The following is a 113,813-nucleotide window of genomic DNA, read 5'->3' as shown; positions in this document are numbered from 1 at the left end:
GCTCCACCTCGGCGGGCTCGACGCGGTGGCCGCGAATCTTCACCTGCCTGTCCAGCCGCCCGAGGAAGTGCAGCACGCCGTCCTCGTCCCAGCGAGCGAGGTCGCCGGTGCGGTACACGCGGGTCGCCTTCCCGTCCAGCTCCAGCACCGGAAAGCGGCGTGCGGTCGCCTCCGGATCCCCCAGGTAGCCGAGTGCCAGACCGTCACCCGACACGCACAACTCCCCGGGTTCACCGACTTCGCACAGCCGGTCGCCGTCGAGGACGTGCACCCGGGTGTCGGGGGCCGGGCGGCCGATCGGCACGCCGGCACCGCTGTCGCAGTCGGCGCGGACGATGCGGCGCGTGGCGGCGACCACGGTGCTCTCGACCGGTCCGTAGCCGTTGATGAGGACGGAGTCGGGGAACCGGTCGAGGAACGCCCGCACGTGCGGGACGGACAACCGGTCGCCGCCGGTCATCACCTGGGCGACGCCCGCGAACGCCTCGATGTCCTCGTCCACGAAGAGGTTGAACAGCCCGCTGCTGAGGAACACGTCGCAGACCCCGTGGTCGCGGACCATCCGGCGCAGCGCGTCCGGGGTCAGGTACGGCTCGCGCACCACCACCGACGTGCCGCCCGTGAGCAGCACCGACCACAGTTCCAGGGTGAACCCGTCCCAGGGGAGCGGGGCGGCCAGCGGCTTGACCGTGCGCGAGGTGAAGTCGCCGAAGGAGAGTCCCCGGCGGAAGAGGCGCACGGTCGCCCGGTGCGGGGACAGAACCGCCTTGGGCCTCCCGGTGGTGCCCGAGGTGACGAACACGCAGCACGGGTCGGCGCCGCCGGTCCCGGCCGGGGTGAACCCCTCCGGGGGCTCCGCCGTTCGACACCCCGGCGGCGTCCACACCCGCGGGCCGAGCCCGTCGGCGCGGCCAGAGTCGCACACGGCCACCTCGGCGCCGAGTTCCGCGAGCACGTCGCGCAGGCGGGCGCGTGGCCACTCCGTCTCCAGCAGGGCGTAGGCCGCGCCGGCCTTCAGCACCCCCAGGATCGTGACCACCAGTTCGGCGCCGCGCGGCAGCAGCACCGCCACCACCTGGCCGCGGCCCACACCGAATGCGGCCAGCCGGTGGGCACAGGCGTCGGCCGCCCGGTCGAGTTCGGCGTAGGTGATCCGCTCGTCCCCGTCGATCAGGGCGACCGCCCCGGGCCGGTCCCGGGCGATGCGCGCCACGATGCCGTGCACGCTCTGACCGTCCGGGTAGGGACGCTGGGTGTCGTTCCAGCCTCGATCAGGTTCCATGCCGGTGCACACTTCCTCTCTCGGCCGCCGGTCCCGGGTACCGGGCCTAGGACAGCCGGACTGTGGGCGCGTACGCGTCGAACCAGGCGCCGAGGTCCAGGGCGCGCTCCAGGGCGCTGCGGCTGCCCTGAGTGGTGGCGGGGCCTTCGTCGGCCACCGCCGCCGCCAGCAGTCCTCGGTCGATCAGGTCGAACACGGGGTGGTTCGGGGTGGCGAGCAGGTCTCGCGTCTGATCCCGGAGAGCCGCGGCGTACAGGGGGTCCTGGGTGGAGGGGTAGGGGCTCTTCACCCGCTCGGCGACCGACCGCGGCAGGACGTCGGCCGCGGCGGACCGGAGCAGGCTCTTCTCCCGGCCGTCCACGGTCTTCATCCACCAGGGCGCGTTGTAGACGTACTCCACCAGACGGTGGTCGCAGTAGGGGACGCGTACCTCCAGTCCTGCGGCCATGCTCATCCGGTCCTTGCGTTCCAGCAGCAGCTGCATGAAGCGGGTCAGATGCAGATAGGACACCGTGCGCATGGTGAACTCGCGGTCGTCCTCGCCGGGCGCCCGCTCGACGCCGGCCACGGCCGACCGGTAGGAGTCACGGGCGTATTCCGCGAGTGAGAGGCTCTTCTCGACGTCGGGGGTGAAGGCCCGTTCGAACGGATCGACGGTCTGGTCCCCGTCCCCTTGGACGAGCCAGGGGAAGATGTCCGCCTTCTGGGCTCCGGCGTCGTGGATCCACTTGTAGCCGCCGAACACCTCATCGGCGCATTCACCGGAGAGTGCCACCGTGGAGTGTCGCCTGACCTCCTTGGACAGCAGATACAGCGAGGCGTTCATGTCCCCCACGCACGGGGGGAAGTCGTAGGCGGCGACCACCTCGGCCCGGAGCCCGGGATCGGCCAGGTCCTTGGCGTCGAGCACGATGTCCTGGTGGTCGCTTCCGCAGTACGCCACCAAGTCCCTCACGTAGGGCGCGTCGGGAGATTCGCGGATGCCGTCGCTGACGAAGTTCGCGGTGTAGCCGAGGAAGTCGACGGAGAAGCTGCGCACCCGCTCGCCGCTGCGCGTCAGTCGCCCGGCGGCCAGCGCGGTCAGCGTCGAGGAGTCCAGCCCTCCGGAAAGCAGCGTGCACCGGGGTACGTCGGCGACGAGCTGCCGCGCGGCAATGTCGTCCAGCAGCTCGCGGACCCGGCCCACGGTGGCGTCGAGACCGTCGGTGTGCTCCATGGTCCGCAGGGTCCAGTAGACCCGGGTGCGCAGTCCGCTCCGGTCGGCCGTCACGATCGTCCCGGGTTCGACCTCGCGCATGCCCTCCCAGAAGGCCGGCCCGGGGGTTTTGACGTAGGAGAAGAGCTCGCGCAGTCCGGTGAGCCCGACCGTACGCTCGGCGATGGGGTTGGCCAGGATCGCCTTGGGCTCGGATCCGAACAGAACGCCGTCGTCCGTCGGGTAGTAGAAGAGGGGTTTGACGCCCAGGCGGTCGCGCACCAGGTGGAGTTGCTCGGTGCGACCGTCCCAGATCGTGAAGGCGTACATCCCGTTGAGCCGTTCGGCGACCGACACTCCCCATTCGAGATATCCGCGCAGCACCACTTCCGTGTCACTCCCGGTGCGGAAGGCGTGCCCGCGCGATCGGAGTTCACTGCGCAGTTCGGTGAAGTTGTACGTCTCACCGGTGTAGACGAGGACGACCGTCCCGTCCTCGGATTCCGCGGTCATCGGCTGGTGGCCGCCGTCCGGATCGATCACCGACAGGCGGCGGTTGCCCAGGGCCGCGTGCCTGCCGATCCAGCGCCCGGAATCGTCCGGACCGCGCCGTTTCAGCGTGTCGATCATCGCGTCGACGGTCTCGGCCTGTGCCTCCAGGTCGCGCCGGTAGGAGAGCCACCCGGCAATTCCGCACATGCTCGTCCCTCATTCCGTTGAGTGGTCCGGGGCATCGTGTCCGCGGTCGTGCACCGTCGCGCAGGCATCTCCCCGGGCGATGCGCGGCACAACTGGGGGTCCTGGCCGCGGCGGCCCGTCGTGCCGCGGCCAGGGCGGTCGCGGTGGGCCTCCGGCGCTGGACCGAGGTCGCGTCCGGCGGAGGCCGCCGCCCCGGCGCGCAGTGGGCGGCCGCGCTCCCGGCCGCCGGTCGGGGTCGCCACCGCCTCGTGGCGGCCCCGCTCATACGACGGGGACGCCGCCAGGTCCCCGGGCGGGCCGTCCACGCCGCCGCGACGCCGGATGCGCCACCGCCGGTGTGTCCGGGCATACCGGCCTCAGGTTCAGTTCCACGCCTGGAAGATCCAGCCGCGGGTCGGCCCGGCAGCGATCCGCCGGCGGTCGACGGGGGTGATCCGGCCGTGGTGCACCGCCGGGTCGGTCAGGTCGACGGTCTCCGAGTGCCAGCCGGACGCGCCGAGCCACGCTCCGATGTCCTCGACACCCGACAGCCACGGCGCGCCGACCGACTCCAGGGCGTCGAGCATCGGCCGCGCGACCGGGTCGGTGAACACCCGGTGGCTCACGTGCTCTCCGGCCATCCGGCTGCCGGGCGCCGACAGCCGGGTGACGCCGGCCAGGACACCGTCGTCCGCCTTGTCGGGCAGGTAGCACAGCACGCCCTCGATCAGCCAGGCGGTCGGCAGCCCGGGATCGAGGCCCGCTCGGAGCAGCGCCGCCTCCCAGTCGGCGGCGAGGTCGGTGGCGACGACGATCCGGTCGCACGTCGGTTCGGCGCCCGCGGCCTCGATGACCGGCTCCTTGAACGCGAACACCTCCGGCAGGTCGGCTTCGAACACCCTGGTTCCAGGCGGCCAGTCGAGCCGGAACGCGCGGGTGTCGAGGCCCGCGCCGAGCACGGCGACCTGCCGGCACCCCTGCGCGCGCGCACGGCGCAGGGAGTCGTCGAAGAAGCGGGTGCGGATGGCGAAGTAGTGCTCCATCGGATGGCGGACGACCTCGACGGCTTCCAGGGTGGACTGCTTGCATGCCTCGGCGAGAAATCGCTCCGCCAGGGGGTCGTGGAAGAGCCGGTCGGGCCGTCTGTTCTCCGCGGCGCGCGCGGCGGCGACGACCACTGCGGTGGCGCCCACTCCTGCTGTGGGTGTCCTCATGTCACTCCAGCGATTCTCGGTCGGACGGACGTCGGCCGGGGCAGTAGCGGGTGGGGGCGGTCACCGTGGGCTTCCGGTCATCCGCAAGGTGCGGGCGTGTTCGGCCAGCACGGCCTGGACGTCGCTGTGTTCGGGGGTCCAGTCCCCGCCCAGGGCGCGCGTGGTGGTCACGGTCGCCGTCTCGTTGACCCCGCGGATCGTCATGCAGCCGTGCTCCGCGGTGATCACGCACGCGCTGCCGAGCGGCGACAGGGCGTTCTGGACGGCGCTCACCACCTGGTGGCCGATGCGCTCCTGGACCTGGAGCCGGCGGGCGTAGCCGCGCAGCACCCGGGCGAGCTTGGAGAGTCCGACGATCTCGTCCCCGGGTCGCGGCCGGTAGGCGACGGTGGCCGTGCCGGTGACCGGCAACAGGTGATGTGCGCATGTGGAGTTCATCCGGATCCCGGCGACGACGATCAGGCCCGGGTCGTGCGGGGCGCTGAACCGCCGCGCGAGGTGGCGCTCCGGGTCGTCCTCGTAGCCGTCGAGGGCCTCCGCCCACGCCTTCGCCACTCGGCGAGGCGTGTCCAGAGTGTGTTCGCCTTCGTCGACGTTCAAGGCGATCAGAAGATCGCTGACGGCGGTCTGTACCTTGTCCAGATCGATCACGGTCAGTGGCCTCTCTTGTCTCCCCAGGCGAGGACGTGGAGTCGGTGGGTCGCGTTGATACCGTGCCGCGCCGCCGCGTCGGCGATGGCGGGCCAACGGGCATTGAGACCGGAGGCGGTGGTGCCCTCGGGCATCACCCAGACCTGTCCGTCCGGCCAGCCGTGGCCACGGGCGAGTCCGACGGCGGTGTCGACGTCCTCGGGTGAGGCGCACACGATCTTCAGATGCGCGTGGCCGTCCCGGGCCGCCGCCGACCAGCCCCGGTTCAGCGTGGGGTCCTGTCGGCCTCGGTGCCGTCCCGCGTTGCTGAGCTTCGGCGACACGATGAACGTCTCGACGAGCTCACGGGTACGGTCGTCGGGCGCGATGGTGCCGTTGGTCTCGACGTGCAGCGTGCAGCCGCGCCGCCGCAGCCCGCCCAGCAGCCGCGCCCAGGCGGACGAGCCCTGCTGGAGCAGCGGCTCGCCGCCGGTGAGCACGACCAGGGCGCCGTCCGGGACGATCGCGTCGATGTCCGCGACGGGGGTGTGCTTGATCTCCTCCCGCAACTGAAAGCGCGAGGAGTCCCAGGTGTAGGCGGAATCGCACCAGGAGCACGACAGGTTGCAGCCGCCGAACCGGATGAACCAGGCGGTGCGTCCGGCGGCCGGACCCTCGCCCTGCAGGGTCGGCCCGAACGCCTCGGCGAGCGGCAGTTCGTCGGGCCGCGGCGCGGCGGGATCCCGCAGCCGGGCCGGCAGGGTCATCGAACCACCTCGGCGGCGTTCACATGCGTCTCCGTCACCTGCACCCGGGACACCGACACGTCGGTCCACCCGGCCTCGGCGATCCGGTCGGCGGTGACGCGGGCGAGCAGCTCCGCGACGTTCTCCACGGTGGGCCACTCCAGGCCCTTGGAGGGCTCGGAGGAGCCGAACAGGAACAACTTGGTCCCGTCGGCGATCAGGGCGGGGACCAGGGGGTCGGCCGCGCCCAGCATGGCGCCGTGGTCCAGGTGGGTGTCGATCCACTCGCGCAGGCTCTTCTTCAGCACGCCGAAGTCCACGACGACGCCCCGGTCGTCGAGCCTGCCGACGACGGTGATCTCGGCCCACCAGGAGTGCCCGTGCAGATTGGTGCACTTCCCGCCGAGCTGCGGGAGGCGGTGTGCGCTCTCGAAGTTGTGGCGCACCTTGACGAGGTTCATGCTGCCTCCAGAACGGTCTTCACACGGGGCCGAGTTCGCGGGTGCGCCGCTCGACGAGGTCGGCCACGGCGCGGTTGGGGATCCGCTGGACGTCCGGAGGGAGCGCGCCCCAGCCGGGGACCACGTTCACCTCCATGACGACGGGGCCGTCCTCGGTCTCCACGATGTCCACGCCGGCGTAGCTCAGGCCCATGGCCTTCGTCGCGCGTACACCGAGGTCGGCCATCTCCCGCGAGGGGGCGCACACTTCGATGCGGACGTCCCAGGACTCACCCGGTGGCAGCCCGTCCCCGGGGAACGGTTTCCAGGCGTCGCCGCCGGTGTGGAAGCGCGTGCACACCGAGGGTTCCTCGCCGATCACCAGCACCCGGTGGTCGCCCTCGTGCGGGATGTAGGGCTGGCAGATGAGAACGCCGTAACGGTCCAGCAAGGCACTGGCCTTGGCCCGTTCCCCGAGTCCGAACCCATGGGCGAAGCGCTCCACGTCGATGCCGCGAAAGCCGACGGAGGGCTTCAGGACGATCCGGCCCCACCGGTCGACCGCCTTCTCCACATCCGCGAGGGTCCGCACCGAGCGCGTGGGCGGCACCCGGATCCCGGAGCGGGTCAGCTGGTGCAGCATGGCGAACTTGCTCACGGTCCGCACATGGGCGCTCACCGGATCGAGCATGAGCGTACCCGGGGTGCCCGACAGGAGGGTGAGCCGTTCGACGGCGTTACGCCAGTTGTCGGCACCGATGTGCGCGCGGGAGAGGACCGCGTCGAAAGCATCGGCCCCCTGCCCCGCGACGGTGGGGACCATGCCCATCGGGGTGTCCTCACACCCGATGTCCTCCAGCCCGAAGAGGACGACCTCGTGGCCGCGCTCCCGACAGGCCTCGGCGATCCCCAGGCATTCGACCTCGCCCGGTTCCCACCACAGAATTCCTAGTCTCATCGAGCTCTCCAGACATAGCAGTGCTCTCATCGGAGACGTCTCACGTGATTCGAATTTCGCCGACGCCATGAATGTCCCTGCGTCGACGGGCCGTTGGCTCCGGCAACGTACGTCCATGAAAACCATTCGCGCAACAGGGAGAGAGGCTGCCGCCGCCCCTCGGACTCGTCGATGAATTGGGTATGGCGCACGGGCGCGGGCAGGGAACACCGCGTACCGCACCCGTCCCGCTCAGGCGACCGGTCCCGCCGGCGGGACAGTGCGGGGCGAAACCCGGGGATCACTGTTGCCGTCCCCAATTGCGGATGCCACACTCGCACACAGCGCTGCCGGAGCAGAATTCACACACCGGGCGCGAATCCTTCTTCTCCCCGCGTGAACTTCGACGCAGCGAGCCGCGTCCGGCCTCGGCTCGGACACCGAACCCGCTTTATCTACCTCCCGCTCGTCCCCGAGTGAGCCCGGCGGGCTCGCCTTCTTTGTGGTGCGGGAAATTCACCTTGCCTCCAAATATGGAAGGGCTGATCCGAAGTGCAGAACGCGACGCTTGATCTCGTCGTCGAGAACGGAACCGTCGTGCTGGGCGACGGCCGGTACCGGCTCGCCGTCGGCGTCAAGGACGGCAAGGTGGCGATGCTGGCCCCCGAGGAGCTGATGCCGCCGGCACGCCGCCGCATCGACGCCAGGGGCAACTTCGTGCTGCCCGGCATCGTGGACTCCGAGGCGCATCCCGGCTGCTATGTCCCCTTCGAGCAGGACATCAAGTCGGAGTCGCGCGCGGCCGCCTGCGCCGGCGTCACCTCATGGGGCGTGCAGGCGCCGGTCACCCGGCTGGGGACCAGTCCCTTCAAGGAGGTGGTCAAGCGCTCCGACGTCGTCTCCTTCCACAAGGCGTTCCCCTCGGCGCGCAGCGTGCTCGACAACGACTCGCACGTCGACGCGTACCTGACGTACATGCTGGAGACCGACGAGCAGGCCCGGGAGATCCCCGAGTACGCCGAACAGCACGGCGTCACGTCCTTCAAGCTCTACCTGCAGACGCGCGGGCTGCGCGGGATGTCCGACGACGACGACAACAACTGGCCCTCGCGCCGGGCCGGTCTGGGCCACGGCATCGACGACGGCACCGTCTACCTGACGATGGAGCAGACCGCCCGGCTCGGATACCCGGGCATGGTGCACATCCACCCGGAGAACTGGGAGATCGCCCGGATCTTCGAGGAGCGGCTGCGAGACAGCGGGCGCACCGACTTCGGCGCCTGGACCGACCGCTCTCCCGACTTCCTTGAGGCCCAGCACATCAGGGCCTACGCCTACATGGCCAAGCAGACCCCCGGCCGGGCGCCGCTCTACCTCCAGCATTGCACCACCGAGCTGAGCTTCCAGGAGGTCGCCAAGGCGCGCGCCGAAGGCGTCGAACTGTACGCGCAGACCGGGCCGGCCTGGCTGTGGGCGCAGCCGGAGGACGGCTGGCGGATCAACGTGCCGCTGCGCCGCCGGGAGAACATCGAGGCGCTGTGGTGCGCTCTGGCCGAGGGCATCGTCGACGTGGTCGGCTCCGACCACGTGGTCGGCTGGGAACCGGCCTCCCACGAGGAGATGTACAACGCCAACATCTGGGACTGCCGCACCGGCTTCAGCCGGGTCGAGCTGTTTCTGCCGGTGCTGCTCTCGGAGGGCGTCAACAAGGGCCGGATCAGCATGGAACGGCTCGTCCAGGTCTCCTGCGAGAACCCGGCCAAGACCAGCGGGCTGTGGGGGCAGAAGGGCTCGCTGCTGCCCGGCTACGACGCCGACATGGTGATCGTCGACGCCGGCCGCGAGGTGACCGTCGGCAAGGAGCACATCAACACCCGCTCCGGTTGGTCGATCATGGAGGGCCACGACTTCACCGGCTGGCCGATCATGACCATCCTGCGCGGTGAGGTCACCGCCGAATGGGCGGACGACTCCCCCGGTATGCGGCCGGTCGGCGACCCGCGCGGCAGGTTCCTGCCCCGCACCCTGAAGAACCGGGAGCGTGCCTTCGAGGTCACCGAGCCCACCCGGGTCAGCCGGGACGACCGGTGGTCGGCCGCCGACATGCACCGCCCCGGATTCAGCCCGGAGACCCTGCCCGCCCCGCCCGTCGCGGTCGCCCGCAGCAACGGGAGCCCGCGATGAGCGGTCACGTCTGGGATGACGTCCTCGACGAGACCGACCGCCGGGTGTTCGAGGCGGCCGGCTGGGGCCGCCGTGCCGGATTCGGCAAGCGCCCGGTCGTGATGGTCATCGACGTCAATTACAACTTCTGCGGCGACCGGCCCGAGCCCGTGCTCGACTCCATCGCCCGATGGCGGTACTCGTGCGGGGAGGTCGCCTGGAACACCGGCATCCCCGCGATCCGGAAGATCCTCAACAGCGCCCGCAGCAAGCGTCTGCCCATCGTGTTCACCACCAATCCACGCCGCGCTGACGGCTTCGACCTGGGGGTGTGGACCCTCAAGAGCCACCGCAGCGACGACACCGTGGACGTCCTGGGCCACCTCGGCAACGAGATCGTCGCCGAAGTCGCCCCGGTGGAGGGAGACATCCTGGTCGAGAAGCGGAAGCCCTCGGCGTTCTTCGGCACCCCGCTCATCAGCCACCTCACGATGTTGCGCGCCGACTCGGTCATCATCACCGGGACGACGACCAGCGGTTGTGTGCGGGCGAGTGCCGTCGACGCGATATCCCACGATCTGCGAACGACCATTCCGCACGAGGCCGTGTTCGACCGCTCCCGGCTCGCGCACAAGGCCAGCCTGCTGGACCTGCACATGAAGTACGCCGACGTCACCAGCACCGACGAGGTCGTGGCGCACATCGAAGGGCTGCCCACGGGCCTGTTCGACGCGGAGTTCCCGCCGGCGGCCGCCGAGCGCGCGCGCAGGGCGACGGAATGAACGGGTCGGTCCTGATCCGAGGGCGGCACCTGCTCACCTCGGCGGCCCCCGAGTCGGTCACCGACGGAGCCGTCCGGCTCAGCGCCGGCCGGATCACCCACGTCGGCGCCTACCGGGACCTGGCCGCGCGGTTCCCCGACGACCCCGTGCACGGCGGCCCGAACGACATCGTCACACCCGGGTTCGTGAACGCCCACGGCCACTTCTCCGAAGCGCTGCTGGCCGGCATGGCCGAGCAGTACGAGCTCGCCGCGTGGATCCGCGAGCTGATCGGACCGGTCGCACCGCATCTGCGCCGCGAGGACGCCTACGTCGGCACTCTGCTGGCGGGGATACAGCTGCTGCACAGCGGGGTCACGCTCGTCAACGACATGTTCGTGTGCGACCCCGTCGGCCCGGAACCGGTCACCCCGGGCGTCGTGCAGGCTCTCGATGAACTGGGGCTGCGCGGCGTCGTCGCCTTCGGCGCGGGCGACGCGCGGCCCGGCGTGGAAGAGGCCGCCCTGCTGCGCGAGCACGAGGAGTTGCGGAAGGCGGCCGCGGCCAGTCGGCTGTGCCGGTTCCGGGTGGGAATCACCGTCGTGTCCGCTCAGTCGCCGGAGTTGTTCGGCCACGGCGTCCGGATGGCCGTCGACGGTGGCCACGGCTCCCACATCCACCTGCACGAGGTGCGCGAGGAGGCGGTCGAGGTACGCGCCCGGCACGGGATGAGCGCGGTGGAGTACTGCGCCGACCGCGGGCTCTTCGACGCACCGGTGCTGGCCGCGCACTGTGTCTGGAACAGCCGCCGGGACATCGCCCTGCTGGCGGAGTACGGAGTCGGCGTCGCCCACAACCCGGTCGCCAACATGGTGCTCGGCTCGGGGGTGTGCCCGCTCCCCGAGCTCGACGCGCTCGGCGTCGACGTGGGCATCGGCGTGGACGGCGCGGCCAGCAACGACCGCCAGGACATGACCGAGGCGGTCAAGGCGGCGGTGCTGCTGCAGCGGGTCCACCACCTGCGTGCGTCGGCGATGTCGGCCCGGGACGCCTTCCGCATGGCCACCATCGGCGGCGCCCGCGCGCTGGGCATGAGCGAGGAGGTCGGCTCGCTGGAGCCGGGAAAGGCCGCGGACGTCGTCGTCTTCGACGGGGAGTCGCCCTCCCTGGCCAACATCCACGACCCGGTCCAGTCGGTCGTGTACTGCGCCGGTCCCCGCGAGGTGAAGGAGGTCTGGGTGGACGGCCGGCAGGTCGTCGCCGCCGGGGAGTCGGTGAACGTACGACCGGCCGACGCCGTCGCGCGCTCCAGGGAGGCCGCCGTGTCCCTGGTCCGGCGGGCCGGCTTGGACGGCCTCTCCGTGCTCGCGGGGACAGGAGGCCCGCCATGACCGTCGCCCTTGCCGCCTCCCGCCTGCCCAGCCTGACCGGCCTTCGCTTCCTGGCGGCCTTCGGGGTGTTCATCGGCCATGCCTACCCGACCGCCGCGTTCATCCCGCTCGCCATGGTGTCGGTGTCGTTCTTCTTCGTTCTCAGCGGCTTCGTCCTCACGTGGTCCGCCCGCGAGGACGACACCGCCCGGGCGTTCTGGCGCCGCCGGTTCTGGAAGGTGTTCCCCAACCACGCGGTGACGTGGGCGAGCATGCTGGCCGTCATCGCGGTGACCGGCGTCGCGACCGCACCCGGCTTCGCCGACGACGACACGTCGCAGGAGGTGCCCGCCGTGGCCAACCTGCTGCTGGTGCACACGTGGCTGCCGGTGCGCGAGCTCATCTTCAGCGTCAACCCCGTCAGCTGGTCGCTCGCCGCCGAGCTCGCCTTCTACCTGCTGTTCCCGCTGCTGTTCCCGGTGGTCGCACGGGTACGCACCGCCCTGCTGCCGGCACTGCTGGCCGGAATGATCGCGCTGGTCTGGCTGGTCGCGCTGGCGTCCATGGCGATCACCGGGCCCCCGGTCGCCGAGGGGCAGCTGGACGAACCGATGCTGCGTTTCTGGTTCGCCTACTACTTCCCGCTCAGCCGGCTGCCGGAGTTCCTCATCGGTGTCGTGCTGGCCCGGATGGTCCGCGACGGATTCACCCCGCGCCTGGGGGTGTTGCCCGGGGTGGCTCTGACAGCCGCCGCTCTGGCCGCGAAGCCACTGCTGCCGATGCCGTTCTCGGTCGCCGCATTGAGCGCGGTTCCCATCGCCCTGACGGTGGTGGGCGCGGCCTCGGCGGACGTACGCGGCGTGCGGACGGCGTGGGGGGCGCGCCCGATGGTGTTCCTGGGCGAAATCTCCTTCGCCCTGTACCTGAGCCACTACCAGATCATCCTGCTCTTCGACCTCTACGTGGGTGGAAGCGTCCGTCAGACGATCGGCCCTGCGGCGACGGTGCTGCTGCTGACGACCGTCTGCACGCTGGTGGCCTGGGGGATGTTCGCCTGGATCGAGCGGCCCCTCATGCGCCGGTTCGGCACCACCCCCCGTGTCGGGAGGACCCGTCCACCCGGCGTACGCGAACCATCGCGCACCGGAGGCGCCGAATGACATCCGCCCCGCGGGACCCGGCCCCCCGCCTCAACCGACTCCCGAACGGAGACGACATGCCCGATGCAATACCGCCCGGCCCCGCCCCCACCACGGGCATCGGGGTGCTCGGCACCGGATCGTTCGTGCCCGAGCGGCGCGTCGACAGCAAGGAGGTCGCCGATCTCCTCGGCGTCGAACATGGCTGGATCACCGGACGGATCGGCGTGCTGGAGCGTCGGTTCGCAGCCGCGGACGAGACCAGCACCGAACTCGCGGTGCACGCTTCGCGAGCGGCTCTGGACAGTGCCGGCATCGACGCCACGGAGATCGGCACCGTCATCCTGGCCACCTCCACTCCCGAGTCGCCGGTCCCGGGCTCAGCGTCGAGACTCCAGGCCGCCCTCGGCGCCACCGAGGCCGTCGCGTTCGACGTCAACGCGGCGTGCGCGGGGTTCCTCGTCGGGCTCGACATCGCCTGCGGGCTGCTCGGTCGTGGCGGGCGCCGCCACGTCCTGGTGGTCGGGAGCGACACCTACTCCCGCTTCCTGAACCCGGGCGACCGACGGACGTACCCGCTGTTCGGCGACGGCGCCGGGGCTGTCGTCGTCGGCCGGGTCCCGGCCGGTGAAGGCATCCTGGGACTCAGTCTGCGCACCGACGGCACCATGTGGGACTTCGCCGTGGGCGGCGCGCCCACCGGCCCCACCGCCGCCGAGATCGACGAGGGCTCCCACTACCTCACCATGCGAGGCCGGGACATCGCCGACCTGGTCCGGTCACAACTGCCGCTGCTGGTGGCCGAGGCGGTCAAGGAGCATGGCATCACCATCGCCGACATCGACCACTTCGTGTGCCACCAGGCCAATCCGCGTCTGGTGCGGGAGGCTGCCGCCGCGGCCGGTCTCACCCCCGAACAGGTCGTCATGACCGGTGACACCCTCGGCAACACGGCCTCCGCCTCGCTCCCGATCGGCCTGGACGCCGCGGTCCGGCGCGGACGTGTCAGGGCCGGTGACACCGTGCTCATGGTCACCTTCGGTGCCGGGATGACCTGGGGGCGCGCGCTCATGCGGATACCGAGCGCGGTCGGCGCGCAGACCGCCGCCTGACCTCCTTCTCCTCTCCTCAGCCTTCGGGAGGCCGATATGGACGTTACGTGGACGGACCGACAGGACGAACTCAGAAGGAGGTTCACCGATTTCGGGCGCGAGCGCGTCGCCCCGGACAGCGACCGGCGCGACCGTGAGGAAGCGTTCGACCGGGGGCTGTGGCAGGAACTCGCCGACACCGGCTTCTGGGCGGTTCCCGTGCCCAAGCGTTACGGCGGCGACGGCGGGGACCTGTGGGACCACGTGGCCGCCTTCGAAGGGCTGGCCCACGGGTCCCGCGACTGCGGGTTCGTCCTGTCGGCGGCAGCCCATGCCGGCCTGCAGCAACTGCTGTTGCGGTACGGCACCGAGGAGCAGAAGGAGATTTTGCTCCCCGGCCTGGTCTCGGGGTGGATCGGGGCGACCGCGGCGACCGAGGCGGCCGGCGGGTCACATGTGTCCGCGGTGACCACGACCGCCCGGCCCGCGCGGGACGGCGGCTATCTGCTGTCCGGCTCGAAGAGCCACATCACCAACGCCCCGGTCGCCGACCTCATGATGATCGTCGGCCGAGTGGCCGGTATCGGCCCACGCGACATCACGCTCTTCCTCGTGGAGAAGGGGCAGCCGGGGGTCGAGCAGGGTGAGCAGGAGAGCCTGCTGGGCCTGCGCACCAGCCCGCTGGGGCCGATCGGCCTGGACGACGTCGAGATCTCACCCGAACGGGTGCTCGGCGGGGCCGGCTCGGGCCTCGACGTCCTGTACTGGTGCCTGGCCTTCGACCGGATGATCTACGGCGTCATCGTCTCGGCGCATCTGGAGGCGCTGCTGCCCACCGCGGTCGAGCGGATCACCACACGCGAGGCGTTCGGCGCTCCCCTCAGCGAGCACCAGTACATCCAGGACAAGGTCGTCGACATGCAGATGACCGTCGCCGCGTCCCGGGCGCTGTCCTACGCCACCGCCGGTGCGCTGGCCCGCCCCGACGACGCCCACCGGGCCAGCCTGCTGGCCTCCTGCGTGAAACTGCTCTCCGCCGAGGGACTGGTACGGGCCGGGCTCGAGCTGGTGCAGCTCTTCGGGCACCTCGGTTTCGAGAGCGGCAGCGGCATCGAACGCCACCTGCGCGACGCGGTCGCGTTCCGCATCGCGGGCGGCACCAACGAGATGCAGAAGAAGAACATCTTCAACCAGGTTCTGCGCGCCCACAGCGGCGGCGCGGGCCTGTGACCCACGTGACCGGAAGGAGACGGAATCCGATGGCGCGAGCGGCGTCGACAGAGGTGAAGGGCCGTTGCGAGAGGGTCGTGGCCCCGACGGACTGTGCCACCCAGTGGGGCAACGACGGGCTGGAGGTGCTCTCCACACCGGCGATCCTCGGTTACACCGAGCAGTTGTGCGCCGAGGTCCTCGCCCCTCACCTGGGCGAGGGCGAGATGTCCGTGGGCGTCACGGCCACCATGCACCACCGGGCCGCCGTGCCGGTCGGTGCGAAGGCCGTCTACAGCGTCACGGCCGAGGACGTGGGCCGCAAGACCCGGTTCACCTTCACCGTGTGGGACGAGGCGGGGACCGTCGTCTGCGAGGGCACCCACCTGCGCGCCACCGTCGACGTGCGGCGCTTCCTCGCCTCCCTGGAGGGCCGCGCGGAGCGACGGCTGAGCGCGTCCCCGCCAGCCCGAACCCCCTGGAAGGGTCAGTGATGAGTCCGAGCACCATACCCCCCGGCGGTGGCCGTCCCGTGGCGGTGTACGGCCGGGGCGCCCGCATCCGCGACGAGCAGGGCCGCGAGTTCATCGACGGCAGCTCGGGAGCCGTCTGCGTCAACCTCGGCCACGGTGTGCCCGAGGTGCTGGACGCGTTGCGGTCCCAGGCGGAGCGGATCACCTTCGTGCACCGCAGCCAGTTGGCCCACCGCGCCGTCGACGAGCTGAGCACCGAGATCCTGAGCATCGCGGGAGCCGACTACCGAGAGGTCGTCTACACCAACTCCGGCTCCGAGGCGACCGAGACCGCCCTGCGGCTGGCTCTGCACCACCACGCGGACGGGCCCGGTGACCGGTCCGTCGTCCTCACTCAGCGTCCCAGCTACCACGGCATGACCGCGGGGGCGCTCGGTGTGTCCGCGCACCCGTCCCGTCGTACCGGCCTGGATGCCCTGCTCGACGGATCGACCGCCTCCGTGCCGGTCACCGCGGCCGACGCCGACCGGCCGCTGCCTGACCTGGCGGACTGGAAGGCGGCCTTCGACCAGGTGGGACACGACCGGGTCGCCGCGGTGCTGGTGGAGCCGATCGGCGGTGCGGCGAGCGGCGCCGAGGAGATCCCCGCGGAGGTGATGCGCGGACTGCGCGCGTTGTGCGACGAGTCGGGTGCCCTGCTGGCCGTCGACGAAGTGATGACGGGATTCGGCCGCGCCGGCGCGTGGTTCGCCCACCTCGGTTCCGACGCCCGGCCCGACCTCGTCGTCACCGGCAAGGGACTCAGCGCCGGATACACGCCCATCGGGGCCTGCCTGGTCGGCACCCGCGTGCTCCCCGGGCGTTCGGCCACCGAACTGGCCTTCGGCCACACGATGAGCGGCAACCCGCTCTCCGCAGCCACGGCGCTCGCGGTCCTGCGCTACACACGCGAGCACCGGTTACCGGAGCGCGCCCGCCGTGTGGGCGGAGAGCTGCACGGGAGACTGTCCGCCATCGCCGCCCGGTATCGCTTCCTCGGCGAGCCCCGTGGGCGCGGCCTGCTGCTCGCCTTGCCCGTACTGCAGGACGCCGCCGGCCACCGGGAGGAACCGCTCAACCGGCGGATCTGCTCGGCCGCGGAGGCGGCGGGGCTGATCCTGTACCCCGCGGGAATCGACCGCGCGACGCAGTCCGTGCTGGTCACTCCGCCACTGACGGTCGACGACTCCGAGCTGGAGGACCTCCTCACCCGGCTCGACTCGGCGCTGGCGACCGTGGGGCGGACCGAGTGAGCGGCGGATCGGTGAGCCGGACGGACCCCGGGCGCACGCTGCTGATCGGCAATCCCTTCAACGAGCACCTGATCGGCGATCTGGAGGCGTTCCCTCCCGCCAAGCGGCGCCTGGGCGGCAACAGCTCGCTGCGTATGGCGTGGCTGGCCCGTCCCGGCGACGTGGTCGTTGTGGCCCAGCCGGCTGATCCCGCTTTCCTCCGCTACCTGTTCGGTCTCAAAGGCCTCGCCCCCGACGACGTCACTGTGCTAGTCCCACCGCCCGGACGGTTCGGCACCGACGTCCTCACCCGGGACCGGCTGCTCCACCCCGACTTCGTGAAGCGGGCCGGGCAGCTCGTCGGGAGCAACGGCATCGAGCGGGTGCTGCCCTTCTCCTTCGAGCCGGCAGTCGCCGCGCTGGCCCTGCGGCTCGGCCTGGAGCGTGGGACGCCCGGGCTCGGGTTCCTCGCAGGCTCGGGTCACGACCTGCTCAACGCGAAGAGCGCCTTCCGCTCGATCGCGGAGGGCCTCGGCCTGCCGCTGCCGGACGGAGTGGTCACCCGGGTGCGCGACGACGCGGAGACCTTCGCCTCCGGCCTCCTCGCTTCCGGGAAGCCGGCCATCGTCAAGCAGGACTTCCACGCCGGCGCGCACGGCAACGAGATCCTCGCACCCCGGCCGGGCATCTCCCAGGTCGGTGCGCCACTGATGTCCGTCCTCGGGAGCCCCGGGGCGGTGCGGAGCCATTTCGATCGGCACTGGCAGCGGTACTCCAACGGGGGGCGGAACTACACCGTGGTCGAGGAGTACCTGGAGGACTCGGTGCCGTTGGGGTCGGAGTTCGCCATAGACGACAGTGGTGTGACAGAGCGGCATGGCTGCGAGATGCGGATGGCCCCCGTGTTCGACGGTATCGCCATACCGGGGCTGACGACCTCGGACGCGGTGCGCAGGCAGTTCCTGGACGCCGCCGCCCGGCTGTGTGAGCCCGTGCGGGCCATGGGCTACCGCGGACTGATCAACATCGACGGGCTGGCCGCCCCGGACGGCCGGGTGGTGCTCTCCGAGTACAACGGCCGCCTGGGCGGCACCACGCACCTGCACTGGTTCGGAGAGAACCTGGTCGGCCCCGGCTACCTGGCCGAGCGGGTGCTGGTAAGCCGCAACAAATGGCGCGTCCCGTCGTTCTCGGCGGCGGTCCGCGTGCTGGAGCGGTCGGGTCTGGCGTTCGACCCCGCGGAGCGCGCCGGGGTGGTCATCGCCTGTGACCACGTGCGGCAGGGCGGCGCCGTCGAGTTCTGCATCATTGCGCGCGACCGGGACGAGGCGCTGCGGTGGGAGAAGCAGCTGTCCGAGTCGTTCCCCGCACAGCAGTGACCTTCGACCCGTCGCGGGCGGGACCTCATGTCCGGGGTTTGCCCTTTGCGCGCCGCCGAACCGGCTGACGTTTCGCCTGATCCGGCGGCTCCGGCGAGCAGGTGGGAGCGTCGCGTCCCGCCTGCTCGCCGTCCAGGCTCTCAGCACGTGAGGACGTGGCCCACGTCAGTCGTCCAGCAGGCGTTCGCCTTCCCGGCCGGCGACGGCCAGAGCCTGTTCGAGGTGCTCGCAGGCGCGTCCGCCCGCGTTGGCGACCGGGCCCCGTCCGCCGGCTCCCCCGCCGACGATCCGCGCGGCATCGGTGAGGAGCCGACTGGCCTCGGCTCCGCCCTGGTGCAGCGAGCGGGAGACCGCGGCCACCAGCAGGGCCTTCGCCTGGTGCTCGGTGGCCAGGATGACGACAGCCGCCTCGGTGCCGATGCGCGAGACGGTGTCGGCGGCCAGCGTGCGCAACTCGACCGGGGACAGGCCGGTGACCTGCCGGACGACGAGCCGGCCCCGCCCGACAGGTCGAGCGTGGTCCGCGAGGTCAGCCGCCTGCCGGCCCAGCTCGGCGGTGCGCAGACGGGCCAGTTCGTTCTGGGCGGAGGCGAGTGCCTCCAGGCGCCTGCGCAGGGCCCCGGGCGCATCGGCGGGCCTGCTGCCGAGGAGGCCGGACAGTTCGGTCAGCACGCGGCGTTCGGTGTCGACGTTGGCCAGGGCGCCGTGTCCGGTGAGGGCTTCCACGCGGCGGAGGTTGGAGCCGATGGAGGACTCGGACAGGAGGCGGAAGGTGCCGACCTGGGAGCCGTGGGCCACGTGGGTGCCGCCGCACAGTTCGCGGGAGAAGTCACCGATGTCGACGATGCGGACGGTGTCGCCGTACTTCTCACCGAACAGGGCGATGGCGCCGGCGGCTTCGGCCTCGGCGCGGTCGGCGTGCCAGACGTGTACGGCCGGGTCGTGCAGGACGTGGCCGTTGACGGCCTGCTCGATCTCTCGCAGCTGCTCGGGTGTGAGCGCGGTGAAGTGCGCGAAGTCGAAGCGGAGCCGGTCGGGCTCAACGAGGGAACCCTGCTGGCGGGAGTGGTCGCCGAGGGTGGCCATGACGACGGCGTGCAGGATGTGCGTGGCGGAGTGCGAGCGCATCAGGCCCGCCCGGCGCTCCGCGTCCACGCGGGCTTGGCCGTCGGTGCCGGTCCGCAGTTCGCCCTCCAGGACGCGGGCGGTGTGGACGCGGAAGCCCTCCAGGCCGTAGCGGGTGTCGGTGATCCGCAGCCGGGTCCCGTCGCTCATGGTCAGGGTGCCGGTGTCTCCGATCTGCCCGCCGGCCTCGGCGTAGAACGGTGAGCGGTCCAGGACGAGTTCGACCTCGTCGCCCGCCTCGGCGGCGGGGACGACGGTGCCGTCGACGATGAGGCCGGTGACGGTGGCCTCGGCGGTCAGGTGCTCGTAGCCGACGAATTCGGTACGGGGTAAGGCGGACGACAGTTCGCGGTAGGCGTCCAGCTTCTTGAGGGCTTCGGCGGTCTTGGCCCTGCCGCCGGCCTTGGCACGCTGCTTCTGCTCGTTCAGCAGCGTCGCGAAGCGGTCCTCGTCGACGGTCAGCCCGACGTCCCGGGCGGCCTCGATGGTCAGTTCCAAGGGGAAGCCGTAGGTGTCGGCGAGTTCGAAGGCCGTCTCGCCGGGCAGCGCGGCCGAGCCGCTGTCCCGGGTGCGGCTGATCGCGGCGTCCAGGAGCCGGGTGCCCTGGGTCAGGGTACGGGTGAAGGACTCCTCCTCCGTAGCGGCGACCTGCTCGATCAGCGTGGCCTGTGCTGACAGCTCCGGCCATACGTCGCCGAGGTTGGCGACGACGCTGGCGGTCGCGGGCGGCAGGATCGGGCCGTCGATGCCGAGCAGACGCGCGTGGCGGATCGCACGGCGCATCAGGCGGCGCAGGATGTAACCCCGGCCGTCCTTGGCCGGCAGGACGCCGTCGGCGATGAGGAAAGCGATGGAACGGGCGTGCTCGGTGACGACCTGGAAGGACACCTTGTCCTCACCCTCGCCGGGGGCCTCCCGGCCGGCCAGCTCCTGGACGGTGCGGTAGGTGGGCAGCAGCAGGTCGGTCGTGCACACGCTCTGGGCATCCTGGAGGATCGCGGCGAGCCGGTCCAGACCGAGACCCGTGTCGATGCTCTTCTTGCCCAGCTCGCCGAGAATCGGGTAGTCCTTCTTAGGCGGTCCCTCACCGCGGATGCTCTGCATGAAGACCAGGTTCCAGAGCTCCACGTAGCGCTCGCTGTCCACGGCCGGACCGCCTTCCTTGCCGAAGGCCGGGCCGCGGTCGTAGTGGGCCTCGGAGCTGGGTCCACAGGGGCCGGGGACCGTCATGGACCAGTAGTTGTCCTCCATGCCGAGTCGCTGAATGCGCGAGGCTGGGACGCCGATGCGGCGCCAGATGTTCTCCGCCTCGTCGTCGTCCTTGTAGACGGTGATCCAGAGCTTTTCCTTCTCCAGTCCATAACCCTCGGTCAGGAGCTCCCAGGCGAAGGCGATGGCTTCTTCCTTGAAATAGTCACCGAAGGAGAAGTTGCCCATCATCTCGAAGAACGTCGCGTGCCGGGTGGTACGTCCGACGTTGTCGATGTCCGAGGTGCGGGTGCACTTCTGGATGCTGGTCGCGCGGGAAAAGGCAGGGGTGGTCTCACCGAGGAAGTAAGGCTTGAACTGGTTCATCCCGGCGTTCGCGAGTAGCAGCGTGGGGTCGTCGGGGACCAACGGACTGGAGGGCACCAGATGGTGGCCTCGCGAGGTGAAGAAGTCGGTGAAGATCTGACGGATCTGCGTTGAGCGCATGGGCACGGCCTCATGGAAGAGTCACGGAGGTGGGGGAGGATCACACGCCGAGCCGGGCCGAGAACAGGGACTGAGGTAGTTCTCAGTTCTCCAGCTCGACGCAGATAGCTCGCGCCCCCAGGGGGTACACCGTGACTCCCACTCGATTACTCAAGAATGACTCGGTCGACGCCAGGCTACCGGATGCCGGGACTGCCGCAACCACCAAATGCAGCCCGTGATCCAACAGATTCGGTCAAGATGACCGGCCGCCATGCCGGTCGGCGGGGGTGGCCGATACGAGGCGGCCGAAGTGGCTGCCACGGGAACCGTCGGCGGCTCGCTCCGGAATGCGCACCGCCCCCACACACAGCCCTACGGCACTGGAGTCCCCAGGGCCTTTGAGAAGTCGCGGGGTGGGCGATTTGCCTACTGAGCACGGGATGTGACGACTTGTCGACTTCCGCCGGCAGCGACCCTGGACGCAGAACAGGCATGGCCACTGGTGATCATGTGAGTGTCGAGTCCGTATGAGTACCGAGCGAGTCCATGCCCGCGCGTCCATCTTCCCGTATGCCCTGTGGCCGCCCTGCGGAGTCATCTGGCCGCAGTGCCTGACCCACGGTTTCATCGCGGCATCCGTCACCCGTGGACGGCCCTGCTCACCGCCGCGGCCGCCGCCGTCCTGGCCGGCGCCGCCTCCATGCGATCGAGGAGTGGGTCACCGATGCCCCGCAGCGCGTCCTGGCCCTGCTCGGGTTCCGGCCCGGCCCGCTCGCCGACCTCATCCGGCCGCCCCATGCCACGACCGTCCGCCTCGCCCTGGCCGCCGCGGACGGTGACGCCCTCGACCGCGCCATCGGCGGCTTCCTCCTGGAGCGCAAGGCGCCGGGCCCGGGACGACGGGTCATCGCCGTCGACGGCAAGGCACTCCGCGGCTCCCGCACCGCAGGGCGGCCGGCCACCGCCCCGATCGCAGCGATGACCCACAACGGCCAGGTCCTCACCCAACGGCAGATCGACGGCAAGAGCAACGAGATCCCGGCCTTCACCCCGCTCCTGGACGACATCGATCTCACCGGCACGGTCGTCACTGCGGATGCCCTGCACACCCAGCACGACCACGCCACCTACCTGCACGGACGCGGAGCCCACTACCTGGCCGTGGTGAAGCGGAACCACCCAGGGCTGCACCAGAAGGTCCGGCGCCTGCCTGGCGGGACATCCGCCTGGACCACTACGAACGCAGACGCGGACACCACCGCGACGAGATACGCCGCCTGAAGACGGCCGCGTTCGCCCACCCCGACTACCCGCACACCCGCCGAGCCCTCCAAGCCGTGCGGCGGAGAGGGGCCCTGGGCACAGGCAAGCTGACGATCGAGCGGATCCACCTGGTCACGAGCCTGCCGCCCGGCGAGGCCACCGGCAGCGAACTCGCCTCCTGGACCGTGGTCACCGGCCCATCGAGAACCAGCTCCGTCACGTCCGGGACGCACCTTCCACGAGGACGCCTCGAAGATCCGCACCCGCCACCTGCCCCGCGTCATGGCCGGCCTGCGCAACCTCGCCATCGGCATCCACCGCCAAGACGGCCACACCAACATCGCAGCCGCCCTCCGTCCACACCGTCCGAGACCACCTACGGCCCCTCACCGCCCTCGGCCTGACATGACGAACCCAGACATGAGATCACTTCTCAAAGAACCTGGAGCCCCCGTCACGACCGCACCCCCGTGATTGCTGCCACGTACAATCACTTCACCCGAGCCGGCAGCAAGCGGAAGGTGAACTCGCGTGACTAATCAGCGCGTTGTGGTCGTGACAGGGGGAGGAACCGGAATCGGTGCGGCGACGGCACGGCTGCTCCGGGCGTCCGATCACGAGGTCGTCGTCTCCGGTCGACGGCCGGAACCGTTGCGCCGTGTGGCGGCGGAAACCGGAGCTCTGGCTTGTCCGGCCGACACCGCCGCTCCGGAGGACGTTGACCGTCTCGTCGATACAACCATGGCTCGATTCGGCCGACTTGATGGATTGGTCGTCAATGCAGGAGTGGGACGCGGTGGCGGCGTCGGAGAACTTTCCGAGGAGGACTGGGATTTGGTGCTCCGCACCAACTTGACAGGCCCTTTCCTCTTGATGCGCGCTGCATTACCCCACCTGCTCCGGGCCCAGGGCTCCGTGGTCGCGGTTTCTTCGGTTTCCGCCCTCCGTAACGGAGTGGGCAATGCCGCGTACGCCACGTCCAAGGCGGCATTGCTGCAATTGTGCCGGTCGCTCTGCGTGGACTACGGGCCGCAAGGCTTGCGGGCCAACGTGGTCTGCCCCAGTTGGGTGCGTACGGAGATGGCCGACCGCCGCATGAGACGGTTCGCGGACGACTGCGGACTGGCCGTGGGCGAGGTCGACCAGGCATACGAAGAAGCCACCCGGTTGCTGCCGGCACAGCGCCCCGGCGATCCCCGCGAGATTGCCGAAGCAATTTCCTGGCTGTTGTCTTCGGCCGCGTCTTTCGTCAACGGAGCCGTCCTGACGGTGGACGGCGGAGCAACCACATTGGATCCCGGAACCATCCCCTTCGAGTTTCAGGTCACCCGGCGCGACGAAATACACTGACCGATTCATCGCCCGGACCGTTTCAGTCAGCCGTCGGCTTCCGGCAAGAAGACGAGGCCACGGGCAACGCGCCTGGACCCCTACAAGCCGGTGATCGACGCCATCCTGAAGACGGACCTGACCGCGCCGCGAAAGCAGCGCCACACGGTCAAGCGGATCTACGACCGGCTCCTGGACGAGCATGAAGCCGTCGACGTCTCCTACCAGATGGTCCGCTCCTATGTCGCCGCCCGCCGTGAGGAGATCCGTCTCCAGGCCTGCAAGGGGGTGGTGGACGCGTTCGTCCCGCAGACCCACAGGGCCGGGGCGGAGGCCGAGGTCGACTTCGGCGACGTCACAGTGAAGCTGGCCGGCGAGCTGGTGACCTGCTACCTGTTCGCGTTCCGGCTGTCGTACTCGGGCAAGGCCGTGCACCGCATCTTCGCCTCGGCAGGGCAGGAAGCGTTCTTCGAAGGCCACGTCCACGCTCTCGCCCAGGTGCTGGGCCTCTCCCGCCGCAGGATCGAAGCCGAACGGTGGACCGCCTTCCGCTCCCACTACGGCATCGACGCCCTCTACTGCCAGCCCGGCATCCGCGGCGCCCACGAGAAGGGCGGCGTCGAGGGCCAGATCGGCTGGTTCCGCGCAACCACCTCGTCCCCGTCCCTGAAGTGGACACACTCGCCGAGCTCAAGTCCGTCGCCCCCTACGACCAGCTCCTGCGGCTCCGCCGATCCGACCACCCCACCCCGTGAAAGAGAACGCCGTGACCCTTCCCCGCCAGCGAGGACTCACCGAGAAGGCCGCCACCACCGCCGTCGACCAGGCATGCCGCATGCTCCGGCTGCCCACTTCCGCTCCCAGTTCCCCGACCTTGCCGAGACGGCGAGCCGTGAGCAGATGTCCTACCTCGGCTTCCTTGCCGAGCTCCTCCTGGACGAGTGCGACGACCGGGCCCGCCGCCGCTCCGAGCGCCGCATCAAGGCGGCAGGCTTCCTCCGCGACAAGTCGCTGCGGAAGTTCGACTTCGAGGCCAACCCCAACATCGACGCAGCCATGATCCATACCCTCGCCAAGTGCGAATGGATCAAGAAGGGCCTGCCGCTCTGCCTCATCGGCGACTCCGGCACCGGCAAGTCCCACCTGCTGATCGCACTGGGCACCGAAGCCGCGATGGCCGGCTACCGAGTCAAGTACGTCCATGTAGCCGAGTTCGTCGATGCAGAGCAGGTCAACGCGGGGCCGTAGCGGGCGATGGTCTTGGACCGCGGAGGGAACCTGTCGACTTTCGGAGCCACCTGGCACACGTTGGCCGGGACATGTGCGCTTTGCTCGGATTGCAGTTAGTGCACCAGGGCTCGGTGGCGGGCTTCGCGGACGATGCGGTCGGCAGTTTCGTCAGGGGTGAGGGCCGCGGTGTCGAACCACCAGCCGACGGCGCCGAATTCGCGCTTCATATCGGCGTCGAGGGCTTCGTAGCCGTCGAAGTCGAACCGTTCCCGTGGATCCCTGATGGAGTTGCGGTGCTGGCAGACCTCGATGCCCGGTGTGAGGACAACGAACAGGACTTGGCGAGGCGTGAGGAGATCCAGGAAGAAGTCCAGCTTCTCGCGGGAGGGGATCACCGCATCGATGACCGGTGTGAAGCCGGCGTCGGCGAAGTTGTTGGCCAGCGCGCACAGATTGCGGTGCGACAGCTCCACTTGCCTCGCTGCTTCGTCGGCGGGCTCGCCCAGGGCCCAGACGAAACCGTTGACGATCATCCTGTTGAGCTCATCGCCGTCGAGCCGAGCGGAACGTGGCAGCCGCTCGGCGACGAGTCTGGTCACGGTTGACTTCCCGGCCCCCGGCATACCTGTCACTATCAGGCAGTTCGACGCCTCGGCAGTGATCACTCTCGCGATGATGTCAGCGTGTCTGTGGGTCGGCAATCGTATTTCCAAGGCGTGAGTCTCAGTGAGCTGTCCGTTCCTCCATCCGTCCGGGATCGACGTGGTCGGCGAGATAGATCAGGGTGGCTTGGGGGTCCATGCCGAAGGCGGTGGCGACGAGCTTGGGGTCCATGGTGTTCACCAGGTCGACGAGCCGGGTGCTGCGGATCATTCGGGGCGGGTATCCGTAGTCGTCAAGGACGTGTGAGAGATAGGTAGTTGAGGTCGGGGTCCGCCCGGTCTTACGCCAGTCTGCCCAGATCACTCCGTTATGGGCAGGCACTCGGCGAGCAGGTCGACAACGTCCCGCCAAGCTCGCTGCGCGTGCTGAGGGTGATAACCGACCCCGGGAAGCACGATGTGGTCGACCGGTGGGTGATGGAAGGCGTGCAAGGCGCCGCCGTAGACCACGAGGCGCCAGTCGACGCCCGCAGCCTGCATCTCGGCGGTGAATGCGTCCCGTTGCGCGGGCGGCATGATCGGGTCTTCCGACCCGACCCCGGCCCACACCGGGCAATGAATGCGCGCCGTCTCGCCTGGTCGGCCCGTGGTCAGTCCGTTGACTGTCGCGATCGCGCGCAGGTCGACGCCGTCGCGCCCGAGTTCCAGCGCGATTACGCCCCCGGTGCCGTAGCCGACGGCGGCGATCCGGTCCGGGTCGGTCCGCGGCTCGGCGCGGAGCACGTCGAGCGCCGCGTGGCCGATGCCTCGCATCCGGTCGGGGTCGGCGAGCAGCGGCATGCAACGGGCCAACATCTCCTCAGGGTCACCCAAATAGCGCCCGCCGTGGAGGTCGAAGGCCAGCGCCACGTATCCCAGCTCGGCGAGCGCATCGGCCCTGCGACGCTCGACGTCGCTGAGCCCCACCCCCTCGGGCCCGACCAGGACCGTGGGCCGGCGGTCGACACCGGCCGGGAGCGCGAGGTGCCCGAACATCGTCAGGCCGTCGGCCGCGTATTCGATCGTGCGCGTTGTAACTGCCGTCATGAGCCTGGACTGTAGTGATCGTCGAGCCCGGTCGGGCCGGTGTTCTGCTGCTGGCAGAAGGCAGGTCTCTGGCGTATTCCGGGGGTTCCAGACGGCGTCTGACCGGCTGACAACCTTCCGAAGTTCGCGGGCACTCCGGGGCGATATGGCCTGCATCACGGTGTCGAGGAGGGCTCGGGATTCGAGGGGGTTGCCGCAGCAGTACCAGTGCACGTTGCCCCACTCGTAGTCGTGCCACAGATCCCGCTCGGGCTGGTGGACGTAGTTCGGTGTCGCCGTGGCTCCGCTCGGATGCGCCGTGCTCGGCAGAGCGGCTGTTTTGCCACGTCTACGGCCGCACGAAGACAACATCGCAGTTCATTCCGGGCCGGCCCTACTCCTTCGTGGCCGCGCTGGAGCCGGGCGCTGCTGGTGGCCGGACGCTGGGCAGCCGAGAAGCATCCAGAGGCGACGAACCCGCAAGCCTGGACGCGTGACATCGCCGCCAAGTACATCGCGGACACCATGACCGCAGTTCGCGGCCAATGGGCGATCGAATGGGAACGGATCACCCCCAGGTTCGATCCCCGCCGTACCCTTGCTCTGCCGCTGTCGGTCCGGGCCGGCCGTGACCCGGACCCCCGGATCATCGACGATGCCGCCTGGGCCAAGCTCATGGCCGCCGGTCTGACGCTGACCGCCGAGGACCTGCGCGCCTACGGGACACCACGGGCAAAGGCTGCCGGATGGCACGCGAACTAGTACCCGATCGAGATGATCCGCGCCCTGGTCAGGGTGTGGTTGTTCGGCGGGCTGCGGATGGACGAGATACGTCGTCTCGAGCTCGAGTGCGTCCGCTGGGACCAGGCCACCGACCCGGACAGCGGCGAGACCTACCGCGTCTGTCTGCCGCACATCCCGGCGAACAAGACGACGGCGGCGTTCTCCAAGCCGGTCGATCCCATCGTCGGTGAGCTCATCGATGCCTGGAAGACCATCCGCCCCGTCCAGCCGGACATCACCGATCGCAAGACCGGACAGCGGCGCCGGCACATGTTCTTCGTCCATCCTGTGGCCGGGACGGTCTGGGCCTATGAGGGGGCCACTTTTGGAAACCGGGTGCTGCACATGTACTTCCCGAAGACCGGCATGATCATCGCAATTGCTGTCAACAGCGCCGTTGGCGAAGGGGACACGCTGCCCGACCTCGCCGGTACCGTCTACAAGACTCTTTCGGCGCAGAAGGCACAGGCTCTCCCACGGCACCAGTAGCCCGAAGCCAGCTGCGTGACTTCCAGGTAGCTGCTCTGCGAGGTCTGAGCTCCCTTCTTCCTGAGCTTGGCCTTTACAAGCCATCTCCATTGGATCGCCGGTCTGACGGTCGTGGCGATCGGGAGGTGCTGGCTTCGCAATCGCATACTGGCCACATGCGATGGCCCTGAAGCAGGAGCCCGTACTTGGCCAAGGGATCATGCGGGTCCGAAAATTTTGCCGGGGTTGAGAATCCCGGCCGGGTCGAGAGCGTGCTTCACCGCGCGATGCATCTGCAGGACGGCTGGGCCGAGTTCCAGGGTGAGACCTGGCCGCTTGAGCAGTCCCACACCGTGCTCACCCGTCACCGTGCCGCCCAGTTCCAGTGCGTCTGCGATGATGTCGTCGAACGCCGCACGGGCCCGGACCTGAGCCGCCGTGTCACCGTGTTCCGTCACAAGCAGCGGATGCAAGTTGCCGTCGCCGACGTGCGCGATGTTGGCGATGGTGATCCGGTGCCTCTCAGCGGTCCGGTCGATGCGGGCCAGCATCTCCGCCACCGCCCCGATGGGCACACAGACGTCCTCCGTGAGGACCGGCCCCAGCCGCTCGAGCGCGGGGAAGGCCAGCCGGCGGGCCGCGAAGAGCATCTCGGCCTCTTCCTTTGTCTCCGACTGGTCCGCCCAAGTCGAGCCGGCGGCGCGGAAGCAGTCGGCCATCTTGCGGGCGCCTTCCTCGGCGGCGCGGCCGTCATCGTCGAAACGGGCCAGGAGTACCACGTCTGCCTCGGCGGAGAGTCCCATGTTCTTCCAGGCGTCGACCGCGCGCAGACAGTGCCGGTCGACGAGTTCTAGCGCGGCCGGCCGCAGCCCTGCGGCAGTCGTCGCCCGCACCGCGTCACCGGCTTGCCCGACGTTGTCGAAGTAGCCGACGGCGGTCACGCCGACAGGAGGCAGGCGTCGCAGCCGGACCGTGATCTCGGTGATGACACCAAGAGTGCCCTCGGCACCCACCATGAGGCTCACAAGGTCGTAGCCGGCAACCCCCTTTGACGTGCGGCGCCCCAGCCGGACCACCTCGCCCGTGCCGGTCACGACCTCCAAGGCGAGGACATAGTCGCGGGTGACGCCGTACTTGACGCAGCAGACTCCGCCGGCGTTCGTCGCGACGTTTCCTCCGATGGTCGACCAGGGCGAACTGGCAGGGTCGGGCGGGTACCACAGGCCGAGCGCCGCTACGTGGGCGCGGAGGTCGTCGTTGATCACACCGGGCTGTACGACGGCGAGGCGCTCCAGCTCGTCGACCTCCAGCACCCGATCCATGCCGTCCAGCGCGAGGATCACGCTTCCTTCGACGGCATTGGCGCCGCCCGACAATCCAGTGCCGGCGCCGCGTGCAACCAACGGGACTCCTTGCTCCAGGCACGCACGCACCACGGTCTGGACCTCCTCGGTGCTCTTGGCGCGCACGACCGCCACCGCTCGGCCCACAGACGCCCACACCGCCTGGTCGTGCGAGAGGCCGGCGACGATGTCCGGATCGGTCACCACCCGGCCGGCGGGCAGCCGTCGCCTGAGTGCTTCGGCGATACCCACGGCAGGGGGCGTCGTGCTGACGATGTCACGCTCGGCCACCCGCACACCTCCAGAGAAGTCGACTCACATGGGACGGAAGGAGAGCTGCGGCGTCCGGGCTCACTGGGCGCGGCAGGTCCTGAGGTAGCTGAGGAACGATGCCTGCAGCCCGGTCACATGCGTCTCGTGCATGAGTGCGCTGGTGACGGATCCGCCGCGTGAAATGAGGCGGTGAAGGAACGTGGCCGCGTTCTTCGCGAGATTCTGGTAGACCGCCAGGTCTCCGAGCATCTCCTGCTCGTTGAAGGTCACGTGCAGCTTGGTGTCGGGCGGGGTGTCACCCATGGCTTCAAGTCGAGCGAAGACCTGACTGTCCGCATTGACGATGCCGGGGCTGCCCGCGCCGATGCTCTCGAAGAAGGTGCTCTTGGTGAGCCAGGCGTAGAGGCTGAAGAGTCCGCCGTAGGAGTAGCCGAAGAGGCCGTGACCGCTCGGGGCTGTGCCGTATTCGCGTTCGATTCGCGGGTGCAGGTCGTCGGTAAGGAAGTTCAGGAACATGTCCCCGCGGCTGTCGCTCAATTCAGCAAGGTAGGCGTCGGCTTGCTCGCGAGTCGTCACACCCCTTTCGACCCCCATTTCCACCGCATCGATGTACTCCTTCGCGATGGGTTCCCCGGGCGGCACGAGGTCGCGGTTGCGCAACCGCTCCCAGTGCTCGGCCTCCCCGCCCGCGTAGCCCACGCTGACTTGGACGTAGGGCTGCATCGCCTGCATGGGGTCCAGCTGCGTGACGATGAGTGGGGCGGTCAAACCCACGGCCCAGTTGCCGTCGAGCACGTACACGACAGGCGCTGGCGCTGTGGCAGGGTCGTAGTGCGGTGGCGTGGTGACCCAGACGCCGTAGTCGTGCCCACCGCTGGAGCGCATCTCGAAGTAGTCGGTGTGGGGGAGGCAGCCCTGCCACATGGTGCTCATCTGAGGTCCTTTACGATTTCGCCGGCCTGGATGACGAGGACGGCGTTGGTGGGGTCGGAGAACAGTTCCGGGTTTTCGAGCGGATTGCCGTTCCAGAGAACGAGGTCTGCCTGCGCGCCGGGAGTGATGACACCCACCTGGCCGGACAGGCCGAGGATCTCCGCGTTGGTCCGGGTCGCCGCCACGAGCGCTTCCATCGGCGTCCCGAGGGCTGCGCGCAGGCTGAGTTCTTTGCCGCGCCGATGCTGGGCCGGACCGATGAGATCGGAACCCAGCCCGATCCGTACTCCTGCGTGCTTGGCGACAGCGAGCGCACGCGCCATCTGCTCGCGTACGCCCTTGGCCCGGTCGCGGGCCGACGCGGCGAGACCGGCCTCGGCGGTGTCGTGCAGCAGTTGCTCGACGACGGCGAACGTGGGCACAAGGGCAACCTGGCGATGGGCCATCAGAGCCGCTGTGGATTCGTCGAGGCTGGTGCCGTGCTCGACGCAGCGCACCCCGGCCTCGACCGCATTGCGTATGCCCTGGTTGTTGTGGGCGTGGACGGTCACATAGGTGTTCCGTGCCGCAGCTTCCTGAACTGCGACAGCGATCTCTTCGACGGTGAACTGGGTGTCGGTCAGTCGATCATGTCCGCCCACCACTCCGCCTGTCACGCAGAGCTTCAGGAAGGAGGCTCCGCGACGGAAGGCTTCGCGGACGTTGTGCCGCAGCTCGTCCGCGTTGCCCGCCATCATCGACAGGGCGCACAGGCCCGGGATGTGGTGGCTGCTCCACAGCTCGGTGGGTTCCCATTCGGCTCCGTAGTAGCCGTGCCCACCGATCTGGCACTGAACAGGTCCGCACGACAGGACGCGCGGCCCTTTCACCTTGCCCTTCGCGATCGCGGTGACGACACCGCCGTCGATCCCGCCGGTGTCGCGGACGGTGGTGAAGCCGGCGTCGAGCGTCGCGCCGGCCGTGGCGAAGATGTCCGCCGCGATCTCGGCGGCGCTGATCTGAAACGAGAAGTGCGGCTGGATCGGGCTCGACAGGCCCAGGTGGACGTGAGCGTCGATCAGGCCGGGCGTCATCGTCAATCCCTCGGCATCGAGACGCTCGCCGTGCGCGCTGGAGCCGCCGAGTCGGGAAATGCGGCCGTTCTGGATCGTGAGATCGAGGCTGCTGGGGTCACGCCCTGATCCGTCGATGACCGTCGCGCCGACCACATGAGCAGGTCCCATCGTCGATCCTCCGCCATTGCATCCCGTCTTTTCCAATGGATAAACTGCGGGAGTGATCCTGTCAACCTCGCAACGCAACGGCAGCGCGCGTGAGCGACTCCTGGTGCGGCTTCTCGACGCCTTCGGTGAGACCCTTCCCCCGCCGGAGATGTCGCTCCGTGAGATCGCCGCCCGAATCGAGACCAGCCACGCCCTGTTGCGCTACCACTTCGGGTCGCTCCCGGGCGTCTTGGCCGCCATGCTCACGGCCCAGCGATCCCGTGACAACGAGGCACTTCTGGAGGCCGCCCAGCAGGGCACCTTCGACGATTTCGTCGGCGCGATCTGGCGTGCTTACACCCGGCCGGAGCAGCTGTCGCGTGTCCGCGGCTTCTTCCACGTCGTCGGACTGGCCGCGTACGCCCCCGAGGACTTCCGTGAGTTTGTGGAGTCGATCGACGACCTGACCGTGATGCTGTCCTCACTCGCGGAACGCGAAGGGTTCGACGCGAAGGAGGCGCGGGAGTTGGCCACCGTCACCATTGCCGCGATTCGCGGCCTCCTCCTGCAGGAACTCCTCACTCCCGGGACCCGCTCGGAGGACGCGGTCACCTTGATCTTGCGCATGCGCGAGGGCCGACCCGCTCCACGATCACGTCCGGGACGTTGAGCGGCCTTCGGCCCCCACAGCTGAGCATCGGTGCACATGCGCGACAAAACGGTGCGGTACAGCGACGGGAAGTGACAACAAAAGTCGCCGGACTTGACCTCTTACCCGCGTACGGTGCGGACAACGGCGGCGCGGCGACCCGCCGCGCCGCCGCAGGAACCGTCTGGTCCGGCGATGAGAAGGTGAGTTGAAACGTGGCTGAGAGCACAGATGCAGTCGTCGTCGGGGCCGGGGTCATCGGATCCTCCATCGCTCTCGAACTGGCGCGGAGCGGTCTGCGGGTGGTCGTCGTCGACAAGTTCGGCGGCGCAGGCAACGGCTCCACCAGCGCATCGAGCGCCGTGGTCCGCTTCACCTATCCCACGATCGCGGGCGTCAAGGCTGCGTGGGAGTCCCTTCAGTGCTGGGAAGCATGGCGCGACCATCTCCAAGCACCCGCCGGTGAACCCCTCGCAGCGTTCAACCGCTGCGGCGTCACCATGCTGGACGTGGACTTCGCACCCTGCAGCCTGTTCACGCGCCACTTCGACAAGGTCGGTGTCCCGTACGAGGAATGGGATGCCCAGGAGCTGTCCGAGCGGTTGCCCGCCGTGGACACCGGCCGGTATTTCCCGCCCCACCCTGTGGATGACGACGAGTTCTTCGCCGACGCGTCCGCTCGGCTCGGTGCTCTCCACACACCCGACGGAGGCTTTGTCGACGACCCGCAACTCGCCGCGCGCAACCTTGCTGCGGCCGCCCAGCGGCACGGAGCCACCTTCCGCTGGAAGACCGAGGTCACCGCGGTGATGCGGCGCGGGGGACGCGTGCGCGGGGTGCGCCTCGATGAGGGAACCGAACTGTCCGCCGGGGTAGTCGTCAACTCGGCCGGCCCATGGTCGGGACAGCTGAACCGGCTCGCCGGAGTGGGCGGCGACTTCACGGTCGGTCTGCGGCCGCTTCGCCAGGAGGTGCACCATGTAGCGGCCCCCGCCGGCCACCACGACGTCGGCGGCGACCGTCAGGCACCGGTGCTGGTCGATATGGACCTCGGCACATATATACGGCCCGAGGGCAGGGAGTTCCTGCTCGTCGGCGGCACGGAACCCGAGTGCGACCCGCTGGAATGGCTCGATGATCCGGATGAGGGGAGTCCCCTCCCGACCGTGTCGCAGTTCAGAACGCAGGTGACGCGGGCGGCCCGCCGGATGCCCGGTCTGCGCGTTCCCAACAAGCCCAAAGGGGTGGCAGGCGTGTACGACGTGACCGACGACTGGACCCCCGTTTACGACCGAACCGAACTTGCCGGCTTTTACGTAGCCATCGGCACCAGCGGCAATCAGTTCAAGAACGCCCCGCTGGTGGGCCGCCTCATGGCCACCCTGATCCACGGTGTCGAAGGCGGGCACGACCACGACAGCAGTGCGCTTACGCACACCTGCGAACACACCGGCCAGGCCATCGACCTCGCTGCGTTCTCACGCCGACGTCGGCCAGCCGCATCCACGGGCACAGTCCTTGGCTGACGCCGAGCCGCGACCAGCCGGGCCGACATGCGCCTCGACGGCTGGCACGACGAAAACCAGCTTGAGCACTTCCTGACACACCTGGTCAACGGGGCAACCGCCGTGTTCTTCCGCTGCGCCGTCTGCGGCGCCCATCTCGCCTACCCCGACGCTCTCTAGAGATCGCCCATCCGGCAAGCCAGGCCACCGTGCGTTCGATGGTCGAGCGGTGCCGGCCCAGCCGCTGGCTGGAGTCTGTTCCCTTGCGTGCGATCCGGGGTGTGATCCCGCGACTGCGTAACCACTGTCGCAAGTGGTCGTAGTCGTAACCCCTATCGCCGTGGAGCTTGCCCGGCCTGCGTCGCCGTCGGCCGCGCAGGCCGGATCGGCGGTATTCCCTGCACCAGCGGGATGAGGGCCTGGCTGTCGTGCGTGTTCGCGCCGGAGAAACCGACGGAAAGGGGCAGACCGGTCCTCTCAGCAACCAAATGGATCTTCGAGCCGTGCTTGCCCGGTCCGCAGGATTCGGACCTGTCAGGTCCCCCTTTTCAGCGCTCGCATGTTCACGGAATCGATTGCGCAGCGGGACCGGTCCAGCTCGCCGCGGGCACCGAGTTCGTCCAGGACCAGACGGTGGAGCTGCGCCCACGCCCTGGCCCTCGACCACTCCGTGAAGCGGCGGTGAGCTGTCGCTCCCGACGGCCCGAACGAGGCGGACGCCAGCCGCTGCCACGTACAACCAGACGTCGCGACGAACATGATCGCGGCCAGCACCTCCCGGTCCCCGTATCGGCGCCGGCCGCCGCCTTGCGGACGGATCGGCGCTTCCGGCACCACCCGCTGGAACAACTCCCCCAGCTCTTCCGGCACCAGCCGCTCAACGATCCCCACGCCGGAAGAGTATCGAGCACGCCAAATGAGATGACCTGTTAACGTCGCAGGTCCCTCGGCCTGCTGAGGCCCCGGGAATCGGCAGGCCGTGATGCGGCCGTTCTTCGCGGTGGCGACGAGGTACGACAAGCTCGCCGTCCGCTATGAGGCGACCGTGCTGGTCGCGGCCATCAACGAATGGCTGTGACCAGCAGGCCGAGATCATCGAATCGTTGCCCGGTATGGGCCCGATCCTCGGTGCAGAGTTCGTCGTAGCCGCCGGTGACCTGTCGACTTACCCAGACGCTGGCCATCTGGCCTCCGCGGCGGGGCTGGTGCCAGTGCCGAGGGACTCGGGTCGTCGCACCGGCAACCTGCACCGGCCCAAGCGCTATAGCCGACGTCTACGCAGGGTCTTTTACCTGTCGGCACAGACCAGCATCATCCCCGAAGGTCCGAACAGAGACTTCTGCCTTAAGAAGCGGAGTGAGGACTGCAAGCACGTGCAAGCCGTTATCGCGCTCGCCCGCCGGCGCGCCAGTGTCCTGTGGGCCCTCCTACGCGACAAACGAGCCTTCGCACCTCTCGCGCCGATCAGACAATGAGGATCCGGGAAGAACGACTACTCGAACGCACATTTGAGTCAGGTTCAATCCTCCCATGCCACAGACCGGATTCCGGTCGTCTATGTCACCGTCCCGCCCGCCGCGACCGCCCGCATGATCGCGACCGAGTTCGCCGCTTCCTGGGCCTGCCGGTGCGGGCCCGCTCGAACATGACGGACATCATCGAGGCTGTCGTCGGTGTCTGCACCGATACCCGCACCGCGCTGGTGCTGGTCGACGAACTCCACAACATTCGCTCACCAGCCGCCACGGCGCCGAAGTCGCCGACACCCTCAAGTACTTCTCCGAGCGCCTGCCCGCCACCTTCGTCTATGCCGGCACCGACATCGACGAATCGGGGCTGCTGTCGGGGACACGCGGCGCCCAGATCGCCGGCCGCTTCACTCTGATCCCCTCCCGCCCCTTCCCCTACAACAGCGAATGGAAGGGCTTGGTCGCCACCATGGAAGACACCCTGCGGCTGCACGAACACCGCTCCGGCACACTCGGCGTGATCGGGTCTCTCTCCCACGCCATCCGCGGAGCCGCTCTCGACGCCATCCTCACCGGCACCGAGAAGATCACCAAGAAGAGCCTCCAGGCCATTCCGCTCGACCACACCGCCCACACCACGGCGTCGATGGCCACGAAGACCGCTACGTCCCGATGAACAGCGAACTACCGCCCCGGTTCGCGCCGCTGCCGGTCCGCCTACATCCGGCGCCTGGCCCGCGCCAACCATCTCCAGCCCAGCTTCCCGCACTGCTATCTCTGCGGCCCACCGCAGTGGTTCGGCAGGCCGCTCCTCGAACACCTCGCCACCACCGCCGGCCACTCACCCGAAGCACTCGAACGGGCTCTCGCCGATGCCAACTCCCTGGGCAGCACAAACAGACCACGCCGACGCCTCCCCAGGAGGAATCCCTTCGCCTGGCGCCAAGACCTGGCCCACCGCATCGCCCAAGAGGCCCTCATGGGGACACAGATCCGCACACTCGCAAAGCGCCACAACCTCCGCTGCTCGGACGTCCGCTTCGCCCTGGAGGTCCCACGCCTGACCACCGCAGCCCTTTGAGCGGTCACAGTTGGCCGGCGGACGACGCGAGCCTCAGCACACGCGCGGTGATCCCATGGTGTCGATCACACGCGAGGCCGGTTCAACAGCCGGGAGAGCACGATGGCGCTCTCGGTCCGTTCGACAGGAGCGGTGGCGCGCACGCGTTGGATGGCCTGTTCCAGATGGGGGATGTCTCTGGCGAGCATGTGGACGACTGCGTCGGCGGCGCCGGAGACGGTACAGGCTTCGACGACCTCGGGGATGTCCTCCAGGGCTTGGCGCAGTTCGGCGGGGGTGGGATTGCCGGTGCAGTAGACCTCCACGAAAGCCTCGGTATGCCAGGCCAGCGCCTGAGGATCGACGAGAGCGGTGAACCCGCGGATCGCGCCCGTGGCCACCAGACGGTCGAGACGCCGCTTGGCGGCGGGCGCGGACAGCCCGGACGCCTTGCCGATCTGGGCATAAGTGGCCCGCGCGTCGCTCAGCACGCAGCGGATGATCGCTTCATCGATGGCGTCCATGACCTCACTCCAGACGTCAGAGCCTGCGGCGCAGCACAAGAATTAGCCACGAACCCGCCGACATTGCAAGAAAGCGACAGTAGGCAGCAGCAAATGGCGATTGCTTGCGTTGTCCGCCGAACATAGTCTCCGGCTTGTCCTGATGTCACGTGCCGGGAGCAGTGGTGAGATGACAGCAAGCCTGAGCAGTGTGGAAGCCTCCGCACTGGCCGCGGTGGACGAGGCGGCCATCGCCCGGTTGCTGCTGGAACTCCTCGCCGTTCCGAGCGTGACAGGCAGCGCCGCGGAGTCCGAGCTTCAGCACGTCCTGGCCCGGCATCTGAAGCGGATGGACCTCGATGTCGACCTGTGGTCCATGAACCTGCCCGAGCTACGTGACCATCCCCGTTTTCCCGGCAGCGAGGCCCCGCGCACCGAGGCGTGGGGCCTGGTGGGCGGCACGCGGCCCCAGGGCGACGGGCCGACCCTGATCCTCCAGGGGCACGTCGACGTCGTCCCTCCCGGGGACATGGCGCAATGGGAGTGTGGCCCCTTCCGCCCCCGGGTTATCGGGGACATGGTGCACGCACGAGGAGCGTGCGACATGAAGGCGGGGGTGGTGGCGATACTCGCCGCCCTGGCCGCGATACGAGAGGCGGGCGCAAGGCTGCGCGGTCAGGTGTCCGCGCATTTCGTAGTCAGCGAAGAGGACGGGGGACTCGGGGCGTTCGGCACCCTCCAACGCGGCCACACCGGCGACGCCTGCATCATCACCGAACCGACCAGCGGCGCGGTCATGACTGCGAACGCCGGCGCCCTGACCTTTCGCATCCAGGTACCCGGCCGGGCCACCCACGGCAGCACCAGATACGTGGGAGTGAGCGCCATCGACGCATACCTGCCCATCCACCGCGCGCTCGCCCATCTGGAAGCCCGCCGCAACGTCGGCGCCGACCCGCTCATGTCCGAATACCCCATCCCCTACCCGCTGTCCGTCGGTACCGTCCATTCCGGCGACTGGGCCAGCAGCGTGCCCGACCTCCTGGTGGCCGAAGGAAGACTGGGCGTCCGGCTGGGCGAGGATCCGGCCCAGGCACGCACCGAACTGGAGGCGTGCGTGGCCGAAGCCTGCGCGGCCGACCCCTGGCTGCGCTCCCACCCCGCCACGGTGACGTGGCCCGGCGGACAGTTCGCCAGCGGACGGCTGCCGGCCGGGCATCCGCTCGCGGCCCAGGTCGCCGACGCGCACGCCGACGTCACCAGCGGCCCGCGACCTTCCGAGCGAGGCGCCCCCTACGGCAGCGACCTGCGACTGTACTCCGGGGCGGGCATCCCCACGCTGCAGTACGGCCCCGGCGACGTACGCCTCGCACACGGTCCACAGGAACAGGTCCGCGTGAGCGACATCGTCACCGTCGCCCAGGCACTGGTGCTCGCCGCACTGCGCACGGTCGGCACCAAGCAGTAGCCGCCAGCCCCACCCCCACCGGCAAGTTGACATCCAACCTAGTCGGCCCAGGTCAGAGGGCTGCACACAACTGACTTCGATGTCAACGGACACGAACTGTCCGTTCTCAGCCAACCCAGCCCCCGTCTCAACGTAGATAGTCCGGCCTGCCAGTTGTCATCCGTATCTTCGTCGTCGCCCGCGAGCCGCTCGGTCGCGCCGTCTGAGATTGAGCACCATCGTCGACTCGCTCCGCCATTGGGGCGAACGATCAGCATGTATGGTCACCGCTCTCGACACGGCCCGGCACCGTGACCCACACGACCACCCGCCGAAGAGCGGATCCCACTGTGAGACTGGACCGGAGCCGCAAGGCATTGAAACTGGCGGAGAAGCACTTGGAGCTTCTCGAAGAGGTCAGCGAGGACACGCAGGAGTTCACAGACGTCTTCGTTCCGAGCATCGCCATGATCCGCAGGGTCGGTCATGCAATCGACGTGGAGTCGAAGGGGGTGCGGAACCACCAGTTCGGCGAGTGGTCGTCGCAGAGCAAGAAGAACTCCCTGCTGCGGTGCGTCACGGATGTACGGAATCTTGTGTTCGAGGGCATGGAGGAGGGAACGCAGGTCCGGCACGAGGTGCACGTGCCCGATGCGGCGACAGCAACGGCAACCGCATACGGCCCGACGGTGAGCACCGAGACGACACGCATTGGCGTCGTCAGAGACGGGCGGGAGGCGGAGGAATATGCCTTCAGTACCACGCCTACGTCAGAACCAGAGCGGACTGACCCGACACCAGTACCTGAAGTGGATGCGCGACGACGTCATCCCAGAAGCTGAGCGCCTTCTGACCCCCGTCGATTGACACAGCGCAGAGGACCAGTCGCGACCCATGCGGCTACCTGCTCCTCCCCCGCTACTACGGTGGCCGCGGCATGCGGAAAGCGGAACGGGCCGGCGTCGCGAGCGGCGCGAGGCCGCACAGGGCGGCCTCCAGATGGTCCCGGTCGAGCAGCACGCCCTGCCCGCTCAGGGCTGCGCGCAGGCCATCGTCCACCGCACGCCCCGGAGTTCGCGCGCACACCAGGACCCACCGCACACCCGGCCCAAGCCCGCGTTGATCACGGGCCCGTACGGCGGCCCTGGCGGCCTCGGCCACATCGAGTCCGGATGCAGACGTCAAGGTGATCGCGTAGTCGCGTCCAGCGAGCTCGAAGAACACGGTCGGCTCGTCCGACGCGCGGTGGTCCACCATTGCTTCCTCGTCGGTGCGCCCCCATAACGGTCCCACGCCCTCGCAACCCCGCGATCGAACAGATTCTCGCTTCCATACGGCCTGACCCACGTCAGATGCTCGACCATGGCGCCGGTTGAACGGCACTCTGCCCTCCGCGCAGCCAGCCTGCCTGCCATAGCCGAAGGGCGGACGGAGGACTTATCAACTCGGTACGGTCGCAGCCGCGCGTCCCGGCATAAACCCCGGGGCCGAGCTGTACCGGGAAGGACGGCTGCTGCTGCATGAGTTGGTGACGGATACCTACCTGGTCGAGGACTTCGAGAAGGCGGCGAAGATGCGGAGGCGGGGTGGGTGGCTCGAGGCGCTGACCTTCTTGAAGGGGGTGCTCGGGACTTCTCGGGTGCTCACGAGATATCCACAGGCGCCGGAAATCTCCTGGGGCGTTGTCGGTGCCGGCCTCTAGCGTCGTCCCATGAGCTACCTCGACGTCGCCTCGAAGCAGGTTCTGATCTGGTCCTGCACCACCGTCGGCGCCCGCATGCCGGTGGCCATGGCTCCGTTGGCCCTGGTCTTCCTGGTGCGTGAACGCCCCGGCGGCTACTCCCTGGGCGCGCTCCTCGCGGCGGCCTACGTCATCGGCGAGATCGCAGGCGCCCCCGTCCTCGGGATGCGCCTGCGCCCCGACCGCGCCCGCGCTCACCTGGCCGTCGGGCTCGCGATCGGAGCCGCCGCCTTCACGGGCGTCGGAGTATTCCCCGACGCGCACGCGGCAGTCCTCGCCGGGTTTGCGTGTCTCGCCGGTGCCGCCCCGGCCGCTGCCACCGGTGGCCTGCGCACGCTGCTCACGGTGCTTGTCCCGGAGCGTGCAACAGCGCAGGCGCTGTCCGTCGAGTCGATACTGACGGCCGTCATCTGGGCCGTCTCCCCGGCCGCGGTTGCCGGCCTGGCACTCGGTGTCGCATCGCCCGTCCCGCTGTTCCTCTGCGCCGCCCTGATGGCGTCGTCGGTCGCGGGTTTGTGGCTGCTTCCGGCCCGCTGGGGCGCGGACGACACAGACGGCGAGGACCGGACGAGCGCGTCGCTGCTGCGCCTCTTGACCGGCGCCTGGCCGGTGTACGTCACGGGAGCCGCCAGTCTGGCCCTGCTCGGCCTGTCCGAACTTGTGCTGCCGGCCCTGCTCGAACAGCGCGGCGTCGGCGTCGGCTGGTCCGGTCCGCTACTGACCGGGATGGCGGTGGGCGGGGGGATCGGCGCCTTCGTCCACGGTCTTCGGTCCTGGCCCGGGCGGCTGCGCACCCGCAGCGTGGTGCTGATGGCCGGGACATCGGCGTGCGTGGCCCTCGCCGCGCTGACGCCTCACTCGGCCGGGATAGCCGCCGCGCTGGTCGTGGGGGGCACGCTCCAGTCGTGTGCGATGCTCACCCGCAACCTGTCTCTGCGCGAGGCACTGCCGCCGGGCGCTCTGGCCGCGGGTTACTCGGTGATGTACGCGGCGGCGGGTGCGGGTTACGCGGCGACAGGGTCGCTCGCCGGTGGTCTCCTCAAGGTTGTGGCACCGTCCACTGCCATCCTGGCCGGAGTTGGCCTCACCCTGGTGCTGACGGGGGTCGGCTGGTGGGGCGAGGTACATCGGGCCGGCCGTTCAGCGCCGGGAGCCGACACCACCGTAGCTCTTGGCTCCGCCGCTTCCAATCCCGTCGCCCCGGCCCGGAAGACCCAGCAATAGGCGGTCGAGGTTACGCCGAGCGCCTGTTGTAGGTGCTACCTCATCGATTGGGCCAGCCGTGCCGACCTACCGGGCCGGAGCCCGCCCTGGTCCATTTGGCCGACTGCCTACGTCCGGTCTACGGCGCGGTCTCTGGGCCCGCGACTTGAACGGGCCCGGTCAGGGTTGTCCACAGGGCTGCGCGCGGTACAGGGCTGGCAGATCCTTCTCACGGCCGGCGTAACCGACGATGCGCGGCAGCGCGTTTACGTCACCAAAGGATCGCTAACCAGCGCATACCGCAAGGCAGTTCGGGCAACCGGCGATCTCCCGTCGCACTGGCCGATGATCGTAGAATCACCGCATGTCGGTCGTCTCACATCTGTACCACGGTGAGTTGAGTGACTGGTGCGAGGCGCGGTTGCCCGGCTCGTCCGAGGCAGCCCGGCACATGGCGGCTCAGGTTCGTGACTGCTTCGTCACGCGCCCGGAGGGCTCAGTCGACCGGCATCACTGGAGCCAGGCCGGCCGGGCCTTCACGCTGCGCCTGGCCGCACTGATCCAGCCCGCCCCACCCTATGCGGCATTGCTGGGACTGGCTGGCGCCGGGCTTGTCTCGCGCTCCTGGGCAGACGCCCAGGCGGCACGCTACCCCACCCATGCTGGTCTGCCTGAGGACCGCCGCGAGCGTGCACTGGACATGCGTCCGACGCCGAGCGGCTGGATCGACCTCAAGACGGCACGCGACGCGGGAGCGACAGTCGGCATGGTGTTCACCTCCGCAGAGCGGGGACACCGCGGTTTCTCGCGTCCCGGCCTCCCGGACGAGCCGGTGCTCGGCGAGCTGTTCAACCGGATGCGCGACTACTTTGCCGCGCATGCCCCACTCGGACGGCTCGGCGGGCCAGGGCCGGAACGGGGCCTGGCCCGGCTGTGCTGGATCCTCGCCGCGTTCCAGTACGCCTACCGCAACAACAGCATCGAACACCCGCTGTTCCGAGTGTTCCGAGAGGACGTTCCGAGCGTCGAGGAACTACACCGTAGCGCGCACAACGAGGCGATCGCCGATCCCCTGGCCCTCACGCAGGGGCTGATCACCTCGGGTGCCCTGGAGCAGATGCGCCACCTGGCCGGTGATCCGCCAATCGGCACGCCCTGGGGCACCACCTGCCCGGTGATCTTCGACCACTGGGACGATCACACCTTCGTCCTCGACGGCCCGGACGGCGCGACCCTGCTGGAGATCGCGAGCGTGGTCACCGCCGATGTCGCCACCAGCCGGGCGCGCCGCCGCATCTGGAAGCTGCTCGCCGGCGCGTGGCTCGACACTGCCGACACCTTCCGAATCCGAACCCTCGCCGTGTATTTCGCGCGACATGGCGTACTGGTCGTCTGGCCGGTGGCATCCCTGACCGAGCTCCTGCTCGAGGGCCGCGACCCACAGGAGGCCAGGAACGAGTTCGTTGGTCTGGCGACATGCCTGCGCGACAAGGACCGCGCCCGCCGATCCGCATGGCACGCAGGCCGTGACCTGTAGCAGACCAGCAGGGCAAGTCCGGCAGTCGCTCGCGGGAGCGGGGACCTACCCCCATCGGAATCCGCGTCACTGCACCCGCCTCGGCCGTCCGGCATAGGCACCAGTACGGGCAAGATGTTCTTCGGGCTCGCTCGATCGAGTGGCGATGAAGGGCCTGGCCAGGTCGCAGGGTGTCCGGGCATTCGTGAGGCCCCAGGAATCCGCCGCGGCTTGGATCCCTGGGGCTTCACGTCGTGGGTCAGGTTTGGTCAGTGCTCGGACACGTCGCCCTGGGGACGACGTCGGCGTGCTGCCAGGACCACGCCGCCACCGGCGGCGATCAGGAGGCCGGTACTGCCGAGCAGCCATGGGGTGGCGTCGGCACCGGTGTGTGCGAGCGTGCCCTCGGGAGCTGGCGCCGAGGTACTCGGTGCGGCCCCGCGCGCGACCGGGACGTCGGACGCCGAGGCGGACGGGTATGAGGCGCTGCCGTCCTTACCAGGCTTGTCCAGAGTCGGACTGTCCGACGTCGGCTCGTCCTGGTTCGGCTTGTCGGACAGCTACCCGGCGGGTGCCTTGATCTGCCTGCCCCAGAATCTGGTGCCGGTGCGGCTGCTGACGGCAGCTGGACAGTGGCCGTGCCGTTGGGGCCCGTGGTGAGTGTGAGGACGGTCTTGTCGCCGGTCCCGATGTTGACGGTGGATCCGGCCAGCGGCTTGCCGCTCTTGTCGTCCCTGGCCTTCAGCAGGAGGGAGGCGGGCTTGAAGGGGTCGATGATCGTCAGCGGTGCGTCGCTGCCCGGAGTGACAATGACGTCCTGGTCGTCGACCACGTCATGCAGCGGGCTGCCTTCCCTGTCAAGTTGATGTGTTCAGATCTCTCGCGTACGCCCGAGGTGTTGTGGGGCGGGTGCGGCAACAGACGTCGAGGGGTCTTTGGTGGAGCCGTGGCTGACAGGCGCTCCGTCAGTGCTGGCGGTCGGCTGCTGATGTGGCCAGTTGGGCGAGCCGGGTGGAGCCGGGCAGGCCGGTGAGTTCGGCTCGTGCTTGTTGGGCACAGGAGGACGCCATCCGGGTCGCCGTGCTGAGAGCGCCGGTGCGGGTCAGCACAGCGAGGACGTCTCGGTGTGCGGTGACGGGATCGGTGCCGCCGCGGAATACGGTGGCCAGGCGGCTACGGTCGGCTTGGTCGGCGGCTTCGTAGGCGAGCAGGACAGGCAGGGTGGGTTGGAGGTTGGCGACGTCGCTGGTGGCTGTCTTGCCGGTGACCTGGTCCTCGGCGGTGTAGGGGAGCAGGTCGTCACGGATCTGGAAGGCCATGCCGAGTTGTTCTCCGTACTGGCGTAGGGCCTGGTGCTGCTGCGGGGTTGCTCCGGCCAGGATCGCCCCGGCCTGGCAGGCGGCGCCGGTCAGCGCGGCGGTCTTGGCTTGCATGACGTTCAGGACGGTCGGCACTCCGCAGGTGAGGTCGCCGCGGATTTCGGTTTCGCGCATGATGCCCTGGCACATGTGGCGCAGAGCCTCGATGGTGACGCGTGCTGCTTGCAGCACGCGCTCGGCGGAGCCGCCGCTGAGCAGGGCCGCGATTCCGGCCATCGACAGTCCGTCGCCTGCTACCAGGGCTTCGGCGAGGCCGTACTGCTCGGCGGTGGAGGCCCGTCCGCGGCGTACCGGGTCCTGGTCGATGATGTCGTCGTGGACGAGGCTGGCGACGTGCAGGCATTCGAGGCCGGCCGCGAAGGCCAGCACCTGGTCGGCGGTGCCGCCGACGGCTTTGGCCGACTCCATGCACAGCACGGGGCGCAGGAGCTTGCCCGGGGGGAACAGGGCGTCCAGGCAGGCCAGCTCCAGCAGGCTGTCGCCGCTGCCCACCCAGCGCAGCAGCTCGGCCTGCAGGAGCGGAATGTCCGTGTCGCCTGCGGGGGTCACAGCAAGAGGCATGGCGCGTCCTTTCACAGGTCAGCAGGGATCACGGCGCGCATGAGGGGGCGCCACACGTTGAGCAGCGCACCTAGGGGAGGCTGTACCGGTCGGTGGAGGAGGTCCTGGCCCGCGGCCAGCACTGCGGCGATGAACAGGGCCAGGTGTTCACAGCGGGCGCGCCAGACGGCGCTCACGGGACCGTGGTCCACTTCAGCGGCCTTGTGCAGTTGCTCGCTGACACGCTCGGCCTCGAACGCGATGAGGTCGGCCGTAGCCGGTGTCCAGCGTTTGGACTTGATGTCCTCGGCGCGCACGTTGAACCGGTCGAGGTCCTCCAACGGCAGGTAGAGGCGCCCGTCGTCGAGGTCTTCCGACAGGTCACGCAGCGCATCCGTCATCTGTGCGAACACAGAGAACTCGCGTACCAGCAGCTCGTATGCGGGTTCGGTCTCGTCGTCCATCACCTGGTAGACCATGGCCATCGGGCCACCGGTCATCTGCATGCTCCACAGGCGCAGTTCCTCGAAGGTGGCGAAGTCACGGAAGTCGAGGTCCCGCTGCATCGCGCTGAACATGTCCTCAATCACCGACAGCGGCATGCCGTAAGTCCGGTAGGTGTGGACCGTGGCGTGCAGGACAGGGTCGTGGGAGCCGCCGGCGGCGAAGGCTGCCCAGGTGTCCTCGACAAATGCGGTGAAGCGCCGCTGACGTTCTTCGACCGGGCCGGTGTCGACGTAGAGATCGGCACGGTACCCGTGTGCGAGCAGTGCCGCCGTGTGAGGCCGGGCCGCTGCGGGAGCGATGCGCAGGCCGTGCGTGTGCGCGATCCCTCCGTCGGCGCCGGCCAGCTCGCGCACGCACACCGTGTAGCAGTGCCGAAGGACGGGATCGGTGATACCCGCCGCGTCCAGCCATCGCCTTACCAGCATCTGTGAGTCCTTTCTGGTCAAACGGCTCCCTTCCGGGGCCAGGACTTCGCTCTGCGTTGGGGGCGCAACCGTCCCTCGTAGGGTGCTTGTGATCCGTCGCGCCGGGGTGTTGCTCAGCGGGGCGTCGACGTGTCCCGGGCCGGGTGCGCAGGTTGCCGGTGCCCAGGTGGCCAAGGCAGACGCAGGGGCGGCCGGATGGTCAGGGCGTCTTTGGTGCGGCGGTGGAAGGCGAGCAGGCCCAGGAGTGCGGCGCCGGCAAACCACAGGATCTGTACGGCCAGATCCCCGGGCAGGGGTTCGGGGGTGAAGCCCGCGGCGGTGGCGGCCTGCATGGTGCCGTAGGTGGGCAGGAATTGGATGGCCGCACTTTGGGTGCCGCCGCTGGCCAGGGGGCTTTGCAGGCCGACGTCGACGAGGCTGGTCATGATCAGGGCGAACATGCCCTCCACTTCCCGGCGCAGCAGGGAGCCGAAGACGACGCCGAGCGCCCCGTAGGTCATCGCTCCGCAGAACAGGGCCGCGGCGAGCAGCAGGGGCCGGCGCGGGCTCCAGGCGGTGCAGATCACCGCGGTGGCATAGGTGGCGATGGCACTGGAGGCCAGGGTCAAGGTGGTGGTCTTGGCCAGGACGAGATGGATGCGGGGGTAGCCGGCCATGGCCAGGCGGCGGTCGAAGCGTCCGCCGTTGAACGTGACGGCGAACATCATGAACCCGGTGATCAGGGTGACGGCGTTGATGGCACCGGTGATCTGCGTGATCTGGTTGCCTGCGGGTGCCAGGAGCCGGCCTGTCGCGCGCAGCGTGAAGGTCACGGTCCTGCTGGGGATGACGGCGTAGGCCAGGCTGATCCAGGAGGGGATGAACAGGGCGACCAGGACCATGGCGAGCCTGTTACGGGCGTGCTCGACCAGGTCGAATCGGGCTGCAGTGGCAAACAGCTGCAGGTGGCGCCTCACGCCGGCACCGCCTGGGCGGGGTGCAGGACGCCGCCCTGAAGCCGCCACAACTCGTCCAGGCGCTCAGCGTCATAGGCCAGGTGCGAGACGACAAGGACCGAGCGGCCCGCATCACGTAACCGTGCCGCCAAGTCCCAGAAGCGCTGGTAGGTGTCCCAGTCGAACCCCTGGTAGGGCTCGTCCAGCAGCAGTAATTGCGGGTCGTGCATCAGCGCCAGGGTCAGGTTCAGCTTCTGACGGGTTCCGCCGCTCAGCAGACCGGCACGCTCATCGGCGTACTCCGTCAACCGCAGCGCCTCCATGACCTCCCCTGCGTGCCGCAGATCAGGCAGCTCCCGTGCGACGCGGAAGAACTCCAGGTGCTGCCGCACGGTCAGAGCGTCGTTGACCACCACGTCCTGTGGGCAGTAGCCGAAACGGCCTCCATGACGGACCGTGCCACGCTGCGGGCACAGCTCACCAGACAAGATCTTCAACAGTGTGGACTTGCCCGCACCGTTCTCCCCGACGATCCCGGCCAGCACGCCAGGCCGCAGATCAAGCTCCAAGCCCCGTAGAACCTCACGACGACCGTACGCGTGACGCACATCCCTGACTTCCACCGCACCCCCAGGCTCGTAGAACGTGCCACGCACGCGCTGCCGACCGCTCGCCCTCACGGCAAGGTTAGGCATCACATATGGTCAAAAGCACAGCTGAGGCCGCTGGATAGCCCGCACGAGTGAAGGCCGCCCCGTAAACACGGCCGAGAGCTGAGCCGAGTGACGCGAACGGCGTTGGCTGCGGTTCTTAACGAACTGCAGCCATCGAGGTGCGCAAGATCGGGTGGGCCGACTGACGAAGCCTTCGAGCACTGAGCGGTCTTCACTGCGGACCGCGTTGCTGGGCACGTAAGACGTCGTTTCTGATGGCGTGATCGCTCGGTGAGCCGTGCATGACGGATCTGGTGGAGCGGTTGGTGCCGGACGAGTTGTGGACGCTGTTCCGACGGGTGGTCCCGCCGACGGAGGTCATACGCCCTCAGGGCGGTGGGCGCCGGCGGGCCGGTGACCGCGAATGCCTGGCAGCGATCATCTTCTTGGCCACCTCGGGCTGCACCTGGCGGCAGCTGCCACCGGTGTTCGGGCCGGCCTGGCCCACGGTCTACCGACGCTTCGCCCAGTGGAGCCGGGACCGGGTGTGGGCCAGACTGCACCGGATCATCCTCGACGAACTCGGCGCTCGGGGCGAGCTCGACTGGTCGCGGTGCGCGATCGACTCCGTCAGCGTCCGGGCGGCAAAAGGGGGCCACTGACCGGACCGAATCCGACCGACCGCGGCAAGCCGGGATCGAAAATCCACCTCGTCACCGACCGAAACGGCGCGCCGCTGTCGCTGGGCATCTCCGGCGCCAACATGCACGACAGCCTCGGCCTGGAACCGCTCGTACGCGGGATCCCGCCCATCCGCTCCCGCCGCGGCCCGCGCCGCCGGCGTCCGGCCAAGCTCCACGCAGACAAGGGCTACGACTACGACCACCCGCCCTCGGGATCGAAGAGCACAGCCGCCTGCCACGCCTGATAGCCCATCAGAACGTGCGTCAGACGTGCGTCAAAAGTGCGCCGCATGCGTCAAATATGCGTCAAGATATCGCCCGTAGCGCCCACAACGCCCCTCACCCAAAACAGCTGGTCAGGAGCCCTTTCCGGCAGGTTCAAGGATCGCCACGCACTCAACGTGGTGCGTCATAGGAAACAGATCGAACGCCCGCAGCATCCGCACCCGATACCCCCCACCCCGGAAGTACCCCAAGTCCCGAGCCAACGCCGCCGGATCACACGCCACATACGCGATCCGCCGCGCCCCCAGCGACGACAGATGCTCCACCGTCTGCCGGCCCGCCCCCGCCCGCGGCGGATCCAGGACGATGAGGTCGACCTCCGTGATCCCCGTCCGCGGCAACACGCTTTCGACCTTGCCCTGTTCGATACGCACGCGGTCGAACTCGGCGAGGTTGTGCCGCGCGTCCTCCACCGCCCGCTTGCCGGACTCGATGCCGAGGACTGCGCCCTGGTCGCCGACCCGGTCGGCGAGGGCGCCCGCGAAGAGGCCGACGCCACAGTACAGGTCCAGCGCCATGTCCCCCTTGCGGGGCAGGAGGCCCTGCATGACGGCCGTCACCAGGGTGTCCGCAGCCTGCGGGTGGACCTGCCAGAAGCCGCCGCCCCCGACGCGGTAGGTCCGGCCGTCCGCACGCTCGCGGACGAAGGGGCGGCCGTGGACGCGGTGGACGCCACCGGAGCGCTCGTCCACGCGCAGCACCGACACCGGGCGGTCGAGTTCGACCAGCGGGAGGCGCGCGCCCGGCTTCGGCGTGAGGATCACCTGGCGGTCCTGCGAACCCGTCGCCGCGATCGCTTCGACGGAGTCCATGCCGGTCCAGACCCGCTTCTCGATGCCCAGCTCGCTGACCCCCTCCGCGGCGATCATGCAGTGGTCGATCGGCTCCACCTCGTGGGAGCGGTGCCGGCGCAGGCCCGCGCGGCCGTCGGCCGTGACCGCGTACTGGACGCGGGTACGCCAGGACGGAACCTGGCCCGCGGGCACCTTGTCGCCCTCGGCGGGCGCGACCGTGCCGTCCCAGCCGGCCTCCTCCGGGGTGAGGCCGGCCAGGTGCCGGAGCTGTTCGGCGATGACGTCGGCTTTCAGGCGCCGCTGCGCGCCCGGCTTGGCGTGCTGCCAGTCGCAGCCGCCGCAGCGGCCCGGGCCGGCGAACGGGCAGGGGACGTCGATCCGGTCCTTGGAGGCGTCCAGCACCTCCACCGCGTCCGCGCGCAGGAACCGGGCGCCCTGCTCGCCCTCCGTCACCCGCGCCACGACCCGCTCACCGGGCAGCGCGTGCCGGACGAACAGCACCTGGCCCTCGGACGTACGGGCGATGCAGTGGCCGCCGTGGGCGACGGGGCCGATCTCGACCTCGTATTCCTCCCCCACCAGCGACTTCCTCGGTTCTGCCTGCATGGTGGGGTGACTCCAAAACACGTGGGGGGCAAGGGCCGACGGAAACGGCCGGACAACAGCCCACCAGTCTACGTGGGCACCACCCGGCCGTTTCACACCAGCCGTCGTCTCACGACCGAGCGGTCATCTCACGACCGAGCCGTCGTCTCACGACTTGTGCTCGGTGGACTCCTTCGACCGCACCTGTGCGGGACCGCGCCGCACCGAACCCGGCGCGTTCCACTCCTGCCGCCTGCGGGCCCGCCGCTTGGCCGCCTCGGAGGACTGGAGCTGGTACGGCACCGAGGTCACCATGATCCCCGGCGTGAACAGCAGCCGGCCCTTCAGCCGCAGGGCGCTCTGGTTGTGCAGCAGATGCTCGTACCAGTGGCCGACGACGTACTCGGGGATGATCACGGACACCGCGTCCCGAGGCGATTCCTTGCGCAGGCCCTTGACGTACTCGATGATCGGCCGCGTGATCTCGCGGTAGGGCGAGTCCAGGACCTTCAGCGGTACGTCGATGCCGCGCCGCTCCCATTCCTCGCGCAGCGCCTTGGTCTCCGCCGGGTCGACGTTGACGCTCAGGGCCTCCAGGCTGTCCGAGCGCATCAGCTTGGCGTAGGCCAGGGCGCGCAGTGCCGGGCGGTGGATCTTGGAGATCAGGACGACGGAGTGGATGCGGGACGGCCGCAGGCTGTCGTCGCTCGGGCCCTCGGGGGCGGCGATCTCCTCGGCGACGCGGTCGTAGTGCTTGCGGATGGCCGTCATCGTCGCGTAGAAGATCACCATGCCGAGCAGGGCGACCCACGCGCCGTGCGTGAACTTGGTGACGAGGACGACCACCAGCACGAGGCCGGTGAAGAAGGCGCCGAAGGCGTTGATGGCGCGCGAGCGGATCATGTGGCGGCGCTTGGCCTGGTCCTGCTCGGCGGCCAGGAGGCGGTTCCAGTGCCGGACCATGCCGGTCTGGCTGAGCGTGAAGGACACGAACACGCCGACGATGTACAGCTGGATCAGGCGCGTGGAGTCGGCGCCGTAGATGCCCACCAGCAGTCCGGCGGCGCCCGCGAGGAGCACGATGCCGTTGGAGAAGGCGAGGCGGTCGCCGCGGGTGTGCAACTGACGCGGCAGGTAGCGGTCCTGGGCGAGGATCGAGCCGAGCAGCGGGAAGCCGTTGTAGGCGGTGTTCGCGGCGAGGAACAGCACCAGCGCGGTGGCCGCGGCCAGCACGATGAACAGGAAGCTGCCCTTGCCGAAGACGGCCTCGGCGACCTGCGAGATCACCGGGTTCTGCACGTAGTCCGCGCCGATCGGGACGCCGTTGTGGAAGAGATCGCGGGCCGGGTTCTCGGCCATGCGGACGTCGGTCGTGGCGGCCAGGGCGATGATGCCGCAGAACATGGTGACGGCGAGCAGGCCCATCATCGCGAGCGTGGTCGCGGCGTTCCTGGACTTGGGCTTGCGGAAGGCCGGGACGCCGTTGGAGATCGCCTCGACGCCGGTGAGCGCGGCACAGCCGGAGGAGAAGGCGCGCAGCAGCAGGAAGACCAGGGCGAAGCCCGCCAGGCCCTGGTGCTCGGGTTTGATGACGTAGTCCGCCGTCGGCGCCCGCATGGTGTCGCCGAGGACCAGTCCGCGGAAGGCGCCCCAGGCGATCATGGTGAAGACGCCCGCGACGAAGACGTACGTCGGGACGGCGAACAGCGAGCCCGACTCCTTCACGCCGCGCAGGTTCATCAGCGTCAGCAGCACGATCACGCCGATCGCGCACAGCACCTTGTGTTCGACCACGAACGGGACTGCGGAGCCCAGGTTCTCGATGCCGGAGGAGATCGACACCGCGACGGTGAGGACGTAGTCGACGAGCAGCGCGCTGGCGACCGTGAGGCCGGCCCGGGGGCCGAGGTTGGTGTTCGCCACCTCGTAGTCGCCGCCGCCGCTGGGGTAGGCGTGCACGTTCTGCCGGTACGACGCCACCACGGTGAACATCAGGACGACCACCGCGACCGCGATCCACGGACTGAAGTGGTACGCCGTCACACCCGCGATCGACAGGACCAGCAGCACCTCCCCCGGCGCGTACGCGACGGAGGACAGTGGGTCGGAGGCGAAAACGGGTAGTGCGATGCGCTTCGGCAGGAGTGTTTCCCCCAGCCGGTCACTGCGCAGTGCGCGCCCGATCAGGATCCGTTTGGGCACGTCGGTCAGTTTGGACACAACAGTGGATCGTAAGCGTTCGAATGCGGGCTCGCCCACCCGCCACCCCCCCATCGGCGTTCCCTCTGCTCTCTGAGTGAATTCAGAGGCTGCTGCGGCTGCGGATTCGGCAGGTCACCCGGATCCCATGCCTATATGACTAAGCCCTGTCCGTCTTCCGGCCGTTGCCGCCCCTGGAGGTCCCATGCACCCGACCGCAGAACTGATCGGCGCCGCGGCCACCCTCGTCGCCCTCGCAATCCTCACCGTGGCCAGCGTGCGCAGCATCAGCCGCCGCAAGGACGTGTCGCCGGACACGCCCTAGAGAGGCGGACGCCCCTGCCCGTCGCTGAACCGCTCCCGCTCCAGTTCCGCCACCCCGGCACGCAGTTCCTCCCACCCGATGCTCTCCGTCCGGGTCGACGGGACCGTGCAGGCGTATGCCCCGGCCACGGTGCCGTGCAGGGCGCAGCCGCGGGGCGGGGCGCCCCGCAGCCAGGCGTGGAGGAACGCGGCGGCGAAGGCGTCGCCCGCACCGTTGGAGTCGACGACCGGCGCCGGGGGTGTGGCGGCGGGTACGTGGGTCAGCTCGCCGTCGGTCAGCAGGTACGCGCCGTCCGCTCCGGCGGTGGCGACGACGGTCCGGGCCCGGCCCCGCTCGGTGATCCGCCGCATGGTCCGCTCCGGGTCGGCCAGGGCCGTGCGGGACAGGAAGACCAGGTCCGCCTGGCGGGCGAAGGTCTCGTGGTAGGGGTCGGAGCCGTCCCAGTCGTGCAGGTCGGTCGAGATCGTGATGCCCGCCTCACGCAGGACCGGCAGCGCGTGGGCGCACGGCTGGGTGATGACGACATGGGCGTGCAGGCTTGCCGCGGCCAGCTCCCGCAGCGTGGCCTCGGGCAGCCGGTCCGTCTCCGCCGAGCGGGTGGCGTCGTACAGCGACAGCCGTCTGCCGTCGGGGCCGACGAGGTTGACCGCGCGCTTGGTGCCGAGCGGCTGGGGGACGGCGGTGAGCGCGATGCCGTGGTCCCGGTGCAGGGCGCGGACCAGGTCGCCCTCGGGGTCGTCGCCCAGCATGTCGACGTGATGCGTGCGCAGCCCCAGCGCGCTCGCGGCCAGCGCGACGAAGTCCCCGCTCTGGCCGGCGCGCGTCACGATCCCGGGCCGGATCATGTGACTGTCGGCGAGCGGCACGGGCAGCTCGGGCACGTGCACGATCGTGTCCACGCCCGCGCCGCCCAGGACGAGGACGTCGATCTCGCTCCTCATGTCGGCCTTCCTCCCCGCCGAGGCCCGGCAGGGCCCTCGGCAACCCCTTCGACTTTGCCGATACGTTGGAGTCGGGCAGTTGAACGCGGCACCGCCCCCGGAAGGCATCATGGCGTGATTCCCCTTGCATGATGTTGCCTGGCGGCCGGCACTCAGGCCGCGACTGGTGCCTGGCGAGCCGAAAGAGAGACATGAGCAGGACATTGTTGATGGTCAGAGGGCCCGTAGGAAGCACGGTGTGACGCGATGCATATTGTGATCATGGGTTGCGGAAGGGTGGGTTCCGCCCTGGCCCAGAACCTGGAGCAACAGGGCCACACCGTCGCCGTGGTCGACCAGGACCCCACCGCCTTCCGCCGCCTGGGGTCCTCCTTCGGCGGCCGCCGGGTCACCGGGGTCGGCTTCGACCAGGACACCCTGCGCGAGGCCGGAATCGAGGAGGCAGGCGCCTTCGCCGCGGTCTCCAGCGGTGACAACTCCAACATCATCGCCGCGCGCGTGGCCCGCGAGATGTTCGGCATCGAGAACGTCGCCGCCCGCATCTACGACCCCCGCCGCGCCGAGGTCTACCAGCGCCTGGGCATCCCCACCGTCGCGACCGTCCGCTGGACGGCCGACCAGATGCTGCGCCGCCTGCTCCCCTCGGGCGCCGAGCCGCTGTGGCGCGACCCCACCGGGGGCGTCCAGCTCGCCGAGGTGCACACCTCCCCCGCCTGGGTCGGCCACAAGATCAGCCGGATCCAGGAGGAGACGGGCGTGCGCGTGGCGTTCCTGACCCGGCTCGGCGAGGCGCTCCTGCCCACCTCGCAGACGGTGTTGCAGGAGGGCGACCTGGTGCACGTGATGATGCGCACCGACGAGGTCGACACGGTCGAGGCGGCGTTCGCCAAGGGTCCCGAAGAGGAGGGCGGTCTCTGATGAGGGTCGCCATTGCCGGTGCCGGCGCGGTCGGCCGCTCGATCGCGGGCGAACTGCTGGAGAACGGCCACGAGGTCCTGCTGATCGACAAGGCACCGACCGCCATCTCGGTCGAACGCGTCCCGCAGGCCGAGTGGCTGCTGGCCGACGCCTGCGAGATCACGTCCCTGGACGAGGCGGCGCTGCAGCGCTGCAACGTCGTCATCGCCGCGACCGGCGACGACAAGGTGAACCTGGTCGTCTCGCTCCTCGCCAAGACGGAGTACGGCGTTCCGCGGGTGGTCGCCCGGGTGAACAACCCGAAGAACGAGTGGCTGTTCAACGAGTCCTGGGGCGTGGACGTCGCCGTCTCCACACCCCGTCTGATGTCGGCCCTGGTCGAGGAGGCGGTGAGCGTGGGCGACCTGGTCCGCCTGCTCCGCTTCAGCCACGGCGACGCCAACCTGGTCGAACTGACCCTGCCGGAGGAGTCGGCCCTGGCCGGCACCCAGGTCGGGGACGTCGAGTGGCCCGAGGACACGTCCCTGGTCACGATCATCCGCGGCACCCGTGTCCTGACGCCCTCCCGGGAGGACTCGCTGGAGGCGGGCGACGAACTCCTCTTCGTGGCCGCCCAGGCCCGTGAGGAGCAGTTGGAGGACCTGCTGTCGGTACGCCGGGACAGCGCGGCGAGCTGAGCGGGGCCCTGCGGGGACAGGCGGAAGGGGCTTCCCGGATCCTCCGGGAAGCCCCTTCCGCTTGCTTCACCTCTCGGCCGACCGCGTCGGGCGGGGGGTGGGCATACGCCCTTGGGATCCGGGGGCGGAGCCCCCAGTGAGTCCAGCACAAACGCCGGTCACTGCTCGGCGGACCGAGCAGCAGCTTCCCGCTCCCTCTCCTCCGCGGCCTTCTCCTCCGCCTCCATCTCCGCGAACACGTCGATCGGCGCGGGCGCCTTCGCCAGGAAGACCCACGTCAGCCACACGGCGAGCAGGAACGGCGGGATCTTCAGGGCGACCAGGACCCAGCCCAGCTGGGTGGTGTCGGCCCACCAGTACAGCGGGAAGAGGATCGCGCACTTGGCGAGCAGGATCGCGCCCCAGGCGTAACTGGCCTTCGCGTACGCCTTCTTGCGGCCGGGGTTCCGCGTGCGCCAGGAGAGGTTCTCCTTGAAGACCGGGCCGAGGATCAGCCCGATCAGCGGGACACCGCACAGCGTGGTGACGATGTAGGCGAGTCCCAGACCCAGCGTGTAGAGCATGCCGGGCAGGTAGAAGTCCTTGGCGTTGCCGGTCATCATCGCGAAGACGACACCGAACGCCACACCGAAGACACCGCTGAAGGCGTGCTTGACGGTGTCCTTCATCACCAGCCGGACGGCGACCAGCACCAGCGACACGGCCAGCGCCGCGATCGCCGACAGGTGCAGGTCCTTGTTGATCGTGTAGATGGTGACGAACAGCAGGCCGGGCACCACCGTCTCGACCATGCCCCGCACGCCGCCGAAGGCTTCGAACAGGGCGGCTTCGGTCACCGCCCGGGCGTCGTCCGCAGATGTCTCTTCGGTCGGCTTGTCGAGCGACGTCACCGGCTACTCCCGTCCGAGGGGTCTCAGTTCGTACTTGGGATTGAACAGCACCCGGCGGCCCCGGCTCATCGAGATCCGGCCCGATGCGATCAGCTTGCGCCCCGGTTCTATCCCCACGATGGAGCGCCTGCCGAGCCACACCACGTCCAGCGCGGCGGAGCCGTCGAACAGCTCGGCCTCCAGGGCCGGGACGCCGGCGCGCGGCCGCAGGGTGACCGTGCGCAAGGTACCAGTAACCGTCACTATCTGCCGGTCCTGGCAGTCTCCGATCCGGATACAGCCCGTGGTCTCGGTGTCCTCGCGCAGCTCCTCGGACTCCAGGTCCTCCTGTGACGAGGAGAGCCGGTCGAGCATGCGCCGGAACCGGCCCGCAGGCTTCTGCGAACGAGGAACAGCACTCATATCTAGAGCGTACCGGGGGCTGCTGAAAGCCATGTACTCCCGGGACTTCGCGGACCCCCAGGACCTCACTTCTCGAACCGGTACCCCATCCCCGGCTCCGTGATGAAGTGCTTCGGATGGGAAGGGTCCGCCTCCAGCTTCCGCCGCAGCTGCGCCATGTACACGCGCAGATAGTTGGTCTCCGTCCCGTACGACGGCCCCCACACCTCCTGGAGCAGCCGCTTCTGCCCGACCAGCCGGCCGCTGTTGCGGACGAGTACCTCCAGCAGATGCCATTCCGTGGGGGTCAGCCGTACGTCCTTCCCGGCGCGGACGACCTTCTTCGCGGCCAGATCGACGGTGAACTCGCCGGTCTCCACCAACATCTCGTCGGCACCGCCCCCGGCCGGCTCGGCCCGCCGCACGGCGGCCCGCAGCCGGGCCAGCAGTTCGTCCATGCCGAAGGGCTTGGTGACGTAGTCGTCGGCGCCCGCGTCCAGCGCCTGCACCTTCTCGTCGGAGGAGTGCCGGGCGGACAGCACCAGGATCGGCACGCGGGTCCAGCCGCGCAGGCCCCTGATCACCTCGACGCCGTCCAGGTCGGGCAGGCCGAGGTCGAGGACGACCACGTCGGGGTGGCGGGCGGCGGCGAGCCGGAGGGCGGTGGCACCGTCGTGGGCGGCGTCGACCTCGTACCCGCGTGCCCTGAGGTTGATCACGAGGGCGCGCACGATCTGCGGCTCGTCGTCGACCACCAGCACACGGGTCATGAGGAGGCCTGCCTTTCCGGTTCTGCCGCGTCTTCCGCCGCGTGGCCGAGCTCCGGGCCCGGTCCCGCCGCACGGAGGGTGAGGACCATGGTGAGCCCGCCGCCGGGGGTGTCCTCGGCGCCGAGCGTGCCGCCCATGGCCTCGGCGAAGCCGCGCGCCACCGCGAGCCCCAGTCCCACTCCGGAGCCGCGCGGGACGTCGCCGTAGCGCTGGAAGGGCTCGAAGACGCTCTCCTTGGCCTCGTCGGAGACGCCCGGCCCGCGGTCGGCCACCCGCACCTCGACCCGGTCGGCGAGCGCGCTGGCGGCGACCAGCACGGGCGTGCCGGACGGACTGTACTTGACGGCGTTCTCGACCTCGATGATCTCGGCGGCCTCGGGCCAGGAGGAGCCGGCCCAGCCTGTCCGCAGGGGCGCGTTGCTGTTGGTGTGGTCCCGGATCGCGGCGGACCAGGCGTCCATCAGCTCGATCGCCTTGCGCGCGTGCCGTTCGTCGCGGGTGACGTACCAGGCGAGGGCCTGGATGTAGGCGGCGATCGCGTCCGGTCGAAGGCGCCCTTCCAGAGCTGGGCGCCCGCGTTGACCTTGGAACGCGATGGACGGAGACAGTAGGTGCAGACCAATACCCCGTCAAGGCTCCCCGCATGAAGCGCGAGAAAGGGCCGCACCCTTGGGGGTGCGGCCCTGCTGTGTCTGCGACGCTCAGCGGACCTCGGTGATCTCCGGTCCGCGCTGGAGTTGGCCCATTCCGCCGGCGAAACGGGAGCCCTCCTCCTGCTGGACGCCCTCGGGGACCATCTGGGCGTCGTTGGGCAGCTTCAGGACGATCGGGTCGCGGGGCGCCATCGGGCCCTCGCCACGGACCACGACGGTGTCCCGGAAGATCTGCTCCAGCAACCCGGCGGCCTGCGGCTGCACCGCGCCCTGGCCCGAGATGACCCCGCGCAGGAACCAGCGGGGGCCGTCCACACCGACGAAACGCACGACCTGGAAGCCGCCGGTGCCGTCCGGCAGCTGCACCGGCACCTGGGCCCGCAGCTCCCAGCCCAGCGGCCCTTCGACCTCGTCGATGATGCCGCCCTGCTGGGTGATACCGGTCGCGATCTCCTCGCGCACCTCGCCCCAGATGCCCTCACGCTTGGGCGCGGCGAATCCCTGCAGCTGGATGGCGCTGTCCCGCAGCACGACCGTCGCCGCGACGATCGCGTCACCCGCGACCTCGACCCGCAGCTCCATGCCGTCGACGCCCGGCACGAACAGACCGCCGAGGTCGACCCGGCCCTCGCCGGGGTCGCTCACCTCGGAGCTGTCCCAGGGTCCGTCGGGCCTCGGCGCCGGCTCGAGCCTCAGGCGCTCGCTCTCGCCGCCCGCCTCACTGTCGACACCGTCGACGACCTGCTCGGCCTCGCCGGCCGCGTCCTCGGCGGCATCCCTCTTCTTGCGACGTCCGAACACGTCACTGTCCTTCCCGGTCGGATACGACCGAAGCGTATCGATTCCCACCCGTCTGACCGCCCAGGGCGGCCTGACCGCTTGTGCCGCTCGTCCCGTCCACCGCGGCGTGTCCTCCGGTGGACCCGAAGCCCCCCTCGGCCCGCGCGGAGCCGGGAAGCTCCGCCACCTCCCGGAAGCGGACCCTCTCGACCTGCTGGACGACCAGTTGGGCAATCCGGTCGAAGCGCTCGAACCGCACGTCCTCGCGCGGGTCGAGATTCACCACGATCACCTTGATCTCCCCACGGTACCCGGCATCAACCGTCCCCGGGGCATTCACCAGGGCGACGCCGCAGCGGGCGGCAAGACCGGACCGCGGGTGCACGAAGGCCGCGTACCCCTCCGGCAGGGCCACAGACACTCCCGTGGGCAGTACGGCCCGCTCGCCCGGCGCCAGCCGGCACGCCTCGGTGGTACGCAGATCGGCTCCCGCGTCCCCGGGGTGCTCATACGACGGAAGTGGTACGTCCGGATCGACGCGCCGGATCAGCACGTCGAGCTCTTGACGGGGCTCACGGCTCACGGGTTCACCTCGAAGGCGCGGGCGCGCCGGACCTGGTCCGGGTCGTTCATCGCCGCCTGGATCTCCTCCTGACGGCCGTGGTCGACGAAGTGGTCGACCTTGACCTCGATGAAGAGCGCGTCGGCACGCACGGCGAGGGGCCCTTCGGGGCCGCCGACGCGTCCGGTGGCGGTCGAGTAGATCTTCCGCCCGGCCACCGCCGTCACCTCCGCCTCCAGGTACAGCGTGGTACCGACGGGCACGGGCCGCACGAAGTCGGTCTCCAGCCGCCCGGTCACGGCGATCGTGCGCAGCAGCCAGTTCAGCGAGCCGAGCGTCTCGTCCAGGGCGGAGGTCAGCACACCGCCGTGGGCGAGACCCGGGGCGCCCTGGTGGGCGGGCTGCACGGTGAACTCGGCGGTGAGCGACACGCCCTCGCCGGCCCGGGCCTCCAGGTGCAGCCCGTGCGGCTGGTCGCCGCCACAGCCGAAACACTGGCCGTAGTGCGCGCCGAGGGGCTCACCGGGCGCCGGAGCGTCCGGATGCCGCACCGGTCGCACGGCGTCGTCCGGAGGCTGAAGAGCAGGGGAAGTACGACTCACAGCCGGAGACCTTACCCGCGCGTCGGCCCCCTCCGGACACCGTGTCAAGCTTGGCTCCATGCAGCTCTCCGCCGCCCCGTACGAAGAACGCCTGACCGCTCCCCGGTCCTGGTGGCTGTTGTCGTTCCTGGTAGGGGTCTCCATGGCCCTGGTCCTGCTCCCGTTCGGCACGCTGCCGATGCTCGGCGGCCTGGCCGGCGGCACGGCGGTCGCGGCCGTCGCCGCGAGTTCGTACGGCTCGGTCCGCATCCGGGTGGTGGGCGATTCCCTGATCGCGGGCGAGGCGAAGATCCCGGTGGCGGCGCTGGGCGAGGCGGAGGTCCTGGACGCGGAGGAAACCCGCGCCTGGCGCACCCACAAGGCCGATCCGCGCGCCTTCATGCTGCTGCGCGCCTACATCCCCACCGCCCTGCGCGTGGAGGTCACGGACCCGCAGGACCCGACTCCGTACCTGTACCTGTCCACGCGCGAGCCGGAGCGCCTGGCGGAGGCGCTGACGGCGGCGAAGCCGGCTTAGCACACGCACGCGAGGCGTCATCCGCCGCGCGAGGCGTCCTGCGGCGGCTGACGCACGATACGCGACGCGAGCCGGGGTCTACGGCACCACCAGAGCCCGACCGCACGCGCAGGGCGCCGGCCACCTGACGCGGGGCGGCACCCGGCACAGGCGCCGGTTCCCGGTTCGGATGGGCGGACGTGCGTCGTCCGCGTCGCGCACGCGCTCATGGCCGTGAGGCATGCGCCTCGCCCCCACTCGGCCACCCCCGCACCCGCGCACCGCCTCGGTGTCGCCTCAGCGTCCGTCGTCGCGCTTGCCGTGTCTGTCGTCGAGGCGGCCCAAGGGGTCGTCGGTGATCTCGTCCATCTCCAGGGCGTCCGCCGGACGCTCCAGGGCGGGGAGCGCCTCCAGGGCCTCCCAGGGCACCTGGATCTTTCGCAGGTCCTCGCGGATCCGGACGGCGAGCTTTCTCGTCTCGCTGCGGTTCATGACCGCCCCGACTGCGGCGCCCACCAGGAACGGCACCAGGTTCGGCATGCTGCGGACCATCCGCTTCGTGATCCGCTGGCGCAGTTCGCGCTTCATGCGGCTGTTCAGCGCCGTGCTCAGCGTCGACGGCTTGGTCGCGTCGATCCCGCGCTCCCCCGACCAGGCGTTGAGATACGCGGTGCTGCGCTGCTTGAGGCTGCCGGGCGGCCGTACGCCGTAGACCTCGTGGAGTTCGGCGATCAGCTTCAGCTCGATCGCGGCGACGCCGGTGACCTCGGCGGCCAGTTCCGTCGGCATCGCGGGCGGCACGGGGAGCATCGCCGCCGCGCCGATGCCGGCTCCGACCGTCGCCGTCGCCTTCGCCGCGCCCGCGACGAGTCTGTCCGCGAGCTCCTCGGGCCCCAGGCCCGGGAACTGCCTGCGCAGGGTCGCCAGGTCCCGTACGGGGACGCGCGGGGCCAGTTCGATGATCCGGTCGGCGAGGTGCGCGAGCCCCGCACGGGCCCGTTCACCGCCCTTGCGGGCGCCTTCCCAGGCCCGCTCCCGGATCGCCCCCGCCCGCCGTCGGGCGACGGGTGCGGGGGCGTCGACGGATGCCGGGAGGTCACCCCGGTCCGCTGCCGGTTCGAGCGAGGCCGCCCCCGTACCGGTTGAGCCTCGCTCGTCGTCACGCGCGCCGTGCTGCGGGCCGTCCATCGGCCCTTGGTCCGCTTTCCGCTGGGAGAAGCGGCGCTTCCGGGGAGGGGTCGAGCCGGTCACGGCCGACCCGTCCTCAGTCGCAGTCGCGGCAGATCGGCTGACCGTTCTTCTCCCGGGCCAGCTGGCTGCGGTGGTGCACCAGGAAGCAGCTCATGCAGGTGAACTCGTCCTGCTGCTTCGGGAGCACTCGAACTGCCAGCTCCTCGTTCGAGAGATCGGCGCCGGGCAGCTCGAGGCCTTCGGCGGCCTCGAACTCGTCGACGTCCACTGCGGAGGCCGACTTGTCGTTCCTCCGAGCCTTCAGCTCTTCGAGGCTGTCCGAGTCAACGTCGTCGTCGGTCTTGCGTGGAGTGTCGTAATCGGTTGCCATGTCGCTCTCCCCCTCTGGGTGTCTGCGGTGTCTCCAGCGCACGTAACGCGTGAGAGGCCGGACTTGTGCCCGACCTGAGGCGGAGATTTTGCCTCACATCAAGGTCTGTTACTCAATCGACACCCAACCGGACTCCTCACGAGTGATCGGCTTGGATGGCGATGGGGACCGTACACGGTCCGAATGCCGCACTACAAAGGCGTCTCACCGTGTACTTCCCGTGATCAAGACCCTCGAAAACCGGGATTTTCCCGGCTTTCCGACAGGACGCATGATCACGGAGAGTAGATGGCCAGAAAGGCGCCCCTGTGATCGATCACACACGGTGCACATGCCGTGAGATCTTGAAAATTCCGCGCAAAGCGAACATCCCCGTACGTCGCCGAGTTGATCGGCGACATGATCTCAGATGGGCAGCGTGACTCGCATCACGAGCCCACCCCCTTCGCGAGGCTGGGCGTAGATGTGCCCGCCGTGCGCCCGGGCCACCGACCGGACGATGGACAGACCGAGTCCGACACCCTTGTCGCTGCCCGTGCGCTCCGTGCGCAGCCGCCGGAACGGCTCGAAGAGGTTGTCGATCTCGTACGCCGGCACGACCGGGCCCGTGTTGGAGACGACCAGCACCGCCTGGCCGTGCTGGACGTCGGTGGTGACCTCGACCCAGCCGCCCTCGGCCACGTTGTAGCGCACGGCGTTCTGCACCAGGTTGAGGGCGATCCGCTCCAGCAGCACGCCGTTGCCCTGGACGACCGCGGGTTTCTGCTCGCCGCGGATGCGCACGCCCTTGGCCTCGGCCTCGCCGTGCACCTGGTCGATGGCCTGCTCGGCGACCTCGGCGAGGTCCACCGGGCCCCGCTCGACGATCTGGTTGTCGCTGCGGGCGAGCAGCAGCAGGCCCTCGACGAGCTGCTCGCTGCGCTCGTTGGTGGCCAGCAGGGTCTTGCCGAGTTGCTGGAGTTCCACCGGCGCTCCCGGATCGGACAGGTGCACCTCAAGGAGCGTGCGATTGATCGCCAGCGGTGTTCTCAGCTCGTGCGAGGCGTTGCCCACGAAGCGCTGCTGGGCGGTGAAGGCCCGCTGCAGCCGCTCCAGCATGTCGTCGAAGGTGTCCGCCAGCTCCTTCAGCTCGTCGTCCGGGCCGTCCAGCTCGATCCGGCGGGACAGGTCGGAGCCGGCCACCGCGCGGGCGGTACGGGTGATCCGGCCCAGCGGCGACAGGACCCGGCCGGCCATGGCGTAGCCGAAGGCGAAGGCGATGACCGCCAGGCCGAGCAGCGCCAGCAGCGAGCGGCTGAGCAGGTTGTCCAGGGCGTTCTGGCGCTGCTCGTTGACGCAGTGGTTCATGGCGTTGTTGAACTCGCTGGGCGAGGCCTGGTCGGGCAGGTTGCAGATGTCGCTGGTGACCTTGCCCTCGACGATCTTGAACGGCAGCTCGCTGCCCACGTTCAGCGCCTGCGCGGCCAGCAGGTAGATGATCGACAGCAGCAGGATGCCCGCGATCAGGAACATGCCGCCGTAGAGCAGCGTGAGCCTTATGCGGATGGTCGGGCGCAGCCAGGGGAGCGGCGGCGCGGGCCGCCGGGGGTCCCAGGTGGGCTTCGGGGGCGCCTTGGGAGGCGCGGGTGTGGTGGCCACGGCCGATCAGATCCGGTAGCCGGAGCCGGGTACGGTGACGATCACGGGCGGCTCGCCGAGCTTGCGGCGCAGGGTCATGACCGTCACGCGGACGACGTTCGTGAACGGGTCGGTGTTCTCGTCCCAGGCCTTCTCCAGTAGTTGCTCCGCCGAGACGACGGCGCCCTCGCTGCGCATCAGCACCTCCAGGACGGCGAACTCCTTGGGCGCGAGCTGGACCTCCTTGCCGTCGCGGAAGACCTCGCGGCGGTTGGGGTCGAGCTTGATCCCGGCACGCTCCAGGACCGGCGGCAGGGGCACGCTGGTGCGCCGGCCGAGGGCCCGCACCCGCGCGATGAGCTCACTGAACGCGAACGGCTTGGGCAGATAGTCGTCGGCGCCGATCTCCAGGCCCTCCACCCGGTCGCTGACGTCGCCGGAGGCCGTGAGCATCAGCACGCGCGTGGGCATGCCGAGCTCGACGATCTTGCGGCAGACGTCGTCGCCGTGCACGAGTGGGAGGTCGCGGTCGAGGACGACCACGTCGTAGTCGTTGACGCCGATGCGCTCCAGGGCGGCCGCGCCGTCGTACACGACGTCGACGGCCATGGCCTCCCGGCGCAGTCCGGTGGCCACCGCATCGGCGAGCAGTTGCTCGTCCTCGACGACGAGTACGCGCACGTCCCTGGTCCTTCCTGATGTCCGCCCGCGGAGCGCCGCACTGGCGCAGCCGGGCAGGGGTCTTCGACGGTCTGTTGGTGTGTTGCCCTCCATCCTGCCCTTTTCGGCCATAAGTCGGAGGTAAGGCGGGTGAGCGGGCGGGGCCCGATGCGGAATAAGAGATTTTCTCCCGCGGTTAGGTTTCCACGGAAGGGAGCTTGGGGAGGACGGCTTTACATCCCACGATCACCCTCTGCTGGCACCGCACCACCCTGCGGTGCTGCGTCAACCCGCTTTGCCGCAGGGCGGGCGTGGGTGTCCGGCACCGTCGCCGCCCGGCCGAGCGGCGCTGGGCATCCACCGGAGACGTGATCGTCCCTTCCGAACGGCACACCCCCGTGCCAACGACCCACGACCCAGGACGAGGGGGCGCAGCATGGACGCATTCACCGCAGGACTTCTGCAGCGCATAAAGGCGACCGAGTCCGATCTGTCCCGGGCTCGCGACGAGGGCGACGACTTCCTCGTCGAGGTGGAGCAGGGCGAGCTCGACGACCTGCGCCGTCTCGCCGCCGAGCACGGTGTGGAGGTCGGCGCGACGAGCGTCTGATCAGGCCGTACGGAGCGGGCCCCGGCGAATCCAGCGCCGGGGCCCGCTCCGTCGTTCCGGGGGTATCGCGGAATCAGTCGTGCCAGGCGCCGAAGTCCTCCAGGAGGCGCTGGAGGGGCTCGAAGACGCCCGGGGTACCCGCGACTGTCAGATCCCCTGACGGTCGCTCTCCGGGGCGTCCACCGGTCAGTGCGCCCGCCTCCCGGGCGATGAGGTCGCCCGCCGCGAGGTCCCAGGCGTGCAGGCCGCGCTCGTAGTAGCCGTCGAGGCGTCCGGCGGCCAGGTCGCACAGGTCGACCGCGGCCGAACCGCCGCGCCGGATGTCGCGCAGCAGCGGGATCAGCCTCTGCGCGACCTCGGCCTGGTGGGCGCGGACCTCGGCCACGTAGTTGAAGCCCGTCGAGACCAGCGCCTGGTCCAGGGGCGGCGCGGGGCGGCAGGCCAGCCTGCGCTCGCCGTCCCAGAGGCCGGTGGCCCAGGCACCGCCGCCGCGCACCGCGTGGAAGGTCTCGCCGCGCATCGGGACCGCGACGACTGCGACGACGGTCTCGCCGTCCTGCTCGGCGGCGATGGAGACGGACCAGGTGGGCAGCCCGTACAGGTAGTTGACCGTGCCGTCGAGCGGGTCGATGACCCAGCGGACGCCGCTCGTGCCCTCCGTGGCGGCGCCCTCCTCGCCGAGGATGCCGTCGTCCGGGCGGCGCTCGGCGATCAGGCCGGTGATCAGCTTCTCGGCCGCGATGTCCATCTCCGTGACGACGTCGATGGGGCTGGACTTGGTCGCGGCCACCGCGAGGTCGGCCGGGCGTCCGTCCCGCAGCAGCGCGCCCGCGCGCCGGGCGGCCTCCTGAGCGAGAACGAGCAGGTCCTGGTGCAGGGGGTCGGTCACGGGGCTCCTCACGCGTAGGTGCTGTCGGCGCCCGCGGCGGCGGGCCGGGGGGCGCGGGCCGGGCAGCAGCCGACCGGGCAGAGGTGGTGGCTCGGCCCGAGGGCGCCCAGGGCGCAGGGCGTGACCTCCTGTCCGCGCTCGACGGCGGCGCGCTCCACGACGAGCTCGCGGATCGCGGCGGCGAACCTCGGGTCGGCGCCGACCGTGGCCGAGCGGCGCATCGGCAGCCCCAGCTCCTCCGCCTTGGCCTTGGCCTCCGTGTCGAGGTCGTAGAGGACCTCCATGTGGTCGGAGACGAACCCGATGGGGGCGATCACCACGGTCGGGACACCGGCCGCGTGCCGCTCGTCGAGGTGGTCGCAGATGTCGGGCTCCAGCCACGGGATGTGCGGGGCGCCGGAACGGGACTGGTAGACGAGCTGCCAGGGGTGGTCGACGCCGGTGCGCTCCCGGACGGCGTCCGCGATCAGCTGCGCCACGTCCAGGTGCTGCCTGACGTACGCGCCGCCGTCGCCGTGGTCCTCGACGGGCCCGGAGGTGTTGGCGGAGGCCGTCGGGATCGAGTGCGTCGAGAAGGCGAGGTGCGCCCCGTCCCGGACGTCCTCGGGCAGCTCGGCGAGGGAGCGGATCACGCCGTCGACCATGGGCTCGAGGAAGCCGGGGTGGTTGAAGTAGTGCCGTAGCTTGTCGACCTTCGGCGGCTCCAGCCCCTCGGCCTCAAGGGTGGCGAGCGAGTCTGCGAGGTTCTCGCGGTACTGGCGGCAGCCCGAGTACGAGGCGTAGGCGCTGGTGGCGAGGACCAGGATGCGGCGGCGGCCGTCGCGGACCATCTCGCGCAGCGTGTCCGTCAGGTACGGCGCCCAGTTGCGGTTGCCCCAGTAGACCGGCAGGTCCAGGCCGTGGTCGGCGAAGTCCTTGCGCAGGGCGTCCAGCAGGGCGCGGTTCTGGTCGTTGATGGGGCTGACCCCGCCGAAGAGGAAGTAGTGCTGCCCGACTTCCTTGAGGCGTTCCTTGGGGATGCCTCGCCCACGCGTCACGTTCTCCAGGAACGGGACCACGTCGTCCGGGCCTTCCGGGCCGCCGAAGGAGAGCAGGAGCAGGGCGTCGTAGGGGCTGACATCGCGCGCGTCTGGCATGCGTCGATCCTGCCACCCCGCACTGACAGCCGGGAAACGGCGGGGTGACACCTGCCCGGCGGCCGGCCCCCGCAGGCCTTGACGAGTGTGTCGGGCCCCCCGAGGCGTAATCTGTGTCGACTGCGTTCGCAGCTTACTGAGCCTTTCGGAGACCCCGTGCCCAGCCCCTACCGCGCCCTGTTCGCCGCCCCCGGCACCAAGGGTTTCTCCGCCGCGGGCTTCCTCGGCCGTCTCCCGCTGTCGATGATGGGCATCGGCGTCGTCACGATGGTCTCCCAGCTCACCGGGCGGTACGGCCTGGCCGGTGCGCTGTCGGCCACCATCGCGCTGGCGGCGGCGGTGGCCGGGCCGCAGGTCTCGCGGCTGGTGGACCAGTACGGCCAGCGGCGGGTGCTGCGGCCGGCGACGCTGGTCTCTCTGACCTCGGCGGCCGTCCTGCTGTGCGCGGTGCACTTCGGGTGGCCGGACTGGGTGCTGTTCACGGCGTGCGCCGGCGTCGGCTGCGTGCCGAGCGTCGGCGCGATGATCCGGGCCCGCTGGGGGGCCCTGTACCGGGGCACCCCGCAACTGCACACCGCGTACTCCTTCGAGTCCGTGATGGACGAGGTGTGCTTCATCTTCGGGCCGATCATCTCCATCGGCCTGTCCACGGCCTGGTTCCCGGAGGCCGGTCCCCTGCTCGCCGCCTGCTTCCTGGCCGTGGGCGTCTTCTGGCTGACCGCGCAGCGCGCCACCGAGCCGGTGCCGCACCCGCGCGAGCACCGCGGCGGGGGCACGGCCCTGCGCTCGCGGGGCCTTCAGGTCCTGGTGGCCACCTTCGTGGCGACCGGGGTGATCTTCGGGGCGGTCGACGTGGTCACCGTGGCCTTCGCCGACGAGGAGGGGCACAAGGCCGCTGCGAGCATCGTCCTGGCGTTGTACGCGGCCGGTTCCTGTGTGGCGGGCATGGTCTTCGGACTGCTGCGCTTCGCCGGGGCTCCGGAACGCCGGTGGTTGCTGGGCGTGTGTGCCATGGCCGTGAGTATGATCCCCCTCCTACTGGTCGGAAACTTGCCGTTTCTGGCCGTGGCGCTGTTCGTTGCGGGACTGTCCATCGCTCCGACGATGATCACGACGATGTCCCTCATCGAAGAGCACGTACCACGTGCGCAGCTCACCGAGGGCATGACCTGGGTGAGCACCGGGCTCGCGGTGGGGGTCGCGCTCGGCTCCTCCGCGGCCGGCTGGGTGATCGACGCGGCCGGGGCACGTGCCGGGTACGGGGTTCCGGCGGTGGCCGGGGCCGTCGCGGTCGCGGTGGGTTTCCTCGGATTCCGTCGGCTCAAGCGGCCGGCTACGGGTCGGGGAGGCTCCGTTGAGCAGCACAGCGAACGGAAAGAACGGCACGTGGCGTAACTGGGGCGGCAACGTCTGCGCGCGTCCCGCGCGGGAGGTCACCCCGGCGTCCGTCGACGAGCTGGCCGCCGCCGTGCGGCGGGCCGCCGAGGACGGCCTGACGGTGAAGGCCGTCGGCACGGGGCACTCCTTCACGTCCATAGCGGCGACGGACGGGCTGTTGATCCGCCCTCAACTGTTGACGGGCATACGTGACATTGACCGCGAGGCCATGACCGTCACGGTGGAGGCCGGCACCCCGCTCAAGAGACTCAACATGGCCCTCGCCCGGGAGGGCCTGTCGCTGACGAACATGGGCGACATCATGGAGCAGACGGTCTCCGGGGCGACCAGTACCGGCACGCACGGCACGGGCCGTGACTCCGGCTCGATCGCCGCCCAGATCAAGGGTCTGGAACTGGTCACCGCCGACGGCTCGGTCCTCACCTGCTCCGAGAAGGAGAACCCGGAGGTCTTCGCCGCCGCCCGCATCGGCCTCGGCGCCCTGGGCATCGTCACCGCGATCACGTTCGCCGTGGAGCCGGTCTTCCTGCTCACGGCCCGCGAGGAGCCGATGCCCTTCGACCGGGTCCTCGCCGACTTCGAGGAACTCTGGGCCGAGAACGAGCACTTCGAGTTCTACTGGTTCCCGCACACCGGGAGCACCAACACCAAGCGCAACAACCGCAGCGCGGGCCCGGAGCGCCCGGTGCCGCAGCTCCAGAGCTGGTTCGAGGACGAGTTCCTCTCCAACGGGGTCTTCCAGGTGGCCAACTGGGTCGGCCGCGCGGTGCCCGCCACGATCCCCGCGATCGCCCAGATCTCCAGCAAGGCCCTGTCCGCGCGGACCTACACCGACATCCCTTACAAGGTCTTCACGTCTCCGCGCCGCGTGCGTTTCGTGGAGATGGAGTACGCCGTTCCGCGCGCGGCCGTCGTCGAGGCGCTGCGCGAGCTGAAGACGATGGTCGACCGCTCCGGCCTGAAGGTCAGCTTCCCCGTGGAGGTGCGCACCGCCCCGGCGGACGACATCACGCTGTCCACCGCCTCCGGCCGGGACACCGCCTACATCGCCGTCCACATGTTCCAGGGCACGCCCTACCAGCGGTACTTCACCGCGGCCGAGCGCATCTTCACCGCCCACGAGGGACGTCCGCACTGGGGCAAGGTGCACACCAGGGACGCCGAGTACTTCTCCCGGGTGTATCCGCGCTTCGAAGAGTTCACGGCGTTGCGGGACCGGCTCGATCCTGATCGGCGGTTCCAGAACGACTACTTGCGCAGGGTGCTGGGGGCGTAGGGCCGCACCGGGGGTGGTGTTCCCCACGTTCAAGATCGAGGAAAGCGGGCAAGCGAGCGGCCGAGTCCGCCCCCTTGCCACAACTTGGACGGCGCGCCAATCCACGCAGGTGGCCCGAATGGAGTACTGTTGCGAGCCCTGGGTCCGGTCTCCCGTCAGGGTGTGCAGGGCCTTTAAGGACCGCCGGGAGGGGGCTAGTTGCACAGGGTGACAGAGTTCGTCACTTAGCGTTGCGAATAGGTAACCGTGCCATAACGGCGATCCAGGGCCCGCGCCCGACACGCCGGGCAACTCGGCAAGGTTGTGGCAGGCTGCACCCGGGCAGGCCACACTCGACTAGCGGAAGCAGCGACGCACGTGACGTCGGCAGGCACCACCCGGGAGGTCCCCATGCCCGAACTGCGTGTCGTGGCCGTCTCGAATGACGGCACACGGCTGGTGCTGAAGGCTGCGGACAGCACGGAGTACACGCTTCCCATCGACGAACGGCTCCGCGCCGCCGTGCGCGGCGACCGTCCTCGCCTCGGCCAGATCGAGATCGAGGTGGAGAGCCATCTCCGTCCCCGCGACATCCAGGCGCGTATACGTGCCGGCGCGACCGCGGAAGAGGTCGCACAGCTGGCCGGCATCCCCGTGGACCGGGTCCGCCGCTTCGAGGGTCCGGTGCTCGCCGAGCGTGCGTTCATGGCCGAGCGGGCCCGCAAGACCCCCGTCCGCCGCCCCGGCGAGAACTCCGGTCCGCCGCTGGGCGAGGCCGTCCAGGAGCGACTGCTGCTGCGCGGTGCCGAGAAGGACACCGTCCAGTGGGACTCCTGGCGCCGCGACGACGGCACCTGGGAGGTCTTGCTGGTCTACCGCGTCGCGGGCGAACCTCACTCGGCGAGCTGGACGTACGACCCGCCCCGGCGGCTCGTCCAGGCCGTCGACGACGAGGCGCGCATGCTCATCGGCGAGACCGACGACCTGGCCGCGCCCGAGCCCAGCTTCCCGTTCGTCCCGCGGATCGCCCGGCTGCCGCGCGACCGGCCGCTGGACCGTTCCGCCGACCGGGAGCGGCCCAGCCTTCCGGCGGCGGCGTCCGAGCCGGTGGAGGAGAGCACGGGCGAACGGGACTCGCTGACCAGCCTGCTGGAGGCGGTGCCGAGCTTCCGCGGCGACCTGGTGGTGCCGGAGCGGCCCGCGCCGGAGCCCGAGGAGGAGCCCGTCGCCGAAGCCGAGGAGGAGGAGCCCCCGGCTCCCGCGGCCTCGGCCGGTTCCGCCTACGCGGACGTCCTCATGCCGCGCTCGGTCGGCAGCCATCGCGACCGGCTCGTCGGGGCCACCGACCGCCAGGCCGAGGCCGACGGCGTCCGGCCGGGCCGCAGAGCCGCCGTTCCGAGCTGGGACGAGATCGTGTTCGGGACGCGGCGCAAGAAGCAGGAGTAGCCGGATCGGCCGCATGAGAGCGGGGCCGCGCCTTGGGGTGCGGCCCCGCTCTCATGTCCGGTTACCGGGGAGGGATCCTGCCGGGTTACCGAGGATCCGGTCCCACCGCCACCGGCCGGTCCGGGTCCGAGGACCACTGAGACCACGAACCCATGTACAGCTCCGCCGCAATGCCCGCGACCGCCAGTGCCAGGACCTCATGTGCCGCGGACACCCCAGACCCGCAGTACACGCCGACCCGCGCGTCCTCGGTCACGCCAAGTCCCTTGAAACGCGCGCGCAGTTCGTCGGCGGGGAGGAAGCACCCGTCCGCCCCCACGTTCTCCGTAGTGGGTGCCGACACCGCGCCCGGGATGTGCCCGGCCACCGGATCGATCGGCTCCACCTCGCCGCGGTACCGCTCCCCCGCCCGCGCGTCCAGCAGCACCCCGGACCGCGCCAACGCAGCGGCGTCGTCGGCGTCGAGCAGGCCGGCCGCCCCCGGCTCGGGCACGAAGTCGCCCTCGGCCGGCGTCGGCACGGTCTTCTCCAACGGACCCTCCCAGGCCGGCAACCCGCCGTCGAGGACTCGCACGTCCGGGTGACCCGTCCAGCGCAGCAGCCACCACGCCCGGGCCGCCGCCCAGCCCTGCCCGCCGTCGTAGACGACCACCGGCGTCCCGGACGACACGCCCGCCCGGCGCATCGCGGCACCGAAGCGCGCGAGGTCGGGCAGCGGATGCCGGCCGCCCTCCCCCGGCGCCGAGGCCAACTCCCGGTCCAGGTCGACGAAGACGGCCCCGGGAAGGTGCCCTTCCTCGTACGCGGCCCGGCCGTCGTAGGGCGGCTCACCGGTCGCCTTGCCGGTGGTGAGCTGCCAGCGGACATCGAGCAGGACGGGCGGGTTGGCACCCGTCAGATCGCTCGCGAGGTCGGATGCGGAGATGATGGCGTTCATGGCCCCATCCTCGCGCACAGGGGTGGCCGAGCCGTGCGGGTCCGGCTACTCTGCTCGGCCGGACCGGGACGTTCACGCTCTGTACAGGAACAAGCACATGCTGTACAGCTGAACGACACGTGCCGACAAGCGCGCCGCAAGGGGCAGCGCACCGCCCGTCAGGCATTCTCCCGGACAGGGGCCGCCCCGCGGGGCGTACCCCGTGGGCGGCAAAGAGCGCGCCCACCGCGAGGCCGAGAAGAGAGTGACGATGACCGACGCACGGGAGTCCGCCGGCCCGAACGGCGCAAGACCCGCTCGGCACGCGCCCGGCACGCCCTGCTGGGTGAGCCTGATGGTGCACGGGCCGGCCGCGACCCAGGAGTTCTACGGAACGCTGTTCGGCTGGGAGTTCCAGCCGGGCCCCGGGCAACTCGGCCCGTACGTACGGGCGCTGCTCGGCGGAGACGAGGTGGCGGGCATCGGCCAACTGCCGCCGGACCGTCATCTGCCCCTCGCGTGGACCCCCTACTTCGCCTCTCAGAACGTGGATCTGACCGTCGAGACGGTGCGCAGTTGCGGCGGCACGATCGGCGTGGGCCCGCTGGACGCCGCCGACGCCGGCCGTCTGGCGCTCTGTTCCGATCCCTCGGGTGCGGTCTTCGGTGTCCGGCAGGCCGCCGCTCACCACGGCACGGCCGTCTCGGGCGGCCCCGGCACGCCCGCCTGGAACGAGCTGCTGACTTTCGAGTCGGCGAGCGTCGCCAAGTTCTACCGGTCGGTGTTCGGCTACCAGGAGGAGCCGGTGGTGTCCGCCGACTTCGACTACGTGACCCTGCACCTCGGGGGCCGGCCTGTCGCCGGCATCCACGGGCTGGGCCAGGCGCTGCCCCGCGACCGGGGCCCGCACTGGGTGACGTACTTCCAGGTCGACGACGTCGATGACGCCCTGGACCACCTGGTGCATCTGGGCGGGCAGGTCCTCAGGCCGGTCCACGACACGGCGCACGGCCGGGTGGCGATGGTGGCGGACCCGGAGGGGGCACGGTTCGCGCTGCTGCGACGGCGGCGCTGACGGCACCGCCCCGTGGTCAGGAGGACGACACCGGCAGCACGTCCGGGGACAGGGCCGCAGCGCGGGCCGTCGCCGAGGTCATGCGGCGCCTGTGGTGGCGGCGGCACAGGACCTCGTAGCCGACCTCGTCGGCGGAGTGGGTGACGTCTCCGACGACGACCTGGGCGCCCTCGACGACCATGACGCCGCCTATCGTCCGGGCGTTGTGCGTGGCCCGGGCGCCGCACCAGCACAGCGCCTCGACCTGGAGCACCTCGACCCGGTCGGCCAGTTCCACCAGCCGCTGGGAGCCGGGGAACAGCTTGGAGCGGAAGTCGGTGGTGATACCGAAGGCGTAGACGTCGAGTCCCAGGTCGTCGACCACCCGCGCGAGTTGGTCGATCTGCTCCGGCGCGAGGAACTGCGCCTCGTCGGCGATCACGTAGTCCGCGCGGCCGCCCTGCGAGAGGTGGTCGACGAGGTAGGCGTAGAGGTCCTGGCCGTCCTCGACCTCCACCGCGTCCGTGACCAGGCCGAGGCGCGAGGACAGTTTGCCCTCGCCGGCGCGGTCGTCACGCGAGAAGATCATGCCCTGGAGACCGCGCGCCGAGCGGTTGTGCTCGATCTGGAGAGCCAGCGTCGACTTCCCGCAGTCCATCGTTCCGGAGAAGAACACCAGCTCGGGCATGTCGGGTTGAGCACCTTTCGGCGAGAGAGGTCGGGCGATCGGGGTGGGGCTTCAGGAGCGTACTTCGAGCAGCGGGACCAGCTGCTCGGCGGGGGTCATCGAACCGTGGTTGCCGACCATCGCCGACTCCTTCGGCTCCCGCTCGGAGGCGATGAGCAGGACGTCGTCGCGCGCGGCTGCGACCACGTCGCCGATCCGGCCGTACACCCGTTCATCGATCTTCGGGCCGAACCAGCCCGCCGCGATGGCCTCGTCGCGTGAGGCCACCCAGAACTGCTCGCCGAGCACCTCGCGCCAGCAGGTCAGGACGTCGCCCGCGGCGCCGGGCACCGCGTAGACATGCCGGGCGCGGCCCTCGCCGCCGAGCAGGGCGACTCCGGCGCTGAGCTCCCAGTCCTCGTCGAAGTCGATGCGGTGCTCTTCGTCGAAGGGCACGTCGATCATGCCGTGGTCGGCGGTGACGTAGAGGGCGCTGCGCGGCGGCAGTTGCTCGGCCAGGCGCTGGACCAGGCGGTCGGCGTACATGAGCTGGCCGCGCCAGGTGTCGGAGTCGACGCCGTAGCGGTGGCCGGCGCCGTCGACCTCGGCGAAGTACGTGTAGACCAGGGAGCGGTCGCCCGCGGCCAGTTGCTCGGCCGCCAGGTCCATACGGTCCTCGCCGGTCAGCCGCCCGAGGAACGTTCCGCCGCTGAGCGCGACCCTGGTCAGCGGGGTGTTCTCGAAGGTCGGGGACGACACCTGCGCGGCGTGCACGCCCGCCTCGTGGGCCAGCTGGAAGACCGTCGGGTACGGCTGCCAGGGGCCGGGCGGGGCCCACGGCTGCCAGCGCAGCTGGTTCATCAGCTCGCCGGTGTCCGGGTTGCGCACGGTGTAGCCGGGCAGGCCGTGCACGCCGGGCGGCAGGCCGGTGCCGACCGAGGCGAGGGAGGTGGCCGTGGTCGCCGGGTAGCCGGCGGTGAGCGGACGTCCGGTGCCGCCGCGCGAGGTGGCGAGCAGGGACGTCATGAAGGGGGCGTCCTCGGGGTGCGCCCGGAGCTGCTCCCAGCCGAGGCCGTCGATCAGGAACACGCAGTTCCGGTCGGCGGGGGTCAGCTCGGAGATCGAGGCGCTCATGCCCGGCACGCCTTGGCCGGCGGCCAGTGTGGGCAGCAGGTCGGCGAGGGAGCCGCTGCCGTACTCGGGGACCGGCGCGGAGGTGACGGTGAGCGGTTCCGGGTGCTGGTCCCAGGCCGTCTTGGGGTGTGCCATCAGCGGGCGGTGTCCGCGGTCGCCTCGGAGAGGGCCTGCGCGAAGGCGAGCGCCTGGCGCACGGTCTCCGGTCCGTCCCCCGCCTCGCTGACGCGCAGGCTGAGGTCGTCCGCCGTCGAGTTGCCGGTGTAGCCGTGGTCCGCCTCGCAGTTGGGGTCGCCGCAGGCGGCCGGCTCCAGGTCGATGCGGGAGACGGCGCCCCAGCCGATGGTGAGGACGACCTCACGGGGCAGGGTGCCCGGCTTGTACGACTCCGGGTTGGCGACCACGCGGCTGACCACGATCGACGAGATGCGGCTCATCTTCACGGACTCCGTCGACGTCGTGGCGTACGGCGTCGGGGAGGTGCTGTCGGCGGCCTGTTCGTCGGTGTGGCTGACGATGAAGCGGTGGTCCGTGAGGACGAGCACCGTCACATGCCGCCGCACCTCGTTCTGGTCGAACGTCGTCTCCTGGTGGACCAGGTACGACCGGATGGGCTCGCCGCCCACGGCGGCCTCCACCGCCTCGGCCACAAGGGCCGGGTAGTAGCCGCTGCGCTCGATCGCCGCCCGCAGCCCCTGGGTCGTCGTACTGGTCTTGGCCATGACGCCCATCCTACGGGGGACCACTGACTGCGAGGCACCGCTCGCCCCCGGTCAGTGCGTGGTGAAGGTTCGCTGTCAGTACGCGGGGAGGGTCCGCGGGCCGAGGTCGTCACGGGCGGGCGGTGGCGCGAGGCGGACGGAAGCGCCCAGGACGCTCAGGCCGTGCGAGGCGACGACGACCGGCTCCAGGGTGACCGCGACGACCTCGGGATGGTCGTCGACCAGCCGGGACACCCGCAGCAGCAGCTCCTCCAGGGCGCGGGTGTCGGCCGGCGCGGAGCCGCGCCAGCCGAACAGCAGGGGCGCGGTGCGGATCGAGCGCACCAGCGAGGTCGCCTCCTTGTCGGTGACCGGGATCAGCCGGTGGGCCGTGTCCCCGAGCAGCTGCGAGGCGGCCCCGGCGAGCCCGAAGGAGAGCACGGCTCCGGCCGCGGGGTCGATGACGGCCCGTACGACCACGTCCACGCCGCGCGGCGCCATCCGCTGCACGACGGGGCGCAGCTCCTCCGGCGGTCCGAACAGCTCGGTCAACTCGGTGTACGACCTGAGCAGTTGGTCCTCGTCCCCGAGGTCGAGGCGTACGCCGCCCAGGTCCGCGCGGTGCCGCAGGTGCGGGGCGGTGGCCTTGAGGGCGACGGGGTAGCCGAGGGTGCGGGCGGCCTCGGCGGCGGCGTCGGGGGTCGGGGCGGGCAGGGCGCGGTGGACATGGATGCCGTAGTGGCCGAGCAGGTCGCAGGTCTCGTCCGCGCCGAGCGTGAGTCCCTGCCCGCGCGCGAGGAGCCCGTCGATCAGTGTGGCGGCGCCCTTCTCGTCGATGTCCTCGTACTCGGGCACCTTGCCGGGGTCGGTGGCGTCGCGCCGCCACTGCGCGTAGGTGACGGCCTGCCCCAGGGCACGGACGGCGCGCTCGGCGGCGGGGTAGGCGGGGATGAGGTGCTCGCCTTCGGGAGCCTCGGCGGTGGGGAGTCGTTCGCCGGCAGATGCCGGACCGGCTTCGGTGGCTGTCGGGCGAAAGGCGACGTGTGGAGGATCGCCCGCCTCGGCCTGCGGTGCCGTGCTCGCCGCCGCCGACAGGGCCTCCGCCAGGCCGCCCAGCTCCACGTGCACCACCAGGACCGGCTTGGCCGGGGCGGCGGCCACCGCGGAGCGCAGCGCGTCGGCGAGGGCCGCGTCCGCGACCGAGCCCTCCCCCACCGCCGGTATGGCGGTGACGACCACGGCGTCGCACCGGTCGTCGGCCAGCGCGCGCGACAGGGCCGTGTGGAAGTCCGCGGCCGAGGCCGCCGTGGTCAGATCCTGCGGGGGGTGCGGCCGCAGTCCCTCGGCGAGGCACGCGTCGTACGTGAGCAGGCCGAGCGACTCGGAATTGCCGAGGATCGCCACCCGGGGCCCGGCCGGCAGCGGCTGGCGGGCGAGCAGCAGCCCGGCGTCCACCAGCTCGGTGATGGTGTCGACCCGGATGACGCCGGCCTGCCGCAGCAGCGCGGAGACCGTCGCGTGCGGAAGCCGGGTCGCCCGTACGGCGTGCCCCTGGGGCGCGGCCGCGTGCCGGGCGCCCTGGACGACGACCAGCGGCTTGGCGGCGGCCGTGCGGCGGGCGAGGCGGGTGAACTTGCGGGGGTTGCCGATGGACTCCAGGTACATGAGGACGACGTCGGTGTCGGGGTCCTCGTACCAGTACTGCAGGACGTCGTTGCCGGAGACGTCGGCCCGGTTGCCGGAGGAGACGAACGTGGAGACGCCGGTCACGCCCGTGACGCCGCCGCCGCGCCGGTGCAGCCGGGACAGCAGGGCGATGCCGATGGCGCCGGACTGGGCGAACAGGCCGATCCGGCCCGGTCGCGGCGTCTCGGGCGCGAGGGAGGCGTTGAGCCGTACCCGCGGGGAGGTGTTGATGATGCCGAAGGCGTTCGGCCCGATGATCCGCATGCCGTAGGTGCGCGCCTGCCGCACGAGCGCGCGCTGGCGTTCGCGCCCCTCGGTGCCGCTCTCGGCGTATCCGGCGGAGACCACGACCAGCCCCTGTACGCCGTGTTCGCCGCACTCGGTGACGACCTCGGGCACGTGTTCGGCCGGCACGGCGACGACCGCCAGGTCGACCGGGCCGTCGATGTCCCGCACAGAGCGGTGGGCGGGGACCCCGTCGAGTTCCTTCTGTTCCTCGGGCAGTGCCCTGTTCACGGCGTAGAGGCGGCCGGTGTACCCGGCGTCGCGGATGTTGCCGAGGACGCTGCGGCCGACGCCGCCCGGTGTGCGCCCCGCTCCGATGACGGCGACCGTGCCGGGCGCGAGGAGCCGCTGCACGGACCGGGCCTCGGCGCGGTGCTCGCGCGCGTACTGCACGGCGAGGGAGCGGTCGGTGGGTTCGAGGTCGAACTCCAGACGGACGACGCCGTCCTCGAAGCTGCGCTTCTGGGTGTACCCGGCGTCGGTGAACACCTTGATCATCTTGTTGTTGGCGGGCAGCACCTCGGCGGCGAAGCGGCGGATGCCGCGCTCGCGGGCGACGGCGGCGATGTGTTCGAGGAGAGCGGAGGCGACGCCCCTGCCCTGGTGGGCGTCCTGCACCAGGAAGGCGACCTCGGCCTCGTCGGCGGGCGCGGACGCGGGCGTTCCGTCCGCGCCGATCCGGTCGTAGCGTACGGTGGCGATGAACTCGCCGCCGACTGTGGCCGCGAGTCCCACCCGGTCCACAAAGTCGTGGTGCGTGAAGCGGTGGACGTCCTTGGCGGACAGGCGAGGGTACGGCGCGAAGAAGCGGTAGTACTTCGACTCGTCGGAGACCTGCTCGTAGAAGCTGACCAGGCGCTCGGCGTCATCAACGGTGATGGGCCGGATGCGCGCGGTGCCGCCGTCGCGCAGCACCACGTCGGCTTCCCAGTGGGCGGGATACTCGTGCCGGTCCGGCGAGGTCTGCATGGGCCCCAGAGTACGTCTGGCGTCTGACAACGGCGCGAGGCAGTCTGTGGAGGGCGTCAGTCGGGTCGAGGCCGCGATCCGACGGCACCCGGGGCGGTGCATCAGGACTGCCCCGGCAGCTTCACGTATGGGAAACTGGTCTAGACAACCCTGAAAACCGAAGGGCAGCAACACATGGCTGAGCGCCGCGTCAACGTCGGCTGGGCCGAGGGCCTCCACGCCCGCCCCGCCTCCATCTTCGTCCGAGCCGCCACGGCCGCAGGCGTCCCGGTGACGATCGCCAAGGCAGACGGCAACCCCGTCAACGCGGCCTCCATGCTGGCCGTCCTCGGCCTCGGTGCCCAGGGCGGCGAGGAGATCGTCCTCGCCTCCGACGCCGAGGGTGCGGACGCCGCCCTGGACCGGCTGGCGAAGCTGGTCTCCGAGGGTCTCGAAGAACTGCCCGAGACCGTCTGAGTGCGCATCCTGAAGGGCTCGTCCGAATTCATCGGGCGGGCCCTTCGCCATTCCGGCTCGCGGGTCACCATTTCCGGTCAGGGGTCGCGAATTCACCGTTCCGGGGCAGCAGAAATAATCCCCCGCGAATTACCCTGCTCTTTGTATACGGCTCGTGTGTTAATGCCGCAGGCTCGCCGTGTTTACGGGATGTTGCGAGTTCCTCACACGCTCGGCCCGGTCCCCGGCGGAGCCGAAACGCAGCCGGTGTGCGGCCGTCGCGCGCTCGGTGTGCAGCGCCGTGACCGCCCGCGCCCGCTCGCTGTCCCCGCGCGCCACCGCGTCCACGATCGCGCCGTGCTCGGTCCAGGACTCCACGGGCCCGGCCGGCGCCTCGACCGTGTACATCCAGGCGATCTTGTGGCGGAGCTGGGTGAGCATCGAGGTCAGCGCGGGGCTGCCGGAGGCCTGTGCGAGCGTCTCGTGGAACCAGCCTCCCAGGGAGCGCAGGTCGTCGCTGTTGCCCCGGCGGGCGCGCTCCTGGCCGAGCCTCACCAGGCCGCGCAGGACCTTCAGATGGGCCTCGGTGCGGCGCTGGGCCGCACGGGCCGCGCCGAGCGGCTCCAGCAGCAGCCGCATCTCCAGCAGGTCGGCGGCCTCCTGCTCGGTGGGTTCGGCGACGCACGCACCCGCGTGCCGCCGGGTCACCACGAAGCCCTCCGCCTCCAGGGTGCGCAGGGCCTCCCTGACGGGGACACGCGAGACGCCGTAGCGGCGGGCGAGGAGTTCCTCGGTCAGCCGGCCGCCGCGTTCGTAGACACCCGCGACGATGTCGTCCCGGATGGCCGTGCACACCGAGTGCGCCGGAATGCGCATGACCGACCTCCGTTTAATCCCCGTGAAACGTCGACGAGTGACACGTGTTCCGTGACTCTATTGCAATGAGCCGGAATTTCCGACGGCGGACCGGAATCCATGGATATTTTTTGGACAGCCGGACGTGACAAACGCCGAAAGCCCCGGCTCGGGGAGCCGGGGCCTCGGGGGAAGCGGAGTGGTACGCCGTCAGACGCTCACACCGTGCGAGCGGAGGTAGGCGACGGGGTCGATGTCGGAGCCGTACTCGGGGCTCGTACGGGCCTCGAAGTGCAGGTGCGGGCCGGTGACGTTGCCGGTCGCGCCGGACAGGCCGATCTGCTGGCCGGGGGTGACCTTCTGGCCCACCGAGACGCCGATGGACGACAGGTGGCCGTACTGGGTGTACGTGCCGTCGTTCATCTTGATCACGATCTGGTTGCCGTAGGAACCGCCCCAGCCTGCCTCGACGACCTCGCCCATGCCGACCGCGTGGACGGAGGTGCCGGTGGCGGCGTGGAAGTCGACGCCGGTGTGGCTGCCGGAGGACCACAGGCCGCTGCTGGCCTGGTAGCCGGTGGAGATGTACGAGCCGGAGATCGGGGGCACGAAGGTGTTGAGGCGCTTGCGCTCGGCCTCGCGGGCGGCGCGCTCCTTGGCCTCGCGGGCCTTCTCGGCCGCCTCCTTGGCCTCCTTGGCAGCCTCGGCGGCCCGCTCGCGGGCGGCCTCCTCGGCCTTCTTCTTGGCGGCGGCCTCCTCGGCGGCCTGCCTCTGGGCGGCGGCCTGGGCGTCGATCTGCTGGGCCACGGTGCCGCCCATGGTGACGACGGGGGTGAGGCCGGTCTGCTCGACGGAGGGCTCGGCGGCGAAGGCCGGAGCGGCCACGGTGCCGATGACACCGGTGGTGGCGAGGGCCGCGACGCCCGCCGCGCGGGCCGTGCCGCGCTGCATGCGGCTGGGACGACGATGTTTCCCGGTGGCGCGGGTGAACGCCATGGAGTGCCTGGTCCTTTCCTTCCTTCTCGCCTACCGGGTTAGCTGACGGGTTCGGAGCAGGAAGGTCTCCTACGGACCCCCTCGCGGCTCGCGCGGGCGTCCGATTCACCCCAGGGACTGCGGTGGGTCCCCGGCTCCCCTGGCTCGCGCCGTACGGGGACTCGGCGATGACTGTCCGGTGCCGCGGGTGCGGCGCACTGCCTGACGGACAGCCCGGACGAACCTAAGCGGGGCCACTTTCAATTCCCAAACGGATCCCGGTTTTTGTAGCGCATCCCACAGGGCAGACAGGCAACCTCCGCACCAATTCGGGCATAAAGGAGCCCTGGTGCCTTAGAAGACAACCAGGGCCCCTACGCGCGCGTGCCGCTACTCGGCGGCCACGACGGAGACTTCGCCGATACCCAGGGCCTCGACCGGGTCCTTGATCTGCGCCGCGTCACCGACGAGCACCGTCACCAGACGGTCCACCGGGAAGGCGCTGACGGCCGCCGCGGTGGCCTCCACGGTGCCGGTCGCGGCGAGCTGCCGGTACAACGTGGCCTGGAAGTCGTCGGGCAGGTGCTGCTCGACCTGGTCGGCCAGCGTGCTCGCGACGGCCGCCGCCGTCTCGTACTTCAGCGGCGCCACGCCGACCAGGTTCTGCACGGCGACGTCCCGCTCGGCGTCGGTCAGTCCCTCGGCGGCGAGTGTGCGCAGCACCGTCCACAGGTCCTGGAGGGCGGGGCCGGTGTTGGGCGTGTCCACCGAGCCGCTGATGGCGAGCATCGCGGCACCGGTCCCGTCCGGGGCGGACCTGAGGACCTGGCCGAAGGCCCGCACCCCGTAGGTGTAGCCCTTCTCCTCGCGCAGCACGCGGTCCAGGCGGGAGGTGAGGGTGCCGCCGAGGCAGTACGTGCCGAGCACCTGCGCGGGCCACACGCGGTCGTGCCGGTCCGGGCCGATCCGGCCGATCAGCAGCTGCGTCTGGACGGCGCCGGGGCGGTCCACGATGACGACCCGGCCGGTGTCGTCGGCGGTCACCGGCGGCACCGGGCGCGGCTCGGCCGCGGAGCCGGTCCAGGCGCCCAGCGTGTCGCCGAGCAGGGCGTCGAGGTCGATGCCGGTGAGGTCGCCGACGACCACGGCGGTGGCCGTGGCGGGCCTGACGTGCCTCTCGTAGAAGGCGCGTACGGCCGCGGAGTCGATCGCGGCGACCGTCTCCTCGGTGCCCTGGCGGGGCCGGGACATGCGCGAGTCCGCCGGGAAGAGCTCCTTGGAGAGCTCCACGGCGGCACGGCGGGCGGGGTTGGCCAGCTCGTGCGGGATCTCGTCGAGGCGGTTGCGGACCAGCCGCTCGACCTCGCTGTCGGCGAACGCGGGGGCCCTCAGGGCGTCGGCGATCAGGCCGAGCCCCTTGGCGAGCCGGGAGGCCGGCACCTCCAGGCTGAGCCGCACGCCGGGGTGGTCGGCGTGCGCGTCGAGGGTGGCTCCGGCGCGCTCCAGCTCGGCGGCGAAGTCCTCGGCGGAGTGCTTGTCGGTGCCCTCGGAGAAGGCCCGGGCCATGATCGTGGCCACGCCGTCGGTGCCGGCCGGCTCGGCTTCCAGGGGTGCGTCCAGCAGCACCTCCACGGCGACGACCTGCTGGCCGGGGCGGTGGCAGCGCAGGACCGTCAGGCCGTTGCCGAGGGTGCCGCGCTCGGGGGCCGGGAAGGCCCACGGCCTGGCCTCGCCCGCCTGCGGCTGGGGGTGGAAGTCCATCGTGGCGAGCTCGGTCACTTGGCCGCCTCCTCGTTCTCGGTCAGGGCCGCGGCTGCGGTGTTCTCGGTGGTGTCGGCGTCCTCGGCGGTCTCCGCGTCGCCCGTCTCCTCGGCGACGGGCTCATAGACGAGCACCGCGCGGTTGTCGGGCCGCAGGCAGGCCTTGGCGACCTCCTGGACCTCCTCGGCCGTCACCTCCAGCACGCGCTGCACCGCGGTCAGGGCGAGCTGCGGGTCGCCGAACAGGACGGCGTACCGGCACAGTTCGTCGGCGCGGCCGGCGACCGTGCCGAGCCGGTCCAGCCACTCGCGCTCCAGCTGGGCCTGGGCCCGCTCCATCTCCTCGGCCGTGGGGCCCTCCTCGGCGAACCGGGCGAGCTCCTCGTCGATGGCGGACTCGATGACCGGGACCTCCACGTCACCGGACGTCTTCACGTCCAGCCACCCCAGGGAGGGCGCCCCGGCGAGCCGCAGCAGGCCGAAGCCGGCCGCCACGGCCGTACGGTCCCGCCGCACGAGACGGTTGTACAGGCGGGAGGACTCGCCGCCGCCGAGGACGGTGAGGGCCAGGTCGGCCGCGTCGCACGCGCGCGTGCCGTCGTTCGGCAGCCGGTAGGCGGCCATCAGGGCGCGCGCCGGGACCTCCTCCTCGACGACCTCGCGCAGTTGCTCGCCGATGATCTCCGGCAGCGTGCCGTCCCGGGGCGCGGGCTTGCCGTCGTGCCCGGGGATGGAGCCGAAGTACTTCTCGATCCAGGCCAGGGTCTGCTCCGGGTCGATGTCGCCGACGACGGAGAGCACGGCGTTGTTCGGCGCGTAGTAGGTGCGGAAGAACGCGCGCGCGTCCTCCAGGGTGGCCGCGTCCAGGTCGGCCATCGAGCCGATCGGCGTGTGATGGTAGGGGTGGCCCTCCGGGTAGGCGAGGGCGGTCAGCTTCTCGAAGGCGGTGCCGTAGGGGACGTTGTCGTAGCGCTGCCGGCGCTCGTTCTTGACGACGTCGCGCTGGTTCTCCATCGACTCGTCGTCGAGCGCCGTCAGCAGGGAGCCCATGCGGTCGGCCTCCAGCCAGAGGGCGAGCTCCAGCTGGTGGGCGGGCATGGTCTCGAAGTAGTTGGTCCGCTCGAAGCTGGTGGTGCCGTTCAGCGAGCCGCCCGCGCCCTGGACGAGCTCGAAGTGGCCGTTGCCCTTGACCTGGGCGGAACCCTGGAACATCAGGTGCTCGAAAAGGTGAGCCAGGCCGGTACGCCCCTTGACTTCGTGGCGCGAGCCGACGTCGTACCAGAGGCACACCGCCGCGACCGGGGTCAGGTGGTCCTCGGAGAGCACCACGCGCAGGCCGTTGGCCAGGCGGTGCTCGGTCGCTGTCAGGCCCCCGGAGCCTGCCTGGGCTGTGGCCGTGTGACCCATGGGCATGTACGTCCCTTCGATCGCGGCGCGGTCGCTCGAACCGCGGTTTTCCTGGCGAGTCCTGCCACTGTATGCAAGCGTGCGGGGCCCTGGTGAAGTTCCCGGGGGGGCGCACGCGCACAGCGAGAGGGGGAAGCGTCCAAAGGCCGTGTGGGGTGGTGACGGCGTGCCCGGCCCGGGGCCGGCGGAAGACCGGCGGGAAACCTCGGACCGGCGGGTGCGCGGCGGTCCTCCGGCAGTGTCCCGTTCCCCCGCCCAGGCCCGGCGAGCGGCACCCGCGGCCCGCCTGCGAAACCCCGCCGGGCGGCCCGTAGGCCGGGCCCTGGTCCCGGTTGTCAGTGCGGCGGTCCACAATGGTCGGCGTCAGATCTCGTTCAATGCTTCAGCAAGGAGCCGGCAGCGATGGCCCGCCGCAGCACGAAGACCCCGCCGCCCGACGACTCGTACGAGGAGAGAATCCTCGACATCGACGTCGTCGACGAGATGCAGGGCTCCTTCCTCGAGTACGCGTACTCGGTCATCTACTCCCGCGCCCTGCCCGACGCGCGCGACGGTCTCAAGCCGGTGCACCGCCGCATCGTCTACCAGATGAACGAGATGGGCCTGCGCCCCGAGCGCGGGTATGTCAAGTGCGCCCGCGTCGTCGGCGAGGTGATGGGCAAGCTGCACCCGCACGGCGACGCGTCGATCTACGACGCCCTGGTGCGCATGGCCCAGCCCTTCTCGATGCGTGTCCCCCTGGTCGACGGCCACGGCAACTTCGGCTCGCTGGGCAACGACGACCCGCCGGCGGCCATGCGGTACACCGAGTGCCGGATGGCCGAGGCGACGAGCCTGATGACGGAGTCCATCGAAGAGGACACCGTCGACTTCAACCCGAACTACGACGGCCAGGAGCGGGAACCGGTGGCGCTGCCCGCCGCCTTCCCGAACCTCCTGGTCAACGGCGCCTCGGGCATCGCGGTCGGTATGGCCACGAACATGCCGCCGCACAACCTGCGCGAGGTGATCGCCGCCGCCCGCCACCTGATCAGGTACCCGAACGCCGATCTCGACGCCCTGATGAAGCACGTCCCGGGCCCCGACCTGCCCACCGGCGGCCGCATCGTCGGCCTGTCCGGCATCCGGGACGCGTACGAGACGGGCCGCGGCTCGTTCAAGATGCGCGCCACGGTGGCCGTGGAGCCCGTGACGGCCCGCCGCAAGGGCCTCGTGGTCACCGAGCTGCCCTTCACGGTCGGCCCGGAGAAGGTGATCGCCAAGATCAAGGACCTGGTGGGCTCGAAGAAGCTCCAGGGCATCGCCGACGTCAAGGACCTCACCGACCGCGAGCACGGTCTGCGCCTGGTCATCGAGATCAAGAACGGCTTCGTGCCGGAGGCGGTCCTCGAGCAGCTGTACAAGCTGACGCCGATGGAGGAGTCCTTCGGCATCAACAACGTCGCCCTGGTCGACGGCCAGCCGCTCACGCTGGGTCTGAAGGAGCTGCTGGAGGTCTATCTCGACCACCGGTTCACCGTCGTGCGGCGGCGTTCGGAGTTCCGGCGCGGCAAGAAGCGGGACCGGCTGCATCTGGTCGAGGGTCTGCTGACGGCCCTGCTGGACATCGACGAGGTCATCCGAGTCATCCGCTCCAGCGAGAACTCCGCGCAGGCGAAGCAGCGCCTGATGGAGCAGTTCTCGCTGAGCGAGGTACAGACGCAGTACATCCTCGACACGCCGCTGCGCCGCCTGACCAAGTACGACCGCATCGAGCTGGAGGCGGAGAAGGACCGGCTCACCGCGGAGATCGAGGAACTGACCCGGATCCTCGACTCGGACACGGAGCTGCGCAAGCTGGTCTCCACGGAACTGGCCACCGTAGCCAAGAAGTTCGGCACCGACCGGCGGACGGTCCTGCTGGAGTCGGGCGGTGCCCCGGTCGCCACGGTGCCGCTCCAGGTGGCCGACGACCCGTGCCGGGTGCTGCTGTCCTCGACGGGTCTGCTGGCCCGTACGGCGAACGGCGAGCCGTTCCCGGAGGAGGCCGGCGCCAAGCGCGTGAAGCACGACGTGATCGTCTCGGCGGTGCCCGCCACCGCCCTCGGCGAGGTGGGCGCGGTCACCTCGGCGGGCCGGCTGCTGCGGCTGAACGTGATCGACCTGCCCCAGCTCCCGGAGTCGATGCCGACGCCGAACCTCGCGGGAGGCGCCCCGCTGGCGGAGTTCGTCTCCCTGGAGGACGACGAGACGGTGGTCTGCCTTACGACGCTCGACGAGTCGTCGCCCGGCCTGGCGCTCGGCACGGCACAGGGCGTGGTCAAGCGCGTGGTGCCGGACTATCCGTCGCACAAGGAGGAGCTGGAGGTGATCACCCTCAAGGAGGGTGACCGGATCGTCGGCGCGGTCGAGCTGCGCACCGGCGAGGAGGACCTGGTCTTCATCACCGACGACGCCCAGTTGCTGCGCTTCCAGGCGTCCCAGGTCCGCCCGCAGGGCCGCCCGGCCGGCGGGGTGGCCGGCATCAAGCTCTCCGAGGGCGCGAAGGTCATCTCCTTCACGGCGGTGGACCCGGCCGTGGACGCCGTGGTCTTCACCGTCGCCGGCTCGCGCGGCACGCTGGACGACTCGGTCCAGACGACCGCCAAGATGACCCCGTTCGACCAGTACCCGCGCAAGGGCCGTGCCACCGGCGGCGTCCGCTGCCAGCGGTTCCTCAAGGGCGAGGACTGTCTGTCCCTGGCCTGGGCGGGCCCGGCCCCGGCGCTCGCGGCGCAGAAGAACGGCACCCCGGCCGGCCTCCCGGAGATGGACCCGCGGCGTGACGGCTCGGGTGTGTCCCTGGCGAAGACGGTGGCGGTGGTGGCGGGGCCGGTCTAGAGCCCCGCGGCGGAGGGCTCAGGCAGGCTCTGCCCGGGCCGGGTTCTCCTCCGGGTTCCGTACGTACCTGAGGACGCCCCACATGCCGCGCTCGTCGGCGTGCGGGGCGTCGCTCCGGCACGCGCCGAGTTCCTTGTCGAGGGCGGGGGCGTCGATGCCCGAGCCGATGAGGACCAGCTGGGTGAGGCGTTCGCCGCCGGCCGGCCAGGGCTCCGGGTAGAAGCGCAGGAACCGTCCGACGGCGTGGACGGCGTAGCGATTGTGCACGTCGTACGGCCCGAAGTCGACATAGCCCTTGATCCGGTACAGCCCCTCGGGCCGGCTGTCGAGGAACTCCATGAGCCGGCGCGGGTCCAGGGGCTCCCGCGAGACGAACGACAGGCTGTCGTAGGCGCTGTGCAGGTGCTCGTGGTGGTCGTCGGCGCCGTGCTCGTGCAGGTCGTCGAAGGACAGCTGCCCGATGCGCTCCTCGCTCGGCCGGCAGTCGAAGAGGAACTCGGGGTCGATCCGGCCGTAGGAGGCCGGGACGACGGCGGCGCGGTCGACCAGGGAGCGGACCAGTGGGAGGACGCGTTCGCCGTCCGCCGCCCGGTCGAGCTTGTTGACCACGACGAGATCGGCCAGCGCGAGATGCCGGTCGATCTCGGGATGCCTGGACCGGGTGTCGTCGAACTCGGCGGCGTCGACGACCTCCACGAGCCCGCCGTACGCGATTCCCGGGTGCTCGCTGGCGAGCAGCATCCGTACGAGTTCCTGCGGCTCGGCCAGCCCACTCGCCTCGATGACGATGACGTCGATGCCGAGGGAGGGTTCCGCGAGCCGTTCCAGGTACCGGTCCAGCTCGCTCGCGTCGACGGCACAGCACAGACAGCCGTTGCCGAGCGAGACCGTCGAGTCGCCGAGCGCTCCCGCCACGGCCATCGCGTCGATCTCGATGGCCCCGAAGTCGTTGACGATGGCACCGATACGGCTGCCGCCGCTGCGGTGAAGGAGGTGGTTGAGCAGGGTGGTCTTCCCCGAGCCGAGGAATCCGGCCAGGACGACGACCGGGATCTGCTGCGGTTGCGGGCTCGGCAGGCTCACCGTGCGACCTCTCTCACGCCGACGCGTGCACCGGCTCGCGTTCCGGCACACGTACGAGGATGGGATGCCGCCCCAGGATACGAGCCGTGGGAATCACGGCGAAGTGAACGATTGTTAGCAGCACTCGCGGGGCAGACGTTGGGCATGGCGCCGGTTTGTGCGACCCTCGCTTCCCTCCGTGCGCCTCCTCTCCGCCTCCCCGCCGATCAGAGCCGCTCGGCACTCTGGGAGACGGCAAGCGCCGCCCACCGCTCGCCGGTCCCCTCCAGTCGACCCGCATACCGACGACCGGCGGACGTCCGCCTGAATCGGGGGTTGCCATGGGCACACGGAAGTTGAGCTTTCCGGGGCTGAGTGCCACCGCCTCGGCAGGGATCGTCCTGGCGGCGGGCGCCACCGTCGCCATGGCCGCGCGGTGGCCGGCACTCCATGCGTTACGCACGCGGATCGAGCACCTGGAAGAGGCCGCACAGTCACAGCGCCGGACCAACTTCGCCCACCAGCAGCGCCTGCACTGGGAGTTGCTGAGCAAGGCGATGGACGATCCCGAGCTGGCCGAGGTGCTGGACGCCTACGACGGGACCGTCTCGCCCAGGAAACTCCGCCAGTTCCTCTTCGCCAACGCCCTGTACACCAACGCCCTGTCCTATCACCGCATGGGCAACATGAGCCGGGAGGAGTTCTTCGGCTTCGCCCGGAGCATGCTCCAGAACCCCGTCTTCAGGGAGTACTGGTACGCCTCCCGCCCGCATCGGGCGACCCTCGCCGACTCCTCCGAGGAGGCCGGGCTCGGACGTATGGTCGACGATCTCCTCGCGCAGTTGGAGGAGGCTGAGACCGACGAGTGGTGGGTGGTCGGGGAGCCGCCGAGCGAGCAGTGACCGGGCCTCGGCCGTAAGCGCGGCACCTTCCGGATCACTCGCCCGAACGCATCACACGGCTGGGCGGTAACGAACCCGTAAACCGGCGCGTTTGCCCAGATGCCAACAAGGTTGACTACTGCGCATCCCGCGAACCGGGTCGACCACCGCCGAACCGCCGCTCCACGCCGCCCGGTTGTCGAGGCCGCGGCCCCACAGGGCCGCATCGCACCGCAGGCTACAGTGCGCACCAAGCCTCGAGATCCAAAGGAACGCCGAACAGTGAGCCACATCATCCGTCGGATCGGCACCCCGCCCAGCGCGCGGGGAAGTGCGACTGGTGCCAATTGCCCCGATATCTTCGAGCTGTCCGACGGCCGGTTCGCTGTGATCGGCACGGACCTCACCGAAGAACTCGACGGAAAGCTCCCCGGCGACGCGTCCAGGGCCGACTACGAGCGCATCGTCGTGGTCACACGCAAAACCCTCATCGACGCCAAGGCCGACATCCCTGACGCCTGATCTCGCCGGAGGCCCGTCGGGCCGGGGGCCGGGTGTCCATCAGGCGGGGAGCCGGTACCCGTCGGATCGAAATTCGGGTACCTGTCCCGCCCGCGGGTCTGGCATCCGTCGAACCGGCACGGCGGCTCGGGTCCGGCACCTCCTGGTGCCGGACCCCTCTTGCCCTGTGGCGCCGCCCGTCAGGCAGGTACGGGTGCCGGCGCCTCCGGCCCCACATAGCGCGCCACCGGCCTGATGATCTTCGTGTCCTCCGCCTGTTCCAGGATGTTGGCGCTCCAGCCCACCACGCGCGCGGCGGCGAACGTCGGGGTGAACATCTCGCGGGGCAGGCCGCAGAGTTCCATGACCACGCCCGCGTAGTACTCGACGTTGGTGTGGAGTTCGCGGCCGGGCTTCAGCTCCGTCAGGATCGCCTCGACGTGCCGTTCGACCTCCACGGCGAAGTCCACCCGCGGACCGCCGAACCCCTGGGCGACCTCGCGCAGCATCCGCGATCTGGGGTCCTCCGTGCGGTAGATCGCGTGCCCGAAGCCCATGATGCGCTCACCGGCGAGCACCCGCCGCCGTACCCAGGAGGCGATACGGTCCGGGGTGCCGATCGCGTCCAGGGTGTCCAGCGCGCGACTGGGCGCACCCCCGTGCAACGGCCCCGACAGCGCGGCCACCGCACCGGCGAGGCAGGCAGCCACGTCCGCACCCGTCGACGCGATGACCCGAGCTGTGAACGTTGATGCATTGAATCCGTGATCAATGGTTGAGATCAGGTATTGCTCGATCGCCCGCGCGTGCCGCTCCGTCGGCAGCGAACCGGTCAGCATGTACAGGTAGTTGGCCGCGTACGACAGGTCCTCGCGCGGCTCCACCGGCTCAAGCCCCTTTCCCAGCCGGTGCAGCGCGGTCAGGAGCGTGGGCACGGCCGCGGTCGCCTCGATGGTGTCCCGCCTGCGCCGGTCGGCATCGATGTCGTACACGGGCCGGAAGCCCTTGGCCGCGCCCAGCAGCGACAGCGCCGTGCGCATCCCGGCGAGGGGGCCGGAGCGCCCGCCGGCCGCCGCGATGGCAGGCAGCGCCGCCCGGACCTCGTCGGGCAGCCGCCGCAGCGCCGCGGTCCGCGCCGCGAAGGCCGCGCTCTGCCCGGCGTCCGGCAGTACACCGTGCACGAGCAGATGCCAGACGTCCTCGAAGGCGCGGGTGCGCGCGATGTCGACGGCGGAGTACTGCCGGTAGTGGTAGAAGCCCTCGGCGCCACGGACGTCACCGATCCGGGTGTCGGTGACGACGACACCGGCCAGTCCCCGTGGTGCGTCGATGAGAGCGGTAGCAGACCTGTTGACGGACATGTCTTCCTCCCTGGACTTGATTCGACTGTCCATGGTTGACTCTAGATGTGTCAATATTGATTAGATCAATATATCAGTCAATGTGCCGCTAGGCGGATACGGTGACCCCCATGCGCGATCCAGAACCCGCCCCCCTCGACGCGGAACGGCGGCTGAGCACCAAGGAGGCCGCCGAGCTGCTCGGCGTGAAGCCGGAGACCGTGTACGCCTACGTGAGCCGCGGTCAGCTCAGCAGCCGACGGGTGGCCGGCGGCCGGGGCAGCACCTTCGACGCCAGGGAGGTCGAGGCACTCGCCCGGCGCAACAGGCGGGAGAGTGCCGGGAGTTCCCCCTCCGGCGGCGAGCTGTCCGTACGGACCCGCATCACGCTCATCGAGAGCGACCGCTACTACTACCGCGGTGTCGACGCGGTCGACCTCGCCACGCGGCACACCTACGAGGAGGTCGCCGAGTGGCTCTGGACCGGCCGGATGCGGCCGGGCAGCACGTTCACCGCGCCGGACGCCGCGGTCACCGTCGCCCGCCGCGCCGTCGACGCGCTGCCCGAACACGCCGCGCCCACCGACCTGCTGCGCGTCGCGACGATCGCCGCCGCGACCGCCGACCCGCTGCGCTTCGACCTGTCCGAGGACGCCGTGCTCGGCACCGCGCGCACCCTGATTCCCACGCTGGTCGCCGCCCTGCCTCCGGCGTGGCGCGACCGCCGTGACGACGGCCCCCTGGCCCACCGTCTGTGGAGCCGGCTGTCGGTGCACAAGGACCCGGACGAGGCGTCCCTGCGTGCCCTGGACACCGCGCTCGCCCTCCTCGTCGACCACGACCTGGCCGCCTCGACCCTCGCGGTGCGCGTCGCCGCCTCGGCCCGTGCCCACGCCTACGCGGCGGTCTCCGCCGGGCTCGGGGTGATCGAGGGCCCGTTGCACGGAGCCGCCAGCGGACTCGCGCACCGGCTGCTCCAGGACGTGCTCGACCAGGGCGACGCGGCACCGGTGATCACGGACGAACTGCGCGCCGGCCGCCGCATCCCGGGACTCGGTCATCGGCTCTACCCGGGCGAGGACCCACGCGCGCGTGCCCTGTTCGCCCTCCTGGAGCAGATCCCGCGCGCGGAACCCTCTCTCCTCGCGGCCCGCGACATCGTCGAGACCACCGCCCGCCACGCCCCGCTGCACGCCAACGTCGACCTCGCGCTCGCCGTGCTCACCACGTCCTGCGGCATGCCCCCGACCGCGGGCGAGACGATCTTCGCGGTGGCCCGTACGGCGGGCTGGATCGCCCACGCCCTGGAGGAGTACGGCGAGCGCCCGCTGCGCATGCGCCCGAGCGGTCTCTACGCAGGTCCGAAGCCGCCGCAGCCACTGCCGGAGTAGATAAGGGCGGGGCCGAAATGAGCCGCGACCCAAACTCAGGTTAGGCTCACCTCTGTGCGTACGTGTTCAAGCGTCTCCCGGGACTCCGACGAGCCCGTCTCGGGAACCGCGGCCACCGCGAGGACCTGGCTGTTGCTGGAACAGCCCGGCCCCTGGGGTCCCAAGGCGCTCACTTCGAGCCACCTGGACCCCGCGCTGGGCCGCGCCCTGGAGGCGGCCGCCGAGGACACGGGCGTACGGGTCGTGCTCATCCGCCGCCCCGGACGCCACGCGGACAGCCGGATGCCCGCCACCCGCCGGGTGTACGCGGCCCACATCGTTCCGGGAAACGTGTGGCTGCACGGCGCCACGACCTCGGATCCCGGGCAGCTCCTCGATCTCGACTTCGCCGCACTCGGCCGGGGCGACCACGGCACCTTCGACACCGTGCTCGGTGGACGGCCCCACGACGGTGATCCCCTCGCCCTCGTCTGCACCAACGGCAAGCGCGACCGCTGCTGCGCCCTCCTCGGCCGCCCTCTCGCGGCGGAACTCACCGCGTCCGGGGCCGAGGGCGTCTGGGAGGTCACTCATCTGGGTGGCCACCGCTTCTCCCCGACTGCGCTCGTGCTGCCGTACGGATACGCGTACGGCCGGGCCGAGGCCCACACCCTCAAAGAGGTCCTGCACGGCGCGCGGGAGGGGCGGATCGTGGTCGAGGGGTGCCGGGGCAGTTCGGCGTGGGAACGGCCCGGCCAGGCGGCCGAACTCGCCGTGCGCACCAGGACGGGTGAATACGCCGCGGAGGCGCTGAGCGTCGTACGGACGGCCGGCTCGACGCCGCGGTGGGAGGTGACCGTCGCCCACACCGACGGGCGCCGCTGGCAGGTCGAGGTGGCCCAGGGCACGGCGCTGCCGCCCCGGCCGGAGAGCTGTGGAGCGGCGGTGCTCGGTTCGCCCGCGCGGATGGACGTGGTGGGCGTGCGCGAGGTGAGCGTGACGACGGCGCTCGCAAGCTGACCGGCCCGCCGGCGGCGGTCGGGCCGTCTCCTCAAGCATTGATCAAGAGATCCACGCCACACCCGTTACGGCAGTCAGCCGGTCCCACGTACCTTCTTGGGTATGAGCCCCACTCCCCCCGCACGCCGCCTGCGCCTCGGCCTGCCGCGGCGGGTGTTCTCGCAGGTGCTGCTGATGCAGGTGGCGATCGCCGCGGGAGTCGCGGTCCTCGCGACCGGGCTGTTCCTCGCGCCCCTGAGCAACCAGCTGGACGACCAGGCGATGCGCCGCGCGCTCGCCATCGCGCAGACCACCGCGCAGCAGCCGGGCCTGGCGAGGGAAGTGAGGGACACGCCTCCCTCACCCAACGGTCCGGTGCAGCGGGAGGCGGAGCGGATCCGCAAGGCCACCAAGGCCGAGTACATCGTGGTGATGGACTGGCGCGGCGTGCGCTGGTCGCACACCGACCCGAAGCAGATCGGCGGCATCGTCTCGACCGACCCTGGCCAGGCCCTGGCCGGCAAGGAGGTCATGGAGATCGACAGCGGCACCCTCGGCCGCTCCGCCCGCGGCAAGGTGCCGCTGCGGGACAGCGACGGCACGATCGTCGGTGCCGTCTCGGTAGGCATCGCCTACGACAGCGTCCGGGCCCGGCTGATCCACTCGATCCCGGGGCTGCTCGCCTACGCCGGAGGCGCCCTGGCCGTCGGCGCGCTGGCCGCGTGGTTCATCTCGCGGCGGGTCCACCGGCAGACCAGGGACCTGGCCTTCTCGGACATCGCGGCACTGCTGTCGGAACGGGAGGCGATGTTGCACGGCATCCGGGAAGGCGTCGTCGCCCTCGACCGCACCGGTCGTATCCGCCTCGTCAACGACGAGGCGCAGCGCCTGCTCGGCATAGGAGACGGGGTGGTGGGCCGCTCCCCGGACGAGGCGCTCGGCACCGGCCGTACGGCCGATGTGCTGGCCGGGCGCGTGACCGGCACGGACCTGCTCACCGTGCGGGGCCAGCGGGTGCTGGTCGCCAACCGCATGCCCACCGACGACGGCGGCGCCGTGGCCACCCTGCGCGACCGCACCGAGCTGGAGCAGCTGGGCCGTGAACTGGACTCCACCCGCGGTCTGATCGACGCCCTGCGCGCCCAGGACCACGAGCACGCCAACCGTATGCACACGCTCCTGGGGCTGCTCGAACTGGAGATGTACGACGACGCCGTGGAGTTCGTCGGTGAAGTGGTCGGTGACCACCGGGCCACCGCGGAACAGGTCGCCGAACGCATCGCGGACCCGCTGCTCGCCGCCCTGCTGGTCGGCAAGGCGACCGTCGCGGCAGAGCGGGGCGTCGCCCTGTGGGTGTCGGACCGGACCCGGCTGCCCGACCGGCTGATCGATCCCCAGGGGCTCGTCACCGTCGTCGGCAACCTGGTGGACAACGCCCTCGACGCCGTCGCGGGCAAGCCGCACGCGCGCGTGGAGGTCGAACTGCGCGCCGAGGGCCGTACGGTGATCCTCCGGGTGCGCGACACGGGCCCGGGAATCCCGGCGGAGCACCAGGAGTTGATCTTCACGGCGGGATGGTCCACGAAGGAGCCGCCCGCGCACCGCGAGCGGGGCATCGGGCTCTCCCTGGTGCGCAGGCTCGCCGAGCGGCAGGGGGGCAGCGCGACCGTCGGCGAGGCACACGGCGGGGGTGCGGAGTTCACCGTCGTGCTGCCGGAGGCGCTGACCGAGCCGGGCACGGAACCGGCCCTGACCGTGCCGTCAGCCCCGCAGACCGCCGAGGAGGAGTCGTGATGATCGAAGTCCTGGTCGTGGACGACGACCCAAGGGTCGCGCGGGTCAACGCCGCCTACGTCGAGAAGGTGCCGGGCTTCCATGTCGCGGGCGAGGCCCACAGCGCCGCGGAAGCGCTGAGCCGGCTGGAGACGCTGCCCCGGCTCGACCTGGTGCTCATGGACCACTATCTGCCGGACGAGACGGGGCTCGCGGTCGTGCAGGAGATGCGCCGTCGCGGCCACCAGACCGACGTGATCATGGTGACGGCGGCCCGGGACGTGTCCACGGTGCAGGCGGCGATGCGGCACGGCGCGTTGCAGTACCTGGTCAAGCCGTTCGCCTTCGCCGGTCTGCGGGCCAAGCTGGAGGCGTACGCGGAGTTGCGCCGCACCCTCGACGGCGGCGGGGAGGCGGAGCAGGCCGAGGTGGACCGCATCTTCGGGGCGCTGTCGGCCCCCTCCGAGCCGGATCTGCCCAAGGGGCACTCCCCCACCACCGCGGAGCTGGTCCGTCAGTCCCTGATGAACGCCGACGGGCCCCTGTCCGCGCAGGAGATCGCCGAACGGACCGGGGTGAGCCGCCAGACCGCCCAGCGCTATCTGAAGCTCCTGGAGCGCACGGGACGGGCCAGGCTGACCCTGAAATACGGCGATGCGGGCCGCCCGGAACACCGTTACGTGTGGGCGACCCGCGCCTGAGGGTCAGTCCGTGGGCGTTGGGGCTGTCAGCCAGTGGCCTTCTTCGCGAATTCCGTCGTGTAGGTCTGACCCAGGTCGATCTTGGCGTTCTTGATGTTGGGGTTGAACGCCTTGAGCACCTTCTCGACCGTCTCGGGGCCGTCCGCGGGCATCACGCCGTCCTTGGTGAACATCGGCAGCGTGCTCTTGATCGCCTGGGCGTAGAGGGCCTTGTCGCCCTGGGAGTAGTCGGCCGGCATCTTGTCGGCGATCTGGGACGCGCTGTGGGTGGACATCCACGTGAGGGTCTTGACGAATGCATTGACCAGTTTCTGGACGGTGGCCTTGTGGCTGTTCACCCAGTCCGTCTGCATGTACAGACTTGACGACGGATACGGACCGCCGAGCGCCTCCTGGGACCCCTGCGGTGTCCGCATGTCGAGAAGAATTCTGCCGACCTTCTTGTCCAGGACCTGCGCCACCGTCGGATCGGTCGTCATGCCGCCGTCGATCGAGCCCTTCTGGAGCGCCGAGATGAACGTGGGGCCGGCACCGACGGCGACGGGTGTGAAGTCGCTGACGCTCACGCCGTTCTTGACGGCGAGGTACTTGGTGAGGAAGTCGGTCGACGAACCGAGGCCGGTGATGCCGAGCTTCTTGCCCTTGAAGTCCTTGGGCGAGGTGATGTCGCCCGCTGCCCTGGAGGAGACGATCTCGACCTCGCCCGGGGCGCGCGAGAACTGCACGACCGACTCGACCTTCTTGCCCTTGGTCTGGAGGTCGAGGGTGTGGTCGTAGAAGCCGACGGCCCCCTGGACCTGGCCGGAGACCAGTGCCGTCTCGGCCTGGACGCCGGCGGGCTCGCTCAGCAGCTGCACGTCGAGTCCCTCCGCGTCGAAGTAGCCGAGCCGCTGGGTGAGCATGGCGGGCAGGTAGATGACCTTGTCCAGGCCACCGACCATGATCTTGACGTGCTCGCCCTTGCCGCCGCCTCCGCTGCCGGAGCCGGCCGACGCCGTACTGGCGGCGTCGTTGGCACAGGCGGTGAGCGAGGAGAGGGCGAGCAGGCCGGCGGCGGCCAGGGCGGCGTATCGGGCGTTGGTGCGCATGGCGGTTCACGTCCTTGTGAGAGGGCGAAGAGGAGGCTGTGACGGGGCGGAGAGGAGACGTCCGGGGTTGGGTGTCAGTGCTCGGAGTCCGCGGGCTTCCAGCGGAAGATGCGGCGCTCGGCGAAAGTGAGCAGCCCTTCGGCGAGCAGCGCGACGACGGCGAGGATGACCATCGCCGCGTAGACCCCGGCCGCGTTGAAGGTGCCCTGCGACTGCGCGACGAGCAGGCCGATGCCCTTGGTGGCACCGATGTACTCACCGACGATGGCGCCGATCAGGGCGAAGCCGAAGCTGACGTGGAGGCTGGTGAAGATCCAGGACGTGGCGGACGGGATGACCACCTGAAAGGTCACCCGGCGGTCGCTCGCACCCAGGATCCGCGCGTTGGAAACGAGGTTCCGGTCCACCTCGCGGGCGCCTTGGAAGGCGTTGAAGAACACCGGGAAAAAGACCAGGACGACGGCCGACGCGACCTTGGAGGCCGGGCCGAGCCCGAACCAGATCACGAAGATCGGCGCGAGGACGATCCTCGGAATCGAGTTGAGCACCTTGATGTATGGACCAAGAACATCGGCGAGCAATGCGATCCGCCCCAGCGCGATGCCGAGTACGACACCCGTGACCACACCGAGGACCCAGCCGAGCAGTGCCTCGTAGAGCGTGTACCAGATCTGCTCGCCCAGGGAGCCGAGCGCCGTCCCGTGCATGACCCAGGTGGAGATCTGGTCCCAGATCTGTGAGGGCATGGAGAAGTTGAACGGGTCGATGACCTTGGCCCGGGACAGCATCTCCCACAGTCCGAGGACTCCGACCAGCAGCAGCGCCCGGACGAGATTGATCAGAACTTTTCGCCTGCGTGCTGCCTGGGCCCGTGAGTGGGCACGGTCCGGTGTCTTGACCGTCTCCACGACCGGTGTGCTGATGAGCTCAGGCGACATGCGCGGCACCCCTCTCGCGGGTGATCCGCACCTCTTCGCCGAGGGACTCCCAGATCTCGCGGTAGATCTCTATGAACCGCGGCTCCAGGCGCACCGCCTCGACCTTGCGGGGACGTGGCAGGTCGATGGTGAAGACCTGCTTGACGGTCGCGGGCCCGGCGGTCATCACGACGACCTTGTCGGCCAGCGCGATGGACTCCTCCAGGTCGTGTGTGACGAAGACGACCGAGGCGCGTGTGCCTTCCCACAGTTCGAGCAGCTCGTCCGACATCAGCGCCCTGGTCTGCACGTCGAGTGCGGAGAACGGCTCGTCCATGAGCAGGATCTCGGGGTCGTTGACGAAGGTCGCGGCAAGTGCGACGCGTTTACGCTGGCCGCCCGAGAGCTGGTGAGGGTAGCGGTCCTCAAAGGCTTCGAGGCCGACCCGCGCCAGCCAGTCGCGCGCCTTCCGCTTCGCGTCCGCCTTGGGCACGCCACGGAAGCGCGGTCCCGCCATCACATTGGACAGCACCGTACGCCAGGGGAAGGTGGCGTCCTGCTGGAACACGAAGCCGACCTTGTCGCCGACGCCGCGCACCGGCTCCCCGGCGACCAGCACGTCGCCCTCGGTGGGCTCCTCGAGGCCGCTGACCAGGGTCAATGTGGTCGACTTGCCGCAGCCTGTGGGGCCGACGACCGCGACGAACTCTCCACGGCCGACCGTGAGATCCAGGTCCCGGACGGCCGTGTGCAGGCCTCCCGAGGGGGTCCTGAATGTCTTGCTCGCGCCCCGCAGCTCAATGGCGGGGCTGTTGTCTGCGCTCATGGCCGGGGACGGTAGATCCGGCTCGGCAGGCGGCATCAGTCTTGTGAGCGCATACCGTTCTTTTGCTCGCAAGAGCCTGTTGTGCTCGTTTTGCGCGGGATACAAAAACGTAGCCGAAACATGGGCTTGACGCCCGCATGGCCTTGAGGGAAAGAGGCCCGATGATTGACGTCCTGGTCGTGGACGACGACTTCCGTGTCGCCGAGATCAACGCGAAGTACGTGGAGAGGGTTCCCGGCTTCCGGGTGGCGGCCCGCGCGCACAGCGCTGCCCAGGCTCTGGCGGCGGTGCAGCGCGGAGAGATCGATCTGGTCCTGTTGGACCACTATCTCCCTGACGGGACGGGGCTCGAACTCGTTCACCGCATGCGGGAACAGGGGCACGGCACCGACGTCATCATGATCACTGCTGACGGCGACGTGGCGACCATCCAGGCCGCCATGCGCCTGGGCGCCCTGCACTATCTGGTCAAACCGTTCACTTTCGCCGCGCTGCACACCCGACTGGAGTCCTACGCCGCCCTGCGCCGCACCGTCGAACGGGTCGGCGGCGGCCGCGGTATCGCCGTCCAGGAACAGGTGGACCGGATCTTCAGCGCCCTGCGGACCACCCCGGCCCTCGCGTCGCCGGGGCTGCCGAGCGGCCACTCGGAGCCGACGACGGAACTGATCTGCCGCGTCCTGCACCACGCCGACCACCCTCTCTCCGCCCACGAGGTCGCCGCCGAGACCGGTCTGAGCCGCTCCACCGCCCAGCGCTACCTGCGCCGCCTGGAGCAGTCCGGCCGCCTGCGCCTCTCCCTCAAGTACGGCGACACGGGCCGACCTGAGCACCGCTACGCATGGGTGGCGCCATAGGCGCAGGGGCGACCCCGCAGCCGTACGGCCGTGCAGGACCGCGCTACGCGGCTCCCGCACCGGTCAGCGACCGTACTTCAGTCTCCGCGTGCGTGGCCTCGTCCGGCGCCTCCGGCGCTGTGGCTGTGCCCAGCCAGCCCGCGAGGAAGCCCAGCGGGATCGAGACCAGTCCGGGGTTCTGCAACGGGAAGTACTGGAAATCGACGTTCGGGAACAGCGAGTCGGGGCTTCCGGAGACCACCGGGGACAGCACTACAAGCACCACAGCCGGGATCAGACCTCCGTAGACGGCCCAGACGGCACCGCGTGTCGTGAAGCCGCGCCAGAAGAGGGAGTAGAGCAACACCGGAAGGTTCGCCGACGCCGCGACGGCGAAGGCGAGGCCTACCAGGAACGCGACGTTGAGATCGCGTGCCAGCAGGCCGAGGGCGATCGCCACCACGCCGACACCGACGGCCGCGCCCCGGGCCACGGCCACCTCGCTGCGGGGCTTGCCGCTGCGGCGCCGCAGGGACGCGTACAGGTCGTGGGCGACCGACGCCGAGGACGCGAGCGTGATCCCGGCGACCACGGCGAGGATCGTGGCGAAGGCGACCGCGGCGACCACCGCGAAGAGAACCGTTCCACCCGTGGAACCGGCACCGCCGCCCAGGTCGAGCGCCAGCAGCGGAACGGCCGTGTTCCCGGATGCGTTCGACCCGCGTACCGCGTCCGGCCCCAGGATGGCGGCCGCGCCGAAACCGAGCACGATCGTCATCAGGTAGAAACCGCCGATGAGCCCGACAGCCCAGACGACCGAGCGGCGTGCGGCGCGCGCGGTGGGAACGGTGTAGAACCGGGACAGGATGTGCGGCAGCCCGGCTGTGCCCAGCACCAGGGCCAGACCCAGACTGATGAAGTCGAAACGGGCGGTCCAGTCTCCGCCGTACTTCAGCCCGGGCGCCAGAAACGCCTCCCCCTGCCCGCTCCGCTCGGCCGCCGTGAGCAGCAGCCGGTCCAGGTTGCCGTGGAAGCGCACCAGGACGAGCACCGTCAGCACGATCGTGCCGCCGAGGAGCAGGACCGCCTTGACGATCTGGATCCACGTCGTCGCCCGCATCCCTCCCAACGACACATAGATGACCATGAGCGCGCCGACGCCGATGACGGTCCAGGCCCGCGCCGCTGCGCTCGTGCCCCCGAGCAGCAGCGCCACCAGGCTGCCCGCGCCGACCATCTGCGCCACCAGATACAGAACGGACACGGTGACCGATGAGGTTCCCGCCGCGATCCGTACCGGCCGCTCCCTCATCCGCGCCGCGACGACGTCGGCGAGCGTGAACCGGCCGCAGTTGCGGACCAGTTCGGCCACGAGGAACAGCACCACCAGCCAGGCCACGAGGAAGCCGACGACATAGAGCAACCCGTCGTACCCGAACAGCGCGATGAGCCCGGTGACACCGAGGAAGGAGGCCGCGGACATGTAGTCACCCGCGATGGCAAAACCATTCTCTATGGGCGAGAAGAGCCGCCCGCCCGTGTAGAACTCCTCCGCCGAGCCACGCCGGTTACGGCTCACCCATGTCGTGATCGCCAGCGTGACCGCGACGAACCCGCTGAACAGCAGCAGCGCCAGCGTCTGGTGTTCGTCCGTCATGAGACACCGCCGTTCACGCCGCGCGTCAGCTCCTGGGTGTCCCAGCGCAGGTCGAGGGCCGCCCGGTCCCTGCGCAGCCGCGCGTGCCGCGAGTACGCCCAGGTGAACAGGAACGTGGTCAGGAACTGCCCGAGCCCCGCCAACAGTCCCACATTCACCGCTCCCACCACGGGCCGTGCCATCAGCTCCGGCGCGGTCGTGGCAGCCACGACGTAGCCCACGTACCAGGCGAAGAACGCCACGAAAGCCGGCACCACGAACCTCCGATACTGCCGCCGCACCTCCTGGAAGGCCGCGCTGCGCTGCACTTCCAGATACACATCGGCCGCCGCGAGCCCGGTCTCGCCTTCCCCGCGTGCCGATGGAACCACGGCCGGAGCCCGCACCCCGGCACCGTCCGACTCACCCCAGCCTGAGGCGAGGGCGTCGTACCAGGGATCGTCGTACTTCAGGTGTCCGGCCTCCCCGGCAGGGCCGGCACTGTCGAGTCGCTCGACCGGACTTTCCTGACCAGCCCCGTCGCTCCGGGGACGGCCCTTGCTTCGCTGCATGCCCAAGGATGGACAGAACGGGAAGATCCCCGACTCTTCTTCCCCTCTCTCTTCACCCCATCAGGTGACTCAACCCGCCGGTGGCCGCACGAGGCCCTTTCCATAGGCGTAACGCACCGCCTGCGCACGGTCCTTGAGCCCCGTCTTGGCGAACAGGTTGTTGATGTGGGTCTTCACGGTCGCGGTGGAGACATGCAACCTGCGGCCGATCTCCTGGTTGCTGAGACCCTCGGCGATGAGCAGCAGCACCTCCGTCTCCCGCACGGTGAGCCCGTCCGGCGCCTCGGGCGGCGCGGCCGGTCTCACCTCGGTCTCCGTCAGACGCTCCAGCAGCCGCCTCTGGATGCTGGGGGCGAGTCCCGCGTCCCCCGACAGCACGCTGTGCACGGCCCGCACGATCTCCTCTCCGCCGGCGTCCTTCGTGAGGTAGCCGCGCGCTCCCGCTGCCAGCGCGGGGAAGAGCGACTCGTCGTCCGCATACGTCGTGAGCACCACGACCTGCGTCCCCGGGTGCTCCGCGCGGATCCTGCGGGTCGCCTCCACTCCGTCGCAGCGAGGCATCCGCAGGTCCATCAGCACCACGTCCGGGGCGACCTCGGCGGCGAGTCGCACCGCCTCCTCGCCGTCTCCCGCCGCGCCGACGACCTCGATCCCGGGCAGCAGTCCGAGCAGCATCACGATGCCCTCCCGCACCACGGTCTGGTCGTCCGCGACCACCACCCGAGCGGTCTTCCGCTCGGCCTCCTCCGTCATGCCGGCACCTTCAACGTCACCACGAACCCCTCCTCACCCGGCCCGGCCTCGAGCGAACCGCCCAGCAGCTCTGCTCGCTCCCGCATGCCCAGCAGACCGTACCCGGCTCCCTCCCCGGTCAGCTCGCCCGGCGAGCCGCCCGAGTCCCGCACATCCAGGGTCACTTCGTGCGTGTTGTAGTCGAGCCGCAGGCTCACCTTGGCGCCCGGGGCGTGCTTGCGGGCATTCGTCAGAGCCTCCTGAGCCGCTCTGCGCACAGCCTGCGAAGCCTCGGTCGGCAACGCTCTGCGTTCACCCGTGATGGTGATCTCGGCACCGTCGGTGGATCCCACCAATTGGTTCAGGAACTCCTCCAGGGGTGTCAGATCCCCACGCAGGGCGGAGAGCGCCTGCCGTGTCTCGGCCAGCCCGCCACGCGCCATCTCCCGTGCGGCCACCACTCGTTCGAGAACCCGCTCCCGCTCCCCTCCGCGCTCGATCAGCAACCGGGCCGCCTCCAGGTGTACGAGCTGGGCAGAAAGGCTGTGCGCCAGCACGTCGTGAATCTCCCGGGCTATGCGGGCCCGCTCCGCGAGCGCCGCCGTCTCCGCTTCGGCCGCACGGGCTGCCCGCTCCTGGGAGAGCAGTCGCTGGGCGTTGCCGCGGGCCTCGGCATCCAGACGCAGCGTGTAACCGGCCAGGGCGAGGCCGACGCCGGTGACCACGGACGTCAGCGGGTCGTCGTTGTTGACAACCCCGAACGAACCGAGCGCCACGCCCGCCGCGCCGAGGGCGACTGCCGGCGGGAGCCGCTCCAGCGCCGAGACGGCGCATCCACACCACATGACCAGGGCCGCGGCCTTGAAGCCCGACAAGTGGGCCACGACCGCGACGCACTGAAGCAGGGCGAGCAACGCCAGCGACGGCCACAGCCGGTGCTGGAGCGTGGTCCGGAAGAACACCCAGGCAAGCAGTGCCGCCAGAAGCACCACGCCGGCTCCGGCCACCGCCTTCCAGCCACGCGCCTCGCTCTCGGCGAAGGCCCCCCACATCAGCACGCCGAGGACCAGAGCACGCACCGTCCAGGCCAGCAGACACCGGGAGCGCGAGAGTCCGTCGCGGCTGAGCGCCTCCCGGGGAGGCCAGCGTGTCCAGGCGTTCTTCTTCACACGCGCTCCTTCCCCGCAGGCGCCATCGTGCTGTGACGGTACGCCCGGCCCGAGTTCTGGGCAGGGCGCAGCAACCGACCGCGCCAGGCCAGGATTCCGGCTCGGACGAGCAGGGTGCCGGCGAGCCCCAGCAGGAGGGCGGAACTGTCCTGGTGAACGCCCATCGCGGCGCCGAGCGCGAAGAGCCCGACGCGCAGCCCGATTCCGACGCCCCAGACGGCGACGCTCGCCGTGCTGCTCTTGCTCCACACGGTGCCGTTCGGCTCGCTCCATATGCGGGTGGTCCAGGCCCAGCCCGCCCCGGTGGCCAGGCCGACGAGCAGTTCGGCTCCGAGCAGCAGCGCCGATGCCGTCTGGTGACGGTCGTCGAGTATGCCGGGCTCGCGCAGTGCGACAACGGCCAGGACGGCGGGCAGGAGCCACCAGCGGCGCTCGCCGTCGATGGGGGTTGCGCGGAACTGCCGGGCGATCACCAGCATGGCCACGACCACGATCACCAGCGTGTCGACGAGCCCGGACATCACGACCTCCGTGAGCGAGAAGGGGATGTCGGCAGCGGTGTCGCCGACGCCTTCGACGTTACGGAAATCGCCCGGTCAGGGGATCGGCGTGCGGGTGGATCAAGGGTGGATCCCCGACCGGGGGCCTCTCCACCCAGGGGTGGACAAACGGCTCGGGCAGGGGCCCCGATCGCCCCAAGCCGCACAACTGCCCCACAAGCGCCCAGCGGTCGCCGGCGGAGGGTGACCGAGCCACCCCCTCCCGCTCAGATCACCGACACCCAACTCACCCAGCCCGGCCAGGGCGAGGCGAAAGCCGCATAGCGGCTACGCGTCGATCCGTGACCGGTCCAGCGTCGCCGCCGAGTTGGAGATGAACTCCTTGCGCGGCGCGACGTCGTTACCCATCAGCAGGTCGAAGACCTGCTCGGCGGCCTCCAGGTCGGAGAGGTTGATCCGGCGCAGGGTGCGGTGGCGCGGGTCCATGGTCGTCTCGGCCAGCTGGTCGGCGTCCATCTCGCCGAGGCCCTTGTAGCGCTGGATCGAGTCCTTGTAGCGGATGCCCTTGCTCTGGAGCTCCATGAGCTTGTCGCGCAGTTCCCGGTCCGAGTACGTGTAGATGTATTTGTCCTGGCCCTTCTTCGGCTGGACGATCTCGATGCGGTGCAACGGCGGCACCGCCGCGAAGACCCGGCCGGCCTCGACCATGGGCCGCATGTAGCGGTGGAACAGGGTCAGGAGCAGTGTGCGGATGTGCGAGCCGTCGACGTCGGCGTCGGTCATCATGATGATCTTGCCGTACCGGGCCGTGTCGATGTCGAAGGTCCGGCCCGATCCGGCTCCTATGACCTGGATGATCGCACCGCACTCGGCGTTCTTGAGCATGTCCGTCACGGACGACTTCTGGACGTTGAGGATCTTGCCCCGGATCGGCAGCAGCGCCTGGAACTCGGAGTTACGGGCGAGCTTCGCCGTACCGAGCGCGGAATCGCCCTCGACGATGAACAGCTCGCTGCGGTCGACGTCGTCGCTGCGGCAGTCGGCGAGTTTCGCCGGCAGCGAGGAGGACTCCAGGGCCGTCTTACGGCGCTGTGCGTCCTTGTGCTGCCGGGCGGCGATGCGCGTACGGGCCGCGGCGACGGCCTTCTCCATCACGACACGGGCCTGCTGGGCGGCGTCCCGCTTCGTGGACGTCAGGAACGCCTTGAGCTCCTTGCTGACCACGTTGTTCACGATGCGGCGGGCCGCCGAGGTCCCGAGGACCTCCTTGGTCTGGCCTTCGAACTGCGGCTCGGCGAGACGCACGGTGACGACCGCGGTCAGGCCCTCCAGGGCATCGTCCTTGACGATGTCGTCCTCGGCGACGCGCAGGAGCTTCTTGGTGCGCAGCACCTCGTTCATCGTCTTGGCGACGGCCTGCTCGAAGCCGGCGACGTGGGTGCCGCCCTTGGGGGTGGCGATGATGTTGACGAACGACCTGAGCGTCGTGTCGTAGCCGGTTCCCCAGCGCAGCGCGACGTCGACGCCGAGTTCGCGGGTGACCTCGGTGGGGGTCATCTGGCCGTGGTCGTCCAGGACGGGGACCGTCTCCTTGAAGGTGCCCTGGCCGGAGAAGCGGAGGACGTCGCAGACCGGCTTGTCGTTCGCCAGGTACTCGCAGAACTCGCTGATCCCGCCGTCGAAACGGAAGGACTCCTCGCCCTTGCTGCCGCCCTCGCCGAGCCCGTACTCGTCGCGTACGACGATGGTCAGGCCGGGCACCAGGAACGCGGTCTGGCGGGCCCGCTGGTGCAGATTCTCCAGCGAGAGCTTGGCGTCCTTGAGGAAGATCTGGCGGTCGGCCCAGTACCGCACGCGCGTGCCGGTGCGGGTCTTGGGGATCTTCTTGGCCTTGCGCAGGCCGCTCTTGGCCTCGAACTTGGCGTCCGGGCCGTTTCCTGCGAAGGCTCCGGGGACGCCGCGCCGGAAGCTGATCGCGTGGGTGTGCCCACCGCGGTCCACCTCGACGTCCAGCCGGGCGGACAGGGCGTTCACCACGGAGGCACCGACGCCGTGCAGACCGCCGGAGGCGGCGTACGAGCCGCCTCCGAACTTGCCGCCGGCGTGCAGCTTGGTCATGACGACCTCGATACCGGACAGGCCGGTCTTGGGCTCGACGTCGACCGGGATGCCACGGCCGTTGTCCCGGACCTCGACCGAGCCGTCGTCCTGGAGGATGACTTCGATGTGGTCGCAGTAGCCGCCGAGGGCCTCGTCGACGGAGTTGTCGATGATCTCCCAGAGGCAGTGCATCAGGCCGCGGCTGTCGGTCGACCCGATGTACATACCGGGGCGCTTCCGCACGGCCTCGAGCCCCTCGAGGACGAGCAGGTGCCGCGCGGTGTAGTTGGAACCGTCCCGGTCTGCTCCTGCCAGCAGAGCTGTGGACGGCACGGACGTTTCGGCGGTCACGCGGTTCGCTCCTCGCTGAATTTCAGATGGGGCCCTCACGGGTAAGGGCGCGGCTTCAGTCACCGGTGAGAGGGTACCGAGGCCTGGTAGAGCCGTTGTAACGCCACCCTCGTCGGAAACTCACCCTAGTCCAGACTCGCATGCCTGTTCGATCCCTCGTTGGAGTGAAGCACACATCACGTTCCCTTCCAGGCATGAACCATTTAGGCTCCGGGCACGTCCTCATGAACAACCGGCAACCCAGCCGGGAGGACCGACCACCAATACAACGCGAAGCTCCGTAAGACACATAGACACGCAATACGGCACATTCGCCGCCAACCGGCAGCAGACAGCCGCCTCGCAAAGATTTTTCGAGGAAAAGCCACGAGCGGGAACGTTTTGGGGCTGGTTGGATGTTGACCCTGGTACGACAGCTCGTCGAGCTAGAGAAGAGGCGACGTGACTACTGTTCTGACCCCTGCGAGCCAGTTGACGGCCGCTGATCGCTGCGACCGCTGCGGCGCCCAGGCGTACCTGCGCGTCGTCCTGCTCAGCGGCGGAGAACTGCTCTTCTGTGCCCACCACGGGCGCAAGTTCGAGCCGGAACTCAAGAAGATCGCCGCTGAGATACAGGACGAGACGGAGCGGCTGACGTCCGCTCCCGCGACTGCCTCCGAAGAAGAGCGCTGACACCTCGCGTCCGACGACGAGCCAGCCCGGCACAGGCCGGTGAACGGGCGGCTGCCTCCACCACCGAGGCAGCCGCCCGTTCTCGTCTCCACGCGTTCGCCCAGGTCCTTCTGTGCGCGCCGCGCGTCTTCTTCACATCCGCGTCCAGCCGAACGTGCACATGACTTTCACACGGTGCCCGGCTTCGCCCGTGTACCCATGGCCGGCGTCGCCTTCACGCCCGCGGCCAGCTTCAACTCCGTGGCCAGCCCGGCGTGCGCACGATGTCGGACACCCGCATGTACACCCCTGGGTTGCCGGCCCGACCGCAGCCGATCCCCCAGGACACGAGTCCGATCAGCCGTCCCTGGGCCACCAGCGGCCCTCCGCTGTCACCCTGACAGGCGTCCCGGCCCCCCTCCGCTTCTCCGGCGCACAGCATGCTCCTGGCGTCGTAGACGCCGTCCGCGCCTCCCGGGTACGCCTCCTCACAGAGAGCGTCGGGAAGCACACGCACGCGTGCCGCCCGAAGGCTGTTCGGGTACTCCCCGGCGCCCGAGACGTCGCCCCATCCGTACACCGTCGCGGCCCCGCCCACGGCGTAGGCGGGGTCACCGCCGGCCGCCATGCCGATGACCGACTCGGCCGGGAGAGGCTCGGCCAGCGTGAGTACGGCGAAGTCTCCGGCATTGGTGACACCGTCGTAGTCCGGGTTCACCCAGGTGTCCCGCACGGCGATCTCCCGGCCACCGCGGTCCGAGACCAGGTCTGTGCGCCCGGCTATGACCCTGAGATCGCGTACGCGCTCCGGTGGCCCGCCCAGGACCTCCTCGTCCACGCAGTGAGCCGCGGTGAGCACGGTGCTGCGGCCGACCACAGCGCCGCCGCAGAACTGGCCCGCGCGCGTACCCCCGAACCGGTCACGGCTGGACAGGGCCACCGTCCAGGGGCTCTCCGAGGCGTCGACGGGAAATCCTCCTATGACCACCCTGTCGGCAGCCACAGGCCCACTGGAGCCCATTGACAGGGCTGATATCGCGGCTGCTACGACCAGCGGTCTGGCCAGGGCCCGGGCAAAGTGACGACGCATACATACTCCTCACTCCGTGATGTCGGCGAGACACCCAGAGTGATTCACTCCGTGGTGGCCCGCACCCGCGGAGAGGCATGAAGAAGGCCCGGTCCCTGAGGGGAACCGGGCCTTCCACGTCGTACGAGCGTGACGACTAGTCGAGGTAGTCGCGCAGTATGGATGGGTGAGCGCTGTGCTTGGCATGCATACGCGCAGGTCGTTTAGAAGCGTGAGCTTGGAAATATCCTGGGTTAAGCATTACCGTCCCGCTGCCCTGCCTGCGACACTACGCCGTACCGCCTGCGACCTGCACAGATGGTCTTGGCCGATTGCCGTCTTTTCTCGATGTCTCGGCTGCGCCACCAGAAGGCGGAGTCCTGCCTGCTCCCGGGCGCTGCCACGTTCGTCGCGGGATGGTAGAAGGACGCCGTCACATCTGTACCTCGGGACGCACGAGGTTCCAGCTGAGGCATCATTGGACTCCGCTATGCGTGTGACCACGGGGTGCAGTCGGCAGGAGGCTAAGGATGTCTGAACAACGCCCCCTCCGGCTTGAAGACCTCACTCCTGGCCGCGTGGTGGCGGGCGTCACCCCCGGCGTAGACGTCGCAGTCGTCGCGTTGCAGATGTTCGGAACTGCCGCTGCCCAGGTGACGTACCGCCGTTCTGACGGCACCGTGGAGGAGACGATTCTCTACGAGGAGGACGTGCACCGGCTGGCCGAGGTGACCCCAGGGGCACAGGGCGGCGGCTTCGACGCGGATCCCGGGCTGTTCCGGCTGGCGGCCGAGGCACTGCGGATCCGGATGGCAGCGCGCGGCGACGCCATGCTCGCGGTGTCCACCAGCCTCCTCGACCCGCTACCCCACCAGATCCAGGCTGTCTACAACGAGCTCCTGCCACGCACCCCGCTACGGTTTCTTCTCGCCGACGACCCCGGCGCAGGCAAGACGATCATGGCCGGGCTCTACATCAAGGAGCTGGCCCTCCGTGGCGACCTGGAGCGCTGCCTGATCGTCGCGCCCGGCGGGCTGGTCGAGCAGTGGCAGGACGAGCTGCTGGAGAAGTTCGGCCTCGACTTCACCCTGCTCACCCGGCAGCTGATCGACACGACGATCGACGGTAACGTCTTCGACCGGCATCCGCGGCTCATCGCGCGCATGGACGGCCTGGCCCGCTCCGACGACCTGAAGCGGCTGCTCGGGGAGAGCGGCTGGGACCTGGTCGTCGTCGACGAGGCGCACCGGATGAGCGCCAGCTACTTCGGTACGGAGCTGAAGACCACCAAGCGCTACGAGCTGGGCCGCCTCCTCGGCCGCCTCACCCGGCACCTGCTCCTGATGACCGCCACCCCGCACGCGGGCAAGGAGGAGGACTTCCAGCTGTTCATGACACTGCTGGACAGCGACCGCTTCAGCGGCCGGTACCGGGCGGGCATCCACCGGCACGACGTCTCAGGGCTGATGCGCCGCATGATCAAGGAGGACCTGCTCACCTTCGACGGCCGCAGGCTCTTCCCCGAGCGTCGCGCCTATACCGTGCCCTACGACCTCTCGCCCGCCGAGCACGAGCTGTACGAGCAGGTCACGGAGTACGTCCGCCGAGAGATGAACCGGGCGGAGCGGCTGGACGGGCGGCGCGGCAACCAGGTCGGTTTCGCGCTCACCATCCTCCAGCGCCGCCTCGCCTCCAGTCCGGCAGCGATCCACCGTTCCCTGGAACGCAGGCGGCTGCGGCTGGAGGCCCGGCGCCAGGAGATGCTGTCGGGTCAGCCCGTGGTCGCGTCTGGTGCCGCGCCTGTCCCGGCCCTCCCGTCCGTCCCGGCCGAGGACGAGCTGGACGACCTGACCGGCGGTGAGCTGGAGGAGTTGGAGGAGCAGGTCGTCGACGCCGCGACTGCCGCCCGCACCCTCCAGGAGCTGGAGCTGGAGATTGCCGCGCTGCGCGAACTGGAGGGTCTCGCGGGGCGGGTGCTGGCTTCCGGCGACGACCGAAAGTGGCGGGAACTGTCGGGGCTGCTCGAGGATGAACCGCTGATGCGGGACGAGCAAGGCGTACCGCGCAAGCTGATCGTCTTCACCGAGCACCGCGACACGCTGGACTACCTCTGTCGCCGTATCAGGAACCTGATAGGCCGCCCTGAGGCGGTCGTCGCCATCCACGGCGGTACCCCGCGTCAGCACCGCCGTGACATCCGTGACGCCTTCAACCAGGACCCCGAGGTCCGCGTCCTCGTCGCCACCGACGCCGCTGGCGAGGGCCTGAACCTCCAGCGCGCCCACCTCATGGTCAACTACGACCTGCCGTGGAACCCCAACCGCATCGAGCAGCGCTTCGGCCGCATCCACCGCATCGGCCAGACCGAGGTCTGCCACCTGTGGAACCTGGTCGCCGCCGACACCCGCGAGGGCCAGGTCTTCCAGCGGCTCCTCGACAAGATCGAACAGCAGTCGAAGGCGTACGAGGGCAAGGTCTACAACGTCCTGGGCGAGCTCTTCGAGGGCGAACCGCTGCGCGGCCTCCTCCTCCAGGCCATCCGCTACGGCGACCAGCCCGAGGTCAAGAGCAGGCTGGACAAGGTCATTGACGCCCGGGTCGGTGAGCGCGCCGTGGAGCTGATCAAGGGTTTGGCACTCGACGCCCATGTGATGGGCCTGGAGGACGTTCAGGCGGTACGGCTGCGGATGGAGGAGGCCCAGGCCAAGCGGTTGCACCCGCACTACATACGCGCTTTCTTCCGTGACGCCTTCGACCGTCTCGGAGGCCACCTGAGGGCCCGGGAGAGCGGCCGATACGAGATCACCCACATCCCTGCCGTGCTGCGTGACACCGGGCGCTTCGGGCGAGGCCTCGGCGGGGTCGTGCAGCGGCGCTACGAGCGCGTCTGCTTCGACCGTGATCGCGTCACCGTGCCGGGTGCCGCCCGCGCCGATCTGATCGCTCCCGGGCACCCGCTCTTCGAGGCCGTACTGGAGGAAACGGTCCACCGCCACGGCGACCTACTTACCCGGGGCACGGTCCTCGTCGACGCCTCCGACGCAGGCACCCGGCCCCGGCTGCTGACCGCGCTGATCCAGGATGTCGTCGACGGGCACCGCCGCTCGGTTGACCGCTCCTTCGCCTTCGTGGAACTCCATCCTGACGGCACGGCCCACGACGCCGGCCCCGCCCCCTACCTCGATTACCGCCCGCCCACGCCGAGAGAGGCTGAAGCGGCGGCGGTCCTGCTCAAGGAGGACTGGCTGCGCGAGGGTGGCCCCGCCCGAGCGATGGAGTGGGCCGTGCGGGAGGCGGTACCCCAGCACCTCGCCCGGACCCGGGAACGCCTCCTGCCGGTCATCGACCGCACCCGTGCCCAGGTCGAGCAGCGCCTCCGCCAGGAGATCAGCTTTTGGTACGCCCAGGCCGGCAAACTCGAACTCGACCTTGCCGAGGGTAAGAAGGTCCGCCACCGCCCCGAGACCGCCCGCGCCTGGGCCGAGGACCTTGAACGGCGCCGCGAGCAGCGCCTCGCCGCCCTCGACAGGGATCAGGCCCTCCAGGCTCGCCCGCCCGTCGTTGCCGGCTGCGCGCTCGTCGTACCCGTCGGCTGGTTGGCCCGTCACCTCGGCCCTGCCGAGACGCCTGCAGAGAGGGCCGCGCTGGACGCCCTGCACGCGGCCGACGGTTACGAGACTGACCGCCGTGCCGTCGCTGCCGTCCTCAATGCCGAGCGGCGCCTGGGTCGCGCTCCCGAGGAGATGGCCCACAACAACCCCGGCTACGACATCCGATCCCTTACTCTGGACGGTCACCTCGTGCACATCGAGGTAAAGGGCCGCCGGGAGGGCGCGGAGCACTTCTACGTCAGCCGGAACGAGGTCCTCGTCGCCAAGAACCGGGGTGCGCAGCATCGTCTCGCCCTGGTTTCCGTCAGCCCTCACGGCCCGGAACACGACGAGATCCGGTACCTGACCGACGCCTTCGCCGACACCGACTTCGGCGACCTGAAGACTGAGGGTCTCCTGCTGTCCTGGCAGGACGCCTGGAACAAGGGAGGAACCCCGCAGTGAGCGGTGCAACGGAAGAGACGGCCCCGGCTCCGGCCCCGGAGCGCCGCACCAAGCTCATCGAGGTCTCCCTGCCGCTGGAGGCGATCAACAGGGAGTCGGCCCGGGAGAAGTCCATCCGGCACGGGCACCCGTCCACGCTCCACCTGTGGTGGGCCCGCCGGCCGCTGGCGGCTGCGCGCGCGATGCTCTTCGCTCAGCTCGTGGACGACCCGTCCGCGCGGCCTGATCTCTATAAGGGGGAGGAGGAGCAGAAGGCCGAACGGCAGCGGTTGTTTGACCTCATCGAGGAGATGGTCCCCTGGGAGGCCACGCGCGACGAGCGGATCATGCGCAAGGTCCGGGAGAAGATCGTCGAGTCGCACGGTGACGGTCCGCTTCCGCCGGTGCTCGACCCGTTCGCGGGTGGCGGCACGATTCCGCTGGAGGCGCATCGACTGGGGCTCCAGGCTCACGCCAGTGACCTGAATCCGGTGCCGGTCGTCATCAACAAGGCGTTGGTCGAGATCCCGCCGAAGTGGGCCGGCCGCAAGCCTGTGTCTCCGACTGCGGAGCTGCGGCACGAGGGGAGCTGGCGGGGAGCGAGCGGGCTCGCGGAGGATGTGCGGCAGTACGGGAAGTGGATGCGGGAGCAGGCGTACGCAAAGATCGGCTCGCACTACCCGAAGGCCAAGCGGGAGGACGGGAGTGAGGCGCCGGTCATTGCTTGGCTCTGGGCGCGGACGGTGGCCTGTCGCGACCCGGCTTGTCCGGCCGAGATGCCGCTGGTTCGGTCCTTCTGGCTGAGTAAGAAGAAGGACCGGCCCTGCTACGTAGTCCCCGAGCCGGTGGACGGGGAGGTGACGTTTACGATCGGCGGCCCCGGGGGCGAGCCCCGTGCCGGGACAGTGGACGGCAAGAGTGCCGAATGCCTCGTGTGTGGCGATCGGGCCCCGCTGGAGTATGTGCGGACCGAAGGCAAGGCCGGGCGGATGGGCGCCGTCATGATGGCCGTGGTTGCGGAGGGGAAGCGGCAGCGCATCTATCTGCCGCCTACTGCGGAGCATGTGGGGGCGGCGGAAGTGGGACGACCTGTCGATGTGCCTGAGTCCGAACTGCCCGAGCAGGCCCTGGGGTTCAGGGTGCAGGGGTATGGTATGCGGAAGCATGCGGACCTGTTCACTAACCGGCAACTGCTCGCGATGACCACGTTCAGCGATCTGGTGGGCGAGGCGCGGGAGAGGGTTGAGCGGGATGCTCGGCATGCGGGCTTGCCGGATAGGGACGCTGCAGAGTACGCCAAGACAGTATCGACGTACCTTGCTTTTGCTGCCTCGCGGCTGGCCAACGAGTCATCCTCGATTAGTACCTGGGACTCTAACGGCACAAAGCAGCACGTCAGGGCGACCTTCTCAAGGCAGACCCTCCAAATGACTTGGGACTTTGCTGAAGGAAACCCCTTCTTTACGTCGACCGGCAGCATCTCTGAATCTCTGCGCCGAGTATCAGCCGTGCTAGACGCTCTACCTGCGGAGCGTATGCCTGGTCATGTTGCGCAGGCCGACGCCAGCACCCGTCCCTACGATAATTACGTCATCAATACCGACCCCCCGTATTACGACAACATCGGCTACGCCGACCTCGCCGACTTCTTTTACGTCTGGCTCCGCCGTTCCCTGGGCACCATCTATCCCGAGGTCATGAGCACGATCCTCACTCCCAAGGAGCCCGAGCTCATCGCCACCCCGTTCCGCCACAACGGAAACTGGGAGGCCGCCGAGAAGCACTTCGAGCGCGGCTTCGTCGAGACGTTCACGCACATGCGAGCAGGCCACCACCCGGACTATCCGCTCACCGTGTACTACGCGTTCAAGCAGTCGGAGACCGACGCGGAAGACGGCACCGCCTCGACTGGCTGGGAGACCCTGCTCAGCGGCATGATCGAGGCCGGCTGGTCGGTCACTGGCACCTGGCCGGTCCGTACCGAGAGGACCGGCCGGTCCCGCGACATCGGCTCCAACGCCCTTGCCTCCTCGGTGGTCTTGGCCTGCCGCCCCCGCCACGTCACTGCAGGCTCCATCGACCGCCGCGGCTTCCTCCGCGCTCTGCGCAGTGAACTCCCTGACAAGTTGCGGAAGTTGCAGGAGGGCAACCTCGCCCCCGTCGACCTCCCGCAGTCCGCCATCGGCCCCGGCATCGCCGTGTTCTCGCGCTACGCGAAGGTCACAGAGCCCGACGGCACACCGATGCGCGTACGTACCGCACTCGGGCTCATCAACGACGTACTCGCCGACGTACTCAACGAACAAGAGGGCGAGTTCGACCAGGACACCAGGTGGGCGATCCGTTGGTTCGAGCAGTTCCAGTGGGGCAAGGGCACGTTCGGCGACGCCGAGACGCTAGCGAAGGCGTACAACGTGTCCGTGAAGGGGCTCCAGGACGCCCATGTCACCGCGTCCGGCGACAGCAAGGTGTGGCTCGTCGCCCCGGCCGACCTGCCGGACTCGTACGACCCGGAGACCGACGTCCGTATCTCCGTGTGGGAAGCCGCCATGCACCTGTCCCGGGTGCTGGACGGCAAGGGCGCCCAGTCCGGTGTAGGACCGGCCGGTGAGCTGCTCGCCGGGATCCGGGCGCGTGGCGAGTTCGACGAGGACGCAATCCGCGACCTCGCCCATCTGCTCTACAGCATCTGCGACCGGCGCCGCTGGTCCGAGAGCGGGCAGCGGTTCAACAACCTCGCCAGTGCCTGGTCCGACCTCCAGACCGAGGCCCGCGCGGCCGAGAAGCGCGGCCCGCGCAAACCCCAGCACCAACCTCTCTTCTGATCGCCCGGCCCACTCAGACGCATCCGGCGGAAAGGCAGGACACCCGCACCATGGCGGTGAACAACCGAGACCGTGTCACCCGCATGATCGAAATCCTCGCGGAGGGGCTGCTGCCCTTCCTGGAGCGGGAGATGGTCAAGCGGCAGGGCGAGAGTTGGTTCCTTGACGCGGAGGAGGAGGCCAGGGACCAGGGCAAGGATGTCGGTAAGCAGGACCCGCAGTTCCTGCTGAACCTGCTCCAGCGGTACTGGAGCACCTACT

General features: G+C 70.0%; 98 protein-coding genes, 9 pseudogenes and 1 riboswitch (2 of these 108 running past the window's edge). Of the genes and pseudogenes, 47 read left to right on the top strand and 60 right to left on the bottom strand.

The window, feature by feature from the left end:
* The 7 genes from ACFZDA_RS00980 to ACFZDA_RS00950 form a co-directional block, all read right to left on the bottom strand.
* On the bottom strand, positions 1–1,282 hold the 5' end (the start) of the coding sequence (locus tag ACFZDA_RS00980) for an amino acid adenylation domain-containing protein (protein ID WP_391072911.1). 1,790 nt of this gene lie to the left of the window's left edge; 1,282 of the gene's 3,072 nt are visible here — the first part of the coding sequence; its start codon is at positions 1,280–1,282; its stop codon lies beyond the left edge, outside the window.
* A 46-nt stretch (positions 1,283–1,328) separates the two neighbouring features.
* A complete protein-coding gene (asnB, locus tag ACFZDA_RS00975) occupies positions 1,329–3,176 on the bottom strand; it encodes an asparagine synthase (glutamine-hydrolyzing) (protein WP_391072908.1) in 1,848 nt (615 codons plus the stop codon).
* A 362-nt stretch (positions 3,177–3,538) separates the two neighbouring features.
* A complete protein-coding gene (locus tag ACFZDA_RS00970; protein WP_391072906.1) occupies positions 3,539–4,369 on the bottom strand; it encodes an SAM-dependent methyltransferase in 831 nt (276 codons plus the stop codon).
* Between the two features lie 60 nt (positions 4,370–4,429).
* A complete protein-coding gene (folE, locus tag ACFZDA_RS00965; RefSeq protein WP_391072903.1) occupies positions 4,430–5,020 on the bottom strand; it encodes a GTP cyclohydrolase I FolE in 591 nt (196 codons plus the stop codon).
* A gap of 2 nt (positions 5,021–5,022) precedes the next feature.
* Positions 5,023–5,766: a radical SAM protein gene (locus ACFZDA_RS00960; protein WP_391072900.1), complete on the bottom strand. Its 744-nt coding sequence runs from the start codon at positions 5,764–5,766 to the stop codon at positions 5,023–5,025.
* Positions 5,763–6,206, bottom strand: a complete 444-nt coding sequence (locus tag ACFZDA_RS00955; protein ID WP_391072898.1) for a 6-carboxytetrahydropterin synthase — start codon at positions 6,204–6,206, stop codon at positions 5,763–5,765. The genes ACFZDA_RS00960 and ACFZDA_RS00955 overlap by 4 nt, the downstream gene beginning before the upstream one ends.
* 19 nt (positions 6,207–6,225) lie before the next feature.
* The gene (locus ACFZDA_RS00950) at positions 6,226–7,143 is read right to left on the bottom strand and encodes a RimK family alpha-L-glutamate ligase (protein ID WP_391072896.1); all 918 of its coding nucleotides are present in this window, start codon (positions 7,141–7,143) and stop codon (positions 6,226–6,228) included.
* Positions 7,144–7,674: 531 nt separating this feature from the next.
* Here ACFZDA_RS00950 and ACFZDA_RS00945 point away from each other — a divergent pair.
* From ACFZDA_RS00945 to ACFZDA_RS00905, 9 genes are read left to right on the top strand one after another with little or no spacing between them, the layout of a single operon-like run.
* A complete protein-coding gene (locus ACFZDA_RS00945; protein ID WP_391072894.1) occupies positions 7,675–9,306 on the top strand; it encodes an amidohydrolase family protein in 1,632 nt (543 codons plus the stop codon).
* Positions 9,303–10,067, top strand: coding sequence for an isochorismatase family protein (locus tag ACFZDA_RS00940; protein ID WP_391072891.1), 765 nt, complete (start codon positions 9,303–9,305; stop codon positions 10,065–10,067). Before ACFZDA_RS00945 ends, ACFZDA_RS00940 begins: the two co-directional genes overlap by 4 nt.
* The gene (locus ACFZDA_RS00935) at positions 10,064–11,437 is read left to right on the top strand and encodes an amidohydrolase family protein (protein WP_391072888.1); all 1,374 of its coding nucleotides are present in this window, start codon (positions 10,064–10,066) and stop codon (positions 11,435–11,437) included. Before ACFZDA_RS00940 ends, ACFZDA_RS00935 begins: the two co-directional genes overlap by 4 nt.
* Positions 11,434–12,576 carry an acyltransferase family protein gene (locus tag ACFZDA_RS00930; protein ID WP_391072885.1) on the top strand — a complete coding sequence of 381 codons (1,143 nt, stop codon included), beginning with the start codon at positions 11,434–11,436 and terminating at the stop codon, positions 12,574–12,576. Before ACFZDA_RS00935 ends, ACFZDA_RS00930 begins: the two co-directional genes overlap by 4 nt.
* Before the next feature lie 56 nt (positions 12,577–12,632).
* Positions 12,633–13,667 (top strand): beta-ketoacyl-ACP synthase 3, encoded by a 1,035-nt coding sequence (locus ACFZDA_RS00925; RefSeq protein WP_391072882.1) that lies wholly within the window; start codon positions 12,633–12,635, stop codon positions 13,665–13,667.
* Positions 13,668–13,703: 36 nt separating this feature from the next.
* Positions 13,704–14,876: an acyl-CoA dehydrogenase family protein gene (locus tag ACFZDA_RS00920; RefSeq protein WP_391072879.1), complete on the top strand. Its 1,173-nt coding sequence runs from the start codon at positions 13,704–13,706 to the stop codon at positions 14,874–14,876.
* 29 nt (positions 14,877–14,905) lie between these two features.
* Positions 14,906–15,349: a hotdog domain-containing protein gene (locus ACFZDA_RS00915; RefSeq protein WP_391072877.1), complete on the top strand. Its 444-nt coding sequence runs from the start codon at positions 14,906–14,908 to the stop codon at positions 15,347–15,349.
* Positions 15,349–16,620 carry an aminotransferase class III-fold pyridoxal phosphate-dependent enzyme gene (locus tag ACFZDA_RS00910; RefSeq protein WP_391072874.1) on the top strand — a complete coding sequence of 424 codons (1,272 nt, stop codon included), beginning with the start codon at positions 15,349–15,351 and terminating at the stop codon, positions 16,618–16,620. Before ACFZDA_RS00915 ends, ACFZDA_RS00910 begins: the two co-directional genes overlap by 1 nt.
* Before the next feature lie 11 nt (positions 16,621–16,631).
* A complete protein-coding gene (locus ACFZDA_RS00905) occupies positions 16,632–17,978 on the top strand; it encodes a peptide ligase PGM1-related protein (RefSeq protein WP_391072871.1) in 1,347 nt (448 codons plus the stop codon).
* Between the two features lie 165 nt (positions 17,979–18,143).
* Here the strand turns inward: ACFZDA_RS00905 and alaS are convergent, their stop codons facing one another.
* Positions 18,144–20,798 (bottom strand): alanine--tRNA ligase, encoded by a 2,655-nt coding sequence (gene alaS / locus ACFZDA_RS00900; RefSeq protein WP_391074531.1) that lies wholly within the window; start codon positions 20,796–20,798, stop codon positions 18,144–18,146.
* A gap of 496 nt (positions 20,799–21,294) precedes the next feature.
* Between alaS and ACFZDA_RS00895 the strand changes: the two are divergent.
* The 4 genes and pseudogenes from ACFZDA_RS00895 to ACFZDA_RS00880 form a co-directional block, all read left to right on the top strand.
* Positions 21,295–21,432 (top strand): annotated as a pseudogene (locus tag ACFZDA_RS00895) (hypothetical protein); the annotation flags it as partial.
* A complete protein-coding gene (locus ACFZDA_RS00890; RefSeq protein ID WP_391072868.1) occupies positions 21,426–22,061 on the top strand; it encodes an ISAs1 family transposase in 636 nt (211 codons plus the stop codon). The pseudogene ACFZDA_RS00895 and the gene ACFZDA_RS00890, both read left to right, overlap by 7 nt.
* Positions 22,062–22,574: 513 nt before the next feature.
* Positions 22,575–23,393, top strand: a complete 819-nt coding sequence (locus ACFZDA_RS00885) for an SDR family oxidoreductase (protein WP_391072865.1) — start codon at positions 22,575–22,577, stop codon at positions 23,391–23,393.
* A gap of 745 nt (positions 23,394–24,138) precedes the next feature.
* Positions 24,139–24,593, top strand: a pseudogene (locus ACFZDA_RS00880) (ATP-binding protein); the annotation flags it as partial.
* 122 nt (positions 24,594–24,715) lie between these two features.
* Here the strand turns inward: ACFZDA_RS00880 and ACFZDA_RS00875 are convergent.
* From ACFZDA_RS00875 to ACFZDA_RS00865, 3 genes are all read right to left on the bottom strand, one after another.
* On the bottom strand, positions 24,716–25,267 hold the full coding sequence (locus ACFZDA_RS00875; protein WP_391072862.1) for an AAA family ATPase: 552 nt from the start codon (positions 25,265–25,267) through the stop codon (positions 24,716–24,718).
* 58 nt (positions 25,268–25,325) lie between these two features.
* Positions 25,326–25,475 carry a hypothetical protein gene (locus tag ACFZDA_RS00870; protein ID WP_391072859.1) on the bottom strand — a complete coding sequence of 50 codons (150 nt, stop codon included), beginning with the start codon at positions 25,473–25,475 and terminating at the stop codon, positions 25,326–25,328.
* A gap of 89 nt (positions 25,476–25,564) precedes the next feature.
* Positions 25,565–26,290, bottom strand: a complete 726-nt coding sequence (locus tag ACFZDA_RS00865) for a dienelactone hydrolase family protein (RefSeq protein ID WP_391072856.1) — start codon at positions 26,288–26,290, stop codon at positions 25,565–25,567.
* Positions 26,291–26,532: 242 nt separating this feature from the next.
* Here ACFZDA_RS00865 and ACFZDA_RS00860 point away from each other — a divergent pair.
* From ACFZDA_RS00860 to ACFZDA_RS00850, 3 genes and pseudogenes are all read left to right on the top strand, one after another.
* Positions 26,533–26,694, top strand: a pseudogene (locus ACFZDA_RS00860) (transposase); the annotation flags it as partial.
* 7 nt (positions 26,695–26,701) lie between these two features.
* Positions 26,702–27,031 (top strand): hypothetical protein, encoded by a 330-nt coding sequence (locus ACFZDA_RS00855; RefSeq protein ID WP_391072853.1) that lies wholly within the window; start codon positions 26,702–26,704, stop codon positions 27,029–27,031.
* A 12-nt stretch (positions 27,032–27,043) separates the two neighbouring features.
* Positions 27,044–27,541, top strand: a complete 498-nt coding sequence (locus ACFZDA_RS00850; protein ID WP_391072851.1) for a hypothetical protein — start codon at positions 27,044–27,046, stop codon at positions 27,539–27,541.
* A gap of 197 nt (positions 27,542–27,738) precedes the next feature.
* On the opposite strand, the gene ACFZDA_RS00845 is transcribed toward ACFZDA_RS00850, so the two are convergent.
* The 3 genes from ACFZDA_RS00845 to ACFZDA_RS00835 all read right to left on the bottom strand — a co-directional run bounded on the left by ACFZDA_RS00845 (position 27,739) and on the right by ACFZDA_RS00835 (position 31,292).
* A complete protein-coding gene (locus ACFZDA_RS00845; RefSeq protein WP_391074528.1) occupies positions 27,739–29,109 on the bottom strand; it encodes an FAD-linked oxidase C-terminal domain-containing protein in 1,371 nt (456 codons plus the stop codon).
* Positions 29,110–29,214: 105 nt separating this feature from the next.
* Positions 29,215–30,069: an alpha/beta hydrolase-fold protein gene (locus tag ACFZDA_RS00840; protein ID WP_391072848.1), complete on the bottom strand. Its 855-nt coding sequence runs from the start codon at positions 30,067–30,069 to the stop codon at positions 29,215–29,217.
* On the bottom strand, positions 30,066–31,292 hold the full coding sequence (locus tag ACFZDA_RS00835; protein ID WP_391072846.1) for an amidohydrolase family protein: 1,227 nt from the start codon (positions 31,290–31,292) through the stop codon (positions 30,066–30,068). The genes ACFZDA_RS00840 and ACFZDA_RS00835 overlap by 4 nt, the downstream gene beginning before the upstream one ends.
* Before the next feature lie 52 nt (positions 31,293–31,344).
* On the opposite strand from ACFZDA_RS00835, the gene ACFZDA_RS00830 reads away from it, so the two are divergent.
* The 3 genes from ACFZDA_RS00830 (at position 31,345) to ACFZDA_RS00820 (ending at position 33,605) form a co-directional block, all read left to right on the top strand.
* Positions 31,345–31,941 (top strand): TetR/AcrR family transcriptional regulator, encoded by a 597-nt coding sequence (locus ACFZDA_RS00830; protein WP_391072844.1) that lies wholly within the window; start codon positions 31,345–31,347, stop codon positions 31,939–31,941.
* 194 nt (positions 31,942–32,135) lie between these two features.
* The gene (locus ACFZDA_RS00825) at positions 32,136–33,446 is read left to right on the top strand and encodes an FAD-dependent oxidoreductase (protein WP_391072841.1); all 1,311 of its coding nucleotides are present in this window, start codon (positions 32,136–32,138) and stop codon (positions 33,444–33,446) included.
* Between the two features lie 27 nt (positions 33,447–33,473).
* Complete coding sequence (locus ACFZDA_RS00820; protein ID WP_391074619.1) at positions 33,474–33,605, top strand: hypothetical protein; 132 nt, start codon at positions 33,474–33,476, stop codon at positions 33,603–33,605.
* Positions 33,606–33,615: 10 nt separating this feature from the next.
* On the opposite strand, the pseudogene ACFZDA_RS00815 reads toward ACFZDA_RS00820, so the two are convergent.
* Positions 33,616–34,316 (bottom strand): annotated as a pseudogene (locus ACFZDA_RS00815) (IS5 family transposase); the annotation flags it as partial.
* A 194-nt stretch (positions 34,317–34,510) separates the two neighbouring features.
* Between ACFZDA_RS00815 and ACFZDA_RS00810 the strand changes: the two are divergent.
* Positions 34,511–34,900: pseudogene (locus tag ACFZDA_RS00810) on the top strand (transposase); the annotation flags it as partial.
* Between the two features lie 27 nt (positions 34,901–34,927).
* Positions 34,928–35,570 (top strand): annotated as a pseudogene (locus ACFZDA_RS00805) (TniB family NTP-binding protein); the annotation flags it as partial.
* 470 nt (positions 35,571–36,040) lie between these two features.
* On the opposite strand, the gene ACFZDA_RS00800 reads toward ACFZDA_RS00805, so the two are convergent.
* The gene (locus tag ACFZDA_RS00800) at positions 36,041–36,478 is read right to left on the bottom strand and encodes an Lrp/AsnC ligand binding domain-containing protein (RefSeq protein ID WP_391072838.1); all 438 of its coding nucleotides are present in this window, start codon (positions 36,476–36,478) and stop codon (positions 36,041–36,043) included.
* Positions 36,479–36,647: 169 nt separating this feature from the next.
* Here ACFZDA_RS00800 and ACFZDA_RS00795 point away from each other — a divergent pair, with 169 nt between their 5' ends.
* Both ACFZDA_RS00795 and ACFZDA_RS00790 read left to right on the top strand, forming a co-directional pair.
* Entirely contained in the window at positions 36,648–37,925 is a 1,278-nt protein-coding gene (locus ACFZDA_RS00795; RefSeq protein WP_391072836.1) for an ArgE/DapE family deacylase, read from the top strand.
* A 290-nt stretch (positions 37,926–38,215) separates the two neighbouring features.
* A complete protein-coding gene (locus tag ACFZDA_RS00790) occupies positions 38,216–38,746 on the top strand; it encodes a hypothetical protein (RefSeq protein WP_391072833.1) in 531 nt (176 codons plus the stop codon).
* Positions 38,747–38,825: 79 nt separating this feature from the next.
* Here the strand turns inward: ACFZDA_RS00790 and ACFZDA_RS00785 are convergent, their stop codons facing one another.
* A complete protein-coding gene (locus ACFZDA_RS00785) occupies positions 38,826–39,197 on the bottom strand; it encodes a hypothetical protein (RefSeq protein WP_391072830.1) in 372 nt (123 codons plus the stop codon).
* 418 nt (positions 39,198–39,615) lie between these two features.
* On the opposite strand from ACFZDA_RS00785, the gene ACFZDA_RS00780 reads away from it, so the two are divergent.
* The gene (locus ACFZDA_RS00780) at positions 39,616–40,869 is read left to right on the top strand and encodes an MFS transporter (RefSeq protein WP_391072827.1); all 1,254 of its coding nucleotides are present in this window, start codon (positions 39,616–39,618) and stop codon (positions 40,867–40,869) included.
* Between the two features lie 343 nt (positions 40,870–41,212).
* Positions 41,213–42,385 (top strand): hypothetical protein, encoded by a 1,173-nt coding sequence (locus ACFZDA_RS00775; RefSeq protein WP_391072824.1) that lies wholly within the window; start codon positions 41,213–41,215, stop codon positions 42,383–42,385.
* Positions 42,386–42,633: 248 nt separating this feature from the next.
* Here ACFZDA_RS00775 and ACFZDA_RS00770 read toward each other — a convergent pair whose 3' ends face one another.
* From ACFZDA_RS00770 to ACFZDA_RS00750, 5 genes are all read right to left on the bottom strand, one after another.
* Positions 42,634–42,729: a hypothetical protein gene (locus ACFZDA_RS00770; protein ID WP_391074525.1), complete on the bottom strand. Its 96-nt coding sequence runs from the start codon at positions 42,727–42,729 to the stop codon at positions 42,634–42,636.
* 600 nt (positions 42,730–43,329) lie between these two features.
* The gene (locus ACFZDA_RS00765; protein WP_391072821.1) at positions 43,330–44,304 is read right to left on the bottom strand and encodes a polyprenyl synthetase family protein; all 975 of its coding nucleotides are present in this window, start codon (positions 44,302–44,304) and stop codon (positions 43,330–43,332) included.
* Between the two features lie 11 nt (positions 44,305–44,315).
* The gene (locus tag ACFZDA_RS00760; RefSeq protein WP_391072819.1) at positions 44,316–45,143 is read right to left on the bottom strand and encodes a squalene/phytoene synthase family protein; all 828 of its coding nucleotides are present in this window, start codon (positions 45,141–45,143) and stop codon (positions 44,316–44,318) included.
* A 185-nt stretch (positions 45,144–45,328) separates the two neighbouring features.
* Entirely contained in the window at positions 45,329–46,171 is an 843-nt protein-coding gene (locus ACFZDA_RS00755) for an ABC transporter permease (protein ID WP_391072817.1), read from the bottom strand.
* Positions 46,168–46,773: an ATP-binding cassette domain-containing protein gene (locus ACFZDA_RS00750; protein ID WP_391074522.1), complete on the bottom strand. Its 606-nt coding sequence runs from the start codon at positions 46,771–46,773 to the stop codon at positions 46,168–46,170. Before ACFZDA_RS00750 ends, ACFZDA_RS00755 begins: the two co-directional genes overlap by 4 nt.
* A gap of 332 nt (positions 46,774–47,105) precedes the next feature.
* On the opposite strand from ACFZDA_RS00750, the pseudogene ACFZDA_RS00745 reads away from it, so the two are divergent.
* A pseudogene (locus tag ACFZDA_RS00745) lies at positions 47,106–47,689 on the top strand (IS5 family transposase); the annotation flags it as partial.
* Between the two features lie 153 nt (positions 47,690–47,842).
* Here the strand turns inward: ACFZDA_RS00745 and ACFZDA_RS00740 are convergent.
* The 3 genes from ACFZDA_RS00740 to ACFZDA_RS00730 all read right to left on the bottom strand — a co-directional run bounded on the left by ACFZDA_RS00740 (position 47,843) and on the right by ACFZDA_RS00730 (position 52,615).
* Positions 47,843–49,171: a TRAM domain-containing protein gene (locus ACFZDA_RS00740; protein ID WP_391072814.1), complete on the bottom strand. Its 1,329-nt coding sequence runs from the start codon at positions 49,169–49,171 to the stop codon at positions 47,843–47,845.
* A 147-nt stretch (positions 49,172–49,318) separates the two neighbouring features.
* Positions 49,319–51,370: an amino acid permease gene (locus ACFZDA_RS00735; RefSeq protein ID WP_391072811.1), complete on the bottom strand. Its 2,052-nt coding sequence runs from the start codon at positions 51,368–51,370 to the stop codon at positions 49,319–49,321.
* Between the two features lie 300 nt (positions 51,371–51,670).
* Positions 51,671–52,615 (bottom strand): PfkB family carbohydrate kinase, encoded by a 945-nt coding sequence (locus ACFZDA_RS00730; RefSeq protein ID WP_391072808.1) that lies wholly within the window; start codon positions 52,613–52,615, stop codon positions 51,671–51,673.
* Positions 52,616–52,861: 246 nt separating this feature from the next.
* On the opposite strand from ACFZDA_RS00730, the gene ACFZDA_RS00725 reads away from it, so the two are divergent.
* Positions 52,862–53,533: an NAD-binding protein gene (locus ACFZDA_RS00725; protein WP_391072805.1), complete on the top strand. Its 672-nt coding sequence runs from the start codon at positions 52,862–52,864 to the stop codon at positions 53,531–53,533.
* Positions 53,533–54,210 carry a TrkA family potassium uptake protein gene (locus ACFZDA_RS00720; RefSeq protein ID WP_010035052.1) on the top strand — a complete coding sequence of 226 codons (678 nt, stop codon included), beginning with the start codon at positions 53,533–53,535 and terminating at the stop codon, positions 54,208–54,210. Before ACFZDA_RS00725 ends, ACFZDA_RS00720 begins: the two co-directional genes overlap by 1 nt.
* Positions 54,211–54,368: 158 nt before the next feature.
* Here ACFZDA_RS00720 and ACFZDA_RS00715 read toward each other — a convergent pair whose 3' ends face one another.
* The 8 genes and pseudogenes from ACFZDA_RS00715 to ACFZDA_RS00680 form a co-directional block, all read right to left on the bottom strand.
* Positions 54,369–55,100 carry a DUF3159 domain-containing protein gene (locus tag ACFZDA_RS00715; RefSeq protein ID WP_391072801.1) on the bottom strand — a complete coding sequence of 244 codons (732 nt, stop codon included), beginning with the start codon at positions 55,098–55,100 and terminating at the stop codon, positions 54,369–54,371.
* A 3-nt stretch (positions 55,101–55,103) separates the two neighbouring features.
* Positions 55,104–55,502 carry an OB-fold nucleic acid binding domain-containing protein gene (locus ACFZDA_RS00710; RefSeq protein WP_078602751.1) on the bottom strand — a complete coding sequence of 133 codons (399 nt, stop codon included), beginning with the start codon at positions 55,500–55,502 and terminating at the stop codon, positions 55,104–55,106.
* A 65-nt stretch (positions 55,503–55,567) separates the two neighbouring features.
* On the bottom strand, positions 55,568–56,251 hold the full coding sequence (locus ACFZDA_RS00705) for a response regulator (RefSeq protein ID WP_391072797.1): 684 nt from the start codon (positions 56,249–56,251) through the stop codon (positions 55,568–55,570).
* Positions 56,248–56,607, bottom strand: a pseudogene (locus ACFZDA_RS00700) (sensor histidine kinase); the annotation flags it as partial. The gene ACFZDA_RS00705 and the pseudogene ACFZDA_RS00700, both read right to left, overlap by 4 nt.
* A 48-nt stretch (positions 56,608–56,655) precedes the next feature.
* Positions 56,656–56,775: pseudogene (locus ACFZDA_RS00695) on the bottom strand (alginate lyase family protein); the annotation flags it as partial.
* 177 nt (positions 56,776–56,952) lie between these two features.
* Positions 56,953–57,705, bottom strand: a complete 753-nt coding sequence (locus tag ACFZDA_RS00690; protein WP_391072794.1) for a DUF3710 domain-containing protein — start codon at positions 57,703–57,705, stop codon at positions 56,953–56,955.
* 1 nt (position 57,706) lies between these two features.
* Positions 57,707–58,267: a dUTP diphosphatase gene (dut, locus tag ACFZDA_RS00685; protein ID WP_391072792.1), complete on the bottom strand. Its 561-nt coding sequence runs from the start codon at positions 58,265–58,267 to the stop codon at positions 57,707–57,709.
* On the bottom strand, positions 58,264–58,848 hold the full coding sequence (locus ACFZDA_RS00680) for a hotdog domain-containing protein (protein WP_391072789.1): 585 nt from the start codon (positions 58,846–58,848) through the stop codon (positions 58,264–58,266). Before ACFZDA_RS00680 ends, dut begins: the two co-directional genes overlap by 4 nt.
* A gap of 58 nt (positions 58,849–58,906) precedes the next feature.
* Here ACFZDA_RS00680 and ACFZDA_RS00675 point away from each other — a divergent pair, with 58 nt between their 5' ends.
* Positions 58,907–59,365, top strand: coding sequence for a DUF3093 family protein (locus ACFZDA_RS00675; protein ID WP_391072787.1), 459 nt, complete (start codon positions 58,907–58,909; stop codon positions 59,363–59,365).
* A 276-nt stretch (positions 59,366–59,641) separates the two neighbouring features.
* On the opposite strand, the gene ACFZDA_RS00670 is transcribed toward ACFZDA_RS00675, so the two are convergent.
* The 4 genes from ACFZDA_RS00670 to ACFZDA_RS00655 form a co-directional block, all read right to left on the bottom strand.
* Positions 59,642–60,595 (bottom strand): hypothetical protein, encoded by a 954-nt coding sequence (locus ACFZDA_RS00670; RefSeq protein WP_391072784.1) that lies wholly within the window; start codon positions 60,593–60,595, stop codon positions 59,642–59,644.
* A 13-nt stretch (positions 60,596–60,608) separates the two neighbouring features.
* Positions 60,609–60,905: a DUF4193 domain-containing protein gene (locus ACFZDA_RS00665; protein ID WP_003993510.1), complete on the bottom strand. Its 297-nt coding sequence runs from the start codon at positions 60,903–60,905 to the stop codon at positions 60,609–60,611.
* 405 nt (positions 60,906–61,310) lie between these two features.
* Complete coding sequence (locus tag ACFZDA_RS00660) at positions 61,311–62,543, bottom strand: ATP-binding protein (RefSeq protein ID WP_391072782.1); 1,233 nt, start codon at positions 62,541–62,543, stop codon at positions 61,311–61,313.
* Positions 62,544–62,549: 6 nt separating this feature from the next.
* Complete coding sequence (locus ACFZDA_RS00655) at positions 62,550–63,203, bottom strand: response regulator transcription factor (protein ID WP_003993508.1); 654 nt, start codon at positions 63,201–63,203, stop codon at positions 62,550–62,552.
* 415 nt (positions 63,204–63,618) lie between these two features.
* On the opposite strand from ACFZDA_RS00655, the gene ACFZDA_RS00650 reads away from it, so the two are divergent.
* Entirely contained in the window at positions 63,619–63,792 is a 174-nt protein-coding gene (locus ACFZDA_RS00650; protein WP_006136389.1) for a hypothetical protein, read from the top strand.
* 73 nt (positions 63,793–63,865) lie between these two features.
* Here the strand turns inward: ACFZDA_RS00650 and ACFZDA_RS00645 are convergent, their stop codons facing one another.
* Together ACFZDA_RS00645 and ACFZDA_RS00640 are read right to left on the bottom strand one after the other, a co-directional pair.
* Positions 63,866–64,681, bottom strand: coding sequence for an inositol monophosphatase family protein (locus tag ACFZDA_RS00645; RefSeq protein ID WP_391072778.1), 816 nt, complete (start codon positions 64,679–64,681; stop codon positions 63,866–63,868).
* 8 nt (positions 64,682–64,689) lie between these two features.
* Positions 64,690–65,817, bottom strand: a complete 1,128-nt coding sequence (locus ACFZDA_RS00640; protein WP_391072775.1) for a ferrochelatase — start codon at positions 65,815–65,817, stop codon at positions 64,690–64,692.
* Between the two features lie 156 nt (positions 65,818–65,973).
* Here ACFZDA_RS00640 and ACFZDA_RS00635 point away from each other — a divergent pair, with 156 nt between their 5' ends.
* From ACFZDA_RS00635 to sepH, 3 genes are all read left to right on the top strand, one after another.
* Positions 65,974–67,212: an MFS transporter gene (locus tag ACFZDA_RS00635; RefSeq protein WP_391072773.1), complete on the top strand. Its 1,239-nt coding sequence runs from the start codon at positions 65,974–65,976 to the stop codon at positions 67,210–67,212.
* Positions 67,172–68,491 carry a D-arabinono-1,4-lactone oxidase gene (locus ACFZDA_RS00630; protein WP_391072770.1) on the top strand — a complete coding sequence of 440 codons (1,320 nt, stop codon included), beginning with the start codon at positions 67,172–67,174 and terminating at the stop codon, positions 68,489–68,491. Before ACFZDA_RS00635 ends, ACFZDA_RS00630 begins: the two co-directional genes overlap by 41 nt.
* Before the next feature lie 390 nt (positions 68,492–68,881).
* Positions 68,882–69,916, top strand: coding sequence for a septation protein SepH (gene sepH / locus ACFZDA_RS00625; RefSeq protein WP_391072767.1), 1,035 nt, complete (start codon positions 68,882–68,884; stop codon positions 69,914–69,916).
* 85 nt (positions 69,917–70,001) lie between these two features.
* On the opposite strand, the gene ACFZDA_RS00620 is transcribed toward sepH, so the two are convergent.
* Complete coding sequence (locus ACFZDA_RS00620; protein ID WP_391072764.1) at positions 70,002–70,853, bottom strand: rhodanese-like domain-containing protein; 852 nt, start codon at positions 70,851–70,853, stop codon at positions 70,002–70,004.
* A gap of 250 nt (positions 70,854–71,103) precedes the next feature.
* Between ACFZDA_RS00620 and ACFZDA_RS00615 the strand changes: the two genes are divergently transcribed.
* Entirely contained in the window at positions 71,104–71,907 is an 804-nt protein-coding gene (locus ACFZDA_RS00615) for a VOC family protein (RefSeq protein WP_391072762.1), read from the top strand.
* A 16-nt stretch (positions 71,908–71,923) separates the two neighbouring features.
* Here the strand turns inward: ACFZDA_RS00615 and ACFZDA_RS00610 are convergent, their stop codons facing one another.
* From ACFZDA_RS00610 to ACFZDA_RS00595, 4 genes are all read right to left on the bottom strand, one after another.
* Positions 71,924–72,574, bottom strand: coding sequence for a thymidine kinase (locus ACFZDA_RS00610; protein ID WP_010034989.1), 651 nt, complete (start codon positions 72,572–72,574; stop codon positions 71,924–71,926).
* Between the two features lie 51 nt (positions 72,575–72,625).
* Positions 72,626–73,822, bottom strand: a complete 1,197-nt coding sequence (locus ACFZDA_RS00605; protein WP_391072758.1) for an alkaline phosphatase family protein — start codon at positions 73,820–73,822, stop codon at positions 72,626–72,628.
* Positions 73,822–74,418 (bottom strand): DUF5998 family protein, encoded by a 597-nt coding sequence (locus ACFZDA_RS00600; RefSeq protein WP_020270574.1) that lies wholly within the window; start codon positions 74,416–74,418, stop codon positions 73,822–73,824. Before ACFZDA_RS00600 ends, ACFZDA_RS00605 begins: the two co-directional genes overlap by 1 nt.
* Before the next feature lie 66 nt (positions 74,419–74,484).
* A complete protein-coding gene (locus tag ACFZDA_RS00595; RefSeq protein ID WP_391072755.1) occupies positions 74,485–77,328 on the bottom strand; it encodes a GNAT family N-acetyltransferase in 2,844 nt (947 codons plus the stop codon).
* 174 nt (positions 77,329–77,502) lie between these two features.
* Between ACFZDA_RS00595 and ACFZDA_RS00590 the strand changes: the two genes are divergently transcribed.
* Positions 77,503–77,784 carry an HPr family phosphocarrier protein gene (locus tag ACFZDA_RS00590; protein WP_003993478.1) on the top strand — a complete coding sequence of 94 codons (282 nt, stop codon included), beginning with the start codon at positions 77,503–77,505 and terminating at the stop codon, positions 77,782–77,784.
* A 159-nt stretch (positions 77,785–77,943) separates the two neighbouring features.
* Here ACFZDA_RS00590 and ACFZDA_RS00585 read toward each other — a convergent pair whose 3' ends face one another.
* The 4 genes from ACFZDA_RS00585 to ACFZDA_RS00570 form a co-directional block, all read right to left on the bottom strand.
* Positions 77,944–78,639: an FCD domain-containing protein gene (locus ACFZDA_RS00585; protein WP_391072753.1), complete on the bottom strand. Its 696-nt coding sequence runs from the start codon at positions 78,637–78,639 to the stop codon at positions 77,944–77,946.
* A gap of 189 nt (positions 78,640–78,828) precedes the next feature.
* A complete protein-coding gene (locus tag ACFZDA_RS00580) occupies positions 78,829–79,614 on the bottom strand; it encodes a peptidoglycan DD-metalloendopeptidase family protein (RefSeq protein WP_391072751.1) in 786 nt (261 codons plus the stop codon).
* 13 nt (positions 79,615–79,627) lie between these two features.
* A riboswitch (cyclic di-AMP (ydaO/yuaA leader) is annotated at positions 79,628–79,791 on the bottom strand.
* 192 nt (positions 79,792–79,983) lie between these two features.
* Positions 79,984–81,372 carry an insulinase family protein gene (locus ACFZDA_RS00575; RefSeq protein WP_391072749.1) on the bottom strand — a complete coding sequence of 463 codons (1,389 nt, stop codon included), beginning with the start codon at positions 81,370–81,372 and terminating at the stop codon, positions 79,984–79,986.
* Positions 81,369–82,766 (bottom strand): insulinase family protein, encoded by a 1,398-nt coding sequence (locus tag ACFZDA_RS00570; RefSeq protein ID WP_391072746.1) that lies wholly within the window; start codon positions 82,764–82,766, stop codon positions 81,369–81,371. Before ACFZDA_RS00570 ends, ACFZDA_RS00575 begins: the two co-directional genes overlap by 4 nt.
* A gap of 396 nt (positions 82,767–83,162) precedes the next feature.
* On the opposite strand from ACFZDA_RS00570, the gene ACFZDA_RS00565 reads away from it, so the two are divergent.
* A complete protein-coding gene (locus ACFZDA_RS00565) occupies positions 83,163–85,619 on the top strand; it encodes a DNA topoisomerase (ATP-hydrolyzing) (RefSeq protein WP_391072744.1) in 2,457 nt (818 codons plus the stop codon).
* A gap of 18 nt (positions 85,620–85,637) precedes the next feature.
* On the opposite strand, the gene ACFZDA_RS00560 is transcribed toward ACFZDA_RS00565, so the two are convergent.
* Complete coding sequence (locus ACFZDA_RS00560) at positions 85,638–86,702, bottom strand: GTP-binding protein (protein ID WP_391072741.1); 1,065 nt, start codon at positions 86,700–86,702, stop codon at positions 85,638–85,640.
* A 320-nt stretch (positions 86,703–87,022) separates the two neighbouring features.
* Here ACFZDA_RS00560 and ACFZDA_RS00555 point away from each other — a divergent pair, with 320 nt between their 5' ends.
* Entirely contained in the window at positions 87,023–87,583 is a 561-nt protein-coding gene (locus ACFZDA_RS00555) for a DUF6082 family protein (protein WP_391072739.1), read from the top strand.
* Positions 87,584–87,844: 261 nt separating this feature from the next.
* Positions 87,845–88,084, top strand: a complete 240-nt coding sequence (locus ACFZDA_RS00550; RefSeq protein ID WP_020273705.1) for a hypothetical protein — start codon at positions 87,845–87,847, stop codon at positions 88,082–88,084.
* Positions 88,085–88,263: 179 nt separating this feature from the next.
* Here the strand turns inward: ACFZDA_RS00550 and ACFZDA_RS00545 are convergent, their stop codons facing one another.
* Positions 88,264–89,424, bottom strand: coding sequence for a citrate synthase (locus tag ACFZDA_RS00545; RefSeq protein WP_391072735.1), 1,161 nt, complete (start codon positions 89,422–89,424; stop codon positions 88,264–88,266).
* Positions 89,425–89,534: 110 nt separating this feature from the next.
* Between ACFZDA_RS00545 and ACFZDA_RS00540 the strand changes: the two genes are divergently transcribed.
* From ACFZDA_RS00540 to ACFZDA_RS00525, 4 genes are all read left to right on the top strand, one after another.
* The gene (locus ACFZDA_RS00540) at positions 89,535–90,794 is read left to right on the top strand and encodes a citrate/2-methylcitrate synthase (RefSeq protein WP_391072732.1); all 1,260 of its coding nucleotides are present in this window, start codon (positions 89,535–89,537) and stop codon (positions 90,792–90,794) included.
* Positions 90,795–90,848: 54 nt separating this feature from the next.
* On the top strand, positions 90,849–91,793 hold the full coding sequence (locus ACFZDA_RS00535) for a sucrase ferredoxin (RefSeq protein WP_391072730.1): 945 nt from the start codon (positions 90,849–90,851) through the stop codon (positions 91,791–91,793).
* 102 nt (positions 91,794–91,895) lie between these two features.
* A complete protein-coding gene (locus tag ACFZDA_RS00530) occupies positions 91,896–93,566 on the top strand; it encodes an ATP-binding protein (protein WP_391072728.1) in 1,671 nt (556 codons plus the stop codon).
* Positions 93,566–94,246 (top strand): response regulator, encoded by a 681-nt coding sequence (locus tag ACFZDA_RS00525; RefSeq protein WP_391074520.1) that lies wholly within the window; start codon positions 93,566–93,568, stop codon positions 94,244–94,246. The genes ACFZDA_RS00530 and ACFZDA_RS00525 overlap by 1 nt, the downstream gene beginning before the upstream one ends.
* 26 nt (positions 94,247–94,272) lie before the next feature.
* Here ACFZDA_RS00525 and ACFZDA_RS00520 read toward each other — a convergent pair whose 3' ends face one another.
* The 3 genes from ACFZDA_RS00520 to ACFZDA_RS00510 form a co-directional block, all read right to left on the bottom strand.
* On the bottom strand, positions 94,273–95,334 hold the full coding sequence (locus ACFZDA_RS00520) for an ABC transporter substrate-binding protein (protein ID WP_391072725.1): 1,062 nt from the start codon (positions 95,332–95,334) through the stop codon (positions 94,273–94,275).
* Between the two features lie 74 nt (positions 95,335–95,408).
* Entirely contained in the window at positions 95,409–96,272 is an 864-nt protein-coding gene (locus ACFZDA_RS00515; protein WP_391072723.1) for an ABC transporter permease subunit, read from the bottom strand.
* Positions 96,262–97,077 carry an ATP-binding cassette domain-containing protein gene (locus ACFZDA_RS00510; protein ID WP_391072720.1) on the bottom strand — a complete coding sequence of 272 codons (816 nt, stop codon included), beginning with the start codon at positions 97,075–97,077 and terminating at the stop codon, positions 96,262–96,264. Before ACFZDA_RS00510 ends, ACFZDA_RS00515 begins: the two co-directional genes overlap by 11 nt.
* A gap of 161 nt (positions 97,078–97,238) precedes the next feature.
* Here ACFZDA_RS00510 and ACFZDA_RS00505 point away from each other — a divergent pair, with 161 nt between their 5' ends.
* Positions 97,239–97,934: a response regulator gene (locus ACFZDA_RS00505; protein WP_391072717.1), complete on the top strand. Its 696-nt coding sequence runs from the start codon at positions 97,239–97,241 to the stop codon at positions 97,932–97,934.
* A 43-nt stretch (positions 97,935–97,977) separates the two neighbouring features.
* Here ACFZDA_RS00505 and ACFZDA_RS00500 read toward each other — a convergent pair whose 3' ends face one another.
* The 6 genes from ACFZDA_RS00500 to ACFZDA_RS00475 form a co-directional block, all read right to left on the bottom strand.
* Positions 97,978–99,570, bottom strand: coding sequence for a cation acetate symporter (locus tag ACFZDA_RS00500; RefSeq protein WP_391072715.1), 1,593 nt, complete (start codon positions 99,568–99,570; stop codon positions 97,978–97,980).
* On the bottom strand, positions 99,567–100,121 hold the full coding sequence (locus ACFZDA_RS00495) for a DUF485 domain-containing protein (protein WP_391072712.1): 555 nt from the start codon (positions 100,119–100,121) through the stop codon (positions 99,567–99,569). Before ACFZDA_RS00495 ends, ACFZDA_RS00500 begins: the two co-directional genes overlap by 4 nt.
* 69 nt (positions 100,122–100,190) lie before the next feature.
* Entirely contained in the window at positions 100,191–100,874 is a 684-nt protein-coding gene (locus ACFZDA_RS00490) for a response regulator (RefSeq protein ID WP_391072709.1), read from the bottom strand.
* Entirely contained in the window at positions 100,871–102,022 is a 1,152-nt protein-coding gene (locus ACFZDA_RS00485; RefSeq protein ID WP_391072707.1) for a histidine kinase, read from the bottom strand. Before ACFZDA_RS00485 ends, ACFZDA_RS00490 begins: the two co-directional genes overlap by 4 nt.
* Positions 102,019–102,543, bottom strand: a complete 525-nt coding sequence (locus tag ACFZDA_RS00480) for a DUF1453 domain-containing protein (RefSeq protein ID WP_391072704.1) — start codon at positions 102,541–102,543, stop codon at positions 102,019–102,021. Before ACFZDA_RS00480 ends, ACFZDA_RS00485 begins: the two co-directional genes overlap by 4 nt.
* A gap of 306 nt (positions 102,544–102,849) precedes the next feature.
* Positions 102,850–104,973 carry a DNA gyrase subunit B gene (locus tag ACFZDA_RS00475; RefSeq protein ID WP_391072701.1) on the bottom strand — a complete coding sequence of 708 codons (2,124 nt, stop codon included), beginning with the start codon at positions 104,971–104,973 and terminating at the stop codon, positions 102,850–102,852.
* Positions 104,974–105,414: 441 nt separating this feature from the next.
* Here ACFZDA_RS00475 and ACFZDA_RS00470 point away from each other — a divergent pair, with 441 nt between their 5' ends.
* Complete coding sequence (locus ACFZDA_RS00470; RefSeq protein ID WP_010034922.1) at positions 105,415–105,645, top strand: hypothetical protein; 231 nt, start codon at positions 105,415–105,417, stop codon at positions 105,643–105,645.
* Positions 105,646–105,877: 232 nt separating this feature from the next.
* Here the strand turns inward: ACFZDA_RS00470 and ACFZDA_RS00465 are convergent, their stop codons facing one another.
* Positions 105,878–106,714: a trypsin-like serine protease gene (locus tag ACFZDA_RS00465; protein ID WP_391072699.1), complete on the bottom strand. Its 837-nt coding sequence runs from the start codon at positions 106,712–106,714 to the stop codon at positions 105,878–105,880.
* Between the two features lie 509 nt (positions 106,715–107,223).
* Here ACFZDA_RS00465 and ACFZDA_RS00460 point away from each other — a divergent pair.
* The 3 genes in view from ACFZDA_RS00460 to ACFZDA_RS00450 are tightly spaced (at most 50 nt apart) and all read left to right on the top strand, a layout consistent with a single transcriptional unit that may run on beyond the window.
* Complete coding sequence (locus ACFZDA_RS00460) at positions 107,224–110,748, top strand: helicase-related protein (protein ID WP_391072696.1); 3,525 nt, start codon at positions 107,224–107,226, stop codon at positions 110,746–110,748.
* The gene (locus ACFZDA_RS00455; protein ID WP_391072694.1) at positions 110,745–113,552 is read left to right on the top strand and encodes a DUF1156 domain-containing protein; all 2,808 of its coding nucleotides are present in this window, start codon (positions 110,745–110,747) and stop codon (positions 113,550–113,552) included. Before ACFZDA_RS00460 ends, ACFZDA_RS00455 begins: the two co-directional genes overlap by 4 nt.
* Before the next feature lie 50 nt (positions 113,553–113,602).
* Positions 113,603–113,813, top strand: partial view of a DUF499 domain-containing protein gene (locus ACFZDA_RS00450; protein ID WP_391072691.1) — the start only. 3,182 nt of this gene lie beyond the right edge of the window; 211 of the gene's 3,393 nt are visible here — the first part of the coding sequence; it begins with the start codon at positions 113,603–113,605; its stop codon lies beyond the right edge, outside the window.

Source organism: Streptomyces sp. NPDC007991 (assembly GCF_042958445.1).
Taxonomy (GTDB): Bacteria; Actinomycetota; Actinomycetes; order Streptomycetales; family Streptomycetaceae; genus Streptomyces.
This window is presented reverse-complemented; position numbering and strand designations above follow the sequence as displayed.

Coding starts and splice junctions, on each gene's coding strand:
- asnB (WP_391072908.1), bottom strand. CDS start 3,176: ATGTGCGGAATTGCCGGGTGGCTCTCCTACCGGCGCGACCTGGAGGCA.
- ACFZDA_RS00970 (WP_391072906.1), bottom strand. CDS start 4,369: ATGAGGACACCCACAGCAGGAGTGGGCGCCACCGCAGTGGTCGTCGCC.
- ACFZDA_RS00960 (WP_391072900.1), bottom strand. CDS start 5,766: ATGACCCTGCCGGCCCGGCTGCGGGATCCCGCCGCGCCGCGGCCCGAC.
- ACFZDA_RS00955 (WP_391072898.1), bottom strand. CDS start 6,206: ATGAACCTCGTCAAGGTGCGCCACAACTTCGAGAGCGCACACCGCCTC.
- ACFZDA_RS00950 (WP_391072896.1), bottom strand. CDS start 7,143: ATGAGACTAGGAATTCTGTGGTGGGAACCGGGCGAGGTCGAATGCCTG.
- ACFZDA_RS00940 (WP_391072891.1), top strand. CDS start 9,303: ATGAGCGGTCACGTCTGGGATGACGTCCTCGACGAGACCGACCGCCGG.
- ACFZDA_RS00935 (WP_391072888.1), top strand. CDS start 10,064: ATGAACGGGTCGGTCCTGATCCGAGGGCGGCACCTGCTCACCTCGGCG.
- ACFZDA_RS00930 (WP_391072885.1), top strand. CDS start 11,434: ATGACCGTCGCCCTTGCCGCCTCCCGCCTGCCCAGCCTGACCGGCCTT.
- ACFZDA_RS00925 (WP_391072882.1), top strand. CDS start 12,633: ATGCCCGATGCAATACCGCCCGGCCCCGCCCCCACCACGGGCATCGGG.
- ACFZDA_RS00920 (WP_391072879.1), top strand. CDS start 13,704: ATGGACGTTACGTGGACGGACCGACAGGACGAACTCAGAAGGAGGTTC.
- ACFZDA_RS00915 (WP_391072877.1), top strand. CDS start 14,906: ATGGCGCGAGCGGCGTCGACAGAGGTGAAGGGCCGTTGCGAGAGGGTC.
- ACFZDA_RS00910 (WP_391072874.1), top strand. CDS start 15,349: ATGAGTCCGAGCACCATACCCCCCGGCGGTGGCCGTCCCGTGGCGGTG.
- alaS (WP_391074531.1), bottom strand. CDS start 20,798: ATGCGCTCAACGCAGATCCGTCAGATCTTCACCGACTTCTTCACCTCG.
- ACFZDA_RS00870 (WP_391072859.1), bottom strand. CDS start 25,475: ATGATCCGCAGCACCCGGCTCGTCGACCTGGTGAACACCATGGACCCC.
- ACFZDA_RS00865 (WP_391072856.1), bottom strand. CDS start 26,290: ATGACGGCAGTTACAACGCGCACGATCGAATACGCGGCCGACGGCCTG.
- ACFZDA_RS00850 (WP_391072851.1), top strand. CDS start 27,044: ATGATCCGCGCCCTGGTCAGGGTGTGGTTGTTCGGCGGGCTGCGGATG.
- ACFZDA_RS00840 (WP_391072848.1), bottom strand. CDS start 30,069: ATGAGCACCATGTGGCAGGGCTGCCTCCCCCACACCGACTACTTCGAG.
- ACFZDA_RS00835 (WP_391072846.1), bottom strand. CDS start 31,292: ATGGGACCTGCTCATGTGGTCGGCGCGACGGTCATCGACGGATCAGGG.
- ACFZDA_RS00820 (WP_391074619.1), top strand. CDS start 33,474: ATGCGCCTCGACGGCTGGCACGACGAAAACCAGCTTGAGCACTTCCTG.
- ACFZDA_RS00800 (WP_391072838.1), bottom strand. CDS start 36,478: ATGGACGCCATCGATGAAGCGATCATCCGCTGCGTGCTGAGCGACGCG.
- ACFZDA_RS00795 (WP_391072836.1), top strand. CDS start 36,648: ATGACAGCAAGCCTGAGCAGTGTGGAAGCCTCCGCACTGGCCGCGGTG.
- ACFZDA_RS00780 (WP_391072827.1), top strand. CDS start 39,616: ATGAGCTACCTCGACGTCGCCTCGAAGCAGGTTCTGATCTGGTCCTGC.
- ACFZDA_RS00775 (WP_391072824.1), top strand. CDS start 41,213: ATGTCGGTCGTCTCACATCTGTACCACGGTGAGTTGAGTGACTGGTGC.
- ACFZDA_RS00765 (WP_391072821.1), bottom strand. CDS start 44,304: ATGCCTCTTGCTGTGACCCCCGCAGGCGACACGGACATTCCGCTCCTG.
- ACFZDA_RS00740 (WP_391072814.1), bottom strand. CDS start 49,171: ATGCAGGCAGAACCGAGGAAGTCGCTGGTGGGGGAGGAATACGAGGTC.
- ACFZDA_RS00730 (WP_391072808.1), bottom strand. CDS start 52,615: ATGAGGAGCGAGATCGACGTCCTCGTCCTGGGCGGCGCGGGCGTGGAC.
- ACFZDA_RS00725 (WP_391072805.1), top strand. CDS start 52,862: ATGCATATTGTGATCATGGGTTGCGGAAGGGTGGGTTCCGCCCTGGCC.
- ACFZDA_RS00720 (WP_010035052.1), top strand. CDS start 53,533: ATGAGGGTCGCCATTGCCGGTGCCGGCGCGGTCGGCCGCTCGATCGCG.
- ACFZDA_RS00710 (WP_078602751.1), bottom strand. CDS start 55,502: ATGAGTGCTGTTCCTCGTTCGCAGAAGCCTGCGGGCCGGTTCCGGCGC.
- ACFZDA_RS00705 (WP_391072797.1), bottom strand. CDS start 56,251: ATGACCCGTGTGCTGGTGGTCGACGACGAGCCGCAGATCGTGCGCGCC.
- ACFZDA_RS00675 (WP_391072787.1), top strand. CDS start 58,907: ATGCAGCTCTCCGCCGCCCCGTACGAAGAACGCCTGACCGCTCCCCGG.
- ACFZDA_RS00665 (WP_003993510.1), bottom strand. CDS start 60,905: ATGGCAACCGATTACGACACTCCACGCAAGACCGACGACGACGTTGAC.
- ACFZDA_RS00650 (WP_006136389.1), top strand. CDS start 63,619: ATGGACGCATTCACCGCAGGACTTCTGCAGCGCATAAAGGCGACCGAG.
- ACFZDA_RS00640 (WP_391072775.1), bottom strand. CDS start 65,817: ATGCCAGACGCGCGCGATGTCAGCCCCTACGACGCCCTGCTCCTGCTC.
- sepH (WP_391072767.1), top strand. CDS start 68,882: ATGCCCGAACTGCGTGTCGTGGCCGTCTCGAATGACGGCACACGGCTG.
- ACFZDA_RS00620 (WP_391072764.1), bottom strand. CDS start 70,853: ATGAACGCCATCATCTCCGCATCCGACCTCGCGAGCGATCTGACGGGT.
- ACFZDA_RS00615 (WP_391072762.1), top strand. CDS start 71,104: ATGACCGACGCACGGGAGTCCGCCGGCCCGAACGGCGCAAGACCCGCT.
- ACFZDA_RS00610 (WP_010034989.1), bottom strand. CDS start 72,574: ATGCCCGAGCTGGTGTTCTTCTCCGGAACGATGGACTGCGGGAAGTCG.
- ACFZDA_RS00605 (WP_391072758.1), bottom strand. CDS start 73,822: ATGGCACACCCCAAGACGGCCTGGGACCAGCACCCGGAACCGCTCACC.
- ACFZDA_RS00600 (WP_020270574.1), bottom strand. CDS start 74,418: ATGGGCGTCATGGCCAAGACCAGTACGACGACCCAGGGGCTGCGGGCG.
- ACFZDA_RS00595 (WP_391072755.1), bottom strand. CDS start 77,328: ATGCAGACCTCGCCGGACCGGCACGAGTATCCCGCCCACTGGGAAGCC.
- ACFZDA_RS00590 (WP_003993478.1), top strand. CDS start 77,503: ATGGCTGAGCGCCGCGTCAACGTCGGCTGGGCCGAGGGCCTCCACGCC.
- ACFZDA_RS00585 (WP_391072753.1), bottom strand. CDS start 78,639: ATGCGCATTCCGGCGCACTCGGTGTGCACGGCCATCCGGGACGACATC.
- ACFZDA_RS00580 (WP_391072751.1), bottom strand. CDS start 79,614: ATGGCGTTCACCCGCGCCACCGGGAAACATCGTCGTCCCAGCCGCATG.
- ACFZDA_RS00570 (WP_391072746.1), bottom strand. CDS start 82,766: ATGCCCATGGGTCACACGGCCACAGCCCAGGCAGGCTCCGGGGGCCTG.
- ACFZDA_RS00565 (WP_391072744.1), top strand. CDS start 83,163: ATGGCCCGCCGCAGCACGAAGACCCCGCCGCCCGACGACTCGTACGAG.
- ACFZDA_RS00555 (WP_391072739.1), top strand. CDS start 87,023: ATGGGCACACGGAAGTTGAGCTTTCCGGGGCTGAGTGCCACCGCCTCG.
- ACFZDA_RS00545 (WP_391072735.1), bottom strand. CDS start 89,424: ATGTCCGTCAACAGGTCTGCTACCGCTCTCATCGACGCACCACGGGGA.
- ACFZDA_RS00540 (WP_391072732.1), top strand. CDS start 89,535: ATGCGCGATCCAGAACCCGCCCCCCTCGACGCGGAACGGCGGCTGAGC.
- ACFZDA_RS00530 (WP_391072728.1), top strand. CDS start 91,896: ATGAGCCCCACTCCCCCCGCACGCCGCCTGCGCCTCGGCCTGCCGCGG.
- ACFZDA_RS00525 (WP_391074520.1), top strand. CDS start 93,566: ATGATCGAAGTCCTGGTCGTGGACGACGACCCAAGGGTCGCGCGGGTC.
- ACFZDA_RS00520 (WP_391072725.1), bottom strand. CDS start 95,334: ATGCGCACCAACGCCCGATACGCCGCCCTGGCCGCCGCCGGCCTGCTC.
- ACFZDA_RS00515 (WP_391072723.1), bottom strand. CDS start 96,272: ATGTCGCCTGAGCTCATCAGCACACCGGTCGTGGAGACGGTCAAGACA.
- ACFZDA_RS00510 (WP_391072720.1), bottom strand. CDS start 97,077: ATGAGCGCAGACAACAGCCCCGCCATTGAGCTGCGGGGCGCGAGCAAG.
- ACFZDA_RS00505 (WP_391072717.1), top strand. CDS start 97,239: ATGATTGACGTCCTGGTCGTGGACGACGACTTCCGTGTCGCCGAGATC.
- ACFZDA_RS00500 (WP_391072715.1), bottom strand. CDS start 99,570: ATGACGGACGAACACCAGACGCTGGCGCTGCTGCTGTTCAGCGGGTTC.
- ACFZDA_RS00495 (WP_391072712.1), bottom strand. CDS start 100,121: ATGCAGCGAAGCAAGGGCCGTCCCCGGAGCGACGGGGCTGGTCAGGAA.
- ACFZDA_RS00490 (WP_391072709.1), bottom strand. CDS start 100,874: ATGACGGAGGAGGCCGAGCGGAAGACCGCTCGGGTGGTGGTCGCGGAC.
- ACFZDA_RS00480 (WP_391072704.1), bottom strand. CDS start 102,543: ATGTCCGGGCTCGTCGACACGCTGGTGATCGTGGTCGTGGCCATGCTG.
- ACFZDA_RS00465 (WP_391072699.1), bottom strand. CDS start 106,714: ATGCGTCGTCACTTTGCCCGGGCCCTGGCCAGACCGCTGGTCGTAGCA.
- ACFZDA_RS00460 (WP_391072696.1), top strand. CDS start 107,224: ATGTCTGAACAACGCCCCCTCCGGCTTGAAGACCTCACTCCTGGCCGC.